The organism is Microbacterium sp. Z10_103, from assembly GCF_058310455.1.
In genome coordinates this window covers 3,261,901-3,374,013 of record NZ_JBZEGK010000001.1, presented here as the reverse complement: position 1 = coordinate 3,374,013, position 112,113 = coordinate 3,261,901, and the positions used below count along the sequence as shown (strand labels likewise).

Below are 112,113 nucleotides of genomic sequence, written 5' to 3'. Positions count from 1 at the left end.
CGGTCATCCCGAGCCGGACGGTCACCGAACGAGCGGGCGGGACGGTCATCCCGACGCGGGCGGTCATCGAACGAACGGGCCGGACGGTCATCCCGAGCGGGACGGTCGCTGAAGGTACGGGCCGGACGGTCGCTGAAGGGACGCGCCGGACGGTCGTCGTACGAGCGTGCGGGGCGGTCATCGTAGGAACGCGCCGGACGCGCGTCATCAGAGGCACGACGCGGGCGGTCGGTGGACCGGATGGCGCGGGACTCGTCACGGCCGGCGCGCTCCTGTGCGGTCCAGCGGCGCTTGGGCTCGGCCGTCGCTCCGGCCTCAGCGGCACGGTAGCCACGGTGGGTCGGGCTCTTGCTCCCCGGCTTGGATGCGGCGGGACGCGCATCGTCGGTGCGACGCTTGCGGTCCTGGTATGCCGGCTTGTCGCCGTAGCGGGGCTCGAAGTTGGAGGCGGCGCGACCGCCGGCAGGCTTCTTGTTTTTAGGCATGGGGAAACTTCCTGGGTTGTATTCGCGCAAACAGCACGCGCCGTGCACGCAGCACGGCACAAACCCGGACATCCGTCGGCCGGGGCCATTAACTCTGATGATCGTCGGAGCGGATTCGCTCCTCCCATCGGCCCCTTGGACTCACAAACCCATCCGCGCACAGCGCAGTGCCCAAAGCCGACCTTCATACGCTAGCGCACACACCTGGGAACCCGCCCGATGCGCCGCCTCCTCCGCGCGTCGCGGGCTCTAGCCTGGGCGCATGGCCTTCCTCCCCGTGGACCCGACCGGACGGCGCTTTCGCCTCGCGGAGCAGAATGCGACCGCTGAGATCTCTCAGGTCGGCGCGGCGTTGCGCGCTCTGACCGTGGACGGCGTCGAGCTTGTGCCGCGTTACCCCGACGACATCCCCACGCCCACGGCCTCCGGCGTCGTTCTGGTGCCCTGGCCCAATCGTGTGCGCGACGGCCGCTGGACACAGCGCGGCATCACTCGCCAGCTCTCCCTCAGCGAGCCCGCGCTGGGGAACGCCAGTCACGGCCTCCTCCGGTTCGCGCCGTACAGACCCGAGGAAGAGGCGCCCGATCGTGTCACACTGCGGGCGGACATCTTCCCGCAGACCGGATACCCCTTCGCCCTGCAGACACGTGTCACCTACACCCTGGCCGGCGACGGGATCTCGGTACGGCATGAGGTGCGCAACGCGGGTGCCGAGGATGCCCCGGTCGCCATAGGCGCGCATCCGTTCGTCTTCATCGGCACGGCGGACACCGCCGACCTCGTCCTCGAGTCCTCGGGAACGACCCGCGTACTGGTCGACGAGCGGAAGCTCCCGATCGGAGAGGCCCCCCTGGATGCGACGACCGACCTCCGCGATGGCCGGCGCCTCGGCGACCTCGACCTGGACACCGCATACCGCGACCTTGCACGCGACGACCGGGGACACGCGCGCTCCACGCTCACCGCTCCGGACGGCACCTCGCTCACCCTGTGGCAGGGGGAAGGCTTCGACTGGACCCAGGTCTTCACGACAGACCGCTTTCCCGGGCACCCGCTCGCCGTCGCGATCGAGCCGATGACGGCCCCCGCGGATGCGCTGAACTCGGGGGCGGGCCTTCGCTGGCTCGCTCCGGGAGAGTCCTGGACCCTCGAGTGGGGGGTCTCTCGAACCCTCTGAGAGCTCTCCCACGCCCTGAATGAGAAACTTCTCACGCCACGCCGAGGTAAATTCTCGGTGTCGGCGGTGCTCTGACCTACTTTCTTATGCCTTCCGGGGGATACCATGGCGGAGACGGCATGCCGTCACGCTGGGGGCGAGAAATGGATCTTCCGGCGTTCGCTGACCGACGAGCGACGGGGGCTTGGGGAGCTCGAGTGTCAGGGAACGCCCCGTCCGTCGTGGGTGGAGACCCGAGAATGAGCATTGTCCTACCCGTTACCCGAACGGTGCTGGTTGCATCGCCGCGCGTCGTCCTGGCGCGCATGACGACGATGCACCTCGCGCTAGGGGTGCTTGTCGTGCTCGTGGGCGGGATCCTGCTGTCGATCACCACCACCACCGATCCGCTGTGGTGGCACCTCCACTTCAGCAGGCTCGGCACCTTCCGCGACACTTCCGGTTCCCTCTTCAACGGCACCCTGATCGTCGCCGGGTTCCTCGTCGCGATCTTCGCGAATCACGTGCGGCGGGACCTGTCCCGCCTCGGGCGCGCTGCTGGGCGCCGCGGGTCGGGCGTTGCGGCGCAGGCGTTCCTCACCACGATCGGCGTGAACCTCACTCTGGTGGGCTTCGTACCCCTCAACCTCAACCGAACGATTCACGACAACGTCGCCGGCACCATGGTGCTCGGCTTTGCGGCGCTGCTGGTCACTTCTCCGGTTCTCCTGCACCGGATGCCGCGACGGCTGCTGGCGACGACCGGTGTCACGTTCGCGTTCCTCTTCGCGTCGGCATGGCTGTTCGTCGGCGGCGACATCAACCTGGCGCTGTTCGAGGTCCTCGCCTTCAGCGCGATGTTCGCGTGGTCCGGCGTCTTCACCCACTGCATCGCGCTGCGCGCGAAACAGCCCGTCAGCTCTCCGACGCCTCCGGCCGCGACCGCCGCAGCGACCGCCGTGTCGTACCACTCGACCCTTCGGACCGGCTCCCACCTGGCTCCTCGCCGGCGAGTGCGCTCGAGCCGGCTCGCTCCTGCCGCCGCTCCCGTCGCCGCCGCGCCCGCTCGGCCCGCCGCTCGGTATCGGCGACCAGCCGTTCGGGTCGCCTCTCCTGCCGGCCCTCGACCAGGTTATACAGCGTCGGCAGGACGAGCAGTGTCAGGACGGTCGATGACACCAGACCGCCGATCACCACAATTGCGAGCGGCTGCGAGATAAACCCGCCGTGGCCCGTGATCCCCAGGGCCATCGGAGTCAGCGCGAAGATCGTGGCCAGCGCCGTCATCAGGATCGGGCGGAGTCGCCGTGAGCCACCCGCCACGGTTGCGTCGTGAGCGCTCAGCCCTTGCACCCGATACTGATTGACCAGGTCGACGAGTACGATCGCGTTCGTCACCACGATGCCGATCAGCATCAGCACCCCGATCAGTGACGCCACGCCCAGCGGAACCCCGGTGGCGATCTGCAGCAGAATGGCGCCGGTCGCCGCGAACGGCACCGAGACGAGAAGCAGGAGCGGCTGGCGGAGCGACTTGAAGGTCGCCACCATCACGATGTAGACGATCAGGATGGCGGCCAGCATCGCCAGCCCCAGCTGCGAGAACGCATCGGTCTGGTCGGCAAGGACGCCGCCGATCTCCGCGCCCGCACCGCTGGGCAGATCGGCGTCTTCCAGGGCAGCGGTGACGGATGCTGACGCAGCGTTGAGGTCGTCGGTCGCCGGGGTGACCGTGACCGTCGCTGTGCGGAGTCCGCGTTCTGTCGTGATGGAGGTCGGGCCCTCGCTCTCCGCCACCGTCGCGATCGAATCCAGCCGCACCGGTCCGGTAGCCGAGGGCACCTCGAGGGCGCGCAACTCGTCCAGGGTCGCCGGAGGATCGGATGCGGCGAGGTACACGGTCAGCGATGTGCCGTCGATCTCCACCGCGCCGATCTGGCGCGGCTGCATGGTGGACGAGACGAGCCCGCCGACCGCCACTTCCGACAGCCCGAGCTCGGCCGCGGCATCCCGATCGACGGTCACGGCGACGTACGGCAGCGACGCCGCGAGGTTGCTGGTGACCTGGCCGATACCGGAACGGCCGTCGAGCTCCGCGACGACGGCGTCGGCGGCCTCCTGCAGCGTCTGCCCGTCCGGCGCGGTCACATCGATCGCGATGTCGGAGGACCCGAAGCCGCCACCGGCCGCGGCCACGGTCACCGTCCCCACGTCCTCCAGGTCGGCGACGGCTTCCTGCACCAACTCCCGCACGACGACCTGGTCGGCGTCGGGATCGGTGGTGACCGAGTAGGTCACCCCGCTGCCGCCTCCGGAGAAGGCATCGCGCAGCGCCGAGCCGCTGGAACCGATCGACACCTGCACCGTCTCGATGCCCACCACGTCCTGAAGGGCTTCCTCGACACGCTGCGCGGCGGCGTCCTCGGCCTCCAGGCTGGCCGCGGGACCGAGGTCCTGTGTCACCGTGAAGGTGTTCTGACCCGAGTCGCCGAGGAAGTTCGTCTTCATGAACGGGGCGGCAGCGCCCGTGCCCGCAAGAACGAGAAGGGCCAGCCCGAGGGTCGCCCACGAGTGGCGCAGCGTCCAGTTGAGGACCGGCAGATACGCCTTCTGCAGCCGGCTGGGCGGCGCCTCCGGCGATTCCGGGTCCACCGTGCGTCCCTCGGCATCCTGGAGGGGCTTTCCCGGGCGCAAGAACCAGTACGCCAGCACCGGCACGATGGTCAGCGCGACCAACAGTGAGGCCGTCATGGCGATCGTCACGGTGAGGGCGAAGGGGCGGAAGAGCTCGCCGGTGACATCGCCGACGAAGGCGATGGGGAGGAAGACCGCGACGGTGGTGATCGTCGACGCGGTGATCGCGGCGGCCACTTCGCGCACGGCGCGGAGGATCGAGCCCAGCTTGTCGGCCTCGCCGACATAGTGCCTCTTGATGTTCTCGATCACGACGATCGAGTCGTCCACGACGCGACCGATCGCGATGGTCAGGGCGCCGAGGGTCAGGATGTTCAGGGAGTACCCGAACGCCTGGATGCCGACGAAGGTGATGAGGACGCTCGTCGGGATGGAGATGGCCGTGACGAGAGTCGAGCGCACCGACAGCAGGAACAGCAGGATGATGAGGACAGCGAAGGCGAGGCCGAGGAGGCCCTCCTGCGCGAGAGCCTCGATGGACTGCTGGATGTAGGGCGCCTGGTCGAAGACGACCGTGAAGGACGCGCCCTCCAGCGACGCTTCGAGATCGGGCAGCGCCGCGAGCACGCCGCGCGAGACATCCACCGTGTTGGCGGCGGGCAGCTTGGTGACCGCGATGGTCAACGCCGGCTCGCCATCGACGCGGGAGATGCTCGACACCGGGTCGGAGTCCTCCACGACCGTCGCGACGTCACCGATCGTGGTGACCCCGGCACGGAACTGCGCGGCATCGGACGGCACCAGCGGAAGCGCGGCGACGTCCTCGACGGAGGTGAGCTTGGCGCCGGTCTGCACCGTGAGGCTCTGGTCGCCCTGCGTGATGTCGCCGCCGGGGAACAGGACACCGTTCTGGTCGAGGGCGTCGGAGATGGCCTCTTGCGAGTACCCGCGCTCGGCCAGCCGGGCGGGGTCGGGCGTGATCGTGACACGCTGGCCGAGGCCACCCACGATCTGGGCCGCGTTGACGCCATCGACGTCCTCGAGGTCGGGGATGACCGTCGACTCGAGCGTGGCCTGAGCGTTCTCGGCGTCGTCGAAACCCGTGACCGCGATCTGGATGACGGGGAAGTCGTCGATGCTCGCCGAGATGACGTTCGGTTCCACCGATTCGGGCAGCTCACTGCTGACGCGGTTGATGGCCTGCGTGATCTTCTGCTCGGCGGTCGCCAGATCCGTGCCGTACGTGAAGGATGCGGAGATGATCGACGCGTTCGTCGTGCTCGTTGCCGTCGTGGCCTCGAGTCCAGGCACGCCCTGAATCGCTGTCTCGATCGGCGTCGACACGTCGTTCTCCACGACCTCGGGCGAGGCGCCCGGGTAGGTCGTGACCACGGCCAGCTGCGGGAACTCGATCGAAGGAATGAGCTCCTGCTTGAGGTTCACCAGCGCGAGTCCGCCGAACACCGCCGCGACGATCGTGACAAGGGCGATGAGCGCCCGGTTCTTCAAACTCAGAACGGCGAGGTTCGACACAGGGGTCCTTCGGGAGGATCGTCAGCGACCGATATCAGCGCGTATCGGGGCCTCAGTATCCCATGTGAGACTTCACGTTCTCCTCAGACCAGGAGGGCGCCGGCCCCCAATCCCAGCAGCGCGCACAGGACCGATCCGGCGAAGGTTCCCACCGCGTATCCGACCGCGGCGCGAGGACGGCGCTCCTCGGCCAGGAGCACCGTCGATACGGCGACCGCGCTGAAGGTGGTGTACCCGCCCAGCAACCCGGTTCCGAACACCCACAGCCCTGCCGCATCCACCAGCCCGGCTGACAGCAGACCCAGCGCGAAGGCCCCGGAGAGGTTCACGGCAAGGATTCCCCACGGCACGCGCGCCCCCGCGAACCGTTGCACCGCGAGGTCCAGCAGATAGCGCAGCCCCGCCCCCGCACCCCCGGCAAGGGCGACCCCGACGAACAGCAGCGGCGTCATGCCGGTGCCCGCCGGCGGGCCAGGGCGAGGCCCGCCCACGCCGCCGCTGTGCCTGCCACCACGGTGCCGATACCCCACGCCAGATTCGCCACATCCGCGGAGTCGATCGCCAGAGCGCTGTACGTCGTGAAGCCTCCCAGCACACCCGCCCCCAGAAAGAGCTGCGCCGCACGCCGTCGCGGTGAGAGCTCGGAGCGGGAGAGCACCCCCAGCACGATCCCGAGGGCGAAGGCGCCGACGACGTTCACCGCCGGCACGAATGCGGGTCCGAGCGAGCTGCCGACGGCCAAGGTCAGACCCGCGCGCGCGGACGTACCGAGCGCCCCGCCGAGGACGACGAGACCAAGGTGGGCCCACGAGAACACATCGACACCCTAGTGCAGGGCGCTCATTCCCCCAGGATGAGGCGTCGGATCGCAGCGTCGTGCGACCCGTCCAGGTCCATGAGTCTGCCGCGCCGGTACAGCGAGAACACCCGGGGATCGATGTAGCTGCTGCGTGCCACCGACGGCGTATTCCCGAGTTTCTCCGCCGTCGCCCGCACCGCCAGCAGCTCGGCACGCTTGAGGTCGCTCTTCGTGTCCACCGTCCCGATCCGCGCGAGCGTCTCGGCGGCGAGGATCGTGCCGCGGAGCGTGCGGAAGTCCTTCGCGGTGAACGATCCGCCGGTGAGAGCCCGCACATACGCGTTGACGTCGCCCGGGGTCAGGGGCACCCGTCGGCGCCCCCGCTGATAGGCGAGCAAGTGCGCTCGTGGCCGCCCGGCCCCGAGTTCGGCGACGGCGGCCGCGAGATCCTCGTCATCGAGTTCCAGGAAGGCCCGCTTACCGCTCTTCGCCGGAAACGACAGCGTCACGTGGATGCCCTCGACCTCGGCATCCCGCCGCAGCAACGTGGTCAGGCCGCGGCTGCCGTTGCTCGCGAAGTACCGGGCCGAGCCGACGCGGGGTGCGACCTGGTCGAGCAGGCGGAACGCGACCGCCAGGACGCGTTCGCGGTCGAGCGCTTCACGCCGGATCGACTGCGTGACGCGGCGCCGTGCGCGCGGCAACGCCTCGGCAAGCGCGAGCGCCCGGGCGTACTTGCCCTTGTCACGGCGCTTGGACCACTCGCCGTGGTAGAGGTACTGCTTGCGTCCGGCCTCATCCATGCCCACGGCCTGGATGTGCCCCTGGGGCTCGCGCGAGATCCACACCTCCCGCCAGGCTGGCGGGATCACCAGGGCGTGCGCCCGCTCCGCGTCCTCGGCCGGAGCCGAAAGACCGGTGTGGTCGACGTAGCGGAATCCACTGCCCGAGCGGACGCGCCGATATCCCGGGTCCTCGTACGGGCGGACCCGGATGAGCCGCGCCACCGTCAGTGCGTGCGGAGCATCGAGACGAGCTCCGCCTTCTTCTTGCCCGCGGAGCCGCGCCGCCCGAGCTCCTCGTAAGGGTCGGGGTCCTTCAGGTTCGATCCACGTCCACCGGGCATGAGGACTCCTCTGTGCATGCTCCGACGCTACGATTCGCGCAAATCCCTCGGGACGGGGTTGACAGTGACTCCTCTGATCCGCGTATGCACGACCCGCGTCCGGGCGAGTAGCACCCGTTTTCGTCGACCGTCAACCCCTACTCTCCGCGAAGGTCGGTAGGGCAAGGTGGGGGGGCGTCGTCTGCGGCGCCCGGCACTCTGCCATCACGGAGAACGCCGGCTCAGAGAAGGAGTAGACCTCGACCATGAACATCGCCCTCCTCATTATCATCGTCATCGCCATCATCCTGGCCATCGTGGGTGGACTGAACGCCGCCCTGAACTGGCTGCTGTGGGTCGCGCTGATCGTCGGCGTGATCGCCCTCATCGCCTTCCTGTTCCGGGTGATCAGCGGGCGCAAGAGCGTATAACGCCCCACGGATGCCACGTCCCTCACTCGAAGGACGTGGCATCCGTCTGTGTGCCGGCTGTCATAGCTGCGCCTCGGCGTACGCCCGGAGTGCCTCGCGGACGAACTCCGCGCCCGCGGTGCCTCCCGCGCTCGTCGCGTAGTTGCGGCCGAACCGGGGATCGGCGACGTACATCTCTCCGAGGCCCAGCACATACCCCTTCAGGTCGCCTCCCGGCTGAGCGGCCGGTGTTCCGGGTATGCCGGTGAGCCAGGCCACGTGCCGGGCCGCGAGTTCCTGCGCCTCCCGGCCGGCCGGGTCGCTCCCGCGCTCCGCCGCCGCTATCCAGTCGCGGCCGAGCTGAGCCACGCTGGCCGACCAGTCCGCTTTCTCCTCGGCGGATCGTCCGCGCCACCACGCATCGCTGCGCTCGTACGCGTCCGCGCCCCAGCGTCGGGTGACCTCATCACGATGCTGCGTGTGGTCGAAGCCGTCGAACATCTCCTCTGCCATCAATCGTTCACCTCCTCTCCGTTTCTCCAAGGTCTTCTCGACCGCGGCAATCTGCCGCGACAGGCGGTCCTGCTCCTCGCGGAGGAGCGCGAGATGCGTCGCCAGGGCGGACTCCTCCGCCCTTCCGCGCTCGAGCACGTCTGCGATCTGCGAGAGACCGAGGCCGAGCTCGCGCAGCAGGAGAACGCGCTGCAGGCGGACCAGCGCATCCTCGTCGTAATAGCGGTAGCCGTTCTGCGCGACGCGGGTCGGCGCCAGGAGGCCGACGTCGCCGTAATGGCGCAGCGTCCGGCTCGTCGTACCGGTGAGCTTCGCGATCTGCTGGATGGACCATTCCATCGGCTGCCTCCCGTCACGACGAGCGTACGAGTTGACGCAACGTCAAGGTCAAGCGGGAGTTCGCTGGGATTGGCGCGACCCCCCTTGACGCACTCGCGATATATCGTGTTGAGTGGCGAACGCGATATATCGCGACCCACCTCACCCTCTGGAGTTCTCATGACCCTCGAGAAGTGGCTCGTCCACCCAGGCGAGACCCGAGTCATCGACATCGAGTCCGTGCGCAAGCTCAAGGTCGGCCTCGTCGGCGGCCAGATCGACGTCGTCGCCCACGACGAACCCGGCGCCCGGATCGAAGTGCACTCGGTCACCGTGAAAGACCTGCGCATCGAGGTGACCGGCGACAGCCTCGAGATCGACCACCCGCAGTTGCGCTGGGACAACTTCCTCGAAGTGTTCCGCAACTTCGGCGGCGGCGGGCCGAAGGCCGAGATCTCCGTCGCGGTCCCCCGCGATGTCGCGCTCACCCTGGGTGTCGTCAGCGCGAGCGCCCTGGTCGCCGGGCTCCGCAGCGACGCCCGGCTCAATACCGTCTCCGGCGACATCATCGTCGACGGCCTCACCGGAGACCTGAACGTCAACGCGGTCTCGGGCGATGTTCAGATCCGCCAGCTGGACGGAGCCTTGAGCGCCAACAGCGTCTCGGGCGACATCGCCGCGACGGGGGCTGTGCGCAAGGCATCCATCGACACCGTGTCCGGCTCCATGCTCGTGGACTCCCACGGCCCCGTCCACTCCATCGGTTTGAACACCGTGAGCGGAACCACCACGATCCGCCTGGATGACCAGCTCGCCGCCAACTACGCCGTTCGCACCGTCAGCGGACGGGTCACCATCGACGGCCAGACGCGCTCCGGGTCCGGGCCGACCAACTACTCGGGGTCCACCGGCGAACTGAGCGGCACCTTTGTCGATGTGCGCAGCCACTCCGTCTCCGGGAACGTCACGGTGCTCCGCCGCGGCGCCTCCGGCGTCCGCCAGGGCGACCTCGAGGCCGAGGCGGAGTGGTGATGTCTCCCGTCTTCTCCCACGGCGATCTCCGCCTGTACCTGCTGAGCCTCCTCGACGAATCGCCTCGGCACGGGTACGACCTCATGCAGGCTCTGTCCGACCGCACGGGCGGGACCTACACGCCCTCTGCCGGCACCGTCTATCCCCGGCTCGCCAAACTCGAGGAGGAGGGCCTTGTCTCCAAGAGGGTCGACGGGCGCAAGACCGTCTACGAGATCACCGATGCCGGCCGCGCCGAGGTGGCCGGCCGTGCCGGGGACCTCTCCGGTATCGAGGCGGGCCTGGCCGACAGCGTCCGGCTGATTGCGGACGAAGTGCGCGGCAGCGTGCGCGACGCCATGCGGAGCCTGCGAGCCGACCTGGCAGCTGCGGCGAACGACGAGCGCAGAAGTGCTCCGCGCGCGCACTCCGACGACTCCCGCGTGCTCAGCCGTGAGCAGCTGCACCGGGCGGACGCCGTCGTGAACGACTTCCGCGCGCGTGTCCGCTCCGACCTGCGGTCGCACGTCGCGCGCGGCGGGGTGCTCGCGGATTCGGTCGTCGACACGCTCGAGAACACGCTGGACGAGGCATCCCGCGATCTCACACGGGCCCTCCGCGGGTGATCAGGTCCAGACGATCTCTTGGTCGTCGGGAACCGCCTCGCCGAGCGGGATGACCAGGACCGGACGATGCTGACGGTGGGTCAGGCGGGCTGCGACCGACCCGGTGAAGAACTCGCGCACCGATTCACCGAACCCGCGCTTGCGCGTGCCCACGACGAGCAGCTTCGCGTCGATCCTCTCGGCGAGGTGCTTCATCGCGAGCGCGGGGTCGCCGACGAGCTGATGCACGCTCCAGGGCACCGGGCAATCGACGAGAGCGGACTCGGCCGCCGCGCGCACCTTCGCGAGCTCAGCGTCACCACCGCCGATATCGAGATCGATCGGGGCGGAGTGGACGAACCCGTCGGGGTCTTCGAAGGTCACGAACCGGGTGACGTCCACGTGCACGATCGCCAGCGGAACCGACAGCAGCCGGGCGTAGCGGGCGGCTTCGATGACCACACGCGCCGATTGCCCGGGCACCGCCCCTGCGATCACCGCTCCGTGCGGCGCGTCCGCCGCGGCCGCCGCCCGGGCCTCCGGGATTGGGGATGCTTCGTCCGCCATCGCTCATGCCTCCTGTCCGGCCTGGCCCACGGGGAGGGGCACCAGAGCACCGTGATATCCTGAATGCTACTCTTGCCGGTCGATCCGGATCCGTGAATGCGTCGGGCCGAGAACGGCCCGCGTTGCCGAACATGAGGGGGTCTCGCATGGGGCGTGGCCGTCAAAAGGCGAAGCACACCAAAATCGCCCGTGAGCTCAAGTACGACACGTACTCCGTGAACCTCGCCGCCCTCGAACGCGAACTCGGGCACGCTCCCAGCGAGGCCGAGTACGAAGACAAGTGGGCGGACGAGCACGAGGAAAAACTCGAAGACGAAAAGGCCTGACACCCGGCACCTGCCAGGTGACAAGCGACGGCCGGCGGCAGTTCTCGCAACTGCCGCCGGCCGCTTTCGTGCGCGCTCAGGCCATCCGTCTCCGGCGCAGGATGGCGTAGCCGCCGACCGCGAGGAACGCGGCGCCGATGCCGGCGAGAAGCCACGGCACGGTTCCGCCGGTTCCGGCGAGCGGGCCGTTGATCCCGCCGGCCACGGCAGCCGGCGACGGCGATGATGAGGGCTCTGCGGCGGCCGGGTCGGCCGTCACCGTGATCGGCGCGCTGAGGGCGACGCCGGTCTGCCGCCCCGCGACGGTCACCGTGTGCGCGCCCGCCTCTTCGGGAGCAGTGACGACGAAGCTGACACTCCCGTTCCGCACATCGCGCTGCCCGAGGTCCACGGGGTCGGATGCCAGCGTGCCGATGGCCTGCCAGTCGGCGTCGAGACCCTCGACGGTCACCGTGAACGACCCGCCGGGCGCGACCTCCGCCACGTCGGTGGTGATCGTCGCGTCGGCGCTGAGGGCGTGAAGGTCCTCGTGCAACCCCAGCGCCCGTGAAGCCGTGAAGAACAGGTCGGTCTGGTCCGTGAGTCCCACGACGTTCGCGGCGCCCGGGCCGTAACCGGCGACGCGCACTTGCGCACCCGTGTGCTGCTGGGATCCCCCGGCCGCCGAGGTGCCGTACGCCACGATCATCGGCTGGCCGTCCGAGGTCAGCAGGTGGGTGTTCAGCCCGGGGATCGGCGATCCGACGATCTGGCTGGTGTGCGCGTGATCGGCCGTGACGACGACGAGGGTGTCCTGACGCTCCTGAGCGAACGCCAGGGCGACCTGCACCGCCTCGTCGAGGTCGACCGTCTCCCCGATCTGACCGCACGCATCGGCGCCGTGATCCTGCTTGTCGATGCTCGCGCCCTCGACCTGCAGGAAGAACCCGTCCTCGTTGTCGAGGAGATCGATCGCCTTGCCCGTCAGCGAGGCCAGCGACAGGCCGGTGTCGAGCCGCGCCGGGTTCTCGGTGCAGGCGACCGGAGCGGGAAGGCTGCCGCCGGCAGTGAGGTCGACCGCGTCCGGACCGTCCCACCGCACCGGGAAGTTCCCCTCGGCGAACAATCCCAGAAGCGGCGACTCGGCGTCGGCCTGCGTCACCGCCGCCAGCCCCGCCGCGTCATCGACGAGCTGGTAATCGCGGTCCTCGGCCTGCGCGAAGAGCGTCTCGCCCTCCCACGGTCCGGCCTTCGCGACCTGCGTGAAGCTCGCCGAGCCGCCGCCCAGGGTGACGTCCGGACGCAGGTTCAGCAGCTGCTCGCTGATCGACCCGAGCCCGCCGTTCTCCAGCGCCTCCGAGGCACAGTTGGCCGTCGTCTGCTCCGGTCCGTAGCATCCGCGCGCCGAGATATGGGCGACCTCGGCGCCGGGAGTCGCGTCCTGGATCTCCGCCGTCGAGACGTTCCCGGTCTTCCGGCCGTTGGCTTTCGCGAGCTCGAGCAACGTCGGCTGCGGGACGTTGTCGACGTCGACGCTCAGCCGGCCGTTGACGGTCTTGGTTCCCGTCGACCATGCCGACGCCGTCGAGGCCGACTCGGAGGCGTAGTTCGGGGCGCCGTCCGCTGTCAGCGCCCAGTGGACGTACGACCCGGTCAGGGGCAGGGCGTCGATGCCGGCGAACGTCCCGGCTGCGCCCTCGGCGTAGTTGCGGGCCACCGTGATCTCCGAGTCGCCCATGCCGTCGCCGATCAGGAGGATCACGTTCTTGGCGGGGCCGTCGAGAAGCGCTTCGCGGAGCGCTTGAGTCCGGTCCTCGTCCAAACGGGTGGCGCCGCCGTGCTCGGCCAGCGGAGCGTCCGCCGCTGTGGGGGGCAGCGCTGTGGCGGGCAGCGCTGAGGCGGCGCCCGCCAATGTGAGCAGAAGCACGGATGCGGCACCGACGGACGCGCGGGCGCGCCGGGTGGTGGGGAGAGGTGTCATGGGGGTGTCCTTCGTCGGAACACGCCGTCGGTCGACGGCGCCCCCTCAGCGAAGCCCACGCGGGAGAACGACACGGAAGCGCCGGGTGACGTGCGGGAGAACGGATGCCCCGCATCCGGGCTCAGGACTGCTGGCTGCCCTCGACCCAGGCCAGATACTCGGGGGATACCGTGCCGGTGACGTAACGGCCGTCGAAGCAGCTCATGTCGAGGTCATCCAGGTCGGAACCCTCCAGGATCGCCGCCTTGAGGTCGTCCACCTCCTGGTACACGAGGTAGTCGCATCCCAGCTCTTCGGCGATCTCGGGCACCGTTCGGCCGTGCGCGACGAGCTCCTGCCGAGAGGGCATGTTGATGCCGTACACGTGCGGGTATCGCACCGGGGGCGCGGCCGATGCGAACGTCACGGTCTTGGCGCCGGCATCCCGGGCCATCTGGATGATCTCCTTGGACGTCGTGCCCCGCACGATCGAGTCGTCGATGAGGAGCACGTTCTTGCCCTTGAATTCGCTCGACATCGCGTTGAGCTTCTGGCGGACGCTCTTCTTCCGCACCGCCTGCCCCGGCATGATGAAGGTCCGGCCCACATAGCGGTTCTTGTAGAAGCCCTCGCGGTACTCGAGGCCGAGTTTGCGCGCCACCTGCATGGCGGCGGGCCGTGACGAGTCGGGGATCGGCATGACCACGTCGATCGTTCCGGGCGGGGTGTACTTGGCGATGGTGTCGGCGAGGCGCTCACCCATCCGGAGCCGCGCCTCGTACACCGAGACGCCGTTCATGATGGAGTCGGGGCGGGCCAGGTACACGTACTCGAACGAGCACGGCTTCAGCACGGGGTTCGGCGCGCACTGCCGCGTGTGCAGCGTGCCGTCCAGCGTCACGAAGATCGCCTCGCCGGGGAGCACGTCGCGCACGACCTCGAAGCCGGCGTTCTCCAGGACGAGCGACTCCGATGCCACGACCCACTCGTACCCGCCTTCCTCGGCCTTGCGGGTACCGAGGATGAGCGGGCGGATGCCGAACGGGTCGCGGAAGGCCAGCAGTCCGTACCCGGCGATGAGCGCGATGCTCGCGTACGACCCCTCCACCCGCTCATGCACGCGCGAAACGGCGCGGAACACCTGGTCGGGGTCGAGGTCGGGCTCGATGATCTCGGACTGCAGCTCCGACCCGAGGATGTTCACGAGCAGTTCGGTGTCGGAGCTGGTGTTCAGGTGACGCCGGTCTTTGTGGAACAGCTCATCGGTGAGCTCACGCGTGTTGGTGAGGTTGCCGTTGTGCACCAGGACGATGCCGTACGGGGCGTTCACGTAGAAGGGCTGCGCCTCCTCCTCGCTGGATGCGGTGCCCTTGGTCGCATAGCGGACGTGCCCGAGCCCGATCTCGCCGAGCAGGGTGCGCATGTCGCGTGTGCGGAAGGCTTCCCGCACCATCCCGCGCTGCTTGTTGATATGGAAGACGCCGCTTGCTTCGGCCGTCGCGATGCCCGTGGAATCCTGCCCCCGGTGCTGGAGGAGGAGCAGGGCGTCATAGATCTCCTGGTTGACCGGGCCGCGCCCGACCATGCCGACAATGCCGCACATGGGGTGTTACTTCGCTCCATTCCGGAGGCCGACCGAGGGTCCGCCGCCGTCCGCATACTCGCCCACCAGGCGCACGGCGCCGCCGTTCACGCCCTTCGCCCCCTGCTCGAACTCACCGACGGGACGCGCACCGTCGGCCACGACACCCACCTGCCACGTCGCGATGCCCTCCGCTGTCAGCGCCGCGGTCGCCGCATCCGCCGTCTCCGCAGAAACGACGGCGAGGAACCCGATACCGAGGTTCCAGGTACCCTCGGTCGCGGCGAGGGGAACCTCGCCGAGATAGGCGAGCACGCGGAAGACCGGCGGAGGCGACCAGGTCGAGCGGTCGAGCTCCACCCACGTTCCCTCGGGGAGGACGCGCGCGAGGTTGGCGGCGATTCCGCCGCCGGTCACGTGGCTGAGGGCGTGGACGCCCGTGGTGCCGTCGAGAAGCCGCAGGAGCGGCGCGGTGTACAGCCGCGTGGGCTCGAGGAGCACTTCGCCCCACGTCGAGCCGAAGTCGGCGGCGGGGTCGCCGTAGCCGATGCCGCGCCCGGCGACGATGTGCCGGACGAGGGAGTACCCGTTGGCGTGCAGACCGCTGGATGCGAGGGCCAGGACCACGTCGCCGGGGCGGACGCGGTCGGCGCCGAGGAGGTGATCCGCCTCGACCACGCCGGTCGCCGCGCCGGCGACGTCGTAGTCGTTCACGCCGAGGAGTCCCGGGTGTTCGGCGGTCTCACCGCCGACGAGCGCGGTGCCGGTTTCGGAGCATCCACGGGCGATGCCCGACACGATCGCCGCGATGCGCTCGGGCACGACCTTGCCGCACGCGATGTAGTCCGTGAGGTAGAGCGGCTTGGCTCCGACGACGACGATGTCATCGACGACCATGCCCACGAGGTCGATGCCGATGGTGTCGTGCTTGTCGATGGCCTGCGCGATGGCGACCTTCGTGCCCACGCCGTCGGTGCTCGTCGCCAGCAGAGGCTTCGTGTAGGACCGCAGCGCGCTGGCGTCGAACAGTCCGGCGAAGCCACCGACCCCGCCGAGGACCTCGGCTCCCTGGGTGGCGCGGACCGCGGACTTCATGAGCTCGACCGCACGGTCACCGGCTGCCGTGTCGACGCCGGCTGCGGTGTAGGGGTTGTGGGAGGCCACGTGCCCAGCCTACCGGCGCACCCGGGGCGGGCGGCGCTGTCTTCGCGCCCTTCAGCCTCGCGAGAAACGACGTTCCGGATGAAACACCACGCGGCGCGTCGTTTTTCGACCGGAACGTTGTTTCTCGCGCCCGCAAGGGGGGAGGGATGCGGTGGGGGCGGGCTCCTATGATGGGCGGCATGCGGGACGGGAGCGGTCCGGAATGGGTGATCCGCGAGGACGCGGGCCAGCCCGTGCTGCTCGCGCTCTACCTGCGGCAAACCCTGGGCATCCGCTCCCCCGAAGAACTCCCGCACCTGCGTGGCGTCCCCCCGCGGGCGGCTGCCGAGCGTCCCGACGACCTGCAGGCTCTCCTCGAGCGCCAATGGCGCGCGTTCTGGGCCATGACGGTGGAACCGCAGGCGCATCCGTCGCCGGAGCCGCTGGACCTGGTCGACGGATTCGAGACCCTCGTGGCGCTGCCCACCTCGGCCGGCGTGCTGCGCGCCGCCATGCAGCCGTACGCCGAGGCCGCGGTGACGTTCGCACGCGACGCGCATGATCGCTACCGCTCCGACACCTCCGCCAAGCCGGGGGTGTCGTACCGCGCCTACGCGAGCGCCATCGCCGAGCACGAACGACAGGTGGGCCGTCGCGCGCACTCGTTCGAACTCAACGTGCAGGTGCTTCCGCTCGCTCAGCGGGGCGTGTGGTGGATCGGCTCGCTCACGGTCGCGGTGACCGACGGGCTCCGAGGAGATGTCGCGGCCTTCGACGCGGCCATCCATCCGATCATCGCGGAGCTCGCCTGAGGCTCAGTCGGGAAGATGCACCGACTCGTGGTCGACGCGCGCAGGACGGGTGCGACGACCCACCGCGCGGTCGAGGATGAGCGCGACGGCCCCGCCGATCGCGACACCGATCGGCGCGCAGATGAGCGTGACGAATCCGAAGACCTGCATGTTCGAGTACTGGATGCCGGAGTTCGGGCTCGCCTCGGTGGTCCCCTGGAATGCGAGGGTGAGCACCATCGCGGCCACCACGCCGAGCGCGGCACCGAGGAGGAGGAACACACCGTACCGGGGTGAACGGCGGACGCGCACCGTCACGAGCTCGTCCCGGACGGACGGCACGCGCTGCGGATCGGACATGCGCCCATTCTCGCACCCGGGCCTGGACGCGGCCTGCGGAGGAGAATGCCCGGCGCTCCCGGAAGCCGTCAGGGACGCAACGGCAGCAGCGCGGCGAGATTCGCGCGGGTACCGGAGGCGGCGATGCGGCCGGCGTCCGCTGCATCCACCCACGACTCACGACCGAGAGCCAGCGCGATCCAGGTCGCCGGATCGGTCTCGACGACGTTCGGCGGTGTGCCGCGTGTGTGGCGCGGACCCTCGATCACCTGCACGGCGCCGTACGGGGGCACGCGCACCTCGACCGTGTGCCCGGGCGCCTTCTCGGCGAGCAGCTGCAGCAGATACCGAACGGATGTGGCGAGGTCGGTGCGAGCGGGCTTCGCTCCGGCTGCGTCGGCCTCGGCGACGGCAGCCAAGGCGCGGCGTCCCTCGGCGGTGTCGATCTTGCGCGGCATGGTTCCACGCTACGCCGGGGGGCTGCTCCTGCTGCGTGGATAGGCTGGGCCGGTGCGAATCCTCGTCCTCGGCTCCGGTGCCCGCGAGCACGCCCTCATTCTCGCCCTCCGCTCGGAAGACGCCGACCACGCGATCTTCGCCGCACCGGGCAACGCCGGTATCGCCTCCGACGCGCACCTCGTCTCCCTCGACCCGATCGACCCTGTCGCGGTGACGGCGTTCGCCGGTGCCGAGAACATCGACCTCGTGATCGTCGGCCCCGAGGCTCCCCTGGTCGCCGGCGTCGCCGACGCGCTGCGCACACGCGGCATCCCGGTGTTCGGCCCCGGCAAGGCTGCGGCGCGGCTGGAGGGGTCGAAGGCGTTCGCCAAGCGCGTTATGGATGCCGCGGGCGTACCCACGGGCCGGGCCATCCGCGCGCACAACGCCGCCGAGGTCGCCGCCGCCCTGGATGAGCTCGGCGCGCCATACGTCGTGAAAGCCGACGGACTGGCGGCGGGCAAGGGCGTGCTGGTCACCGAAGACCGCGCCGCCGCGGTGGCGCACGCCGAGCAGTACCTGCCCACCGCGCCGGTTCTGGTGGAGGAGTTCCTCTCCGGCCCCGAGGTGTCGCTGTTCTTCCTCAGCGACGGCGACACGGTGCTGCCGCTCAGCCCCGCGCAGGATTACAAGCGCCTCCGCGATGGGGACGACGGACCCAATACCGGTGGCATGGGCGCCTACTCGCCGCTGCCGTGGTTGTCCGCGCGCTTCGGCGGCGAGGAGGAGTTCGTCGACCTCGTCACCCGGGAGATCGCCGAGCCCGTCATCCGCCGGCTGGATGCGGAGGGCACCCCGTTCATCGGACTCCTCTACGCCGGCCTCATCCTGACCGACGCCGGCGTCAAGGTGATCGAGTTCAACGCCCGATTCGGCGACCCCGAGACCCAGGTCGTGCTGCCGCGACTCATCGATCCGTTGTCCGAGCTCCTCCTTGCCGCGGCATCCGGCTCTCTCGAAGGGCACCCGCGTCCCGCGTTCGCCGAGGCCACGGCGGTCACCGTCGTCCTGGCCAGTGAGGGCTACCCCGAAGCCCCCGTGACCGGCCGCACGGTGAGAGGGCTTCACGCCGCCTCCGACGTCGACGGCGTGCACGTCGCCCACGCCGCCACGGCCCTCGAAGGCGATCGGCTCGTCGCCACCGGCGGACGGGTGCTGAGCGTGGTCGCTCTCGGCTCGACGTTCCGCGAGGCCCGGACGCGCGCATATGCCGCCCTGGACCTGATCCACCTGGAGGGCGGCCAGTACCGCACAGACATCGCGGTGCGTGTCGTCGAGCCGTGAGCGCTCACCAGCGCCATCGCCGCCACAGCAGGCACGGACGCGTCGACCCGCGCCTCACGCCCTGACAGGGCGGCATCCCGGTCGGCGGCGGCGCCCCGACGTCCTCGTCCTCCTTCCGGTATCCCGGCGACGTCAGGGAAGCGGCGGGTGCGAAGACGTTGAAGAGCACCTCGCAGTCGCAGAATCCGCCCGCCACCACGAGGCGTCGTTCCAGCGCCGTCGCCCGAGGCGCGCGGGCCTCGCGGTAGGACCGCGCGAAACGCAGAGTGCCGTCGCATCCGAATGCCGCCAGCATCCGGTTGAGGTAGCACGCGAGGCATTCAGCCCCATGCGGACGCAGCCATTCGTCGGAAAGGGAGCGGAGAAAGCCCTCCGCTTGGGCATCGATCGTCGTATCCATGCAGGCAGCATGCCGAGACCGCACGACACCCGCGGCGCCTCGGGAGGAGATGTGCACAAGGGAGGACGAAATCGGCTGAAACAGCCTCCCGTCTGCACAACTCCTCCCGAAATGCACGCCGGGCCGCTACGGTCTCGTCATGGTCGACGGTGAGGCAGGTGCGAGGGGGCGAGCCCTTTTCGATCCCATCATCGAGCGCCACCTGGCCCTTCCCGACGTCGACATGGGACGCATGTTCAGCACCGAGGGCCTGAGGATCCGCGGGAAGGTCTACGCGTTCCTCAGTCACGACGGCGAGCTGATCGTGAAGGTGCCGCGCGACCGCGGGAACGAGCTCGTCACGGACGGCTCGGCGGAGCGCATGGTGATGCGCGGGCGTGAAATGCGGGAGTGGATCACCGCGAGCCCGGACGCGGGAGATGTGGTGTGGAGCCCTCTCGTCGATGAGGCGCACGACTACGTGGATTCGATCACACCCCCGGGATAATGGGGCAGGTGACCCACACCCTCGAACTGCCCGGCTGGCGCCATACGTACTCCGGCAAGGTGCGCGACCTGTACGTTCCGGTCGGCACCCCCGAGGGCACCCGCCCCACGCGCATGCTCGTCGTCGCGAGCGACCGCGTGAGCGCGTTCGATCACGTCCTCTCCCCCGGCATCCCCGGGAAGGGCACGATCCTCACCACCCTGAGCCTCTGGTGGTTCGACCGCCTGGCCACCGGTGACGGCGGCCGCCGCATCCCGAACCATCTGATCCCCGACCACGTGCTCATCGGCGACGCGGCGCTGGAACTGATCCCGGACGAAGTCACCGGGCGGGCGATGGTGGTCGCGGCGCTGGACATGCAGCCGATCGAGTGCGTGGTGCGCGGGTATCTCACCGGCTCGGGATGGGCCGAGTACCGGGAGAGCGGCACGGTAGGCGGCATCCCGCTGCCCGAGGGCCTGAGCGACGGCGACCGCCTGCCCGAGCCGCTCTACACGCCGGCCTACAAGGCGCCCCTCGGCGAGCACGACGAGAACATCTCCTACGCGCGCACCGTCGAACTCGTCGGCGACGACACCGCCGCCGAGTTGCGCGACCTGTCGCTGGAGATCTACCGCCGCGCCGCAGCCATCGCGGAGAAGCGAGGACTGATCCTCGCCGACACGAAGTTCGAGTTCGGCCGCAATGCCGCCGGCACCCTCGTGCTCGCCGACGAGGTGCTCACCCCGGATTCGTCGCGGTACTGGGATGCGGCGGCCTGGCGCGCGGGCACCACCCCTGCCGAGCGGATGGCGAGCTTCGACAAGCAGATCGTGCGCGATTGGCTCGCCGCATCCTGGGATCGCACGGGCGAGCCGCCCGCGCTGCCCGACGACATCGTGGCGCGCACCCAGGCCCGTTACGCCGAGCTTCTCCAGCGCCTCACCGGCGCCTGAACGCTTTCCCTTCCGCGAGCGCACGGCTTCGCGCCGAGCGCACGGCCTTCCCACGCCGGGATCCCGGCCGCTGGGCGAGATCTCGTGCGGTCGACGGGGCGCTACGTAACCACGCCGAAACGCCGCCTGTCGCTACAGTGACGGAGGCGTCAACGAGGAGGAACCCATGCCGGTCTGGAAACTGCACGGAGACGGCCGCACCGTCGAACCCGGAGCGGTCGTACGACCCGACGAGCGATTGAACTGGCCGGCGACGATCGCCGTGGGCGTCCAGCACGTCGTCGCGATGTTCGGCGCGACGTTCCTCGTCCCGGTTCTGACCGGCTTCCCGGTGTCGACGACGCTGTTCTTCTCCGGTGTGGGAACGCTGCTGTTCCTCCTCGTCACGCGCAACAAGCTGCCCAGCTACCTCGGTTCGTCGTTCGCGTTCATCGCCCCGGTGACCGCCGCCACCGCATCCGCCGGTATGGGGTCCGCCCTCGCCGGTATCGTGGCCGTCGGCATCCTGCTCACCATCGTGGGACTCATCGTGCAGTTCGCCGGTCTCGGCTGGATCGACAAGCTCATGCCGCCGGTCGTCGCCGGCGCCATCGTGGCCCTGATCGGCTTCAACCTCGCTCCCGTCGCGTGGGGCAGCTACCAGCAGCAGCCGCTTCCCGCGACCATCACGCTGGCCGCGGTCATCCTCTTCAGCGTGCTGTTCCGCGGCTTCCTCGGCCGCATCTCGATCGTGCTGGGCGTGCTCGTGGGGTATCTCGCCACCGTGCTCCTGCAGGTGACGACCGGTGAGCAGCTCATCGACTTCGGTCCGGTCGCGGATGCCGCGTGGATCGGGTTGCCCGAGTTCCACCTCGCCGACTTCGCCTCCCCCGGCACCTGGAGCGTCATCGCGATGTTCCTTCCCGTCGTGCTCGTGCTCATCGCGGAGAACGTCGGACACGTCCGCGGGGTCGCCACGATGACCGATCCGTCGGTGAACCGCTCCACCGGCCGGGCGTTGATCGCGGATGGGGCGGCCACGACTCTCGCCGGCGTCTTCGGCGGCTCGGGTACGACGACCTACGGGGAGAACATCGGCGTCATGGCCGCGACCCGCGTGTACTCGACGGCGGCGTATTGGGTGGCGGGCACCGCGGCGATCGTCCTCAGCCTGTCGCCGAAGATCGGTGCCGTCTTCAACACCATCCCGCCGGGGGTCCTCGGCGGGGTCACCACCGCCCTCTACGGCCTGATCGGGATCATCGGGATCAAGATCTGGGTCGACAACCGCGTGGACTTCTCCCGCCCGGTCAACCAGTACACCGCGGCAGTGTCGCTCGTGATCGCGATCGCCGGCTTCACCATGGTGTGGGGAGAGTTCGAGCTCGGCGCGATCGTGATCGGCGCGGCGGCGGCCCTCCTCATCTACCACCTCGGAAACTTCGTCGCGCGGGCACGCAAGACGGGGGCGGATGATGGCGGGCCGATCCCGGCCGTGGGACCCCTGGGCGGCGACCCACGCTGACCACCCCGGAAAACGAGGAAATCACGCAGATCGAGGATCGAACGGGCTGAATCGGCCCTCGATCCGCGGCATCTCCTCGATTTCCGCGGGCGCGCCGGCTCAGGCGGAGTCGCGGACGACGAGCTCGACCGGCAGGATCGTCGAGTGCGGCGCATCCCGGCCCGCGAGGAGGTTCAGCAGGACGTCGGCCATGCCGTATCCCTGCTCGCGGGATGGCTGGCGGATCGTCGTCAGCGCAGGAGTCACAGCCGTGGCGACCGGCGAGTCGTCGAACCCGATGAGGGCGAGGTCCTGGGGTACCCGCACGCCGGCTTCGCGCAGCGCATCCAGCGCGCCGCGGGCCATCAGGTCGCTCTCGACGAACAGCGCGTCTGGTGGCGGACCACCGTCCAGGATGCGGCGCATCGCCGCCGCACCGCCCTCTTCGGAGAAGTCCCCGTCCTCGACGGCGACCACCTCGAGCCTTGCCTGCTCGGCGGCTTCCCGGAATCCGTGGAGCCGGTCGATCGCGGAGGCCATCGTGGGCGGACCCGAGATCGCGCCCACCCGCCGATGTCCCCGCGACGCGAGGTACCGACCGGCCTCGCGTCCGCCGCCGACATTGTCGATGTCGACGTAGTGGCCGTCCGGCCCGATGCGTGCCGGACGACCGCCGTACACGACGGGGAGGTCGGCGGCGATCCGATCGACGAAGGTGTCGCTGGTGTGGTGGGAGGCGATGATGACGCCGTCGACGCTTCCGCCGCGGAGATACGTGGTCGCCTTGTCGTCGGGATCATCGCTGGCGATGATGAGGTTCAGCACATACTCCGAGCGTGCGACGCGTTCGTGCACGCCCGCCACCACCGCCGCGAAGAACGGGTCGCCGAAGAAGCGATCGGTGTCTTCCGGAATCACGAAGGCGATGGCGTGGGTCTGCCGACGCGCGAGCGATCGGGCTGCCCGGTTGGGCACGTAGTTGAGCTCGGCGATCGTCCGGCGAACGGCTTCCAGTGCGGCCGGTGAGACTGCTGTCGAGCCGTTGACCACGCGCGACACCGTGGAGCGCGACACTCCCGCGCGCGCGGCGACCTCTTCGATCGTCACCACTTCACGAGCCATGCTGATGCACTCCCCCCTCGCCGAGCGGGGGCGCTATGCGTCGGCGGCGACGTCCAGCGCGCGGCCGGCGATGATGCGACTGTATCGAAGGCCCGAGGCTTTCACCGACCGCTCCTGCGTCTCGTAGTCGACACGGACGATGCCGAACCGCTTCGAGTACCCCCACGCCCACTCGAAGTTGTCCAGGAGCGACCAGTAGAAGAATCCCCGCACGTCCGCGCCGGCATCGATCGCGTCGAGCACCGCGGCGAGGTGCGCCTCCACGAATTCGGTGCGTTCCACGTCGTCGACGCGGACCTCGCCATCCACCATCAGCGGCTCGTCCTCGTAGGCGGCACCGTTCTCGGTGACGACCAGCGCGACCCCCCGCTCCCCGGTGTAGTCCTCGTGCACGCGTCGAAGGAGACGCGTCAGCCCTTCGGGCTGCACTTCCCAGTTCATCGACGTGCGGGGCAGGCCGCGGTCGTGCCAGAAGATGTTCTCCGACGACGGGAACGGCGATTGCGTGTGTCGCGGTGTCGGTGCGTCTCCTCCGCCGGGCGCGTCGGCGGGCGGCCGTCCGCTGACGAGCTCGCCGTGGTAGTAGTTCACGCCCAGGGTGTTGAACGGGGTGGCGATCATCTCCAGGTCGCCCGGTCGTACGGCCGCCTCGAACTGCGCTGCGCCCTCCGCATCCGCCCGCCGGAAATCGTCCAGGATGTCGGCGGGGTAGGCCCCACGGAACAGGGGGTTCAGGAACCAGCGGTTGAACTGCCCGTCGATGCGCCGGGCCGCATCCACGTCGGCGGGATCAGTCGGGTCCACCGGGTCGGCGACGGTGAGGTTCAGCGTGATGCCGAGGTTCAGCGAGGCGTCGCGGGCGCGCAGCTCGCGGATCGCCTGACCGTGACCGAGCAGGAGGTGGTGGGCGGCCAGCATCCCCTCGCCGGCGGAGTAGTGGCCGGGAGCGTGCACGCCGGCGGTGTAGCTGAGGAAGGAGGCGCACCACGGCTCGTTGAGGGTCGCCCAATCCTGGACACGGTCGCCGAGGGCGTCGTGCATGTCGAGGGCGTATTCGGCGAACCGCTCGCTGGTCTCGCGCACGGTCCAGCCGCCGCGGTCCTCCAGCGCCTGCGGCAGGTCCCAGTGGTACAGGGTCAGCCAGGGGCGGATGCCGGCTCCGAGGAGCTCGTCGACGAGCCGGGAGTAGAAGTCCAGACCGGCCTGGTTGAGGGGGCCGCCGTCAGGGCGCACCCGCGCCCACGACGTGGAGAAGCGGTACGTCTGGAGACCGAGCTCCTTCATCAGCGCGACGTCCTGAGGGTAGCGGTGGTAGTGGTCGCACGCCACGTCTCCGTCATCGCCGCCGAGGACCGCACCGGGCACCCGGCAGAACGCATCCCAGATGGATGCGCGGCGACCGTCTTCGAACGCCGCGCCCTCGATCTGGAACGCCGCAGTGGCGGCACCGAACCGGAAGTCCGGCGGGAACGCCCGCGTCGCGGGCTGTTCGGCCAGGGCAGTCGTGCTCATGGAACGGGTGTCCTCTCGTCGGAAATCGCTCACTGCGTCAACCCTTCACAGCCCCGGCCATGATCCCACTGATGAGCTGCTTCCCCGCGATGATGAACAGGATCAGGAGCGGGATGGTGGCCAGGACCGCCCCGGTGAGGACGATCGAGTAGTCGATGTAGAAGCCGGACTGCAGCTGGCTGAGCGCGGTCTGGAGCGTGGGGTTCGACGGGCTCAGGACGATCAGCGGCCAGAGGTAGTCGGTCCACGCCGTCATGAAGGTGAAGAGGCCCAGGATCGCCATCGCCGGGCGTGCAGCCGGCAGCCCCACCGTGAGGAACGTGCGGAACTGGTTCGCGCCATCCATCCGGGCGGCCTCGATGAGCTCATCCGGGATGACGTCGACAAGGTACTGCCGCATGAAGAACACCCCGAACGCCGTGACGAGGGTCGGCACGATGACCGCCCCGATGGTGCCCGTCCAGCCCAGCTCGCGCATGACCATGAAGAGCGGAATGATGCCCAGCTGGGTGGGGATCGCCATGGTGGCGATGACGAACAGCATGAGCCCGTCACGCCCGCGGAAGCGGAGCTTGGCGAACGCGTAGCCGGCGATCGTGGAGAACGACACCACCGAGAGGGTGATGATCGCCGACACCAGCACGGAGTTGCCCAGCGCCAGCCAGAACGGGATCGCATCCAGCACCTTCGCGGCGTTGGCGAGGAAGTTGCCGCCGGGGATGAGGGGGAGCGTCTCGCCGCGCGTCGCGTTGGTGCCCGAGCCGACGACGACCGACCACCACAGCGGGTACGCGCTGCCGACGACGAACGCGGCCAAGAGTCCATAGGTGAGGAATCCGGGGCGGCTGCCGATGCCGGCGGGTCCGGCCTCGCGCGGCTTCCGGGCCCCGAGACGTGCGTGGCGCGGGGGGTCGGGCTCGACAGCATCCACCTGGACCGGGGGAAGGGGTTCGGGGATCGCGATGCTCATGCGTCTTCTCCGATCGAGGCGGTGCGGCGGGCGGCGCGGCGCTCCCGGCGCGAGGGCCGGCCGCCGCCGGCGGCGGCGATGCGACGGGCGATGAGGAAGTTGACGACCCCGAAGAGGACGATGAGGAGGAACAGGAGCCACGCCACCGCCGATGCTTCACCGAGATTGCGCCGGAAGAACGCGAGCTCCCACAGGAACAGCACGGTGGTCTGGAACTGCCGGTCGCTGCCGCCGATGCCACCGGCGGTGGACACGTCGAACAGCCGCGGCTCGGCGAAGATCTGCAGCCCGCCGATCGTCGCGGTGATGATGACGAAGATGAGCGTCGGGCGGATGGTGGGGATGGTGATCGAGAAGAACCGGCGCACCGGCCCTGCCCCGTCGATCGCGGCCGATTCGTAAAGGTCGCGCGGAACCGCCTGCATCGCAGCGAGAAGGATGAGGGCGTTGTACCCCGTCCAGCGGAAGTTCACCATGATGGCGATCGCGAGGTGGCTGAGGAACGTGTCGTGCTTCCACTGCTGGTCGGCGATGCCGATGACGTTGAGCAGGTTGTTGGCCAGCCCATCCGCCTCGTTGAAGATGCTCGAGAAGATGAGGGCCGTGGCCACCGGGGTGACGACGAACGGCAGGAGCACGCTCATCCGCCAGAAGGTGGGCGCGCGCAGACCCCGGTCGAGCAGGTAGGCGACGACCAGGGCGATCGACAGCTGCGGGATGGCTGAGAGCACGAAGATGCTCACGGTGTTGGAGACGGAGTTCCAGAACATCCGGTCGCTGAGGATCTCGGCGAAGTTCGCGAATCCGACGAAATCGCCCTGCCCCTTGAGCAGATCCCACTCGAACAACGAGACGTTGAGCGTGTAGATGAGGGGGAACAGGCCGACCAACCCGAACAGCAGGAAGAACGGCGCGATGTAGACGTAGGGCGAGGCCTTCTGGTCGGCCTTGGACAGTCTCTGCCGGAAGAGGGAACGTCGGGGCGCCGGGCTCGGCGGATCGGCGTGCAGGGTGTCGGGGCGCAGCGCAGTCACGGTCATGGGGAATCCTCTCGAGGAAGCGGGATGCGGGGCCTCCGGGTGATCCGGAGACCCCGCATCCCTGTTCCGCTAGCCGACGAGTTCGTCCAGGAGCTCGAGCGACTGCTCCCACGCGCCCTGGGTGTCGGTCTCACCGCGGTCGAGGGCCGACAGTGCCGGACCGAACACGTTCTCCTGGATGACGGAGTCATCCGGGCCCTTGAACTGAGCGACGACGCCCTTGGCACGCTCGGCGAGGATCGCGCCGGTGGGTGCGTTGTTGAAGAACTCGTTGGGCGTCGCGTCGGAGGCGAGAGCCTCCTGCGCCTCGATGGTGCTGGGGAAGTTGCCCGCCGCGGTGGACTGCTTCACCTGCTGCTCGGGCTGGGTCAGCCAGTCGGCCAGCTCTGCGGCGGCCTCCTTGTGCTGCGACGTCTCGGTGACGGAGAGGAAAGCCCCGCCCCAGTTGGCTGCGCCGCCGGGGAAGACATCGGCGAAGTCCCACCCGCTCGTGGCGTCGCCGCCGCCGGCCTCGGCATTGCCCTGCAGGACGCCGAGCATCCAGCCCGGGCAGACGAAGGTCGCGAACGTGCCGTCGACGAACGACTTGCCGCCGTTCCAGTCCCACGCCGCCTGCGCGGCCGACAGGCCGTCTTCGGTCGCGGCGCCGAGCAGTTCGAAGCGCTCCTGCAGATCGGCGTTGCCCTCGACGTTCAGCTCGCCATCGGTGGTGTAGTACCCCTCGGGCAGCTGGTTGACCATGGCGTTCCAGACGAAGCCGGAGTGGTCGTACCAGGCCTTCCCGGTGGCCTGGTTGTACTGGCGACCCACCTCGAAGTAGTTCGCCCAGTCACCCTCGAGCAGCGTCGCAACCTCGGCGCGATCGGTGGGGAGCCCGGCAGCGGCGAAGGCGGGGCCGTTGTAGCACAGGCCCACCGGGCCGATGTCGGTGCCGTATCCAACGACGCGACCCTCGGGGTCGGTGGCCTGCTCGTACTTCCACTCGACCCAGTCGGACTTGCGGTCTTCGATGCCGTAGTCGCGCAGATCGACGAACTGGTCGGAGACCTCCATGACGGCGCCGAGCCAGCCCTCTTCGATCGCGACGATGTCGGAGAGCCCCGATCCGGCCGCGATCTTGGTGAAGGCGTCCGTGCGGGCGTTGCCGCCGGTGTCGATGTTGGTGGCTTCGATCGTGATGTTCGGGTGCTGCTCCTCGTACTCGTCGTAGAGGTCGTCGTACCCGAAGGTGCCGAAGGTGGTCACGGTGAGGGTGAGGTCCTCATCCGATCCTCCGGCGCTGTCGTTCCCGCCGCCAGCGGCGCAGCCGGCGAGCACGAGAGCGGTGGTGGAAACAGCCGCGGCCGCGAACGCGGCACGGCGTAGAACGCGTGATGACACAGGTCACTCCTTTGTGGTGTGGGTGGTCGGTGCAGCGTGGGAGCGCTCTCACCGGTCGCCGATCACCATATGGGATCGCTCCCACGACGTCAAGGGAGCGCTCCCACGGCGTTCTGGGGAGCGGCGGGCGGCGGGCGGCGGGTGCGGGGGTGGCGGGTGAGGGGCGGCGGGTGCACGGGCGGCGGGTGCGGGGGCGGAGGGTGCGGGGCGGCGGGTGGCGCGCCGGGTCGGCGAGAAACGACAGACCGGGTGAGACACGACGCCGCGCGTGGTTTCTCGTCCGGGATGTCGTTTCTCGCGGGCGCGAGGGGTTTCTCGCGGGACGGGAGGGACGGCGCGCCAGGCCCGTAGGATTGGGGAGCCCGCATCCCGCGATTTCTGGAGCTCGAATGCCCACCATCGTCGTCGACGTCATGCCCAAGGCCGAGTTGCTCGATCCGCAGGGCAAGGCCGTCTCCGGGGCTCTAAGCCGCCTCGGCGTGGAGACCTTCTCCGATGTCCGCATCGGCAAGCGATTCGAGCTCACCGTCGAGGGCGAGGTCGACGAGGATGCGCTGGCGACCGCCCGCCGGATCGCCGACGAGATTCTCTCCAACTCGGTGATCGAGGATGTCGTGAACATCGAGGTCGTGGGATGACGGCCCGGATCGGCGTCATCACCTTCCCGGGATCGCTCGATGACCGCGACGCACAGCGTGCGATCGCGATCGCCGGTGCCGAACCGGTTGCGCTGTGGCACGGCGATCACGACCTGAAGGGCGTGGACGCGCTCGTGCTTCCGGGCGGCTTCAGCTACGGCGATTATCTCCGCGCCGGCGCGATCGCGGCGCGTGCTCCGATCATGTCCGAGGTGAAGGATGCTGCCGCCAAGGGCATGCCCGTGCTGGGTATCTGCAACGGGTTCCAGATGCTCGTGGAAGCTCACCTCCTCCCGGGCGGTCTCATCCGCAACGCCAACCAGCAGTTCATCCGCCGCGACCAGCGCCTGCGCGTCGAGAACGCCTCGACCGCGTGGACGAGCGACTTCGCCGAGGGCGACGAGATCGTCATTCCGCTCAAGAACGCCGACGGCGGGTACATCGCCGACAGCGAGACCCTGAAGCGTGTGCAGGGCGAGGGGCTGGTGACGCTCCGCTACCTCGGCGTGAACCCCAACGGATCGATCGACGACATCGCGGGAATCACGAACGAGCGCGGAAACGTCGTGGGGCTCATGCCGCACCCCGAGCACGCGGTGGAACCGGGGTTCGGCCCCGGCACGCCGGCGGCGATGCGTTCGGGCGTGGACGGGCTCGGATTCTTCTCCTCGGCGCTGTCCGCGGTGGTCGCGGCTGCCGCCTGAGCCCGCACCGGGGCCGGCGCTGTCCGCGGTGGTCTCGGCCGCTTCGTGAGCCCGCACCCGGGCCGGCTCCCCGGGGCCGGCGCTGTCTGCGGTCGTGGCGCCCGGGCATGCGCCCGCACCTGAGCGCACCGCCCCTCGACACCGCGGACCTCGGCGGCGGGTCACGGTACTCGGGGCATCGAGATCAGGAGTTTTGGCGGAGGCAGGCGGTTCTGCGCGCATGACGGCCTGTGTCCGCGAAAACGCCTGATTACAGCACGGCGATCCGGGGACGCCGGGCGGATGGCGGCGGAACTCGGACGATGCCGGGCGGATGGCGGCGGAACTCGGACGATGCCGGACGGTGCCGGATGGTGCCGGCCGGCGGCCAGACCCGGGCGAGCACCGCGATCACGAGTGCGGTGGGCCGGCCGCATCCACACCGGTAGCCGAACACGTCGGCGTGCACCAGACGGGCCCCACGAGCATGCGGGATGCTGCGGCCCGCAGGCCGAGCCCGGCTACGGTGGGACCGTGACCCCTGAAAACACCCTGATCGTCTCCGTGCCCTCGCCAGAGCTGGCGGCCGACCTCGCTCCGCTGCCGAACGGCGTCGACCTCGTCGTGTGGGACCTGGCCTCCCCGGCTCCGCGGGAGCGGTTCGATCTGGTCGTCCCGCCGTACATGGGCCTCGCGAAGATCTTCGAGAGTCTCCGCGGCGTCGAGGTCGGCCTCATCCAGAGCCAGTCCATCGGGTACGAGGGTGTCGAGGAACACCTGCCCGAAGGGCAGCGATTCGCCAACGCATCGACCGTGCACGAGGCCTCGACCGCCGAACTCGCGGTCGGACTGACGCTGGCCGCACAGCGCGGCATCCCCCACTTCGTGCGCGCGCAGGACGAGGGTCGTTGGTCTCCGATCTTCGCCGAGAGCCTCGCCGACCGGCGGGTCACCCTGCTCGGATACGGCGGCGTCGGCAAGGCCATCGCCGCGCGCCTTGCCGGATTCGAGGTGCAGCTGCGTGCCGTGGCGAGCCGTGCACGGAAGGAAGACGGCATCCAGGTCGATGCCATCGATGACCTGGCCGACGTGCTCGCCGAGACCGACATCCTCATCGCGTCGCTTCCCGGCGGGGATGCCACGTCCTCGGTGATCGACGACGCTGCGCTATCGGCGTTGCCGGACGGCGCCCTGGTCGTGAACGTCGGTCGTGGCCCGCTCATCGATACGGACGCCCTCGTGGATCATGTGCGCCGCGGGCGCATCCGTGCGGCGCTGGATGTCACCGACCCCGAGCCGCTTCCCGAGGGACACCCGCTCTGGTCGCTGCCCGGAGTGCTCATCGCACCGCACGTCGGCGGCGCCACCACCGCGATGCGTCCCCGTGTGGCGCGTCTCGTCCGCGAGCAGATCGAGCGTCTCCGCGCGGGCGAGCCGCCCGTGAACGTCGTTCTCGGCGGCTGAGGCGGCGGCATCCGGTTCACCGCCCGCGGTCAGCGGCCGTCTGCGCGTGCGGCGTAGATGTCGGCCACCGACGCGACGTCGTCGACGTAGGTCTCGAGGTTGTTGTAACTGAAGATCGCGCGGCGCCAGCCATCGACGGTCGTCATCTCTCCGGCGGCGCACAGATAGCGCGCGGCCGTCAGAGCCGCGTCATCGATCTGGTCCGGATCGGCGGCGCCGTCGCCGTCCGCGTCCGCACCCCAGCGTTCCCACGTGTCCGGGATGAACTGCAGCGGCCCCACGGCACGGTCCCACTCGGTGTCGTCGTCCCACCGCCCGCCGTCGGTGTCGTCGATGCGAGCGCTCCGGGTTCCATCGAGCGGGATGCCGCGGATCGCGGGCCGCGAGTAGCCGTCGTCTCCGAGCGTGGCGCCGCCGTGGCTCCCGTGACTGGATTCGATCGAGCCGATGCCCGCGAGGGTGTTCCAGCCGATGCCGCAGGCAGGCTGCTCGCGCGCGAGGATGAGCGCCGCCGTGGCGTAGGCCTGCAGTGCGCGCGGCTCGATGCGGGTGGCCTCGGCCACTCGGGTCGTCCACGTCGCGTCGGCACGAGGGGTCGGCTGCGCGGGGTCGACCGCGGGGGCCGACGGGACGTCCGGAGCGTCGATGCGCGGCTCGGCGACCGACGTCACCGCGGTCTGCGCGACGGCAGCGATAAGCCCGCCCGCGACGAGGGCGATCGCGGCAGCGGCCACCACCGGGAGCCACCAGCGCCCTCCCGTTCGCCTTCGTTTCCGCATCCCCGCCCTCCGGCGCACGAGGCTACGTCGGCCGGATGGGCGAACGCCGCGAGCGCGCGCCGGTGTTGCCCGACGCCGCCTGCGTGCCGCAGTCATCCCGCCTCGTCGTGATCGAGCCCGGGCCACAGGTCGCCGCACTCCACAGCCGCCGCGCCGTGGAGTGCGAGGAACGGCCCCGCGCCGATGTCACCGGACAACTCCGCCCGCAACCCCGCCCAGTGCTCCGCGCCGAGGAGCACCGGATGCCCCGGACGCCCGCCGTACGTCGCCCGGACGAGAGCGGAGCGCGGGTCGGGGGATGCGGCGGCGAGGACGCGCGTCACCGCCGGTGCCGGAAGCTCCGGCGTGTCAACGGGCACGACGACCGCGGCATCCGCTCCGGCGGCGGCCGTGGCATCCAGGCCGGCGGCGAGGGAGAACGAGAGGCCGCCGACCCAGTCCGGCGCCACCACCACGCGCGATCCTGCGGGGATCAGCGCGGCGGCCCGGGGGGCCTCAGCCCCCAGCACGACCACGACATCGTCGCATCCGCCCCCGCAGAGCGCGTCGACGGCGCGAACGATCCACGGCACGCCCTCGCGGTCGCGCGCCAAGGCCTTCGGTCCGCCGAAGCGCCGTCCCGCTCCGGCGGCGAGCACGATGCCCGCGATGCGAGGACGGACGGAGGCGGTCACCGCGCCAGCGTATCCGCCGACCCGCGAGCGTAGCCTCTGTGAAACATCGCGGGTCTACCGTGTGGCCATGCTCGAACTGGCCTCCGCCCTGCTGCCGGTGCTGCGCGCCGGCGAGCCGGTCGCGGTCGTCACGGTGACGCGCGTGGCCCGCAGCGCTCCGCGGGGCGAAGGGGCCGCCATGGCCCTCCTTCGCGACGGAACGGTGCTCGGATCGATCTCCGGCGGGTGCGTCGAGGGCGATGCGATCCTCCTGGCGACCCAGGTGCTCGCGACCGGGCGCGCGGTCACGGCAAGCCTCGGGTTCAGCGACGACGCCGCCCACGCGGCGGGTCTCGCCTGCGGGGGCAGTGTCGACGTCATCATCCATCGCATCGACCCGACGGATGCCGTCGCCCTCGCCGCGCTGGAGATCCCGGTGGACCGTCCGGCGCGTGTCGGCATCGTCCTTTCGGGTGCGGCCGCAGGACGCCTCATCCCTGTCGATGCCACCTCGCCGGCAGGAACGCTTCCGGATGCTGAGGAGGCCGATGTTTTCGTGGTGGAACGCCAGCCCCGTCCGCGCCTTGTCATCGTCGGCGCCGGAGAGCACGCGATGGCGCTGGCCCGCGTCGCCTCGGCGGCCGGGTACCTCGTCAGCGTGTGCGATGTGTGGGAGCGCCTGGTGACACGGGAGCGCTTCCCCACCGCCGACCGGCTGTTCGTCGGCTCGCCCCACGAGCACCTCGACGAGCTCGTCGGCCCCGATCCGTCGACCGCGGCGGTGTGCGTGCTGAGCCACGACGAACGGGTCGACGTTCCGATGCTCGCGGCTGCGTTGCGGCGCGGCGTGGGCTTCGTCGGCGCGATGGGGGCGCGCGGCACGGTCGCGCACCGCGCGGAGCTGCTCGCCGGTGACGGCGTCGAGGCGGACGCGATCGCCCGCATCCACGCGCCTCTCGGATTGGACCTCGGTGGGTCGTCCCCGGAGGCGACCGCGCTCTCCGTGCTGGCCGAGATCGTCGCCGCGCGCCACGGGGGGACAGGACGGCCCCTCCGCGAGCTCGCCGGCCCCGTGCACCGCCGCGAGTCGGTCGCGTGCGCCACGCCCGCCCCGGTTGCCTGACCGTCCCCGGCCCGACCCCCCGCGCCGACACCGCGTCGCCCTTCCGACACCGCGTCGCTCTCACCGACACCCGAGTCGCCGGGCGTGCGGGAAACGAGCCGGCAATACGGCCTTGCTACGCTCTCGGGATTGCGGGTCCTATCAACCATGACCGACCTTCCGCAGGTCGGCAGGCGGTTCAGGGCGGGGACTGCGGCGACATCCGACGTCACAGCACCCTGAAGGAGCACCATGTCCGCCACCGTCGACAAGTCACAGGTCGGCCTGACCGAACGCCAGTACCACATCGGCATCGCGCCCGGGGAGGTCTCGTCCGTGGCCCTGCTGCCGGGCGATCCGTTCCGGGTGCCGTTCGTCGCTGAATTCCTCACGGATGTGAAGGAGGTCGCGCACAACCGCGAGCACCGCACCATGACGGGTTGGTACAAGGGCCGGCACATCACCGCCACCTCCACCGGCATGGGCTGCCCCTCGACCGCGATCGCCGTGGAGGAACTCGCCCGCGTCGGCGTGACCAGCTTCATCCGGGTCGGAAGCTCTGCCGGCCTGCAGCCGGGCATCGCTCCCGGCGACCTCCTCGTGAGCGAGGGCAGTTTCCGAAACGACGGCACCACCGACGCCTATGTCCCCAAGGGCTTCCCCGCCGTGCCCGACCTCGGGCTCACGCTCGCGCTGGCCCGTCACGCCGATCGCCTCGCCGCGGCATCCGGGACCACCGCGCACACGGGGATCAGCGCGAGCGACGACGCCTTCTACGCCGAGACACCGGAGTGGATCGCGCAGCTGAGCGGCATGGGCATCCTCAACGTCGAGATGGAGGCCTCCGCGATGTACGTCGTCGCGCGCCTGCGCGGCCTTCGCGCCGGCATGATCTGCGCCTGCTCGAGCAACCTCGTCGACGGGGCGTCGCTGTATTCCGAGAAGAACACGGCGCTGAAGGACGGGTGGATGCGGTCCATCGAGGCCGCGCTGGAGACCGCGGTCGAGCTGGAGCTGTGATGACCCGCACGATCATCGAGGGGGGCCACGTCGCCACCGTGGATGCTGCCGGCACCGAGTACGGCGGCGGGTACGTGGTCCTGGAGGCGAATCGCATCGTGGCGATCGGTCCGGGCGCGGCCCCGGCGGAGTGGCGCGCGGGAGCGGAGGTGGTCGATGCCACGGGGTGTCTGGTCACTCCCGGCCTGATCAACACGCACCACCACCTGTACCAGTGGCTGACGCGCGGCTACGCGCAGGACAGCATCCTGTTCGACTGGCTCACGGCGCTGTATCCGCTGTGGGCACGCATCGACGCGGGGCTCGTCGGCACGGCGGCGGCCGGCGCCATGGCGGTGCTCGCGCGATCGGGCTGCACGACCGTCGGCGACCACCACTACGTTTTCCCGCAGGGGTCGGGCGACATCGTCGGCGCGATCGTCGAGGCTGCGGGGCGCATCGGGGTGCGCCTGCACGCGACCCGCGGGTCGATGGACCTCGGAGCATCGCAGGGCGGACTGCCGCCCGACTTCGCCGTGGAGACGACGGGTGCCGCACTGCGGGCGTCGCAGGAGGCGGTCGAGCGGTACTCCGACGCTTCGTTCGACTCGATGGTGCGGGTGGCGATCGCGCCCTGCTCACCGTTCTCGGTGACGGCGGATCTGCTGCGCGAGGCAGCGTCGCTGGCGCGTTCTCTGGGCGTCCGGCTGCACACCCACGCGTCGGAGACCGTGGAAGAGGATGCGTACTGCCTCGAGAAGTTCGGCCGGACTCCGACGCAGTACCTGGAAGATCTCGGGTGGCTGGGCGACGACGTGTGGATGGCGCACGCCGTGCATCTGGATGAGCCCGCGATCGCGCGGTACGCCGCGACGGGGACGGGCGTGGCGCACTGCCCCTCGTCCAATGGTCGGCTGGCGGCGGGCATCGCACCGGTGCGCGACATGCTGAGGGCGGGGGTGCCCGTGGGTCTCGGCGTGGATGGCGCCGCTTCGCAGGAGTCCGGACAGCTCGGCACGGAGATCCGGCAGGCGGTGCTGATGAATCGCCTTCGGACGGGGTCGGACTCGTTCTCCGTGCGCGACGGTCTGCGGATCGCGACGATGGGCGGCGCCCAGGTGCTGGGGCGCGCGGAGGAGATCGGCTCGCTCGAGCCCGGCAAGCTCGCCGACATAGCGGTGTGGCGTATCGACGGGGTGGAGCATGCCGGCATCCTCGACCCGGTCGCTGCCCTCGGGCTGGGCGCGATGCCGCCGGTGGAGCGGCTGTTCGTGAACGGCCGTGCGGTCGTGTCGGAGGGACAGCTCGTGTCGGCGGAAGAGCCTGTTATCGCGGCCGAGGTGGCCGCCGCCTCGCGGGAGCTCGCCGGGCGACTCTGACCGTGCCGCGTCCGCCGCTGGCCGCGCGGCTCTGAACGGATCACGGGCGCGCGCGGGCGAGGCGGTTCAGGAGGGTCGTCGGGGATTTCGAGGCGGCCCGCCATCTGCCGGACGGGTCCCACCACGTCGGGCCGCGAACCTCCGGCACGCCGTGGTTCATTCGGATCTTCCACTCGCCACGATCGATCGTCCGGTGGTGGTGCCAACACAACGGCACGCCGTTGTCGGTCGTTGTGGGTCCTCCTCGCGAATACTCCTCCACGTGGTGGATCTCGCACCATGCCGCGGGCGTGAAGCACCCGGGAATGAGGCATCCTCCGTCGCGAGCCCCGATCGCTCGGCGCTGCAGGGCGGAGAAGATGCGATCGGCGATGCTGAGGGAGACGATGCGACCGCGCTCGTCCGAGATCACCCGCTGGACCGCGCCGGTGCAGGCGGTGTGACGGGCCACCGAGAGAGACACGGGCTCGTCGATGCCGTCGATGTGGGCGAAACCCCGCCCGGTTTTCATGTCTGCCTCGCGCACCGACACCACCAGCGTCGGTGCCGCACCCCCGAGCGTGGGGAGCCCACCGGATGCGGCCGCCACGTGCAGCGCGGTCGCGAAGGCATCGTGCTGCTTCTGCGCCCGCGTGCGCGGATCGGGCGGGGAGGGGTCGGGCTCATCGGACTCGGCCTCGGGATCTTCGATGAACCGCAGCCCGCGGTCATCCACCTTCGGGTTCAGGATGCTGTCGAACACCCGCTGCAGCTGACCGGCGACTTCCGGCAGGATCTGTCCGCGCAGCGGTATCAGGCCATCGCGGCACATCCCGAGTGCGACGCCCCGCTTGCGGTCGGCGGCCGACTCCCGAGGCTCGGCGCCGTCAGGGTCGAGCCACATCGCCCACACCTGCGCCTGCATCCGCAGTTCGTCCGCGGAGGGCGGCGGAGCGTCGTCCACCCCCACCCCCCGCGCGGCCGCCACAAGCTCGGCCTCGGCCGCGGCGCGGTGGTCATGCGCGGACGCCGCAGCGCCGATCACCGCCGTGATCGCGAGGGCGCCGTCGACACCGAGGTCGCCGGAGGCAACCGCCTCCCGCACCGCCGGGAAGTCGGCGGGAAGTGTCTCGCCGGTCGACACCGAGATGTGCGGAACGATCGACCGTCCGGCCGCGACGAGGTCGCCGGCGGTACGGCCAGACACGCGCGTGGCGCGTTGCACGAGTTCCTTGACGGTGCGGCATCCGAACCGCGTCGTCATCCGCGCGGCGGGGGCGGGGTCGTCCGACCGCTCCCCCACCTCGCCGACGCACTCGATCATCGCCGCTTCGGCGAGCCGGGCCACGGCGGCGGCCGTCGAGAGCGCCTCAAGCAGCTGCGGCTCGGTCGATCGACGCGCCTCGTCGTCGTGGAACACCGCATCGAGCGCCGAGCGGAGCTGCCGCTCGGCGCCGCGAAGGGTCTCGATGAGGTGTTCCATGCCCCCATTCTGACGAGGGCCACCGACATCGAAGCCCCGGAAAAGGCCCGATCTCCCGCGAAATATGGTTTCTCGCGAAAATGCCCTCCACCGATCGCGTCGGCTTCGTCACGCGGGATGTTGATCCGGGAAACATCCGGGTAATCCGCGGGTGATTGACTGACGCGACCCGGCCACCGATGCGCCGGGATCGCGCGCCAGAATCGCGCCGGGGAGGGGAAGCGTGGACATCCATACCGTCACGAGCTTCCGCCGCGCGCGCACCCGCGCCGACCTGGCGCTCGAGCCCGGCGAGGTCTTCCTCGGCGGCGGCACATGGCTGATGAGCGAGCCGCAGATCGCGACCACCGGTTTCGTCGACCTGACGACCCTGGGCTGGCCCGACCTCGAGGTGTCCGACCGCGGGCTGCGCATCGGGGCGACGTGCACGATCGCCCGCCTCGTCGCCTGGGCGCGCACCGAGGCGCCCGCAGGCTGGCGCGCCGCCGCAGCCGTCCCGCATGCCGCCGACGCCCTCCTCGCGAGCTTCAAGATCTGGAACACCGCCACCGTCGGCGGCAACATCGCCCGTTCGTTCGCGGCGGCGGCGATGGTCGCGCTGGCGTCGGGGTTGGACGGGATCGCCGAGATCTGGAGTCCGAGCGGGGAGCGCCGCATCCCCGTCGCCGACCTCATGACCGGCAACGGGACCAACAGCCTCGCCGCGGGCGAGGTGATCCGGGCGATCGAGCTCCCCGCCGCGGCGTTGGCTTCGCGCCTCGTCCTCCGGAAGATCGCCCTCGCCGAGTACGGCCGCTCCGGCGCCGTCGTGACCGGCCGCGTGGATGCCGACGGCGCGGCCGTGTTCGGGATCACCGCGGCCACCGAGCGCCCGAACGTGCTGCGCTTCGCCGGACTGCCGGATGCCGAGGTGCTCCGGGCGACCGTCGAGGGAGCATCCGGCTACTACACCGACCCTCTCGGCTCGGCCGACTGGCGCCGCGGCGTCAGCGCCGTGCTGGCCGAGCGAGTGCGCACCGAATTGGCAGCCGCATGAGATTCGACGTCAACGGCGAACGCGTCGATGCCGAGCCGGCCCCCGGTCAGTGCCTCCGCACCCTGCTGCGCGAACACGGGCACACCGAGGTGAAGAAGGGATGCGACGCCGGCGACTGCGGCGCCTGCGCGGTGCTGCTCGACGGCGAGCCGGTGCACTCCTGCCTCATCCCGGCGCAGCGCATGGAGGGTCGCACCGTAACGACGGCGGCGGGGCTCGCACCCGGCGACGAGCTGCATCCCGTGCAGGAGGCGCTCGCGACGGGGTTCGGATTCCAGTGCGGATTCTGCACGCCCGGCATGTCCGTGACGGCGTCGACGCTCTGCGCCGATGACCTGCCCGACCTCGACCGCACGATGCGCGGCAGCCTCTGCCGCTGCACGGGCTACCGGCCGATCCGCGAGGCGATCACGGCGTCGGTGCTGGGCCCGGTGCGCGAGACCGGGCCGGCCGGGGCGGGACGCTTCGTCTCGTCGCTGCGCTCCTCGCTCAGCGACCGGGACGAGGCCGCCGCAGCCAGCACCCCGGACGCTGAGCGAGCGCAGCGACCCCCGGACGCTGAGCGAGCGCCGCACACCCCGGGCGCCGTGCGAGCGCAGCGACCCCCGGACGCTGAGCGAGCGCAGCGACCCCCGGACGCTGAGCGAGCGCAGCGACCCCCGGACGCTGAGCGAGCGCAGCACACCCCGGACGCTGAGCGAGCGCAGCGAGACGAAGCGTCACCCCCGCACGGCGTCGGCCGGTCGATCGCTCCACCGGCCGCGCGCCGGATCGTCCAGGGCCTCGAGCCGTTCACCTTCGACGAGCCGCTCCCCGGCGCCCTCACCCTCCGCGTGCTCGGATCGCCCCACGCGCACGCGCGGATCCTCTCCATCGACACGACCGAAGCCCGGGGCACCCCCGGCGTCGTCGCGGTCTTCACGCACGAGGACGCGCCGGCCACGCGCTACTCGACCGCCCGCCACCATCACCGCACCGACGACCCCGACGACACGCGGATGCTCGACGACGTCGTCCGCTTCCGCGGGCAGCGGGTGGCCGCCGTGGTCGCCGAAACCGCCGCCGCCGCCGAAGCGGCGTGCCGGGCCATCCAGGTCGAGTACGACGTGCTGCCCGCCGTGTTCGATCCGGAGGAGGCCCGTCGCCCCGGCGCCCCGCTGCTGCATCCCGACCGGACGCCGGACGACCGCGTGCACGAGGCATCCCGCAACGTCGTCGCCGCGATGCATGACGGAAGCGGCGGGGATGCGGCGGCCGCTCTCGCCGCGAGCCCCGTGACCGTCAGCGGCACGTGGCGGACGAGCCGCGTGTCGCACGCGCAGCTGGAGACGCACGGCGCCCTCGGCTGGCTCGACTCCGACGGCCGGCTCGTGATCCGCTCGAGCACCCAGGTCCCGTTCCTGACACGCGATGAGCTTGCGCGCATCCTCGACCTCGACCGCGATCGCATCCGCGTGCACACCGCGCGCGTGGGCGGCGGATTCGGCGGCAAGCAGGAGATCTTCGCCGAAGACCTCGTCGCCCTCGCGGTGCTGCGCACGGGGCGGCCGGTCGCGTACGAGTTCTCGCGCACCGAGGAGTTCACCCGTACGTCGTTCCGGCATCCGATGCGGGTATCGGTGTCGCTCGGCGCGACCGAGGACGGGCACCTCACCGCTCTGACCGTGGACGTGCTCAGCGACACCGGCGCGTACGGCAACCATGCGATCGGGGTGATGTTCCACGGGGTCGCCGAGTCCACGATCGTGTACCGCGCGCCCGTCCGCCGGATCGACGCGGAGGCCGTCTACACGAACAACCCGCCGTCCGGTGCCTTCCGCGGGTACGGCCTGGGGCAGGTGATGCTGGGCGTCGAATCGGCGATGGACCTCCTCGCCGAGAAGCTGGGGATCGACCCGTTCGAGCTGCGCCGGCGCAACGTCCTGCGCAAGGGCGATCCGATGCATCCCGACGAGGACAAGTACGAGGAAGACCTCGTGTGGGGAAGCTACGGGCTGGACCAGTGCCTCGACCTCGCCGAGACGGCCCTCCGCCGCGGCAACGGCGTCGAGCCGCCGGCGGGTGCGAACTGGCGCGTCGGCGAGGGGATGGCCGTCGCGATGATCGCCACCATCGCGCCCCGCGGACACGTATCGCACACATCGGCGACGCTCCGCCCCGACGGAACCTTCCTCCTCCGCGCCGGCACGACCGAGTTCGGCAACGGCACCACCACCGTGCTGCGGCAGATCGCGGCATCCGACCTGTCCGCGAGCTTCGACCGGCTGGAGCTCCGCACCGCCGACACCGACGCCGTGAGCCACGACACCGGCGCCTTCGCCTCGACCGGCATCACCGTCGCGGGCAAGGCGCTGCACGCGGCCTGCCTCGCGCTGCGCGAGCGGATGCTGCGCATCGCGGCGTCGATCGCCGAGGCCGACGCAGGCCATCCGGATCTGACGGCGGACGGCGTGCGCGTCGGCGAGCGCACCGTGGGGTTCGCGGAGATCGTCGCAGCCGCCGCATCCGACGAGCGCGACGACGAGGGACTCGTCGCGGCCGGTGCCGAGATGGGCGACCTGCGCTCGGTCGCGTTCAACGTGCACGCCGTGCGGGTGGCGGTCGATGTGGAGACCGGGACGGTGCGGGTGCTCCAGTCGATTCAGGCCGCCGACGCCGGGTTCCTGATGAACCCCGCCCAGGTGCGCGGGCAGGTCGAGGGCGGCGCCGCGCAGGGCATCGGCAGCGCCCTCTACGAGGAGGTGTTCGTCGAGGACGGACGGGTGCTCAACCCCATGTTCCGCCAGTACCGCGTGCCGCAGTTCGCCGACGTCCCCCCGACCGAGGTGTACTTCGCCGAGACCTCCGACGACGTCGGCCCGTTCGGCGCGAAGTCGATGAGCGAGTCGCCGTACAACCCGGTGGCGCCCGCCGTCGGAAACGCGATCGCCCGGGCGCTCGGGGTCCGCGGGTACCAGCAGCCCTTCTCCCGCGACCGCGTGTGGCGCCTCGCCGCACCGCTCCGCGCCTCCGGCAGCGCGGCGGTGGCGATGAGGGCTCCTGCCGGCCCGATAGGTTGAGAGAAACGCTGCAGAAGGGGCATCCATGGATCTCGTCGCTCTCGGAGGGGTCGGACTCCTCGTTCTGATCGGGGTGGGCGTCGCCGTCGCCGCGCTCGTCGTTATCCTCATCCTGATCCGCGCCTGGTATCGCGTCGCCCGCGCCGATGAGGCGCTCGTGATCGTGGGTAAGAAGCAGCGCACGACGCCCGGCGGCGAGTCCTCCCGCATCACGGTCATCACCGGCGGCGGCGCGATCGTGAACCCCCTCACCCAGCGGGCCGAGATGATCTCGCTGCGCGCGCGGCAGATCAAGATGGAGCCGGTCGCGCAGACGTCCAACGGCGTCACCGTCAACGTGAGCGGTGTCGCACTGGTGAAGATCGGCTCCGACCCCGACTCGGTCCGCCGGGCAGCCGAGCGGTTCGCGTCGCAGGATGAGGCGATCGAGCAGTTCACCACCGAGCAGCTCGAAGGCGCGCTCCGCGGCGTCGTGGCCACCCTCACCGTCGAAGAGCTCATGCGCGACCGGCAGCGGCTGTCCGATCAGATCGCCGACGGCATCAAGCAGGACCTGTCGAGTCAGGGCCTCATCCTGGACTCCTTCCAGATCCAGGGCATCACCGATTCCCACGGTTACGTCGGTGCGTTGGGCGCCACCGAGGTCGAGCGCGTCAAGCGTGACGCCGAGGTCGCGAAGATCAACGCCGACCGCGAGATCCGTCGCCGCCAGATCGCCACGGACGAGGCGAACCTCATCGAGCAGACCGCCCTGGACAAGAACACCGCCGCGGCCAAGGCCGAGGTCGGTCGCGCCAACGCGGAGGCCGAGCAGGCCGAGGCTCTCGCCCGCGCCGAACGGCAGCAGGCCGTGCTCGTGCAGGAGGCGCAGAACACGCAGGCCCGACTGGAATCCGAAGTCAGCCGCGTCGCCGACGCCGACCTGTACCAGCGGCAGCGCCGTGCCGACGCCGACGCCTACGCGAACGTCAAGGCCGCCGAGGCGCAGGCCGAGATCGCCCAGCAGGACGCCAGCGCGGTCCGGGTGCGCGCCCAGGCCGACGCCGACGCCGAGCGGCTGCGCGGCGAGGCCCGCGCTGCCGCGATCAGCGCCGAGGCCGAGGCGCTCTCGCAGAACCAGGAGGCGCTCCTGGCCCAGCGGGCACTCGAATCGCTCGTGCCACTGATGGCGGAGTTCGCCAAGGGCTACGACAAGGTCGGTTCGATCACGGTCCTCGGCGGCGAGGGCGCGAGCTCCCACCTCGCCACCGAGTCGGCCACCGGCCTGCGCGCATCCTTCGAGGCGGTGCGCGCGGCGACGGGCATCGACCTGACCGCGATCATCCAGGGCCGGGCTCTGGGTGAGGGGATCGCGGCCGGCTCGCAGCCCCGGACGGTCGCTGCAGCCCCCGCCCATCTCGCCCCCGCCGAGTAAGTCCGCGGATTCGGATGACATCGCCGGCCTCCACGACCGCCATCTGACCGCCGGGCGCATCGGTAGGGTGAGCGAGTGACGACGGATGCGGGGGGCGACGCGCTGATCGGCGTCTCGCTCGGCCGCGAGATCCGGGCGGCGCGCACGGCGAAGAAGCTGTCGATGCGCGCGCTGGCGTCGGCGGCCGAGATCAGCCAGCCGTTTCTCAGCCAGATCGAGTCCGGCCAGACGATGCCGTCGATCGTCACGCTGTTCCGCATCGCGAAGGTTCTCGAGATCTCGCCCTCGTCCCTCCTGCCGAACGAGGCGGAGCCTGATCCGATCTCGGTCACCCGGCGAGGCGAGGGCCGCCGGGTCCCCGTGAGCGAAGGGGACGGGTCGGCCGTCAGCCGCATCATCTCCGCCGGCGCCGCGCACGCGGCCACGGTGCAGGAGTACCGCATCCCCGGTCGGTATCGCGGCGAATGGTTCGAGTCCGACGGCGAGAACACCGTGTATCTCGTCGACGGCGAGGCCACCGTCGCGATCGAGGGCCGCGGCGAGTGGACGCTCGGCCCCGGTGACGCGCTCGCCCACCCCGGCGCCCTGCGCAACCGGTGGGAGGTGCGCGGCGACGAGCCCGCGACCATTCTGCTGATCCACGCCGGCGTCTGAGCCCGGCCGCCCCGGCGCGGATCGCCCGTCCCCGCGTCACGAAACGCGGCCGTAACGCGATCGGTATTTGCAATCAATGATTGCTCTCTACTATCGGTCTCGTGACGATCACCCTTCCGACCCTCGCCCTGCGCGATCGGGTCACCGCGTTCCTCGCCGACCACCCCGGGCGCCTCCTCATCGGCGGACGGTGGACGGATGCAGCGGACGGCGCCACCTTCGCGACCTCCGACCCCGCGACCGGCGCCACCCTCGCGTCCGTGGCCCGAGGAGGGGCGGCCGACGTCGACCGCGCCGTCGCGGCCGCGCGCACCGCACTCGAGGGTGATGCCTGGCGACGGATGACCCCGTCCGACCGTGGCGCGCTCCTCTGGCGCGTCGCCGACCTGATGCAGGATCACCTGGACGACCTCGCCGAACTCGAAACCCTCGACCAGGGCAAGAACCTGCGCACGGCACGCTTCGGGGAGATCCCGGCGGCCATCAACCAATTCCGCTACTACGCGGGGTGGCCGACGAAGATCGTCGGCGAGACCATTCCCACCTCCCTCAGCCGCACACCGCCCGGCAAAGAGGTCTTCGCGTACACGCGCCGCGAGCCCGTCGGCGTCGTCGGCGCGATCGTGCCGTGGAATTCGCCGCTGCTCATGGCCGCGATGAAGCTCGCTCCCGCCCTGGCCTCGGGATGCACCGTGGTGCTCAAGCCCGCCGAGAACACGCCGCTGACCGCGCTGTATCTGGGGCGTCTTCTGCAGGAGGCCGGTCTTCCGGACGGGGTGGTGAACATCGTGACCGGCTACGGCGGTGAGGCAGGTCAAGCCCTCGCCGAGCACCGCGGGGTCGACAAGATCGCCTTCACGGGATCCACCGCCGTCGGGAAGCGCCTCGTGGCCACGGCCGCCGGCGACCTCAAGCGCCTCACGCTCGAGCTAGGCGGCAAGTCGCCCGCCCTCGTGCTTCCCGACGCCGACCTCGACGCCACCATCGAAGGAATCTCGCGCGGCATCTTCGACAACGGCGGGCAGGTGTGCGTGGCATCCGCCCGCGTCTACGCCCACCGCGACGTGTACCGCGACGTCGTCGACGGGATGGCCGCGTTCGGCGCGAAGCTTCGCCTCGGGCACGGCCTCGACCCGGATGCCGACCTCGGTCCGCTCGTCAGCGTCGCGCAGGCCGAGCGCGTCGCCGCGTTCATCGACGAGGGCCGGGCCGACGGAGTGGAGGTCGTGGCCGGCGGCGAGCGCGGCGGAACAGCGGGAACGTTCTTCGCGCCGACGGTCGTCACCGGCGTGCGCCCCGACGCGCGGCTCCTCCGCGAAGAGATCTTCGGACCCGTCGCCGTCGTCACCCCCTACGACGACCTCGACGAGGTGGTCGGCTGGGCCAACGACTCTCCGTACGGGCTGGCGGCGAGCGTCTGGACCCGCGGACTCAGTGACGCCCATCGCGTGGCCGCCCGCATCCAGGCCGGCACCGTGTGGGTCAATTGCCACTCCTTCCTCGGCCCCGAGCTGCCCAAGGGCGGCCACAAGGAGTCGGGCTGGGGATACGAGAACGGCGCCCAAGGCCTGGAGAACTACCTGGAGACCAAGACCGTGGTGATGGTGATCTGATGAGCGATTCGACAGGCAAGCGCATCGTCCTGGGCGTCTTCGAGATGATGAACCCCAGCAACGGGATGCCCACGTGGACCGACCCGCGAGGGCGGGGCGACGACTGGGACCGGCTGGACTACTGGGCGGACCTCGCCCGCGACCTGGATGCGGCGGGCTTCGACTTCCTCTTCTTCGCCGACACCTACGGCTACGCCACGCTCGGCGGACGGATGCCCGAGGAGGTCGCGGCACACGGCATCCAGTTCCCGGCCCTCGACCCGATGCTGGCCATCGCGGCGCTGGCCCGCGAGACGGAGAACCTCGGCTTCGTCGTCACCTCTCCCACCACGGTGGAGCGCCCCTACGCCACCGCGCGCCGGTTCGCGACGCTCGACCGGTTCACCGGTGGCCGCATCGGCTGGAACGTCGTGACCGGCAGCTCGCAGGCGACGACCGACGAGCTGTTCGGCGTCACCGAGCAGCTGGCCCACGACCAGCGCTACGACGCGGCCGACGATTTCCTCGACACGTGCCTGCGCTACTGGGAGCACAGCTGGGACGACGACGCCGAGGTCCGCGACCGGGTGCGCGGCGTGTACGCCGACCCCGCGAAGCTGCACCGGGTCGACGTGGATGCGCCGTATCAGCGCTCGGCCGGCATCTTCGCCGTGCCGCCCACGCCGCAGCGGACCCCGGTGCTCTTCCAGGCCGGCACGTCCGACCGCGGTCGCGCCTATGCCGCGCGCAATGCCGAGGCCGTCTTCATCCAGGGGCAGACGATCCCCACCGCCGCGGCGCATGTGCGCGACATCCGCGAGCAGGCCGTACTTCAGGGGCGCCGGCCGGAAGACGTGCGGGTCGTCACGGGCATGACGGTGACCGTCGCATCCACCTCCGCCGAGGCGCACGCGCTGCGGGCGGAGTACGAGGCGCTCCTCGGCCGTGACGACGCCGCGGTGATGTTCGCGGGCATCACCGGGCTCGACCTCACCGGGCTCGACCCCGACACCCGGGTGGTCGACCTGAAGACGGATCTCGGGCAGACGCTCGTGCAGCGCCACGCGCGGCAGAACCCCGAGATGCGGGTGGGCGAGATCCTCGACTCCTTCCGCACGAAGGCCATCCGCGGATTCCAGGTGACCGGATCTCCCGAGGAGGTCGCGGACGAGATCGAGGCGATCGTGGACGGCTCCGGCATCGACGGCATCATGCTCGAGCCCACCTTCGGCGGCCCGGACGCCTACCGCGCGTTCATCGAGCTCGTCGTCCCCATCCTCGCCGCCCGGGGCCGGGTCGGCACGCCTCCCGGCTCGACGTTGCGCGAGCACATCTCCGGCATCCCGCGCCTCGCACCCACCCACCGCGCGCACACCCTGTCCGCGCGCGCCCCCCAGCTCGTCGACTCGCCATAAACCGTCGGGTTTTCGCGCGAAACTGCGCGTTTTTTGGCGAGTCGACCCAGGAGAGAAAGAGCACGCAATGAGACAAGACGCCGTCGAGGCGGTGATCCGAGGCCTTAAGAAGGCCGGGGTCAGCGTCGCCACGTACCTGCCGGATTCGCTCCTCAAGGAGCTGTACCCGGCGCTTGACGCGGATGCCGACATCCGCACCATCCCCGTCACCAACGAGGGCGAGGGCGCCGCGATCGCCGGCGGCGTGTTCCTCTCCGGCAAGCGGGCGGTCCTCGTCATGGAGAACTCGGGCCTGCGGGCGGCGACCGAGCACCTCGCGCGGATGGGGCTGGGCGCCGGCATCCCGGTCGTCATGATCATGAGCTACCGGGGCGAAATGGGCGAGAACAACTGGTGGGCGATCCCCCACGGGATCACCATGGAGCCCCTCCTGAAGACCCTGCGCACGCCCTACACGATCGTCCACGAGGTGGACGAGATCGAGCAGGCCATCGTGAACGCCTATGAGACGGCGTACGCCTCGTACTACCACGCGGCCGTCGTCCTCGGCGGGGGGCTCGTCCGATGAGCTACTCCCGGTTCGAAGCCATGAAGCTGCTCGGCGCCCGGCTCGAGAACGAGCTCGTCATCCTCTCCCTCGGCGGCGCGGTCGACGAGTGGTACAACGCCGCACCGCACATGCGCGAGGCGAGCCTGTTCCAGCAGCAGCTCGGATGCGTCACCCCCGAGGCGTTCGGACTCGCCGTGGGCCTCCCCCACCGCCGCATCGTGTCGCTCGACACCGACGGCGGCCTCCTGTTCAACCTCGGCATCCTCGCGACCCTCGGCAACGAGCGCCCACACAACCTCTTCGTGGTGGTGTGGGACAACGAGCAGTACCAATCGATCGGCGGCCCCCGGACCCACACGAAGGGCGGCCGCGTCGACCTCGCCGCGATCGCCCGCGGCGCCGGGGTCGAACAGGCTCACACCGCGACGACGCTCGACGAGTTCGATGCGCACTGCGTCGCGGGCCTCGCCGCATCCGAGCCGTATCTGGTCGTCGCGAAGACCGACGGGATCCTCGAGCCCGGAATCAGGCGCAAGCACTCGGACGGGCGCGAGGACAAATACATCTTCGTCCGCCACGTCGAAGCGACCGAGGGCGTCTCGATCATGGGTCCGAGCGAGCACAACTGATGCCTGTCGTGCGCACGCCCGCGGCGGAATACGACGTTCTCGTCGTCGGGGGCGGGGCGGCGGGATGCGTCGTGGCCGCACGCCTGTCGGAGGACTCCGCGATGCGCGTCCTGCTCGTCGAGGCCGGCCCCGACCACCGCGGCGTGCCGGAGATCGTGGATGCCGCGCACTGGGACGCTCTCATCGGCGGGCCGTACGACTACGGCTACCGCTCCACCCCCGCCGAGGCCGTGCTCGGACGGGCGCTTGCGATGCCGCGGGGCAGGGTGCTGGGCGGCTCGTCGTCGACCAACGCGATGCTCTGGTACCGCGGCTCCCGCGCGGACTACGACGCGTGGCAACAAGCCGGGGCCGACGGCTGGGGGTACGACGATCTGCTGCCGTACTTCCGCCGCTCGGAATCCCGCCCCGGCGGCGACCCGACCTTCCGCGGGCTGGAGGGCCCGATGAAGGTCGGGCCGCTCGCCGAGGTCCACCCGATCGCCTCCGCACTCCTGGCGGCGTCGTCCGAGCGCGGTCTGCCGGTTCTCGACGACGCGAACGGCGCCTCGAACGAGGGGGCGGTGTACGCGGACTACAACGCCGTCGTGGGCGAAACCGGCGCGTTCGAGCGGTGGAGCACCGCCCGCGCCTACCTGGAGCCGGCGCTCGGGCGTGACAACCTCGACGTCCTCCTGGGCAGTCGCGTCCTCGACCTGATCCTCGACGGAAGCGTGGTGCGCGGCATCCGCCACCTCGTCGACGGCGCCCCGGTGACCACCTCCGCCGCCCGCACCGTGCTGTCGGCGGGCGCCCTGGACACCCCGCGGCTGCTGCAGCTCTCCGGAATCGGGGACCCGGCTCGGCTCCGCGCTGCCGGTATCGACCCCGTGCACGCTCTGCCCGGGGTCGGCGAGAACTTCCAGGACCATCCGCTCATCCTCGGCATGAACTTCCGCGCGCGCTCCGACCTCGGACCGGTGATCGGCAACGGCGGCGGCGCGATGCTGAACTGGCGCAGCTCCCACGCCGAGGCCGGACCCGACCTGCACGCCGTCATCGCCCACGGCTCCCGCGGCGACGAGGCGCTGCACGCGGCGCACGACCTCTCGGGCGACCGCGTGTTCGCCCTCGTTCCCGGGCTCTACCGCTCGCGCAGCGTGGGGTGGGTGCGGGTCCGCTCGTCCGACGCCGACCGCGCGCCCGACATCCAGCCGAACTATCTGGCCGACCCGATCGACCTCGCCGCGATGGTCGAGGCAGTGGATGCGGTGCACGACCTGGTCGCGACATCCGCCTATGCAGAGCTCGCGGAGGGCCCGATCACGCCCCCGCGCGGCCTCGACGTGGCGGCCAAGACGCGCTTCGTGCGGGAGAACATCGGCACGTTCTTCCACTGCTCCGGCACGGCACGCATGGGGGTCGATGACCTCGCCGTGGTCGATCCGCAGCTGCGGGTGCGCGGGCTCGAAGGCCTGTGGGTGGCGGATGCCTCGGTGATGCCCAGCATCCCGACCTGCAACACCCAGGCGCCGACGGTCGCCATCGCCGAGCGCGCCGCTGACCTCCTGCGGGCCGCCTGACCGCTGCCACCGGAGTGATGTCCCGCTTCTGCAGGCTTCCGTGCCTCAGAACCTGCAGAAGCGGGACATGACCGCGGCCGGCGGATGCGCGCGGCTCAGGCCGGGGCGAGGAGCGCGTCGAGCGCGAGGAACTGGGCGCGGAAGTCGGCGCGCAGCGCAGCCTTCTCCTCATCGGAGCAGAACGCCACATCGATCCCCTCCAGCGCGATGCGCTTCGCGGTGTCCGCGTCCACGCCCATCGCCGCGAGACCCTCGCGGTATTCGCGGCCGAGGTCGGTGCGGAAGAACATCGCGTCGTCGGTCGACACGGCCAGCGGCAGCCCCGCGTCGATCATGGCGCGGATGCGGTGGCTCGGGCCGAGCGTCCACCCCGAGCAGATCGTCGTCGACACGGGCGTCACCGTGAACCCGATGCCGCGCTCGCGGGCCAGCGCGACCACGGCCGGATCGTCGACGATCCGGTAGCCGTGATCGATACGGTCGACCCCGAGCACCTCGATGGCCTCACGGACGGCGTCCGGCGACGCCGCATCCGTCTCCCCCGCGTGGGCGGTGAGCTTCAGACCATGAGCGCGGGCGAGGGCGAACGCCTCGGCGAAGCGCGTGGGATCCTCGGTGTTCTCCGGGGTGAGGTCATCCTGCCCCACTCCCACCACCTCGGCGCGCGGATGCGCGATCATCTGCTCGACAAGCGCGACAGCCGAGGACGCGGAGTCTCGGCGGTTGATCGCGATGACGACGCGGAATCCCACGCCGAAGTCGCGGTGCGCGGCGCGGAGACCGGCGAGGATCGGGTCGACGACCTGCGGGTACGTCAGGCCCCGCTCGGCGAAGTACTGCGGATTGACGTAGTACTCGCGATAGCGGAGGTTTCCGTCGGCAACCGCCCGGCGGACACCCTCGTAGGCGACCCGCTCGAAGTCCTCCGGGTCGCGCAGCACGTCGTGCGCGAAACGGAACGCGACGAGGAAATCGACGAGGTCGGCGAAGTCGAACAGCGTCGACGGGTCGGACTTCCACAGCCGGACGCTGTGCTTGCCGGCGAGCTCGAGGAACAGGGCCGCATCCATCGTCGAGACGAAGTGGCAGTGCAGTTCGGTCTTCGGCAGCAGTTGAAGGTAATCGGCGTACGAGATCATGCGTCACTCCCGGGGAGGGTGGTGCCCTGCTTCACCACGAGAAGCCGGTACGGTTGCGCGCTGGCCGACCACCAGCGATGCGGCACGCCGCCGGCGTAATAGGCCGAGTCGCCCGGCGCCAGCAGAAGCTCCTGATCGCCCGCCTCCACGCGGACCTCCCCCTCGACGACATAGAGGAATTCGTCCTCGTGGTGGACGAACACCTCTCCGGGCTCGGCGTTGGCCGCCTCCACCTCGAGGGGATGCAGCGGCCGCACCCCGTTCGCGAGCATCCGCGCAGCACCCCCCGCAAAGCTCTCGTCCAAGCGGCCTTCGCCCCGCCGGTGCACCTCGACCTCGACGGTCGACAGGTCGGGCGGCTCCGCCGCGGCGATCAACTCGATCGGACTCGTCTGCAGAGCCAGCGCGATGCGGCGCAGCGACGACAGGCTCGGCTGCGCGAGCCCGCGTTCGAGCTGGCTGAGGAATGGGTGCGACAGATCGGTCGCTTCGGCCAGCTGCACGAGGGTCATCCCGCGGGCATGCCGGACCTGGCGGATCGAAGCGCCCAGCCGCAGGTTCGCCGCAGCATCCCCTGCCGCGTCGGCGTGCGTCGTGGTCACAGGTGCTCCGTTCCTAGGCCGGGAGGGGCACTCCGTGCGCGGTCGCGTACTCCTCGACGGCTGCGACGGAGGCAGCGCGGCGCGCCGGGGTGAGCCAGGACGCGTCGAACGAATTGATCGCGAGCTGCACGAGGTCGGTCGGCGTCAACCCCGCCTGCTCGGCAAGGGCGACGTAGTTGTCGCCGACGTACGCGCCGAAGTACGCCGGGTCATCGGAGTTGACCATCACGCGCACGCCCTCCCGCAGGAGCCCGACGATCTCGTCGGCCTTCATCTGCTCCGTCACGAACGAGTTCGACACCGGGCACGTGGTGAACCCGATGCCCCGCTCCTTGGCCAACTGCACGAGCGCGGGATCCTCGACGATGTTCGTGCCGTGGTCGATGCGGTCGACCCCGATCTCCTCGAGGACGGCGCGGATGTGGTCGATCGAGCCGACCTGGTCGATGTCGCAGTGCATCGTGAGGAAGAAGCCCTCCGCCTTGGCGCGCGCGAAGACCGCCGCGAACTTCGTGGGCGGGTTGTCGCGCTCATCCGAATCGAGTCCCACCCCGAGGATCCACTGCTTGTACGGCAGCGCCTCCATCAGCGTCGCCATCGCGTACTCGGCGGAGAAGTCGCGCAGGAAGCACAGGATGAGTTCGGCCGAAACGCCCAGTTCGTCCTGCGCCCGCACGGCCGCGCGGCGGTAGCCGGTGATCACGTTCTCGAACGGCACCCCCCGGCTCGTGTGCGCCTGCGGGTCGAAGAACATCTCGGCGTGCACGACGCCCTGCTCCTTCGCCTTGAGCAGATACGCCCACGCGAGGTCGTGGAAGTCGTCCGCCGTCTGCAGGACCCGCATCGCCGGGTAGTACACGGCGAGGAAGCTCGTGAGGTCGGTGAAGTTGTACGTCGCCCGCACCTCCTCCACGGTCTTCTCCGGGAGATCGATGCCGTTGCGCGCGGCGAGGGCGAACTTCAGCTCGGGCTCGAGCGTGCCCTCCAGGTGCAGGTGCAGCTCGGCTTTGGGCAGGCCGTGGGCGAACGCGGACAGGTCGACGGACGTCGTCATAGGAGGTTCCTTCGGGTTGGGGCAGCAGAACGGATGCGGGGGGCAGTCAGGCGCGATCGGCCATCCCCATGCGGGCCAGCACGACCGACTCGACGATCTGCACGAGGTTGTACAGCACGAGCGCGGCGCCGGTGACGAGGACGACCGCCGTCCACACGGCGGAGAACTGCGCCGCGTTGACGTATCCGCCGACGGCACCGCCGATCCCGCCGCCCACGGCGAGCCACTCGGCCAGCAGTGCGCCGGTGATGGCGCCGGGCACCGAGATGCGCACCGCCGCGAAGAACTCCGGGAGGGAGCTCGGGAGGGCGACCTTCCGCAGTCGCGTCCACGCCGTGCCGCCGTATACGGAGATGAGGTCGTTCATCTGGGGTGAGGCCGACTTCAGACCGAACGCGATGTTGACGAGCGCGGGGAAGAGGACGACGATGCCGCCGATGACGGCGACCGAGGCGAACTCGCGGCCGAAGATGAGGATGATGACGGGCGCCATGGCCACGAGCGGCACCGACCGCAACAGCATCGCCATCGGCATCAGCGCGTGCTCGACCCCCTTGCTGAGCTGGAACAGGATCGCGATGAGCAGGGCGACCACGAGACCCGCGGCGAAGCCGACGACCGCGTGCCCCAGCGTGACTGCGAGCTGTCCGAAGAGCTGAGCGCGGTTCGCCTCGGCGTTGGGCATCGTGAACAGGAAGTTCCAGACGTCGACCGGACCCTTCCCGACGTACGCCGAGACCCCGAACAGCCACAGAGCCCCGACCCAGATCACCAGGACCGCGACGATCGTCAGGGCGAAGGTGAGGATGCTGCGGCCGAGCGCGCGCCGTGTCGACGCACGCGTCTCCCGACGGATCTGCTCGTCCAGCTGGGACTGCTGCGCGGCCGCGGCGGGGGTGCTCACGGCGGTGAGAGCGGCTTCGGTCATCGGACCGCTCCCTTCGACCACGGGGCCACCGCACGTGAGATCAGGCCGAGCAGCGCATATCCGGCGAGGGCGACGGCTCCCGAAACGAGAGCGATGTCCCACACTCGCGCCGCGTTGAGCGCCTGCTGGGCAGCGATCATCGCCGGCCCCACCCCCACGGTGATCTTGCCGAAGAACTCGCCCAGCACCGCGCCGAGGAAGGCGGCGGGCACGGCGATCTGCAGCGCGTTCAGGATCGCCGGAAGCGAGGCGATCACGCGCACCTTGCGCAGCTGGGTCAGCCGTGAGCCGCCGTAGACGGTGATGAGGTCGAGGCTGGCCTTGTCGGCGGCCTTCAGTCCCAGGAGCGCTCCGACCACGGTCGTGAAGAAGCAGCTGAGCGCCGCCAGGAAGATCGCGGTCGTCGACGGCTGCCCGGCGGTGGGGATCGGGACGATCACGGTGAGCAGGAGGCCGAGGGCGACGATGGGGATGCAGTAGGTGATGATCGCGATCTGCATCACGGCGCCTTCGAGGCGGGGGACGATCAGCACGACCGTGGAGAGCACCAGCGCGAGACCGTTGCCCCACACGTAGCCGATGCCCGCCTCGGTCAGCGTGATGCCGAAGTTGCGGACGTAGAAGTCGAAGCCCGTCTCGGCGAACTCGACCACGACCTGCAGCGGGGTCGGGATGGCCTGCGCGCCTCCCGGGCCGACGCTGGAGAAGACGGTGGCTGCGAGGATCCACCAGAGCGCGATCACCCCGACAGCGCCGATCAGGCCGGTGACCCACGCGGGAAGGCGGATGTCCTCCCACTGGACCGCGCGCGCCTTCGCTGCGTCAGTGGTCATCGGCAGCAGCGCCCCCCACGCCGAAGAGCAGTTCCTGGGCGTGGTCGACGTACGCGTGGAACTCCGGCGTGCGCATCATCTCCGGTGTGCGCGGGCGCGGGAGGTCGATCGTCATGACCTCCTTGATGCGGCCCGGTCGGGGGCTCATCACCGCGACCTGGTCGGAGAGGAAGATCGCCTCCGAGATCCCGTGCGTCACCAGCAGCGTGGTCGCCGGCTTCTCGGTCCAGATGCGCAGCAGCTCGAGGTTGAGCTTCTGCCGGGTCATGTCATCCAGCGCACCGAAGGGCTCGTCGAAAAGCAGCACCGACGGCTTCATGATGAGCGAGCGCGCGATCGACACCCGCTGGCGCATGCCTCCGGACAACTGCGCCGGCTTGGCCTTCTCGAAGCCCTTCAGACCGACCAGGTCGATCATCTCCGCCACGTAGGCCTTGTCGACGGGTTTGCCCGCGACCTCGAAGGGCAGCTGGATGTTCGACTGCACGCTGCGCCAGGGAAGAAGCGCCGAGTCCTGGAAGGCGATGCCGAGCTCGTTGCCCCGGCGAAGCTCCTTGGGGCTCTTCCCGTCCACGCGGGTGCTGCCGCTGGTGGGATCCTCCAGTCCCGCCAGGATGCGGAGGATCGTCGATTTCCCGCATCCCGACGGCCCCAGCAGCGCCAGGAAGGTGCCCTGGTCGGTGTGGAGGTTGGCATCCTGCAGCGCCACGACGCTCTTGCGCCCCACGCTGAAGACCTTGTTCAGTTCGGTGATCTGCAGGCCGGTGCCCAGGGTCGTCGCCTGGGCACCGGTCTGGGTGGCCGTATCGGTCACAGTCTGTAGCTCTCGGTAGGGGTGGAGATCTCAGCCCATGTAGGCGATGAGATCCGGGTTCTCTTCGTAGACCTCGGCCAGCAGGCTCATGTCGAACAGGTCGGATGCGTCCAGTTCGATGCCCGCGCCGGCAAGGCTCTCGATGGTGGTCCCCTGCAGGTCTTCGGAGATGGTGAACAGACCGTTCTCCTCAGTCTCCTCAGACACCACGAGGAGGTTCTGCGCCTCCGAGCCGGCCAGCGTCTTGGCCGGGTCGAGGTCGAGGTCCACGCCGTAGGTCTCGATCGCCAGGTCGGCACCGGCCTGCGGGTCGGCGAGCGCGTCGGTCCAGCCCCGGATCTCTGCGACCAGGAACGCCTTCAGCATCTCGCGGCTGCTGGCGATCGTCTCGTCGGTCACGGTGAGCGTCTCGGCGACGAACGGCAGGCCGTTCTCCGCGAACGGGAGGTTGGTGGTGGCCATGCCTTCCATCTCGACGGAGATGGACTCGTTGGTGAGGTAGGCGACGAAGCCATCCACCTCGCCGTTGACCAGCGGCGCCGGGTCGTACTGCACCGGAACGATGGTGAGCTCCGACGCATCGATGTCGTTCGCGGCGAGGAGCGCGTTGAACAGCGTGAGGTTGGAGTCCTGCACACCGATCTTCTTGCCCTTGAGGTCATCGGGCGTGGCGATGTTGCCGCCGTCCTCGAGGGACAGCACCGTGAACGGGTTGGCCTGGAAGGTCGCGCCGATGATCTTCAGCGGAGCTCCCTCGTTCGCCACGGCCGCCCCGACCTGCACGGCATCACTCAGCGCGATGTCGGCCGTGCCGCCCAGCAGCTCGGGAACACCGCCCGACGGGCCGGGGATGAGGTTGACCTCCTCGAAGCCCGCCTCTTCGTAGTAGCCGTTGGTGTCGGCGAGGTACTCACCGGCGAACTCTTCGTTGAAGATCCAGCTGAGCTGGACCGTGATGTCGCCGAAGCTCTCGTCAGACCCCTCGGCGGGTTCGGTGGTCGACGCCGTACCGGCGCCGCCGGCGCAAGCGGTGAGGGCGAGGGCGGACAGGGCGACCCCGGCCAGGGCCGCGGTGGCGCGCGATGCGCGCCGGGAAGAGAAGAAGGTCATGTGCTGTGTCTCCAGATGCCGGTGGTGCATTCGGGTAAGGATGCGGCGCCGTCACGGGCTCGACGGTGCTCGGCTGGCTCTGACGTTAAGCGATGTAGATTTCACGAACACTGGCGGGGTGTTTCGGTGCGGTAAACGTGACTGGACGCGCATGGGCCTTATGGTCTAGTAATTAGACCAATCCGTGCGATGTCGCGGAACCCGAGGAGTTCACATGTCCGTGCCACCCGACACCGCCCTGAGCAGCCCCGCCCCCACGCCGCCCGCGCGCGCCCTGCGTGGCAACCTGGGCGCATTCGCCGTCACCTTCATGGTCATCGCCGCCGCCGCGCCGCTCACCGTCGTCGGCGGGCTCGTGCCCATCGGCTTCCTCATCGGCAACGGCATCGGTTTTCCGGTGATGTTCCTCGTGGCCACCGCCATCCTGCTTCTGTTCTCGGTGGGGCTGATGGCGATGAGCAAGCGGCTCCCGGACGCCGGCGCGTTCTTCACCTATATCTCGCACGGGCTCGGACGTATCCCGGGCGTCGCCGCCGCCTACCTCGCGGTGGTCACCTACACGACGGTTCAGGTCGCCGTCTTCTCCTACCTCGGCGGGACCGTCAGCTCGAGCATCGTGCTCTTGGGTGGCCCCGAGATCCCCTGGTGGATCTTCACGCTGGTCTCCGTGGCGCTCGTAGGCGTGCTGGGCTATCGGCACATCCACCTGAGTTCGAAGGTGCTGCTGGTGGTCTTGCTGGCCGAAGTGGGTGTCGTGCTGGTGCTGGCGCTCGTCATCCTCATCACCGGCGGAGCGGCCGGGGTGACGCTGTCGCCGTTCTCGCTCGAGAACATCCTCTCGGGCTCCCCCGCGCTCGGCCTGATGTTCGCCATCGCCGGGTTCATCGGCTTCGAGTCCACGGTCGTCTACCGCCGCGAGGTGCGCGACCCCGACCGGACCATCCCGCGCGCCACCTACGGATCGGCCATCACGATCGGCGTCTTCTACGCCTTCGCTGCCTGGGCCGTCGTCATCGGAGTGGGAGAAGCCGACCTGTTCGATGTCGCAGCGGAAGACCCGGCCACACTTCTGGCTCGCGTCACCGACCAGTACCTCGGCCCGATCGGGTCCGTCGTGGTGGCCGTGCTGCTGGTGGGCAGCATGTTCGCCGCGGTCCTCTCCCTGCACAACGTGCTGACCCGGTACTTCCACACCATGGGCGACGCGCGCCTCCTCCCCGGAGCGCTCGCTGCCGTGCACCCGCGCCACTCGTCCCCGCACCGCGCGTCTCTCGTCCAGGTGACCATCGCCGGGGCGGCGATCGCCCTCACGGCCATCGTCGGCATCACGCCGGCCCAGGCCTTCGCCTGGTACGCGGGGATCGGCACGCTCGCGATCGTGCTGCTGATGGCCGCCACGTGCCTGGCCGTCGTCGTGTACTTCGCCCGCCGCCGCGCCGGCGCCAACCTCTGGCAGGCGTTCATTGCTCCGGGCCTCGGCCTCATCGGCCTCGTCATCGCGGCGTGGCTGATCGCGGAGAACTTCCCGCTTCTGGTGGGCGACACCGATGCTGAGGGCAACCCGACCTGGGGCCTCATCAGCGCCATCCTGCTGGCCGTGGTCATCGCGGCGCCGCTCATCGGCGTCATCCAGGCGCTCGTCATCCGCTCCCGGGACGCGCAGGCATACGCGCACATCACCGAAAGGCTCGACCAGGAATGACAGAAGCGCCCGCCCGACACCCCTTCTCGGGCGCCCCGCTGATCGCCATCACGGGGCGACGGGGCGCGGGAGCACTCATCGGCGCCCCGCGCGGTTTCGCCGACGCCCCCGTCGACATCTACCTCAGCGAGTACGCGGAATCCGTCGTCCGTGCCGGCGGTCTCCCGGTGCACATCCCGCTCGTAGCGGACGCGGCCCTCGTCATGGACCGCATGGACGGCCTGCTCATCGCGGGCGGCGAGGACGTCGACCCCCGCCGTTACGGCCAGAGCCCGGGACCGTGGACGACCGTGGTGGATCCCCTGCGCGACCAGTACGAGATCGACCTGATCGCGGCGGCGATCGCGCGGGATGTGCCCGTGCTCGGAATCTGCCGAGGTCAGCAGATCCTCAACGTCGCCCGCGGCGGCACCCTGGTGCAGCACCTCGAGTTCGGCGAGGGGGAGTCGCACGGGTCCTACGCCTACCCTCGCGCCCACCGCGTGCACGACGTGGAGTTCACCCCTGACAGCACGCTCGCGCGGGTGTACGGATCGACCGTGCGGGTGAACTCGTTCCATCACCAGGCCGTGGATCGCCCCGGCGAGGGCGTCGTCGTCGCCGGTCGCGCGTCGGACGGCGTGATCGAAGCCATCGAGGTCGAAGGCGCCCGCGCGCTCGGGGTCCAGTGGCATCCGGAGGTGTTCGGCGGCGACCCGATCTTCGACTGGCTGGTTCGCTCGGCAGCCGCCGTTTCTGTATCAACCGACGCCCAGGAGGCAGCAGCATGAACGCACGGCACGCGGACCGATCCGCATTCATCACGGGCGGAGGCTCGGGCATCGGGCGCGAGACGTCCCTGCGTCTGGCGTCCGAGGGCGCTCGGATGATGGTGACGGATGTCGACCTCGCCGCGGCGGAGGAGACGGCGGCGCTGATCCGGCAGGCCGGCGGGACGGCTCTTGCCGCTCGCGTCGATGTGCGTAACCGCGCCGAGATCGCCGCTGCCGCCGCGACGGCCGTGGAGCAGTGGGGCGCCCTGCACCTCCTCATCAACAACGCCGGACTCGTCACCAACCACTCCCTGGCCGACCTCACCGAGGACGCATGGGACCTCGTGCTCGACGTCAACCTCAAGGGGCAGTTCCTGGTGGCCCAGGAAGTCGCCCCGCACATCGCCGCCGCCGGTGGTGGAGCGATCGTGAATCTGTCCACGGTGGAGGCGCTCGTCGTCGTCACCAGCGGCACCACGGCCCAGCCGCACTACAACGCCAGCAAGGGAGGAGTGCCCATGCTGACGAAGGCTCTCGCCGTGGAACTCGCGCAGGACAACATCCGCGTCAACTGCGTGGCGCCGGGTCCGATCGCGACGGACTTCTTCTCCTACGAGGGCGTCACCAGCCCCGAGGCGATGGATTTCATGGGGCAACGCCTCCTCGTCAAGCGGGTGGGAACCCCCGCCGACATCGCCTCAGCGGTGTCGTGGCTGCTCTCGGACGAGGCCAGCTGGATCGATGGCATCCAGCTGCCCGTCGACGGCGGATGGCTCACCCGATGAGCGTCGACTACCTTCTCGAGGTCGCCGAGCTCGAGAACGCCGGCATCCACACCGTCATCGTCGCCACCCCGGATCTGCAGGGGCGCCTGGTCGGCCGACGCGTGCCCGTGGAGCGCTTCGCCTCGATCGTGGAGTCCGGGATCGAGATCTGCACGTGCGCGTGGGGATGGGACGTCGACCAGTCCTTCGACCTCATCGGAGCCAATGTCCTCGCGGTGTGCTCGATGCACAACGGCGTCCCCGATGTCGCCCTGATCCCGGACCTCGCCACGCTGCGGCGGGCGGCATGGCTGGACGGTATCGCCATCTGCCTCGCCGACCCGGTGTGGCCGGAAACCGGCGAGCCGCTCGGAATCTCGCCGCGAGTCCTCCTGAAGCAGGAGCTGGGTCGGTACGACGGTCTCGGGTACATCCCGAAGGCGGGCACGGAGCTGGAGTTCTACCTGTTCCGCAACGACCCCCGTGCATTGCGGCTGGGAGGGTTCCGCGACCTCGAGCCCACGACGCTCACGCCGAGCGACTTCCTCATCCACGAGGGCAACGCCTACGAACCCTTCTTCCGCAAGCTCCGGCAGGATCTCCGCGACAGCGGGATCGAGATGGAAGCAGCGCAGTCCGAGTGGGGGCTGGGGCAGTGGGAGATGACCTTCGCGTACGGCGACCCGCTCGAGATGGCCGACCGTCACGCGCTGTACAAACTGGCGGTGCGCGACAGCGCCGTGGCCGCCGGAATGTCAGTGACGTTCATGGCGCGCCCATTGAACGGTCAGCCCGGGTCGTCGTGCCACGTGCACTTCTCACTCCTGGACACGGGCGGCGAGCCGGTCTTCTGGGACGCGTCGGCCGACCACCATATGAGCGACAAGCTTCGGCAGGCGGTGGGCGGGGTCCTGGAGCACGCCCCGGCCCTCATGGCCTGGTATGCGCCGACCATCAACTCCTATCGGCGGACCAACTCGCAAGAAGTCGCCGGCTTCGGACGCACCTGGGGCATCCAGAACCGCTCGGTGTCCGTGCGGGTCGTGGGGCACTCGCCCTCCGCGTTGCGTTTCGAATTCCGCCTCCCCGGCGCCGACACGAATCCGTACTTGACCCTCACCGGACTTCTGGCCTCGGCTCGCGACGGCCTCGAGCGCGGGGTGGTTCCGCCGGAACTGACCCGCGGCAACGCCTACGAGGGAGAGGCCGACTCGGGCATGCCCACGACGCTCGCAGAAGCATCCCGCCTGTTCTCGGGCTCGGACTTCGTCCGTACGCTGATCGGCGATGACAACACGGATCACTTCCGCATCTTCGCCGACCACGAGTGGAACGTCTTCCAATCCGCGGTCACCCCGTGGGACCTCGAACGCTACTTCGATCGGATCTGAGTGTGACCTTTCCGGAACTGCGCACGTGGATCGGCGGGGCGGCAGAGCCCAGCGCCGTGGCAGACCCCGACGAGCGGGCGCTGCACGATCCGAACACCGGCGAACCTCTGGCCCCCAGCCGGTCGTCCTCACCCGAGCAGCTGGATCGCGCTATCGCCGCGGCGGCGGCGGCACATGAGGACCGGCGCTGGGCGGGTCTCGGAGTGCAGCGCCGGGCGGAGCTCCTGAACGCGTGGGCCGACGGGCTCGACGCGCGCGTCGAGGAGATGGCGCGTCTGGACGCGCTCAACGCGGGCGTGCCGATCGCGGTGACGCGACTGTTCGCGGGCAGCAACGGCGACACCGTGCGTGGTGCTGCCGCCCGCGCCGTCGCGCTGGGGGACGTACAGCGCCTGGACGCGGGAGGACGGGACGTCCACGTGGTGCGGGTGCCGTGGGGTCCGTCGGCCCTGATCGCCCCCTGGAATGCGCCGTCGGCCATGGCGACCAAGAAGCTCGCCTTCGCCCTCGCCGCCGGGGCGCCCGCGGTGCTCAAACCCTCGCCCGCCTCGCCGTGGAGTGCCCAGCTCGTCGTCGAGGCTACTGCCGAGGCCGGCATCCCGGAAGGGGTCGTCTCCCTCGTCCTGGGTGGTGCCGACATCGGCTCAGCGCTCGTCGCCGATCGCCGCATCCGATCGATCGCGATGACCGGTTCGACGCCCACCGGTCGGTCGATCGCGGCGGCCGCTGCACCGCGCTTCACCCGCCTGCGGCTCGAACTCGGGTCGCAGAACGCCGCACTGGTTCTCGCCGATGCCGATCCGGCGGCCTCGGCGAAAGCCCTCGTCGCAGGCGCGATGAAGCTCTCCGGCCAGTGGTGCGAAGCCCCGCGGCGGGTACTGGTGGCGCGCCCACTACTGGACGAACTCGTGGATGCGCTGGCGAGCGAGTTGGGCAACCTCGTCATCGGTTCCAGCCTGGATGAGACGACCACGCTCGGCCCTGTCGCCTTCGAGGGGCGGCGCACGGAACTGCACCGCCAGCGCGAGGCCCTGCTCGCAGCGGGCGCGCGAGCAGTCACAGTGGGGCGGCCTCCTGCCCAGGGCTGGTTCGTGGCGCCCACCCTCCTCATCGGCGAAGATCTCGAACCGGAGGGGGAGATCTTCGGCCCGTTGCTCACCGTGGAGCCCTTCGACGATGTCGCCGGCGCCATCGCGAAGGCCAACAGCGGGCAGGTGGGCCTCGCCGCCTACGTGTTCACGAGGGACGAGCGGGCCGGCATCGAGCTCGGTGCACTCCTGATGGCGGGCGAGGTGAAGATCAACGGGACGAGCCTGTTGGATATGTCGGCCGAATCGGTGCAGAGCTTCTTCGGGGAATCCGGCATCGGGGGGCACGGCGATGCCGACGTACTAGATTTCTTCGCAGGGAAGAGGATCGTCGGGACAGACGCCCCCGGCCTGCCCCTGTGAGGGAGGGATGACCGTGCACCCCGACCCCGGCGAGCCGGACGCCTCGCACGTGCGTTCTGTTCCCGGCTATCAGGCGGTCGTGGACTTCCTCCGGCGGGAGATCATCCTCGGCCGCATCCGTCCCGGCGACAGACTGCCGTCGGAGCGGCGCCTGGCCGAGCAGCTCGGCGTCGCCCGCGAGACCCTGCGGCAGGCATTGCGCGTGCTGGAGGGCAGCGGGCAGGTCGTCATCCACCGGGGTGCCCGCGGCGGGGCGATCGTCCAGGAGTCGATCGTGGACCCACGCCTCATCCTGGACGATGTCGCTACGCGCACGGAGGAGATCCTCGCGCTCGCGGAGTTCCGCAGCGTGGTGGATGCCGCCGCTGCCGGGCTCGCCGCGGTCCGCCGTACCGAGGCCGACCTGGAACTGATGCGGTCAGCCCAGGAAGAACTGTCCGCGGCAACGACCCTCCCCGACTCGCGGCTGGCCGACACCGCGTTCCACCTCGCGGTGGCCCACGCGTCGGGCAACCCCGAACTCGTCCGGGCGATCGAGGACGCGCGCGTGAAGATGTTCGCACCGGTCGACCTACTCAGCTTCCGCTTCCACAAGGAGGCGAGTCTGGAAGGGCACGCGCGCGTCCTCGAAGCGATCACGGACGGCGATTCGCCGCGCGCCACCGACGAGATGCAGCAGCACCTCGCGGTGACCCGCGCCGAGTTCGAACAGCTCCTCCGCGAGTACTCCGACTGACACGTGCGCGCTGCGGCGCTCTGCCCGGTGGGCGAGAAACGACGATCCGGACGAGACAGGACGCGCCGCGCCGTTTCTCGTCCGGAATGTCGTTTCTCGGTGCCATCGCGCAGCCCCTGCGCGCTGCGGGCTCAGCGCATCGTGAGTCCGCCGTTGACGACGAGCACCTGTCCGGTCATCGCCTCTGCCCCCTCGGAGGCGAGGAAGGCGACGGCGTTCGCGGTGTCCTCGGGAACGAGACGGCGCTTCATCGCCTGCCCGGCGACCACGGCATCGAATTGCCCGGGGTCGCCGACGACGCTCTGGGCCATCGGCGTCTCGGTCAGGCCCGGGGCGACAGCAGTCACCGAGATGCCGTGGGCGCCGAGCTCCGCCGCCAGGACGCGCACGGCCCCCACCATCGCCCCCTTCGCGGTGACGTAGGGCAGGAAGCCGCCGGCTTGCGGCGGGATCCACAGCGAGTCCGACACGACCATGACGATGCGTCCGAACGACCGCTCGATCATGCCGGGAGTGAAGGCCTGCGCGAGCCACAGCCCCGCCTCGACGTTGACCGCGAGGAGGGTGCGCCAGCGCTCGGCCTCGAGTTCGGCGAGCGACATCGGGTCGATGATGGCGGCGGCGTGCACCAGGACATCGACTCGGCCGTACCGGTCGAGCACCTCGGCGGCGGCCTGCTTCGTCGTCGTCTCCGACGTCAGGTCGGCGAGGACGTCGCCACCGCGACGGCCGAGCGCGACCGTTTCGTAGCCTCCGGCGCGGAGGGCGCGGGCGATGGCGGCCCCGATCACTCCCGTTCCCCCCGTCACGACCGCCACGCGTTTCTGGTCGTCCATCACGGGATCAGCAGCATCTTGCCGGTCGTGCGGCGCGACTCGATGTCCTTGTGCGCCTGGGCAGCATCCTCGAGCGGGTAGCGCTTTGCGATGGTGACTGTGAGCTCGCCCCGCTGGACACGGGTGAAGAGTTCGGACGAGCGCGCCTTCATCTCTTCCGCCGTGCGGACGTGGTCGTTCGTGATGGGGTAGGTGATCTTGATGCTCCGAGGAATCTCGTTCATCTTGATCGAGGGGACCGCGCCGATGAGGGGCCCGTAGTAGACCATCGTGCCGTGGGTGCGAAGCACATCCAAGGATGCGTCGAAGGTCGACGCGCCGGCGCCGTCGAACACGACGTGCACTCCTTCGCCGCCCGTCAGTTCCTTCACCCGGTCCAGGAACGCGCCGCCCGTGGAGACCAGCACGTGGTCTGCACCGGCATCCTTGACGATCTGGATCTTCTCCTCGCGGGAGACCAGCCCGATGACCGTGCCGCCGCGCGCCTTGATGAGCTGCGTGAGCATGAGCCCGACCCCGCCCGCCGCCGCGTGTACGAGGGCGATGTCACCGGGCTGTACCGAGTGGGAGGCGGTGGCGAAGTGGTCCGCGGTCACTCCGTGGAGGAGCACTGCCGCAGCCGTCTCAATGTCGATCGTCTCGGGAAGCGGCACGACGTAGCGCACGGGAATGACGATCTGCTCGACGTAGCTGCCGTGGGAGTCGATCGTCAGCCACGCCACCCGGTCGCCCGGTGCGTACTCGTCCACACCCTCACCGACCTCGATCACGACGCCCGCGCCTTCCATGCCGGGCACCTCGACGACGCGTTGGGCTCGGATGGCGGTGTCGAAGTAATTCACGCCGATCGCCCGGACGTCGACCAGGACCTCGCCCGCACCGGGGCGCGGGGTGGGATGTTCCTGCACCTGAAGAACCTCGGGGCCGCCTGCTTCGGATATGACAACTTTTCTCATGGGGGCAACGTATGGCGGCAAAATTGTACTCACAAGTACAATTACGCGCATGAGCACACTCAAGGGCGTCGCGACCCGCCTGCGCATCGTCGAAGCAGCCGCGGAGGAGATTCGCGAACGCGGCACGAGCAACACGACACTCGAGGATGTGTGCGCTCGGAGCAACACGGGCAAGGGGCAGCTTTTCTACTACTTCCCCGAGGGTCGGGAGCAGCTGCTGCTGGCCGTCGCTGAATTCGAAGCCGCCCGAGTTTTCGATGACCAGATGCCCTACCTGAGCGAACTCACCTCGCGCGCAGCGTGGCAGCAGTGGCGAGACCTCATTGTCCAGCAGTACCGGGACCAGGGGCTGCACTGCCCACTCGCCGTCTTGATCGCCGACGTGGGCCGGTACAGCCCCCGCGCTCGTGCGGTCACCGCGGGACTCGTGCAGCGCTGGCAGGCCAGTCTCGAAGCGGGGATCGAGGCGACCCAGGCCGCGGGTGAGGCGAACCCGTCGCTGGACGCGCACCGCACCGCGGCGGCGCTGATCGCCGCGATCCAGGGCGGGGTCACGGTCTTGCTGTCCACGGGTACCGCGGAGCACCTCGAGGCGGGCCTGGACCTCTGCCTCGACGGCCTGCTGGCGACGTAAGCCGCGCTCGGCGCCGAGCGAGAAACGACGATCCGGACGAGACAGGACGCGTCGCGCCGTTTCTCGTCCGGAATGTCGTTTCTCGCCGAACGCGGGTGGGCGCGGGTGGGCGCGGGTGGGGGGGTCAGCGGGGCTCGGCGGCTAGGTGGAGCACGGACTCGGCCAGGGCCCGGATGCCGGCACCCACGTCCTCCGCCGACACGGCCTCGTCGGGGTGGTGGCTGATGCCGTCGGGGTTGCGGAGGAACAGCATCCCGACCTCGGTGATCGCTCCGATCGCCATCGCGTCGTGCCCGGCGGGACTGAACAGCGTCGCGGGATCGTCGGCCCCGGGTGCGAGAGCGCCGATGCCGGCTCGGACCACGTCCTGCAGCAGGGGTGCGCAGAACACCGCCGGCGCGGAGTGCACTTCGGATGCCCGCCACCGCAGCCCGCGTCGGCCCATGATCGCGTCGAGTTCGAGGGCGATGGCATCCCACGCGGAGTCGCGGTGTGCGTCGAACTCGCCGCGCAGGTCCAGCGAGAAGCGCGCCTCACCGGGCACGATGTTGACCGCCCCCGGGAACGCCTCCAGCTGACCGACGGTGCCGATGATGTGGTGCTCGCCACGGCAGATGCGCTCCACCGCGAGCGCGGCCTCGCTCGCCCCCAGGAGCGCATCGCGGCGCATGTCGTAGGGGGTGCCGCCGGCGTGCCGCGCCTCGCCCTCGACGACGAGCTGGAACCGGCGGGCGCTGGCGATGGATGACACCACCGCGAGCGACTCGCCGCGCCGGTGAAGCTCGGGGCCCTGCTCGATGTGCGCCTCGAGATATCCGACGAGCTCCTCGGGGCGGCGCGCGGCCTCCGAAATGCGCCCCGGGTCGAGCCCGAACTCGCGGACGGCGTGCCGGAGCGTCACACCGTCGCGGTCGGTGAGCTCCCACCACGCGTCATCCCACGTGCCCGCCACGGCCGACGAACCGAGCAGAGCCTTGCCGAACCGGGTGCCCTCTTCATCGGAGAACGCGATCACTTCTACGGCGAAAGGAAGCGGCGCGTACGCCGACCCGTCCTCGCCGCTCGCCCGCAGCAGCCGGACGACCTCGAGCCCCATGAGCACTCCCGCGATGCCGTCGAACCGTCCGGCGTCGGGCACCGTGTCCAGGTGCGAGCCGATGAGCAGCGCGGGTACGTCGCCCGGGGGCGCATCCAACGGGTCGAGGCGGCCGATCTGGTTCCCCGCCGCGTCCTGCCGCGACACCATGCCGATCTCCCGCATCCACTGCGCGACGAGGCGGTTGACCCGCGCGTGCTCCGGGGAGAGGTACACCCGCTCGATGCGTCCGGGAGTCGCGGTGACGCGCGCGAGCTCGTCGCACCGCGCCATCACCCGAGCCGCCGCCGCGGCGATCCGGTCGGGTCCGACCTGCAAGCGCGCACGCACGTCAGTCGCCGCCCGGCACATCAGCGGCGTAGACGCCCTCGGCCGCCTCGACGCCTCCTCCGGCGGGAACGGATGCGCCGAACCGGCGCAGCACGGATTCCAGCGCCGCGAGAGTCTGCACCACCGCATCCGTGCGGGCGTTGTACCCCATGGTCCCGATCCGCCACACGCGGCCGTGGAGCGGTCCGAACGACGTGCCGATCTCGATGCCGAAGTCGTCCAGGAGGGCGGAGCGCACCGCCTCCCCGGGCACGCCCTCAGGGATTTCGACCGCGACGACGTTGGACATCTTGTGGGTGACGTCGCCGAACACCGCGAGTCCGAGCCCCCGTACGCCAGCGAGCATGGCCTCGCCGTGCAGGCGGTGCCGCGCGATCACGGCCGCGCGGCCCTCCAGGAGCATCACGCGGGCGCATTCCCGGGCGGCGTAGAGCATCGACGTCGCCTCGGTGTGGTGGTTCAGGCGCCGCGGACCCCAGTAGTCGAGGATCATGCCGAGGTCGAAGTAGTTCGAGCGGACGAAATCCGGCGCATCCGGGTCGCCCTCCTCGCGGATGCCCGCCTCGATGCGGGCGCGCGAGCGCACCACCGCTACGGCGCGTTCGGAGAGGGTGAGAGGGGCGGATCCGGACGGGCCACCCAGGCATTTCTGCAGGCCCGCTGTCGCCGCATCCACGCCCCACGCGTCCATCTCGAACTCGTTGCCGCCGAGGGAGGCGGTGGCGTCGGTGTAGAAGAGCACGCCGTGCGCGCGGCAGATCTCGCCGATCTCATCGAGCGGCTGGTTCATCGTCGTGGACGTATCGCCCTGGACGAGCGCCAGCACGTGCGGCTTCACGCGCTCGATCGCCGCGCGGATGACCGACACCGGGAACACCGAACCCCACGGCACCTCGATGGTGTGCACCTCGGCGAGCGCCCGCTCCGCGATCTCGGCAAGGAGGTGCCCGAAACGTCCGAACACCGGCACGAGTACGCGGTCCCCCGGGCGGATGAGGGAGACGAGCGCCGCCTCGATGCCGGCGCGCGACGTGCCATCGATCAGCACGGTGGCGTCGTTGCGCGTCGACCACACCTGCCGGTAGAGGTCCTGGGTCTCCGCCATGGTCGCGGTCATGAACGGGTCGTACTGGCCGACGAGCGGCGCCGACATGGCGCGGAGCACGCTCGGGTACGCCGAGATCGGACCCGGCCCCATGAGGAGCCGGGTCGGCGGATCGATCGGGCCGGGGACGGTGTCGGTCACGGGTACTCCGGGTTCGGGTTCGGGTTGCTGTTCGGGCTCGGGCTGGGGCTCGGGCCGGGGCTCGGGTTCGGGGTGCTGTTCGCCCTCGCCGGCCTTCGGCCCCGAGCGCGCTGCGGCCGCACCGGGGTGCGGGCGAGCATGGCAGGGGTCACGTGGCCGCTCCGGGCCAGGATGCTGCCAGGCGGCGGGCGAGCCGGACGAGGGCGATGTCCGTGCCGGCACGCGAGACGAGCGAGACCCCCACGGGCGCCATCCCCACCCGGGTGGGGATGGTCAGGAGCGGCACCGACACGGCGGGGAGGCCCGCTACGGCGGCCGGGGCCGTCATGCGGAGCGTCGCGGCGCGAAGGGCGTCGATGGCCGCTGCATCCGCCGTTCGCAGCGGTGCCGGACCCGGAACGGTCGGGAAAATGAGCACGCCGTCGCGGGTGAGTGCGGACATCCGCGCACGCACGCTCTCGAGGGTGACGCGAGCGGCGGCTTCTTCTTCGGCAGTCACGGCCGCGCCAACGCGGAAGCGCTCCGCGACCGCCGGTCCGACGGCTCCGGGATGGGCGCGCAGCCACTCGCCGTGGTTGCGCCACGCCTCGGCGCCCTGCACCGCGCGGAAGGCCTCGACACAGGCACCCAGGTCGCCGACGTCGACGCGGGAGACGGAGGGCGGATCATCCGTCGCGGCGAGCGCCGCCACGAGGGCATCGAACGCGTCGCGCGTCGCCGGCTCGGCCTGTGCGTGCACGGGCGCGGGGATGAGGAATCGCCACGGGAGGTCGTCGCTGGACGCGCCGTACACGCTCTCGGTCGATTCGGACCCGTCGTAACTCAGGCACCAGTCGGCGACGCGCTGGAGGGTGTCGCCGTCCCGGGCGAGCCAGCCCACCGTGTCGAAGGACTGCGCCAGGGGCACGAGGCCCTGCCGCGGAACCAGTCCGTGGGTCGTGCGCAGCCCCCACAGCCCTTGGTACGACGCCGGCACGCGGATCGAACCGGCGGTGTCGGTGGCGAGGCCGATCTCGGCCTGGCCCGTGGCGACCGCGGTGGCGGGCCCGCTCGATGAGCCGCCCGGAAGGGCGCCCGGCACCGCGCCGTTGGGCGGTGTGCCGTAGTGCGGGTTGTCGCCCGCGATCGAGTACGCGAACTCGTCGGTGCGAGCGATCCCGCGAAGGGATGCTCCGGCCCGCAGCAGATCGGCCACGGCCTGTGCCGTCGTGGTCTCGGGACGCGCCTCCTCGAGGTACGTCGGATTGCCCGCGCCGATACGGAAGCCCCTGACGGCGAACAGGTCTTTCACCGCGACGGTGAGGCCCGCGAGCGGTCCCTCCCACGCGCCCTGGAAGAACGGGTCGCCCACGCTCCGCCACACCGACCGGTCGAAGGCGGGGGCGCGCGGGGTGACGTGCGCTGCGGTGACCAGCCATCGCCCATCGATGCGCTGCCACACCTGAGTCTGCAGGCCTCGCCCGCCGCCGGAGTAGCGCGACACTGACATGAGAAGGGCAGCGTCGTCGGCGAGCGGCCGGTAGTGGATGCTGTCGATGCTCCGCTGCGTCACGCCGCCGCGCTGCGACCGGAACGCGCGGATGGCGTCGTGTCCGACGAGCAGCCCGGCACCGTCCCCGCGGAGGACATCCGGCCCCGGCGCGAAGGACGCGTCGAGCACATCGAGGTCGTTCTCCACCACGGCGCGCTCGTACTCCTCGAACGCCCGCCGGAGGTCGGGCGGGATGTCGGCCCCGCTGTCGGCCGCGGTGTCGGCCGGACTGTCGGCCCGGGTGTGGGGCGGGGTGTGGGCCGGACTGTCGGCCGCGCCGGTCTTGGACTCCGCGGCATCCGTCATCGTCCGTCCCCCGTCGCCGTGCCCGGTTCAGGAGATGTGGCGAAGACAGGCCCGTTTCGGCCGGATGCTCCTGTTCCGGTCGATTCTCCTGATCTGGGCGTGGGCACGAACGCGGACCCGGGCGCGGGCACGGAACCGGACCCGGGCGCGGGCACGGGCACGGATGCGGACCCGGACGCGGACGCGGGGCGGGCGGGGCGCGGGACGTCGGCGAAGTCCGACTCGCGGATGCGGGCATGGACCCCGGACACGATGTCGACCACCTGCGAGATGTCGAAGTCGGTGGCGGCGCTGAGGTAGGCGTAGGCGAGGTGTTCGTCCATCCCCCACCGCGCCCGGATCAGCGACAGCGCGGCGCGTACGCACCGCCGCATCGCCTCATCGAGGTCGACATCGAGGCCGGTCGGCACGAGGTATTCATCGGTGCGGACGAGGGGTCCGGTCACCTCGCCGAACTCGGCGAGCGCCTCCTCCCGCGGCACGACATCGAAGCGCAGGGTCGCGCGCAGCGAAGCCTCCAGGGCCGTGAGCGCGACCTCCCCGTCGCCCTGGGCGAAGTGCGGGTCGCCGATGTACGCGAGCGCGCCGTCCACCTGCACGGGCAGGTAGAGCACGGTCCCCTCGACGAGGAGGTTGATGTCGATGTTGCCGCCATGCGCACCCGGGGGCACGGAGTGCGGCCGCTCGGACTCGGCCACCGCCACGCCCATCATTCCGAGGAACGGTGCGAGCGGGAAGGTGACGACGCGCTCGCCGCCCTCCGTCACGGGCAGCGTGCCGACGAGACGGCCGTCCCGCTCTTCCACCGCGGCGAACACGCTCACACTCCCGGGCGTGCGCGGCAGCTCCCCGACCAGCGCGCCTTTCCCGTGCCGATTGGAGATGACCCCGTACGGCACGCGCGGCTGCAGACGTTCGACCGTGATCTTGAGCAGGTCGCCCGGCTTCGCGCCGTCGATCCGGATGGGGCCGGTGACCACGTGCGGGCCATCGGATGCAGCATCCCTCGGCACGGTGGCAGCGATCGCGATCGCATCATCCAGCACGGCGGATGCCGCCACCCCGTGTCCGCCGAAGAACCTCACCGGGTTCTTGCCCTGGTCATCGAGGATGCCCTCGTGGCTCACGGTGTCGATCGTCACGGTGTCACCGGTCGCGATGGTGAGCACCGCCGCATCCGTCACGCAGGGCAACCGGCCCCACAGCACGGTGTCGGGCGTGGCGCGCAGGTAGTGCGCCCCGGGCGTCTCGCCGACGCCGGGCTGCAGGATCTCGAACGCCGGCGAGGCTGCCTCAGCGCTCTCCTGCGGAATCTCGATCGTCATCGGTCGTTCCCCCATCCGGCGAGCGTCGCGGGCTCGGCCAGGATCTCACGGCCCGCCCGCGCCACGACGCCCTCACCGGCGCGGTAGGCCGGCATCCCGTGGACCCACGTCGTGCTGACGGCGCCGTGCAGCGTCCGCCCGTCCCACGGCGACATCTTGTTGCGGTACTCCAGGTCCGCGGCGCGCACGAGGTGCGACGCATCCGGGTCGAAGGCGACCAGGTGCGCGGGCTCGCCGGCCGCGATTCGCCCGCGCCCACCGAGGCCGCCGATGCGTGCGGGTCCGGTGGTGAACAGCGGCAGGATCCGCTCGAGCGGGATGCCGCGGCGCCGGGCCTCGGTCCACACCGCGGAGAAGCCGGTCTGCAGCCCCGAGATTCCACCCCAGGCCAGACCGAAGTCGCGCGACTCCTTCAACGCGGGTGTGGACGGCGAATGGTCGCTCACGATCGCGTCCACAGTGCCGTCGAGCACTCCTTCCCACAGGAGATCCCGGTTCGCGGCGTCGCGGATCGGCGGGCAGCACTTGTACTCAGCCGCGCCGGCGGGCACCTCCTCGGCCGTGAGCGTGAGGTAGTGCGGGCACGTCTCGATGGTCAGCGGAACGCCCTCGGCCTTCGCCGCTCGGATGTCCTCGAGGGCGCCGGCATCCGACACGTGCACGATGTGCGCACGTCCCCGCGTGCGGCGAGACGCCTCGATGACCGTTCGGATGGCCGCGCGCTCGCCCGCGGCCGGGCGAGACGCCTCGAAGTCGGTGTAGTCCGTGCCGAGCGGACCGTCGGCGTGCAGGTGCGCCGGGTCTTCGGCGTGGACGATGAGGATGCTGCCGAGCCCGGCGATCTCCGTGAGGGCGGCTTCGAGCTGGACGGCGTCGAGGTGGCCGAACTCGTCGATGCCCGACGGGGACAGGAAGCACTTGAACCCGACCACGCCCGCCGCATCCAGGGCCGCCAGCGCACCGAGGTTCTCCGGTACGGCGCCGCCCCAGAATCCGACGTCGACGGCCAGCTGCCCGGCCGCCGCGGACCGCTTGACGGCGAGGGCCTCGGCGGTCGTGGTGACCGGGATGCTGTTCAGCGGCATGTCCAGCACCGTGGTGACGCCCGCCGCCGCCGCCGCGGCGGTTCCTGTGGCAAACCCCTCCCACTCGGTGCGTCCGGGCTCGTTGAGGTGGACGTGCGAGTCGACCAGGCCGGGCAGCAGCACCTGAGAGTCGGCGAGGACGACGTCGGCGCCGGGGTCGAAGCCATCCACAGCGGTGATGACGCCGTCGGCGACGCGGACGGTCGCCGGGACGAATGCCCCGTGGAGGTACACGCGCTGCGCGGCGACCGAGGCCAATGTGCTCATGCCGCCACCGTACGGTTCCCGCATTTCCCGGATGTTACCCACGGCAACATTCTCGGTCCGCGGCTGCGCCGCGTCGCGTGCGCATAACTCCTCAATTCCAACCCGGCTGTGGCCGCAGCCGCCGTCTTTCCGCGGTGCGCGGGGCGCGGTGATGCAGGAATAAAGGAGTTATGCAGAGCGCAGCCGGAGGATGGGCGCCCGGGGGCGGGTTTCAGAAGCCCGCGCGCCAGTCCCGGATGATCCGGACCACCTCATCGAGGTGGGATTCCAGGAGGAAGTGGCCGCCGTCGATCAGCTCGACGCGGGCCTGCGGGACGTCGGTGCGGAACGCCTCTGCGCCGGCCGCGGCGAAGATCTCGTCGTTCCGGCCCCACACGGCGAGAACCGGGGTCTGCGAGGCGCGCAGCCAGTCATGCACGGCGGGGTACAGCGCGCGGTTGGTCGCGTAGTCGCCGAACAGGTGGAGCTGCGCGCGGTCCACGCCCGGTCGCTGCAGCAGCGCGAGGTCGTGCTCCCATGCATCGGGGTCGATCGTCGTCGTGTCCGCGACGCCGTGCGTGTACTGCCACTCCACCGCCTCGCGCCCCAGCGCCGGCCGGAGGGCCACTTCGTTCTCCGCGGACGGTTCGGCGCCGCACGCCCAGATCGGCGCCCAGAAGTCCGGCACGAAGCCGTCCTCGTATGCGTTGCCGTTCTGCGAGATCACACCCTCCACCGCATCTGGGTCCGCCAACGCCAGCCGCCAGCCGATCGGTGCGCCGTAGTCCTGCACATAGATGGTGAACCTCGTGACCCCGACGACCTCGAGGAACGAGCGCGTGACGTCGGCGAGCGCATCGAAGGTGTAGTCGAAATCGTCCACCGACGGAGCAGACGAACGGCCGAAGCCGATGTGATCGGGCGCGATCACGCGGTAGCGGTCGGCGAGCGCCGGGATGAGGTGACGGAACATGTGGGAGCTCGTGGGGTAGCCGTGGAGCAGGAGCAGGACGGGCGCATCCTCCGGCCCGGCCTCACGGTAGAACACGTCGAGGCCGCCGACGGACACGGTGCGGTGGTGAACGGTTGCCATCTCTAACTCCTAAATATCGTTTAACCGGTTAGCCGCACGCTAGCATGGGACCACGCCCGGCAGCCAGCCCGAGGGTGCGACACGGAGGGATGCAGGCGATGGAGGACGAGGAGCTGCTGTTGGCGCTGCTGAACAGCGCGCCGGTCGTTCGGGGGAAGCCGGCCGACGTCCTGGAAAGCCCCGCCGGTGCACAGATCGCGCAGCGGTTCGGCGGCACGGGATCGAAGGCGGAGACCCGCCACCTCCAGCACGTGCGCGGCGCTCTGCAGGCGGTCATCCGCGGCGAGACCGACCGTTTGGAGGAGCTCGGCACGGTGGTCAGCCGCGCCACCCTGGCACCGGAGGTGGGACCGGGCGGAGTTCAGTGGCAGCTGCAGGCACCTGATGACGAACGCCTCGGAGTGCGCGCCGCGCTGGCGTGGTCGGCCGTGATGGCGGAGCTGCCCGGACGCCTGCGGGCATGCGCCAACGACGAGTGCAATCTGTTCCTCGTCGACCACAGCCGGCCGGGCACCGCCAAATGGTGCTCGATGGGCACGTGCGGAAACCGGATGAAGGCCCGCGCCCACGCGAGCCGCCAGCGGAGCGCCACCTCACGCGGCGCGTGAGCCCGCCGCCAGGAGTGCGACGCGTGCGCCGCCCGGCCGTCGTGTCACGAGCCGGAAATGCGGCACCGCTAGCGTGACTGACATGGAGTTGGACGAGTTCAATACGGCCGATCCGGCCGACGCCACGGCCGTGGTCCGCGTGTGGGCGGACGTGCCGGGGTGGGTGGATGCGGTGGTCGCCGGTCGCCCGTACGCCTCCGTCGACGCCCTCGCTGCGTACGCCGGCGCCCTCGCGGCGACGTGGGCGCCCGCCGACCTCGAGGCCGCGCTCGCCCACCATCCGCGCATCGGCGCTCGGGTCAGCGGCGCGGGCGCGGAGGCCGCCGCATCCCGCCGCGAGCAAGCGTCGATGTCGACAGCCGGCGACGACGTCGCCACCGCGATCGCTGCGGGAAACGCCGCCTACGAGGAGCGCTTCGGACGGGTGTTCCTCATCCGCGCGGCCGGACGCACGCCGAGCGCGATGCTCGCCGAGCTCCAGCGCCGCATGGGCAACGCCCCCGACGTCGAGACGGCGGAAGCCACCGCGCAGCTCGCCGAGATCGCCCTGCTCCGCCTCCGCGCCGCCGTCACGGATGACAGCGACCCCACCCCCGAGGACGCCGAGTGAGCTCGCTCACCACCCACGTCCTGGATGCGGCGACCGGCGAACCGGCCGCGGGCGTCGCAGTCGTCCTCGCCGCCGCATCCGGCGACGCCCTCGGCGCGGTGCTCGCGCAGGGCACGACCGACGGCGACGGGCGCCTCGCCCTCGAGCCGGACCGGCTCGACCCCGGCGACTACGCCCTGACGTTCCGCACCGGCGAGTACTTCGCCGCCCGCGGCACCGAGACGTTCCACCCGTACGTGACGGTGACCTTCACGGTCGACGACTCAGGGCGGCACCTCCACGTGCCCCTGCTGCTGAGCCCGTTCGCGTACTCCACTTACCGCGGCAGTTGAGGGGCGCATGAAGGTTCTGATCGTCGGCGCGGGCATCGGCGGCACGAGTGCCGCGATCGCTCTGCAACGCCTCGGGCACGACGTCGTCGTCTACGACCAGATGCGCGAGAACAAGCCCGTCGGCGCCGCCCTGTCGCTGTGGTCGAACGGCGTGAAGGTGCTCAATTGGCTCGGGCTCGCCGACGAGGTCGCGGCCCTCGGCGGGCAGATGGACGACATGGCCTACATCGACGGCCACACCGGTGAGCAGATGTGCCGCTTCAGCCTCGAACCCGTCACCACGCGAACCGGCCAGCAGGCATATCCCGTCTCGCGCGCCGACCTGCAGGCGCTGCTGATGGATACCGTCGGGCAGAGCCGCATCCATCTCGGCATGCGGCTCGTGGGGATCCACGACGACGGCACCACCGTCACGGCGACCTTCGACGACGGCACGACCGACACCGGCGACCTCTTGATCGGGGCCGACGGCGCCCGATCCTTCACGCGTGACTACGTCACGGCGGATGCGGCGACCCGGCCCGAGCGCACGTACTCGGGGTACACGAATTTCAACGGGCTCGTGCCGATCGACGAGCGCATCAGCCCGGCGAACCAGTGGACCACCTACGTCGCGGAAGGCAAGCGGTGCGCCGTGATGCCGGTCGGGGGCGACCGTTTCTACTTCTTCGTCGACGTGCCGCAGCCGAGCGGCCTGGCCTACGACCGCGAAGCGGACGGGAAGCAGCCGCTCGAGGACGCGTTCGGCGGATGGGGCGCACCGGGGGTGCGGGCACTCCTGGACGCCATCGACCCCGCGGCATCCCTCAACCGCGTGGAGATCTGGGACATCGACCCCTTCCACACGTGGGTGCGCGGACGCGTGGCGATCCTCGGGGATGCCGCCCACAACACGACGCCCGACATCGGGCAGGGGGCGTGCTCGGCGCTGGAGGACAGCTTCGCGCTCGGCATCGTGTTCGCCACGAACACCCTGGGCGTCGAGGATGCGCTCGTGCGCTACCAGCGCATCCGGTCGGAGCGGGCGGGTGACCTCGTGCTGCGTGCCCGCAAGCGTGCGGTGGAGACCCACGCCTTCGACCCCGCCGTGACGGAGGCCTGGTACGACTCCCTCCGCCGCGAAGACGGCACCGGCGTCATCCGCGGCATCGTCGGCAACATCGAGGGCAGTCCGGTCAACCTCGGCGGCGGCGTCCTCGCCTGACCGCGGTCACGGCGCGGTGCCGGGTGGTCCCAGACCCCCCCGGATTCGGATCCCGCCGGCAGACTCGGACGGCCCAGCGTCCCGCATCCGAACCCGGATCAAGGTGGCCCCGACGAGCGCGGCGCGACCGCGAACCCGGGCGAGGGGCGACCGGAGACGCCCCGACCGCGCCTAACTCAGGCCGAACGAGCCTGGCCACCGGTGACACGCGGCCCGCAGGCCCGATCGTCCTGAGTTAGGGACGCGGGAGGGGCACAGCACGCGCGGGGGAAGCCCGGGCGAGGGCACCGGGCAGCGCGAGGATCAGACCGAGAAGAGCGCGTGCAGCGGCGCGTCGCCGAGCAGGTCGCGCCCGCCCAGGGCGTCGATCTCCAGCAGCACCGCCGTGCCGATGACGATGCCGCCCAGCGTCGACACCAGCTCCCGGGCCGCGGCGATGGTGCCGCCGGTGGCCAGGACGTCGTCCATCAGCAGCACGCGCGTGCCCGGTGGGAGGTCGTCGTGCATCTCGATGTCGGCGGTGCCGTACTCCAGCGCGTACGAGACGGATGCGGCGGGGCGCGGCAGCTTGCCGGCCTTGCGGATCGGGACGAGCCCGGCATCGGCCGCGATCGCGGCGGCTCCGGCCAGAAGGAAACCGCGGGCCTCGATCCCGGCGACCACGTCGAAGCCGCCGGCGAACGGCGCGATGAGCGCATCGATGCACGTGCGCAGCGCGGACGCGTCCGCCAGCAGCGGCGTGATGTCGCGGAAGACCACGCCGGGAGCCGGATAGTCGGGGATGCTGCCGATCAGGCTTTCGGCGCGCGCGAGGGCGGCAGGACGTTCGGGCACGCGCCCACCTTACCCGCGAGACGTCGAGGACCCCGGCGCTCCGGCCTTCCCTGCAAGCGCTTGCAGTAGTCTGGCGGGATGACTTTCACGCAGGAGGACGCCCGCACCGAAACGACCGTCGCACCGGGGTCGGAGTGGTGGCGCACCGCCGTCATCTACCAGATCTACCCGCGCTCGTTCGCGGACAGCTCCGGCGACGGCATCGGCGATCTTCCTGGCGTCACCGCCCACCTCGGCGACCTGGGCGACCTGGGCATCGACGCGATCTGGCTGAGCCCCTTCCAGCGCTCGCCGCAGAAGGATGCCGGCTACGACGTGGCCGACTACTGCGACGTCGACCCGCTGTTCGGCACGCTCGCCGACTTCGATGACCTGCTCGCCGGTGCGCACGAGCGCGGTATCCGCATCATCGTCGACCTGGTCCCGAACCACTCGTCCGACCAGCACGAGTGGTTCCAGGCGGCCCTCGCCGCCGGCCCCGGCAGCAGCGAGCGCGCGCGCTACATGTTCCGCGACGGCCGCGGCGCCGACGGCGAACTGCCCCCGAACAACTGGGAGTCGGTGTTCGGCGGCCCCGCCTGGACGCGCGTCACCGAAGCCGACGGCGCCCCGGGCCAGTGGTACCTGCACCTGTTCGACGCGTCCCAGCCCGACTTCGACTGGTCGAACGAGGAGGTGCGTGAGGAGTTCCGCCGCATCCTGCGCTTCTGGCTCGACCGCGGTGTCGACGGGTTCCGCGTCGATGTGGCGCACGGCCTGGTGAAAGAGGCGGGCCTTCCGGACTACACGCCGGACCCGCAGGCAGGGTCCATGGGCGGCAACGAAGCATCGGTGCCGTATTGGGGCCAGCCGGGTGTCCACGAGATCTACCGCGATTGGCACACGCTCCTCGCGGAGTACGACGGTGACCGTGCATTGTGCGCGGAGGCCTGGATGCCCAGCGTCGCGCAGACGGCCCTGTGGGTACGCCCCGACGAAATGCACCAGGCATTCAACTTCGAGTACCTCGAGACGGCGTGGGATGCAGCCAAGCTGCGTGCCGTCATCTCCGAATCGATCACGGCCTACCCCGCGGTCGGTGCACCGAGCACCTGGGTGCTCTCGAACCACGACGTCGTCCGTCACGCGTCGCGCCTCGCCCTGACGGCGGAGAACCCGCAGGGGTCCGGCCTCGGCCCCCTGTCGCCCGGCAAGCCGATCCCCGAGGTGGGGCTCCGCCGAGCTCGTGCCGCGACCGCGCTCATGCTCGCCCTCCCCGGGTCGGCGTACCTCTACCAGGGCGAAGAGCTCGGCCTGCCCGAGGTCATCGACCTTCCCGACGACAGCCGGCAGGACCCCACCTGGTTCCGCACGCAGGGCGAGCGCTACGGGCGCGACGGATGCCGCGTGCCCATCCCGTGGAGCGCAACCGCACCGGCGTACGGCTTCTCCGAGACCGGCGCCTCCTGGCTGCCGCAGCCGGCCGAGTGGGCGGCACTCGCCCGCGAAGCCCAGGTCGGCGACCCGGAGTCGACCCTGGAGCTGTACCGCACCCTCCTCGCCGAGCGTCGGTCCCGGAGCCTCGGGAGCGGCTCGATGGAGTGGCTCGACGGCTTCGGCGACGACGTCGTGGCGTTCCGCAACGGCGACCTGACGGTCATCGCGAACGTCGGCGGCGACACGGTGGCGCTCCCGGCCGGTACGCTCGTGGCCGCGAGCGGTCCGCTCGCGGCAGAGGGCATCCCGGGCGACACGACGGTCTGGATCGCCGCGGACTGACGCGGCGAGCGGGCCGAACGAGCGCGCGAACGAAGCATCCCGTGGGGGGAGTCCGGCGATGGTGAGCATCGACGAGGTCGCGCGGTTGGCCGGCGTGTCGACGGCGACGGTCTCGCGGGCGCTCAGCGGCCGCGGGCACGTCTCCGAGGCCACCCGGACCCGGGTGATGGCCGCCGCCGAGAACCTCGGCTATGTCGTGTCGGCCTCGGCGTCGAGCCTCGCATCGGGGCGAACGCGCAACGTCGGCGTGCTCGTGCCGTTCGTGGACCGCTGGTTCTTCAGCACCGTCCTGAGCGGCATCGCGGCCGCGCTCATGCGGCGCGGCTACGACATCACGCTGTACAGCGTCACGGCCGATCCCGCCGAGCGGCGCATGGTCTTCGAGACGTTCCTGCGCCGGCGACGCATCGATGGACTCATCGCCATCTCCATCGAGCTCGGCGCCGACGAGTCCGAGCGCCTCCACGACCTCGGCATCCCCGTGATCGCGATCGGCGGCCCCAACCCGCAGCTGACCACACTGACCGTGGATGACGTCGCCGTCGCGCGCCTGGCCACCGAACACCTGCTCTCGCTGGGCCACACTCACATCGGGCACATCGGGGCCAATCCCGAGTTCGACATCGACTTCCACATCCCCACCCAGCGCCGACAGGGCTTCGAGCAGGCGCTGTCGGATGCGGGGATTCCGGCGCTGCCCGCACTGTACGAGCCCGCGGACTTCACGATCGAGGGCGGGTTCCGCGCCGCCACGCAGCTGCTCGGGCGGCCCGGCGAGCGCCCCACCGCACTGTTCGCCGCATCCGACGAGATGGCCATCGGAGCGGTGCTCGCCGCGCGCGAGCTCGGCTACCGCGTTCCCGAAGACCTCTCAGTGATCGGCGTCGACGGGCACGAGCTCGGCGAATTCTTCCGGCTCACCACGATCGACCAGTTCCCGCTGGGCCAGGGAGAGCGGGCCGCCGAGGCGATCCTCACCCGGCTCGAGGACCCCGCATCCGTCCCGCACATCCCCGCGCGTCTGCCGTTCGAGCTCGTCGTGCGCGGCACGACCGCCCGCCAGCGCTGACGCCTCCGCCGTCGCACGCGGGTGACGAGGGCCCCGACCCCGCATGCGAGATCCGGGCCGCCCCCTAGGCTCGGGGGATGAGCATCGATCTCGAGAGCCTGTACCGCGACCTGCACCGACACCCCGAGCTGTCCTTTCAGGAGACGCGCACCGCCGGCGTGATCGTGACGCACCTCACCCAGCTCGGGATCGAGTTCGAAGAGGGAGTCGGGCGCACCGGTGTCGTGGCCGTCATCCGCAGCCAGCCCGCCGGCTCCGAGGCCGAAGGTCCGGTCGTCTGGCTGCGCGCCGACATGGACGGGCTGCCGGTCGAGGAGCGGACCAACCTCGACTACGCCAGCACGGCCCGCGGCGTGGACCCCGCCGGCAACAGCGTGCCCGTCATGCACGCGTGCGGGCACGATATGCACGTCACGGCGATGCTCGGGGCGCTGCAGCGCCTCGCGGCCACGCGGGGCGAGTGGTCCGGCACGGTGGTGGCGGTGTTCCAGCCGGCCGAGGAGTACGGCGCCGGCGCGCAGGCCATGATCGCCGACGGCGTGCTCGCCCGGTTCCCGAAGCCCGACATCGTGCTCGGCCAGCACCTCACCCCCCTTCCCGCCGGCACGATCGGGGTGCGCCCGGGCACCCAGATGGCCGCATCCGACGGGCTCACCGTCGTCCTCCACGGCCGCGGCGGCCACGGTTCGCGCCCGCACTCCACGATCGACCCCGTGGTGATGGCGGCAGCCACTGTCATGCGGCTGCAGACGATCGTCTCGCGCGAGGTCGACCCGCGCGATGTCGCCGTGGTCACCGTGGGCTCCATCCACGCCGGGCTCAAGAACAACATCATCCCTGCGGAGGCGAGGCTGGAGCTGAGCCTGCGGTACCCCGACGACGAAGCCCGCGACCGCGTGCTGGAGAAGGTCGAGCGCATCGTGCGGGCCGAGGCCGCCGCATCCGGCGCCGAGGTGCCGCCCGTGATCTCCACCGACCACACCCTCCCGCCCACCATCAACGATGCGGATGCCACGGCCCGCCTGGTCGCGGCGTTCGAGCGGTCGTTCGGGGCGGGCAGTGTCGTCGACCCCGGCATGTTCACCGGGAGCGAGGACGTCTCCTGGTTCGCGCGGGACTCCGGCGTGCCGTTGGTGTACTGGTTCTGGGGCGGCGTCGACCCGCAGGCCTATGGCGAGGCGGTGGCGGCGGGCACCGTGGAACGCGACATCCCCACCAACCACTCCCCCTTCTTCGCTCCGGTCCTCCAGCCGACGATCGACCGCGGCGTGGAGAACCTCGTCGTCGCTGCCCGGGAGTTCCTGGGCTGACGGCGCCCCGTCGCCGGTCAGGCCCGGTAGCGGGATGCCAGCTCCGGCGACTGCGCACCGAATGCGGCGAGGTCGGCGGCGAAGACATCCTCGAGCAGCGCATGCTGCTCCACCCCGGGGGCGGTGACGGTCTCCCCGAGGTCGATGCCGCGGAGGCTGGCGGTGACGACGTCGGCGGCCGTCATACGCGGAACGGCCGACAGGTCCATGCCCTGTCGTTCGTGGAACTCCGTCGCGACCACGCCCGGCAGCAGAACCTGCACGTTCACGCCGCTCGGAGACAGCTCGGCGTTCAGGGTCTGGGAGAAGGCGAGGGCGTAGGCGAGGGTCGACGCGTACACGGCACGTCGCAGCCCGACCTGCTCGAGAGTCGCAGGACCGCTGAAGGCGATCATGCCCGCGACATTGACGATCTGCCCGGCGCCGCGCTCCACCATCCCGGGTGTGATGGCGCGGGTCAGAAGCGTGGGGGCGAGCACCTTCACGCCCACCAGTTCGGCCGCCTCCTCCTCGGGCAGCTCGGTGAACGCCTTGTAGTGAGCGACCCCGGCGTTGTTGACCAGGAACGTCACCGGCTGGTCGCCGACCACGGAGATGACCTCCTGGATTCCCTCGCGCGTCGACAGGTCCGCGACAACGGTCCGCACCGCCACGTCCGGGAACTCGGTGGCGAGTTCGTCGAGGCGCTCCTGACGCCGCCCCACAGCGATGACGTCCGTCCCCCGCGATGCCAGCCGGCGCGCATACTCGCGGCCGATCCCCGACGACGCTCCGGTGACGACAGCCAATCCGGTCATGTCCTCCTCCTTGCTTCAGATACCGCTGCTCCGGTCCTCGTGGCGCCGACCGGATCGTGACCTACCCGCCCGATCTGCCGCCCGATATCCATGGTGGTGCCGGTATCAGTGGGGTGGGTACGCCCCCGTGACAGTGGTCCCCGCAGGACCACGAGCGTGCATCCGCTGGCGATCTAAGATGCGGGCATGGCTTCCCGGCAGAACATGCTCGGCGACTATCTGCGTGCCCAGCGCGCACGCGTCCTCCCCGAGCAGGTCGGCCTTCCCGGCGGACGCAACCGCCGCGTGCCGGGTCTGCGGCGGTCGGAGGTCGCGCTCCTGGCCGGCATCAGCTCGGACTACTACCTCCGCCTCGAGCAGGGTCGCGATCGGCGCCCCTCTCCCCAGATCCTCGAGGCCCTCGCGCGGGTGTTCGGGCTCGACCCCACCGGGACCGCGTACCTGCTGTCGCTGACGGAGCAGTCCGGTGCGCGGCCAGGGAAGCGGCCGCGACGGGAAACCGTGCCGGACAGCGTCGCCCAGCTCTTGACGTCGCTGCACCTGCCGGCTTTCGTCGAGGGCCGCTACTTCGATGTGCTCGCCGCCAATCCCCTCGCCACCGCCGTCTCGCCCCGGTTGGCGGCAGGCGAGAACCGGCTTCGCGCCGTCTTCCTCGATCCGGACGAACGGGCCCTCTACCCCGACTGGGATGACACCACCGCGCGCCTGGTGGCCGGCTTCCGCCGCTCCGTCGGCGCCGACACCACCGACTCACGCTTCATCGACCTCGTCGGGGAGCTCTCTCTGGCCAGCGCCCGATTCCGAGCCCTCTGGGCGCAGCAGGACGTCCAGGCCCGGCAGAGTTGGCCGTCACCATCGACCACCCCCTCGTGGGCGAGCTCACCCTCAATCGCGAGAAACTCCTCATCGGCGACACGCTCCAGAGTCTCTTCCTCGTGATCTACCACCCTGCTCCCGGAAGCGACAGCGCCGACAAACTCGCCTTCCTCGCGTCGTACACGGAGTGACGCCCCTGTCGACTCGCCACCATCCGTCGGATTCTCGGCCGAAACACGACCGAACGTGGCGACTCGACCGGGGGGTCAGTCGGTGAGGAGGCGGTAGCCCATCCCCTGCTCGGTCAGGAGGTACCGGGGGTGCGCCGGCTCGGGCTCGAGCTTCTTCCGCAGTTGCGACACATACAACCTCAGGTAACCCGAGTCCGACACCTGCTCGCTGCCCCACAGCTCCTTCAGCAGGGTCTGGCGCGTCACGAGCGTGCCCGGGTGGCGGGCGAGGAATTCCAGCATCCGCCACTCGGTCGGCGTGAGACGAACGCGGACGCCGTCCCGAGTGACGACGCGGGCGGTCAGATCCACGACCACGTCCCCGAACGCGACGACCGGGTCGGCGGATGCGGCGGTCGTCCGTCGCGACAACGCCCGCAGTCGCGCGAGAAGCTCGTCGATCTGGAACGGCTTCGTCACGTAGTCGTCGGCGCCCGCGTCGAGAGCCTCCACCTTGTCGGCCGACCCCGTCCGTCCCGACACCACGAGGATCGGTGCATCCGTCCAGCCCCGCAGCGCCTGGATGACCCGCACCCCGTCCAGGCGCGGCATCCCGAGGTCGAGCACCACGACGTCGGGACGCTCCTGCGCCGCCACCGTGATCGCCGCGGCCCCATCGGGAGCGGTGACCACGTCGTACCCGTGCGCCGCAAGGGTGATCCGCAGAGCGCGGACCAATTGCGGATCGTCGTCGGCAAGGAGGATCTTCATCGGGGTTCATCCTCACGTGGGCCGTCCGCCGCCGGCAGGGAGATGACCATCGTCAGGCCGCCTCCTGGAGTGTCTTCGGGGGTGAGGGTGCCGCCCATCCCTTCCGTGAAACCGCGCGAGAGGGCGAGGCCGAGGCCGAGGCCTGTCGTGTTGTCCGTGTCGCCGAGGCGCTGGAACGGGGCGAACATGTCGCCGCGGCGCTCGGGCGGAACCCCGGTTCCCGAGTCCACCACGCGGATCTCCACCGTGCCGCCCAGACGACTCGTGGCGATGCGGGCGCGCGTGCCGGCGGGGGCATGGCGGTGGGCGTTGGCGAGCACATTCACGAGCACGCGCTGCAGCAGCACCGGATCTGCCAGAACGAGGGGGAGGTCGGGGTCGAGGGCGAGATCGACCTGATCGGGTCCGAAGTGCAGCTCGTCGACCGCGGAGAGGATCACTCCCGCCGCATCCACCGGCCCGAGGGACACCCCCAGCACGCCGGCCTCAACCCGGCTCACGTCGAGCAGGTCGGTGACGAGGGTCGACAGGGTCGCAAGGCTCTCGTCGGCGGTCGCGAGGAGTTCCCGCCGATCGTCGTCGGAGAGGTGACCGTCCGCGGCGCGCAGCCCGCCGAGTGCCGCGACGGCGGCGGCCAGCGGCCGGCGCAGGTCGTGGCTCACCGCGGAGAGGAGGGCGCTTCGCACCTGGTCGGTCTCGGCGAGCACACCGGCCTCGCGCGCCGATTCGGCCAGGACGGTGCGCTCGAGCGCCGCGCCGAGCTGGGCGACGATGACATCCAGGAGCCGTCGACCGGACGCATCGAGCTCTCCGCCGTGCAGTTCGAGCGTCGCACGAGGGGCAGCGGCCGGGCCGACGGGAAGATGCACGGCACGCTCGTCGCGCACCGGCTCGCCGTCGGTGGCGAGCACCGTGCCGTCGGCGGCGAGAAGGCGCACTCCGGAGAAGCCGAACGCCTCCCGCGCCCGCGTCACCAGCGCAGGAACGGCGCTCTCGCCCCGCAGAACGCTGCCGGCCACCGTCGCGAGCACTTCGGATTCTGCCAACGCCCGTCGCGCCGCGCGTTGACGCCGAGCCGCCTGGTCGACGACGAGGCTCACCAGGATCGCGATCACGACGTACAGGACGATCGACAGGGCGTGCGCGGGATCGGCGATCTCGACGGAGAACATCGGGTCGATGAACAGGAAGTCGAGGGTGAGTCCGGAGAGCACGGCTGCGAACACCGCCGGCCAGATACCGCCGACCAGGGCCGCCACCACGACGAGCAGCTGATAGGCGAGCACATCGGATGTGAGGGAGCCGGGGCCGCCGGCGGCGTACAGCAGCCACGACAGGAGCGGTCCGCCGACGAGGGCGACGACGAAGCCGAGGATGCGGCGCTTGACACTGAGCGCACCGCCCCGGAGGCGCGGGAGCGCCAGGCGCCCTCCGGCGGCGGAGTGCGTCACCATGTGCACGTCGATGTCGCCGGACTCCCGGATGACGGTAGCGCCGATACCAGGACCGGTCAGCGCCGCGGCCAGGCGTCCGCGGCGGCTCACCCCGATGACGAGCTGGGAGGCGTTGACCGAACGGGCGAAACCCACCAGGGCGCGCGCGATGTCGTCGCCGACGACCTGGTGGTAGGTGCCGCCGAGCGATTCGACGAGGGCTCGCTGCGCGGTCAGCGCTCCGGGAACGGCGGAGCGCAGCCCGTCCTGGCTCGAGACGTGGACAGCGAGCAGTTCGCCGCCCGCCGATCGGGCGGCGATCCGCGCGCCCCGACGCAGCAGCGTCTCGCCTTCCGGTCCGCCCGTCAGGGCGACGACGACGCGCTCCCGCGCCTGCCACGAACCTTCGATGCCATGATCCGCGCGATACGTCCGCAGCGCGCTGTCCACCTCGTCGGCCAGCCACAGCAGCGCGAGTTCGCGGAGGGCGGTGAGGTTTCCCAGGCGGAAGTAGTTCGACAGCGCGGCATCGATCCGCTCGGCCGGGTAGACGACACCGGCCGAGAGACGGTCGCGCAGTGACTGCGGGGCAAGGTCGACGACCTCGATCTGGTCGGCGCCGCGGACGACGCCATCCGGGACTGTCTCGCGCTGCACGACGCCGGTGATCTGCTCCACCACATCGCGGAGAGAGGCGATGTGCTGCACGTTGACGGTGGTGATGACGTCGATCCCCGCCGCGAGGATCTCCTCGACGTCGGCCCACCGCTGGCCGTTACGGGAGCCGGGTGCGTTGGTGTGGGCGAGCTCGTCCACCAGCGCGAGGTCGGGTCGGCGCGCGAGGACCGCGTCGACATCCATTTCCTCCAGCGTGACGCCGCGGTGCTCCACCACGCGCCGAGGGATGACCGGGAGACCCTCCGCCTGCGCTGCCGTCGCACTGCGGCCGTGGGTCTCGACGATCGCGATCACCACGTCCCGGCCATCGGCCTGCAGCCGCCGGCCCTCCCCGAGCATTTCGTACGTCTTGCCGACGCCGGGCGCCGCGCCCAGCAGCACCCGCAGCCTCCCCCGCTTCACGACAAGGCCCCCCACCGCTCACCCGCACTGCGGTGCGGGCCGATCGCCGGGCACGCCGCACAATGGTGCGGCGCAACCGCTCGGGGATCGGGATGGGAGGCCATGGCGGAAGTCTGTCAGCCTCCGAGGGCGTCCAGTGCGAGGTTCAGCTCCAGCACGTTCACGCGTTCGGCACCGAGGAAGCCGAGGTCGCGCGGCTTCACGTGCGTCTGTACGAGGTCGCGGACCTCTTCCACCGGGATGCCGCGGGCCTCGGCGACGCGCTCCGCCTGCACGGTGGCGTACGCGACGCTGATGTCGGGGTCGAGCCCCGAGCCGGATGCCGTGACGGCGTCGGCCGGGATCTCCGCACGCGGCACACCGTCGGAGGCGGAGATCGCCGCTTGGCGTTCGGCGATCGCATCCACGAGGTCGGCGTTGTTCGGTCCGAGGTTCGAGCCGCTCGAGGCGCCACCGTCGTATCCGTCGCCTGCGGCGGACGGGCGCGACTGGAAGTATTCGGGCAGCGGTTCGCCGTCGGCGTCGGTCCATCCCTGCCCGATGAGCGATGACCCCACCACGGCTCCCTCGGCGTCGCGCACGAGGGAGCCGTTGGCTTGGGCGGGGAAGACGAGCTGGCCGATCGCGGTGATCAGCAGCAGGTAGCCGACCCCGAGCACGGCGGTGAAGACGAGCATCGCGCGAACGGCGACGCCGGTGGTGCGCAGGGTGGTGCGGGTGTTCGACATGACGATGTCTCCTTGGATTCAGAAGCCCGGAATGAGGCTCACGACGAGGTCGATGAGCTTGATTCCGAGGAAGGGTGCGATCACGCCGCCCAGCCCGTAGATGAGCAGGTTGCGGCTGAGGATGCGCGACGCGCTGGCCGCGCGGTATTTCACGCCGCGGAGCGCCAGGGGGATGAGCACGATGATCACGAGGGCGTTGAAGATGATGGCGCTCGTCACCGCGGATGCCGGCGACGACAACTGCATGATGTTCAGTGCCGCCAGACCGGGGAACACCCCCATGAACATGGCCGGGATGATGGCGAAGTACTTGGCGATGTCGTTCGCGAGGGAGAAGGTCGTGAGCGCGCCCCGCGTGATCAACAGCTGCTTGCCGATGCGGACGATGTCGATGAGCTTCGTCGGGTCCGAATCGAGATCGACCATGTTGCCGGCCTCCTTCGCAGCCGACGTGCCGGTGTTCATCGCCACGCCCACGTCGGCCTGCGCAAGCGCGGGCGCGTCGTTCGTGCCGTCACCGGTCATCGCGACGAGGTTTCCGCCTTCCTGCTCGCGAGTGATCAGGGCGAGCTTGTCCTCCGGGGTGGCCTCGGCGAGGTAGTCATCCACGCCCGCCTCCGCGGCGATGGCCTTGGCGGTGAGCGGGTTGTCTCCCGTGATCATGACCGTGCGGATGCCCATCGCGCGCAGTTCGGCGAAACGCTCGCGCAGGCCCTCTTTGACGACGTCTTTGAGGTGCACGACGCCGAGCACGCGCCCGGTCGGTGACCCGGTCGAGGCGTCGGGGCGGAGAGTGGCCACCACGAGCGGCGTCCCGCCGGACGCGGCGATCGCGTCGGTCTCGCTCATCAGCTGCGCGCCCACCTGCGGTGAGACGCCCGCTCCGGCCGCTTCCAGCCACGCCAGAACCGCGGCTCCGGCGCCCTTGCGCACCTCCGTGCCGTCGGGGAGGTCGAGGCCGCTCATGCGTGTCTGCGCGGTGAAGGGCACCGCGACGGAATCCCGCGGCATCTCGGCCACGATGCCGCCGGCGGCAGCGAGCTCCACGATCGAGGTCCCCTCGGGGGTGGGGTCCGCGAGCGACGACAGGGATGCGGCGCGGGCGAGTTCTTCGACGGCGGTCGCCGAGCCGGTCGAGCCGTCAGGGCCGCCCACCGGGATGAACTCCGACGCCCGCCGGTTGCCGTAGGTGATCGTGCCGGTCTTGTCCAGCAGCAGGGTGGTGACATCGCCCGCCGCCTCCACGGCCCGGCCCGACATCGCCAGGACGTTCCGCTGGACGAGACGATCCATCCCGGCGATGCCGATGGCGCTCATCAGCGCCCCGATGGTGGTCGGGATGAGGCACACCAGGAGGGCGATGAGCACGGGGATCGACACGGGGGATGCGGCGTACGAGGCGATCGGGTTCAGCACCAGCACGACCACGACGAACACGATCGACAGGCTCGCCAGGAGGATGTTGAGCGCGATCTCGTTGGGTGTGCGCTGGCGCGAAGCACCCTCGACCAGCGCGATCATCCGGTCGACGAAGGTCTCGCCGGGCTTCGAGGTGATCCGCACGACGATGCGGTCGGAGAGCACGCGGGTGCCGCCGGTGACGGCGCTGCGGTCGCCGCCGGACTCCCGGACGACGGGCGCGGACTCGCCCGTGATCGCCGATTCGTCCACGGTGGCGATGCCCCAGACGATGTCGCCGTCGCCGGGGATGAGCTCGCCCGCCTCGACCACCACGACGTCGCCGAGCGTGAGATCGGCCGAGGGGACGTCGTCGACGGCGGCGGTGGTCGCCGCGGCATCCTTGACCGGGTCGTATCCCGACACGCGGCGGGCGATCGTGGTGGTGCGGGTCTTGCGCAGCGTGGCCGCCTGAGCCTTACCGCGCCCCTCGGCCACTGCCTCGGCGATATTCGCGAACAGGACCGTGAGCCACAGCCAGACCGCGATGCCCCACGTGAAGCCGGCGGGCACGCTGGCGCCGCCCGAGGCTTCCGCCCCGCCGAGGAAGGGCTCGACGATGGCGATGAGCGTCGTCAGGGCGGCACCGACCCACACGAGGAACATGACGGGATTGCGCCACTGCGCAGCCGGGTTCAGTTTGCGCAGTGCACCGGGAAGGGCGCCGACGATCTGCGATGCGCCGAAGGCGCGCTGCGGCACGCCGGGCCGCGCGACAGGCTCAGCGACCGGCGAACCGGAGGCGGGGCGCGACGAAACGTCTTCGGGGATGGTGGTGGACATCAGGAAAGTCCTTCAGCGAGGGGTCCGAGCGTGAGGACCGGGAAGTAGGTGAGAGCGGTGACGAGGATCGCCACGGCGCCGAGGAGGCCCGCGAACTGCGGCCGGTGGGTGGGCAGCGTTCCGGCGGTGGCCGGGGCTTTGTCCTGCGCGGCAAGCGAACCCGCCAGGGCGAGCGCCAGCACGATGGGCACGAACCTGCCGAGGAGCATCGCCACGCCCAGCGCGGTGTTGAACCACGGGGTGTTGGCCGTGAGCCCGGCGAAGGCCGACCCGTTGTTGTTGGCGGCCGAGGTGAAGGCGTAGAGGACCTCGCTCAACCCGTGCACCCCGGGATTCCAGATCGACGTCGCCTCGACGTCGGCGCGGACGGGCGGGATGGCGAAGCTCAGCGCGGTTCCGGCGAGCACGAGGAGGGGCGTCACGAGGATGTAGAGGCTCGCGAGCTTGATCTCCCGCGGACCGATGCTCTTGCCGAGGTACTCGGGGGTGCGGCCGATGAGCAGCCCGCCCACGAATACCGCGATGACGGCGACGACGAGCATCCCGTAGAGCCCGGCACCGACGCCACCGGGCGCGATCTCGCCGAGCATCATGTTGATCATCGGCAGCATCCCGCCCAGCGCCGTGTAGCTGTCGAGCATCGAGTTCACCGCGCCGGTGGAGGTGAGGGTCGATGTGGAATCGAAGAGGGTCGAACCGAAGAGGCCGAACCGCACTTCCTTCCCCTCCATCACGCCTCCGGCCAGCTGCGGCGCCGCACCGCCGGCCGAAGCCTCGGCCCACGTCGCCAGCACCAGGGAGGCGAGGAAGATCGCGGCCATCACGCCGACGATCGTGTAGCCCTGCCGGTTGTCGCCGACGATCCTGCCGAAGGCGCGCGGCATCGCGAACGGGATCACGAGCATGAGGAACACCTGGAAGAGACTCGTCCACGGTGTGGGGTTCTCGAACGGATGCGCCGAGTTGGTGTTGAAGAAGCCGCCGCCGTTGGTGCCGACCAGCTTGATCGCCTCCTGGGAGGCAACCGGTCCTCCCGGAATCGACTGAGCCGCACCGGCGACCGTGGTGGCGTCGGTGAAGCCCGCGAAGTTCTGCACGACCCCGCCGGCGAGAAGCACGACCGCAGCCACGACCGCGAACGGCAGCAACAGGCGATACGTTCCCCGCACGAGGTCGACCCAGAAGTTGCCGATCGTCCCGGAGCGGCGGGAGGCGAAGCCGCGGACGAGCGCGATCGCCACGGCGATGCCGACCGCAGCCGAGACGAAGTTCTGCACCGCGAGCGCGGCGAACTGCACGGTGTAGCCGAGCGTCAACTCGGGCGAGTACGACTGCCAGTTCGTGTTCGTCACGAACGAGACGGCCGTGTTGAAGGACAGGTGTTCGCTCGGAGCCGGCAGGCCCAGCGCGTAAGGGAGGAACTCCTGCAGTCGCTGGAGCCCGTAAACGGCGAGCACACCCACGAGCGAGAACAGCAGCACGCCACGGAGGTAGGCCTGCCAGGTCTGGGTCGACCGGGAGTCGACTCCGATCAGCCGATAGGTTCCCCGTTCGACAGCGAGGTCTTTCGACGAGGTGTAGATGCGGGCGATGTAATCGCCCAGCGGGCGGTAGGCCACCGCCAGTGCCAGCGCCAGCGTGCCCGCCTGGAGGACCGCGAACCAGATGTCCATCGCGCTCATCAGAACTTCTCCGGACGGACGAGGGCGACGACGAGGTACACGAGGGCAGCGACCGCGAGCGCGGCGGCCAGCAGTGAGATGACGGTCACAGCTTCTCGACCCCCTTGGCGACGAGGCCGATCACGGCGAAGATCGCGATGGTGGCGGCGACATAGATCAGATCGAGCACGAGGACTCCGGACGGGTAGGGACCGCGCGACGGCTGGAACGCGGATGGCCCAGCACACCGGGCCACGCTCCGATGCAACACCGGCAGAGGGTGCACACATCGTCGTCCTAACGATTTCCATACGAATGACGAACGGACTCTCACAGCACGCTGACACCGGCCTCGACGCAGACCGTACCTAGTGTTGCTATGTACTGGTACTCGGCGTTACTATGTACCGGTACCCAGCATCACTGAGTAGCGGAGGGGAGACGTTATGGGCAAACCGGACACCGAGATGCTCAAGGGCGTCCTCGAGGGGATCGTCCTCGCGGTGCTCGCACGACGATCCGCGTACGGGTACGAGATCACCGCGGGGCTGCGTGAGCGGGGTTTCACCGACATCGCCGAGGGGACGATCTACGCACTCCTCGTCCGCATCGAGCAACGCGGACTGGTCGACGTGGAGAAGGTCCCCTCCGAGAAGGGGCCGCCGCGGAAGGTCTACACGCTCAACACCACGGGGCGGGAGCAGCTCGCCGAATTCTGGAAGACCTGGGGTTTTCTCGCCGAACGGCTGGAACAGCTCCGCGAGGAAGGAGACTGACCATGGCCTGGTACGAGAAGATCATCGGCGACCTGGGGCAGAAGAAGCGGTACCTGGCCTACAAGGCGCGCGTCCGGCGCCTTCCGGGTCCTTACCGTCACGCCGCGGCCGCCCTCGAGCGCTACCTGCTGCATCTGGGGCCGAGCAACGACGGCGCCAGCCTCATCGCGATGCTCGACGACCTCGGCGACCTCTTCGAGCAGAGCGCGGCCAGCGGCATCCCGATCCGCGATGTCGTCGGCAGCGACCCTGTCGCCTTCGCCGACACGTTCATGCAGAACTACGGCGGCGGGAGCTGGATCCGTACCGAACAGTCCCGCCTCGAGAAAGCCATCGACACGGCCGATCGGGAGCAGACGCCCTGACCAGCGCGCGCGTCGCCTGACACCCGGCACGACACGCCCTCCGGCCCCACGGCCCGAGGCGATGGCCTCGTGCGCCCTTCGACAGCACCTCCACCAACGTTCAAGGAAGCCACCATGACAACCGCCATCCACGTCCGAGGCCTGGAAAAGGCCTTCGGCGACGTGTCCGTCCTCCGCGGCGTCGACCTCGACGTCACCCGCGGCAGCATCTTCGCTCTCCTCGGTTCCAACGGCGCCGGAAAGACGACGATCGTGAAGATCCTCGCCACGCTGCTTTCTGCCGACGCCGGCTCGGCCCTCATCGACGGGCGCGACGTGTTCACGGAGCCGGCCGGGGTCCGTTCTTCGATCAGCCTCACCGGCCAGTTCGCCGCCGTCGACGAGGTGCTCACCGGCCGCGAGAACCTCGTGCTCGTGGCGCGGCTCCGGCACCAGAAAGACCCCGGGCGCATCGCGGACGACCTGCTCGCTCGCTTCCAGCTCACCGACGCAGGGTCGCGCAGGGCATCGACCTACTCGGGAGGCATGCGTCGTCGGCTCGACATCGCCATGAGCCTGATCGGCCGCCCGCCGGTGATCTTCCTGGACGAACCCACGACGGGCCTTGACCCCGAGGCCCGCATCGAGGTGTGGCGCGCCGTGCGGGAACCCGCCGCCGGAGGCACCACCGTGCTGCTGACGACGCAGTACCTCGACGAGGCCGAGCATCTCGCGGATCGGATCGCGATCCTCCACGAGGGCCGGATCATCGCGAACGGCACTCTCGCGGAGCTGAAGGCGCTCCTTCCTCCCGCGACCGTGGAGTACGTCGAGAAGCAACCCACACTCGAGGAGATCTTCCTCGCCATCGTCGGCGGCACCCACCGCACGCCGCCCACCGCCGGTCCGGCCCGCGACTGAGGAGCACCCCATGACCAACCACTTCTTCGGCGACACCGCCGTGCTCACCGGGAGATCGCTGCGCCACATCCTGCGGAGTCCGGACACCATCATCACGACGGCGGTCACCCCGATCGCACTGATGCTGCTGTTCGTCTACGTCTTCGGCGGGGCGATCGACACCGGCACGCAGTCCTACATCGACTACATGCTCCCCGGCATCCTCCTCATCACCGTCGCATCCGGCATCGCGTACACCGCGTACCGGCTGTTCCTCGATCTGCAGGGCGGAATCTTCGAGCGCTTCCAGTCGATGCCCATTGCCCGGTCGTCGGTCCTGTGGGGTCATGTCCTGACCTCGCTGGTGGCGAACGCGACCTCCCTCGTCATCGTGGTCGCCGTCGCGCTGCTGCTGGGCTTCCGGTCGGGAGCAGGGGTGCTGGCGTGGCTCGCTGTGACGGGGATGCTGCTCCTGTTCACCCTCGCGCTGACCTGGATCGCGGTCATCGCCGGCCTGTCGGCGAAGACGGTGGACGGCGCGAGCGCGTTCTCCTACCCGCTGATCTTCCTTCCGTTCATCAGCTCGGCGTTCGTTCCCACCGACACGATGCCCGGCCCCGTGCGCTGGTTCGCCGAGAACCAGCCGGTCACGTCCATCGTCAATTCCACCCGCGACCTGTTCGCGCAGCGCCCGGTCGGTGCAGACATCTGGATCGCCCTGGCCTGGTGCCTCGGCATCCTCGTGGTGGCCTTCTTCCTCGCGCTGCGGATCTACCGGCGGAAGGCGGCCTGACCCACCACGTCCCCCTCGTCGAGTTAGATCCGGTTGGCGGCGGCGCAGGCGGGGATTCCCCACGTGCAGGCGTCGACCCACGACATCGCCGAGACCCCATCGGGGACGGCCCGCGCATCGGTGCGGAGACACCGGTCCAGCCGATCGGCTGACGTGTCGTCGTCGGCGAAGATGAGAGCCAGCGAGAGCGGCTCCCCGCGGACCATCTCGCTCCGGGCGTGGAGGTTCTCCGCCGCCGCCACGGCCAGCTCACGCTCGTGGGGCGTGGCGTCCCGGGCACCGGTCCAGACGACGGCGATCACCCGGCGGACGTCCAGCCGTGCGTGCAGCTCGACCGACAGCTCGGCCATCGCCTGGTGAAGGCGAGAGCGGAGTGCGCGCGTGCGGGGGGTGTGACGGGCATCGAAGTCGGCGCGGAGCGTGCCCGGCACCAGATCGGCGACGCGGAGGCATGCCAGGTCGGTGTCGCTGTTCATGCGAGGTCCTCCGCATCCGCCCGCTCCTCGAGCTCGGGATATCCCGCGGCGTACGTCGCCTCCACGCGTGCGCACCGCGAGAGAACGCGGTCGCGGACGGGCATGTCAGCGCTCCCCGCGGGGAACGCGGACCTCGCCCACGGAGTGTCCGCCGGGGCAGGGCACCGCGATGACATCGCCCACGCGCACGTCGCCGGGCAGGACGACGCTGGCGGACGGCTCGTCCGCGTCCGCATCCCACACCGCCAGCGACACGTCACGCGCGTGCGACACGCGGCCCAGCAGGCGAGCCTCCCGCCACACCGGATGGACGGGAGACAGGCACGCGTCGATGCGGATGGTGCGGTCGTCCGTGGCCACCACGCGCGCGACGACGACCGTGGCGCTGTCGGTGGGCGACGCCGTCCCTCCGGAGAAGGGGATGACGGCGGGGCCGGTGCAGACGCACGGCGTCCCGCAGATCTCGGCGTACCGCGTCAGCGAGATCGCCGACACCGTCACGTCGTCGATCCCGGCGCGCGCGCCGGCCGGCCAGGCAGTGCGATCGAAGGGTGCGGGGATGCTGTCGCGCAGCGTGGGGAGGAGGGTGGTGAGGGTCACAGCGACCGGTCTACGCCGCCCCGCCCGGCCGCTCCCGCATCCTTGCGCTTCTCATACGGCGCCCGAGGCAATCCTCACGCAACCCTCTCGTCGACTCGCCACAATCCGCGCCATATCGGGCCGAATCCGGACGGAAGGTGGCGAGTCGACACGGGTGTCAGGCCAGGACGAGCGACTCCAGGCGGGCGTAGCTGGTCTCCATGCCGTCGACCATGCCGGTGCCGAGGATGATGTCGCGGGTGTCCTTGTCCGGATACTCGATCAGCAGGGTCAGGAGCGTCACGCCGTCCTCCTCGTAGAGCGACAGGTCGTTGACGGTGCCCTCCCCCTCCATGCCGATCATGCGCTCCGTGGTCACCGCGCGTCGGGGAGGATCGGAGAGGAGCGTCTCCCCCTCGAAGCCGAACCTCTCCCCCGGCGTCCCGGGCGCCGGTTCCCACTCGTACCGGTAGCGCCCGCCCACGGAGCTGTCCACCTCCGCGACGGGCATCGTCCACCCGTCCGGCCCCAGCAGCCACCGCTTGAGAAGCTCGGGGTCGTGGTGCGCGCGCCACACCAGGTCGCGCGGACCTTGGATGAGTCGGGTGATGCGCACGTGGGTGTCGTCGAGGATCTCGAGCTCGGTTCCCCGCCCGCGCGCATAGTCGCCCAGATCGCGCAGCACGGCGTCGAGCTGGCTCATCGCCATCGTCGCGCCCTCGACCATGCCCATCGCCACCAGCTGCTCGAGCGCCTCGGTCGAGGGGAAGTGCGTGACGCACGTGAGGCGCGACCCTTCGGGGGTCGCCGCGATCGCGAAGGCCATGCGGGAGGTGGGCATGTCAGCGGATGCTGCGCCCGACTCGTCCGCGAACGCGTCGAGCACCTCGTACCCGGCCGGTGCATCTATGGAGAGGAACTCCCAGCGTCCTCGCGAGACGTCTCCGCGCGGCCCCGTCATCACGTAGTTCGCGACCCCGCCAGGCGTGAAGTCGAATTCGTCGAACGTCGCCGGGTATCCCGGGGGGCCCCAGAACCGCTCGAGCTGGCGGGGATCGGTGAAGGCCTTCCACAGTCGCTCGGGGCCGACGGGGAAGTCGGCCAGGAGGGTCATCGTGAGGGCTTCGGGATCGGTGGTCACGGATGTGACGGGCATGACAGTCTCCTTCAGAGCGGGTGGATGCTGCAGCGCCTCGCTGAGGGCCGCAGCATCGGTCAGGTCGCGGGGTCCTCCCGCAGCAGGTCATCGAGGCGGTCGATGCGGGAGCGCCACAGCTGCTCGTACTCGGCGAGCAGCCGACGGGCTCGGGCGATCGTCTCCGGATCGGCGCGCACGAGGCGCTCCCTTCCTTCGGCCCGCTTCACGATGAGGCGAGCCGTCTCCAGCACGGCGACGTGCTTCTGGACGGCGGCGAAGCTCATGTCGTAGCCGGCGGCGAGCGCCGACACGGACTGTTCGCCGGTCAGGGTACGGCGCAGGATGTCGCGCCGCGTGGCGTCGGCGAGGGCCCGGAAGATCCGGTCCACCGCTGCGTCATCGAGTTCACTTTGTACAACCATTTGGTTGTAGGTTAGCGGTGGAGGTGGTCGCCGTCAAGAGCATCTTCGCCTCACCCAGGCACGCCCGGTAGCCTGCCCTCATGACCGGTGACAACGTCGGAGGGCGCGCGAAAGATCGCTTCGCCGACGATGGCCTCCCCGACCCGCTCCGGCCGGGTCGCACCATGCCCGCCCCCGCTGCCGACCAGAACCTCCCGAAGGGCGATGTCCGGGTCGCGTCGTGGATCGCGCTGGTCAGTGCGGTGATCGTGCTGGCGTGGTATTTCAGCATCCTCATCCTCGGCGGCGTGTATCTGGGAGAGCTCAGCACTCCCGCGCAGCTGGCCGTGTGGGCTCTCGCGGCGGTCTCGTTCGTCTGCGGGATCATCTCGCTGAACGCGCGCCGCCACCGGGAACTCGCCGCGGCGGGATTCATCGCGGGCATCGTGTCGCTGCTGGTGAGTCTGACGATCGGCCTTCCCACCGGCTTCCAGATCCTCTACTGACGCGGAGGAGCCGGCCGCCCTGGCACAACTAGACTGAAGGCGTCCGGCATCCCCGAAAACCCTTCGGCCGAACCTGGAGTGCAGCCGCGTGATCACCCCCGCTGAAGACCTCACGGCCGCCCCGGCCGATACCGCCGCCGCGAGAGCGGCAGCACAAGCTGACACCGTCGGGAACGCCGCCGCGACGCCCGAGAAAGAGCAGCCGTACGCGGCGCTCGGGCTCAAGCCCGACGAGTACGCGCGTATCCGCGAGATCCTCGGGCGGCGTCCCACCTCGGGCGAGCTGGCGATGTACTCCGTCATGTGGAGCGAGCACTGCTCGTACAAGTCGAGCAAGATCTACCTGCGCCAGTTCGGCCAGAAGGTCTCCGACGAGATGAAGACGCGTCTCATGGTGGGCATGGGCCAGAACGCCGGCGTCGTCGACATCGGCGAGGGCTGGGCGGTCACCTTCAAGGTGGAGTCACACAACCACCCGAGCTACATCGAACCGTTCCAGGGTGCCGCCACGGGCGTCGGCGGCATCGTCCGCGACATCATCTCGATGGGCGCGCGCCCGGTCGCCGTCATGGACCAGCTGCGCTTCGGCGCCATCGACCACCCCGACACCGCGCGCGTCGTCCACGGCGTGGTCGGCGGAATCTCGTTCTACGGCAACTGCCTGGGGCTGCCCAACATCGGCGGCGAGACCGTGTTCGACTCGGTGTACCAGGGCAACCCGCTCGTCAACGCCCTCGCGGTGGGGGTCCTCCGCCACGAAGACCTCAAGCTCGCGAACGCCTCGGGCGTCGGCAACAAGGTCGTGCTGTTCGGCGCGCGCACCGGCGGCGACGGCATCGGCGGAGCATCCATCCTCGCCTCCGACTCCTTCGACTCGACGGGACCCACGAAGCGCCCCGCCGTTCAGGTGGGCGACCCGTTCGCGGAGAAGGTGCTCATCGAGTGCTGCCTCGAGCTCTACCAGGGCGACCTGGTCGAGGCGATCCAGGACCTCGGGGCCGCCGGCATCTCCTGCGCCACGAGCGAGCTGGCAGCCAACGGCGGCAGCGGCATGAAGGTCGAGCTCTCGCACGTGCTGCTGCGGGACCCGTCGCTGACTCCCGAGGAGATCCTCATGTCGGAGTCGCAGGAGCGCATGATGGCGATTGTGGCGCCCGACAAGCTCGACGCGTTCCTCGCCGTCACCGGAAAGTGGGATGTCGAGACGAGCGTGCTGGGCGAGGTCACCGGCGACGGGCGCCTCGTCATCGACTGGCACGGCCGCGAGATCGTCAACGTCGACCCGTCGACCGTGGCCGTCGACGGCCCGGTGTACGAGCGCCCGGTCGCGTACCCGACGTGGATCGACGCGCTCCGCGAGGACTCGGCCAGCGCCCTCCCCCGCGAGAGCGACCCCGACACGCTGCGCCGTCAGTTCACGCAGCTGCTCTCCAGCCCCAACCTCGCGGACACCTCGTGGATCACGAACCAGTACGACTACTACGTGATGGGTAACACGGCACTGTCGTTCCCCGATGACGCGGGGATGATCCGCGTCGACGAGGAGTCGGGCCTCGGATTCGCGATCGCGACCGACAGCAACGGCCGCTACTGCCAGCTCGACCCCTACGAGGGGGCCAAGCTGGCGCTGGCCGAGGCGTACCGCAACGTCGCGGTCACAGGGGCAGCGCCCGCGGCCGTCACCGACTGCCTGAACTTCGGCAGCCCGGAGAACCCGGAAGTCATGTGGCAGTTCTCGCAGGCCGTCGAGGGACTCGCCGACGGATGCCTCGAACTCGGCATCCCCGTCACCGGCGGCAACGTCTCGTTCTACAACCAGACCGGCGACGCTCCCATCCACCCCACCCCGGTCGTGGGCGTGATGGGCATCATCGACGACGTCGCCAACCGCATCCCCAGCGGCTGGCAGGATCCGGGCGAGAACCTCTACCTGCTCGGGGTGACCGCCACGGAACTGTCGGGTTCGCAGTGGGCCGGCACCATCCACGGCCACCTCGGCGGCCGCCCGCCGCGCGTCGACCTGGCGCAGGAGCGCAAGCTCGCCGAACTGCTCCGCGCGGGCAACGCCCAGGGCCTCATCTCCAGCGCCCACGACCTGTCGTCGGGCGGGCTCGCCCAGACCCTCGCCGAGGGCGTACTGCGCTTCGGCGTCGGCGCGCGGGTATGGCTGACCGAGATCATGGAGCGCGACGGCGTGGATGCGGCGACCGCGCTGTTCTCGGAATCCACCGGGCGCGTGCTGGTCTCGGTCCCCCGCGAGGAGGACGTGAAGTTCCGGGGACTGTGCGCAGGCCGCGGTTACCCGGTCCTCCGGATCGGCGTGACCGACGCGGGGCCCAGCGACGGCACAGAGGCGGCCCTCGAGGTGCAGGGCCTGTTCACCTTCCCCGTGCCGGAGCTGCGCGAGCTGTCGGGCGCCACCCTGCCGGCCGCCTTCGGGCCGACCGTCGTCGAGCCCGCGGCTTAGACTGTCGCCATGACCGACTCGGAGGACTACGGCGACCTCGGCCAGACCCGCCAGCGCCGCATCCGCATCGTCGCCTGGGTCGTGATCGCCTCGCTCATCCTCGTGGGCGGCGGCGCGACGGTGATCTCGCTGTTGCTCGGCTGACCCGGGCGCGCCCCCTGCCGCCCGCCGCTGGACACCCCACCCGACGCCCAGAACATGTGCTCTCGGCGAGAACACCCCGTACCGGGCACCAGGACGTGTGGGTTCGCCGAGACCACGCCGCCTCGATGAGAGGCGCGGTTAGCATGAGGACGTGGATCCGCTCTGGCTCGCCGAGGTGTGGTGGATCGCGCCGGCCGCACTGGGCGCGGGCGCGATCGGCTGGGCGGGGGTGCGGATGACCCGGGGCTCCGGGCGAGCGCGCCGCCTCGAACTCGAGGCCGCCCGCCATGACGTCCGCGCCGCCTATGAGGCGCTCACCCGCGCTCGCGCCGGAGTGCTCAGCGCTCGTGCCGCCGTCGCACGCGCCGACGCGGATCGGGTGGCCGGGCGCGGCGCTCCCGGTGCGGCGGCTGCTGCCCGTCGCGCGCTGGCGCAGGCCGAGCGTGATGTGCAAGCGGCGTACGCCGACCTCCGCGCCCGCCGCGCCGGTGTGCGCGCCGCACGGGCCGCTGTTCCCCCGGCGCGGTCCGGACGGGACGCGCTTCCGCTGGCCCGGTTGCTCGCCGAGCACGACGTGCTGCGCTCGCGCTGGCTCGCCTACGAGACGGATGCCGGGAAGGCCATCGACTATCCGTCGATGAGCGACCCGCAGCATCCACTCACCGCCGAATTCCTCCGCGCCCAGGCCGCCGCGCAGTGGCTGCGGCCGGCGAACGCCGAGGTCAAGATGCGCCCGGCCGACTTCGCCGCCTACCGCGACGCCGTCCGTGAGGCCGAGCGCACCTTCGCGGCGGCGGAGCACGCGGCTCGGCGTGCACGCGGCGAGCCGGACGACACCTCCTCGCCCGCCGACCGGTGGTCGGACCTGGCCCGCGACGTCATGGATTCGACGTCCCGCGCGATCGCGCGATCGGCCGAGGCCGTGGCGCGCGCCGCGGAGGCAGGCTGGAAGGGCCGGAAGCGTCCGCCGACGGAGTAGCCGGCTCCTCCCCGCCGACGGAGTAGCCGGCTCCTCTCCCCGCCCCGCGTAGCATGGCGACGTGGACTTCTGGCAGTTCCTCGGCAACTACTGGTGGCTGGCCTTCCCGCTGTTCGGCATCGCCGGCGGGGTGGCGAGCAGCTGGGAAAGAGCCACGCGCCGACGCCACAAGCGGCGACTGGAGATCCTCAAGGCCAAGAGTGAGCTCCAGGCCGCGCAGGCGGCGGGCCTGGGCCGGCCGACTCCCGCCGCTGCGCCCGGCGAATTGTCTGCCGAGTCGCAGCAGGCGCAGCTGGAACGCCTCTTCGCCGCGCACGATGCGGTGACCGCCCGCTGGCTCGAATACGAGCTGGATGTGGCGAAGATGATCGCCTTTCCCGCGATGAGCGACGGCCGCCAGCCGCTCACCGCCGCCTATCTGCGCGCCAAGCGCGTGGCCGACGGACTGCGCCCCGCGTCGGCCAAGGCGCGCCTGACGCCGCTGGAACTCGCGGAGTACCGCAACGCCGTGACCGACTACGAGGTCGCCTTCGACCTCGCCGAACGCGACGCCCGGAGGCTGAAGGACTCCTCGTTCAGCGCCGCGGAGCGCAAACGGCTCGACACGGCGCAGCAGCTGCTCACCATCGCGGTCGACCAGGCAGCCACCCCCGCCGAACGCCAGCTCGCGTACAAGCGCGTGCGGGAGGAACTCGACGGCCTGTTGTCCCTCTCGGACGACGCGATCGACGTGCTCGAGCAGAAGGTCGCACTCGAGCTCCAGGCCGCACCGGATGCGCCGGCTCCCCGCCCCGCGGACGCGCCGACTCCTCGCTCCGCGGATGCGGCATCCGCGCCTCCCCCGCCGCAGCCCCTACCGTCCCGCGCCCCCACGACCCCCGCACGCCCGGGGCCGTCCGGCGACACGGCACCCGGGCGGGTGACCCGCCCCAAGTCCGGGTCGTGAGACCCGGCGCCGAAAGGACGACAGCGCACCGAGCGCACGGCCTGACCCCGCCGTCTTCTCGTGCACTCGCGACGATGTCGTGCACTCGGGGCCAGGCTCAGCGGTGCTTGTGCCGGTGCACGACCGCCGCAGCGGAGGGCTTCGATGCCTCCGACGCACCGACCACGTTCGTCGCGACCACCGTGGCGCGCCAGCGTCCGGAGGGCACCTCCTCGAACGTCACCGTCTTCGCGGGCGCCGCGGTCTCCTGCGTGAACACCTGTCCGGAGGCGGAGGTCAGCGTCACGATGTAGCCGGTGACGGGCGCTGCCGCGCTCGCGCGTGCGGGCTTCCACGTGACGCGCACCTCGTCCCGGGCGACCCGGACTCCCGGCTTTTCGACCGCCTTCGGGGCGGTTCCGACCACGATCTCCTGCTGCAGCCGGTTGAGACCGCGCTCGGCGTCCCAGGTTCCGACGTTGGCCGTGCGGATGGCGAAACGCGGATCCTGCGGGACCGACTCGTCCGGTGCGGGAAGCGCCAGCGACGCGGAATACCGGCCGGCCGGCACGTTGTCGAGCGGCACGGCGAGCGTCACGGACTCCCCCGGCGCCCAGGTCCGCGCATCCTCGTCGAGCGGCACCGTCACCGGACCGGAGGCGCCGTCGAGCACCACCGAGACCGGACGGGGGTTGTAGGGCGCCGCCCACCCCTCGTTGCGGATCACGATCTGCAGCGAAGGATTCGCGCCGCTCACGACACGCGACTGCTCCAGCACGAACCGGTATCCGAGCTGCTTCGCCACCTCCGTCAGGTTCTCATCGCCCCACGAGTTCAGCACGTCCTGGTTGTAGTCGCGGTTCAGGTAGCTGTAGTGGTACCGCGCGAGCTCTGCGGATGCGGAGTCCCACTCAGACCGCGGCGGGTTGACCGTGCAGGTCTCACCGCCCATCGGCAGGAAACGGGTCTCGGCCGCCAGATACTCCTGATCGAGCGTGATCGGGTCGGAGAGGAAGGTGCCGAAGTCATCGGGAGACGCGAGGAAGCAGTCGTTGTGGTGTCCCACGCGCGCGAGTGCGCTGCCGTCGTACGCCTGCTCCGCCGGCAGGGCGCCCGCCCCACCGCTCGGACGGTCGACCGCCCGCTGCTTCGAGAGCATGGTGCGCACCTGCACCATCCTCGACTCGGGCAGCGCCGCCAGCAGAGCGTCCACCACGGCAGTGCGGGCCGCCCAGTCGTCGTCGGTCACGACACCCGGGTTCGCCGGGTCGGCGACGAAGTGATCGGTGTAGTACCCCTCGCCCCACAGACCCACGAATCCGTTCTGCAGGACGGCGATGACGTCGGCATTCGCGCGCAGCACCGGTGTCAGTTGATCGATGTGGGCGAGGACCTGTTCCACAGGCGCGTCGCCGTACGGCGGGGAGTACGGCCAGTCCCCGCCCTGCGCGTACGCGAAGCGCAGGATGACCGACACGCCCGCCGCGCGCGCGGTGGCGAAGTCCGCCGTGAGGGCGTCGAGCAGCGTCGCATCCAGGTCGGCTCCGACATACCGCTCGAGGTACACCACGCGCAGGATCTGCGACACGCCCTCAGCGCGGTAGGCCTCGAGCGCCGACGCGGTGAGCGGTGTCCAGCCGCTGCCGTCAGCGCGCGAATGGGTCTCGGTGTGGCGGTAGAACCCGCGTGCGGGGTTCGCGATCACCGCGTCGTCCTCCTGATATGACACGACGGTCGGGGCTGGGGCTGGACGGGGATGGGTGGCCGCCGCGGGAGTGGCGGTGGTAAGGGCGGCCGCCGCCATCACAGCGGCCGTGAGCACGGGCAGGCCCGCGCGTCGTCGGTGGGTCGTTCGCATCGATCGCTCCTCATGTTCCGGGGGAGAACCACCCGGCGATCCCGGGTGTGAGACGGACGCTAACGGCGCCGGGACCTGCCGTCCACGAAAAGCGGCAAACGCGCAACGCCGGTGAGCGGATGCTTCGTCGCCCCGGTCATGCGACCACGACGCACACCCCGGCGGCACGCAGATCCGCCACCTCCCCCGGGTCGGCAGCGGCGTCGGTCACGAGGACGTCGATCTGCGACGTCGCCGCGATCGAGGCGGCAGACGCGCGGCCCAGCTTCGATCCGTCGGCGACGACGATCGTCCGCCGTGCAGAGGCGACCATCGCGTGATTCGTCCGGGCCTCCGCCGGGTCGTGCGTGCTCACGCCGCCCGCGGCGCTGACACCGTCGGCACCGAGGACGGCGATCCCCACCCGGGCCGCATGGAAACCTCGCTCCGCGAGGGGCCCGACCAGTTCGAACGACTGCGGTCGTAGCCTCCCCCCGGTCATGACCACCGCGCAGCCGGAATGGGCACTCGCGATGCCTGCGATGGTGAGCGAGTTCGTGATGATCGAGATGCCATCACGGTCGGGAAGCTCCCGCGCGACCTCGGCGGTGGTTGTTCCGCCTCCCACGGCGATCGCCAGTGCCCCGGGAGGAAGCAGGCCCACCACTGTCCGGGCGATGCGGCGTTTGGATTCGGTGAAGCGCCCGTCGCGCAGCGCCTCCGGCCGCTCGGGATTCGTGCCTGCGGGGCTGGCTCTTCCGTGGGCACGCACCAGGAGACCCCGCGCGGCCAGCTCCGCCAGATCACGCCGGATGGTGGCCGGGGAGGCACCGGCGATCACCGCGAGGCGGTCGACGGAGGTGCTGCCGCGCTCGGCGAGCGCATCGAGGATGTCGTTCATCCGGCGAGTGCGCCTTGCTGTTGCCTGTGACACCTGCGTGGAGGCCGTCCCTATTTCAGCCCCGACGACGCCAGACCGTCGATCACGCGACGCTGCAGCACGATGAACATGATCAGGACCGGCGCCATTGCCAGGAGGCTGGCTGCCATCGCGACGGGATAGTCGGTCGTGCGGTCGCTCAACAGCGTCGCCAATCCCGCCGACAGCGGCATGTCGGAGCTGTAACTGGTCACCACGAGCGGCCACAGCAGCTCGTTCCACGACCAGAGGACGGTCGTGATGGCCAGCACGCTCATCGTGGGGGTCGCCAGCGGCAGCATGACGCGCCAGAAGATCTGGAACGTGTTCGCCCCGTCCAGGCGCGCCGCCTCCTCCAGCTCGGTCGGCATCGCCAGGAACGCCGTCCTCATGAGGAACGTACCGAAGGCGCTGAACAGGCCGGGCAGCACGAGCCCGCCGATGGAGTTGAGGAGACCGAGGTTCTGGATGATCTGGTACTGCGAGAGCAGGTACACCTGCGAAGGGACCATCAGGATCGATAGGACGACCGCGAGCAGGATGCCGCGGCCCCGGAAGCGCAGCCGCGCGAAGGCGTAACCCGCCATCGTGCACAGCAGGAGCTGGGCGAGCGTGCGGATGACAGTGATGAGAACGGACGTGCCGAACTGGGAGAAGAAGGGCAGCCGCTCGAAGACCTCGGCGTAGTTGTCCCACTGCAGCTCACCCGGCCAGAAGACGGGCGTGACGGACTGCACCTGCTCGTTGGTGGACAGCGACATGATGATCTGCCACAGGAACGGGAAGGCCATGATGACAGCCCCGACGCCGAGCACGATGTGCGCCACGACGTATTCCCGACCGCCCCGGATCCGTCGCGGAGGACGCTCGGCCCTGCGTCGGACCTTCCGATCCGGGGCGACGAGCGTGCGGGTGGTGATCGCCTCAGTCACTCTGAACCCATCTCCGCTGTAACCGGAACTGCAGGAAGGTGACGAATCCGATGATGACGAAGATGATCATCGCCACGGCGGCGGCGTACCCCTTCTCGTTGTTCACGAATCCTGCTTGGTAGAAGTAGTAGACGAGCGACATGCTGCGCGGCAGCGACGAGTTGCTCGCGGTCGTCCCGAGGATCGCGTACAGCAGGTCGAACAGCTGGAAGCACGAAATGACCGTGATGATCGTGACGAAGAAGATGCTGGGGGTGAGCAGCGGCACGGTGATCGCGCGGAACTGCCGCCACCGGCTGGCACCGTCGAGGGAGGCCGCCTCGTAGAACTCGGGCGGGATGGTTTTCAGCCCGGCAGCCAGCACGATCATGGAGAACCCGATCGAGCTCCACAATCCCACGATCGCGACGGCGACGATGGCGAAACCGGGGGTACTGATCCAGTACGGTCCCTGGATGCCCACGAGCGAGAGGACGTAGTTCACGAGACCGAAGTCGCCGTTGAAGATGATGCGCCAGACGAACGCGATCGCGGTGGGCATGGCGACGTAGGGCAGGAAGAAGAGCACGCGGTAGACCGCGGCGAATCGCAGCCCCGGAAGGTTCAGCAGGCTTGCCAGCACGACAGCCAGCGGAACGCCCAGCAACACGATGAGCGTGTACAGCAACGTGTTGCCGAGGGAGAGGTAGAAGCTCGGCTCGGTGAACAGTCGCGCGAAATTCTCGATCCCGGCGAAGGCCGCGTCGCCGAACACGCCGAAGCTGGTGAAAGAGAAGCCGGCGGTCTGGATGATCGGCCAGATGTAGAAGGCACCGATGCCCAATCCGAGCGGTCCGATGAACACCACGGCCCACCACCCGTCGCCCTGGCGTCCAGTGCGCCCCGGGTGCGGGTCACCCCCGCCGCTCCGCGAGGGAGCAACGGGGGTGACCATGGTGCGCTGGGCAAGCGTCAACGCGACTCCTTCGCGAGCGCGTCGTCCATCTTGGTCGCGAGCTCGTCCGTCACCTCGGGCACCGGGCGCTCGCCGGAGAACGCCTGCGGCAGCAGCTCCGCCTCCAGAGCGTTCCACGCGGCGCTGTTGGCGCTCACGGGAAGGGGGCGGGAGTAGGACACCGCATCCAGGAAGACCTGCAGGTCGGCCTGCGGCATCGACTCGGCGAACGACGACTGGGTTCCCTCGAACGCCGGGATGATCGATCCGAACTCGCCCTGGGTCTGCTGCGCTTCCTCCCCGGCGAGATAGACCTGCAGCGCCTGGGCGGCCTGCTTGTTCTCGGAGCCGGCGGCAACCACGTTGGCCACGCCGTGGATGACGGTCGCCTGTTCCTGGCCACGGGGTAGGGGCAGCACGTCCACGCTGTCCACGAACGGCACGTCGGCCAGAGCGGAACGGAACCAGCTGCCGCCCATGTACATGGCGAGCTTCCCGGAGGTGTACCACTGGTCGGCGGAGGTGTCGGTGAGCTGGGCCATGGTCGGGGACGCGCCCGACGCGATCAGGTCGGTCCAGAACTGGATGCCGTCCTGCGTCTCGGGGGTGTTGTATCCCGAGCTCTCGCCGTCGATCACTTCGCCACCGGCCTGGAAGATCGTGTTGTAGTACGTGGTCTGTCCGTCCATGCCTCCGGCAGCGCCGTAGACGCCCTCGCCCGCGAGAGCGGTGGAGATCTGTGCGGCCGTGCTCTGGAAGTCATCCCACGTCCACTCGCCGCTCGGGACGGCGACGCCCGCGCGCTGGAACAGCTCCTCGTTGATCCACACGCCGATGGTGTCCATGTCTTTCGGCACACCGTACGACACGTCATCGACGGTGTAGAGATCGACGAGCGACTCCGGATAGTTCGCCGGGTCGATGTCTCCCGCATCCACCGCACCGGTGATCGGCTCGAGCTTGTCGTTGAGCGCGTACAGCTGGATGTTCGGCCCGTTCATCCAGAACAGGTCCGGGAGAGTGTCGCTCGAGGCCTGCGTCTGCAGCTTGGTCCAGTACTCGCTGAAGGGCGTCACGCTGAGCTTGACGGTGATGTTCGGGTAGATCTCGTTGAAGCCCGCGATGCTCTCCTCGATCGCGTCGACCTGCGCCTGGTCCCACAGGCCGTAGGTGATCTCCGCGGTGAGGTCCTCGTCGGGCGCGGCGTACTCGCCCGAGCCACCCGCTCCCCCGGCGCCGCCGCTGCACGCGGTGGCGGCGAGGGTGACGGCGCTCGCGAGGGCCAGCGCGCCGAGCGCGCGGCGGCCCCATCGGGTCTGTGTCATCGGTTGTTCCTTTCGGTCGGGTGGTGCTGTGATCCGTGCGAGGTGAAGTAGTCGACGACGTCCGCAGGAAGTGCCGGCACGTCGAAGGGGCGCGACCCGGAACGGATGGAGTCCGCCGCGAGCGCGCCGGCGGCCACGGCCGCACGCGCCGCGAGCGGCGACACCACGGTGGGCGTGCCGTGCACCAGGTGCGAAAGGAACTCGCGCATCGTGGCGAGATCGGCGTCCTCGTGTCCGCTCGCGTCTCCGCCGATGTGGTACTCCGCGTCTCCCTCGACCGCCCACTCGCGGCGGCGGTTCCAGACCTTCACCACGCCGTCGGCGGTGTCGCCGATGTTCTCCAGGCGCCCCTCCGTGCCGATGACGGTGTAGTTGCGCCAGTAGTCCGGCGTGAAATGGCACTGCTCGTAGCTGGCGAGCACGCCGTTGTCGAGGGTCATGAGCATCATCGACACGTCTTCGACGTCCACCACCGGGTTCAGCCCCGTGGCCGCGGCCGGCGGCCAATTGTCGAGGGAGAACCAGTCCGGCATCGTCTCGTCGGGACGCTCGCGCCGGTCGGTGATCTCGCCGTAGACCATGAGGTCCCCCATGCCCACCACACGGCGGGTGTAAGCGCCGCAGAGGTAGTGCACGACGTCGAGGTCGTGGCTGGCCTTCTGCAGGAGCAGCGTGTTGGTGCGCGCACGGTCGGCGTGCCAGTCCTTGAAGTAGTAGTCACCGCCGTTGCCGACGAAGTGGCGGACCCACACCGTCTTGATGTCGCCGATCTCCCCGCGGTCGATGATCTGCTTCATGAGCCGGACGACGGCCGCGTGACGGAAGTTGTGGCCGATGTAGAGGACACTGCCCGATCGAGCGGCGGCGGTGAGCACGCGGTCGGCGTCGGGCAGTGTCGTGGCGACCGGTTTCTCGAGGTAGACGGCGACGCCCGCGCCCAGCAGGTGCTCGGCGATGTCGGCGTGCGTGTCATCGGGCGTCGTGACGATGGCGGCCTCCACTGTTCCCGCGGCCAGGAGCTCCGTCACGTCATGGAAGACGGGCACGCCAGGGAACAGCGCCTCCGCACGAGCGCGTCCGTGCGGCGAGGGATCGACCGCGGCGACCACCCGGGCGCCGTCGAACGCCACTCCGACGTGCTGCGCGATCACGCTTCGCGCGCCGACACCGACCACGGCGATGCGGGGGCCGGCGCCCGCATCCGCGGGCCGTTCGACCTTCACGAGGCGTTCACTTCGGTGTGCATGCGACCCATCTTGCACACCGTGAGCGAATTTGTCACGTCTCCGGGTCAATCGATCAGCTTTGACCATTGCCGGACCGCCCAGTGGCGGGCGGTCGCCCCGAAATGAGCGACCGCGGCGCGCGCTCGGGCGGAGCTACGCCTCAGCGCGCGCCGTGCGAAACCGGGGGCGCCACGATGATCTCCACGCCGGCCTTCTCGAACTGCGCCGCGGCCCGCGGGGGCAGCGCACCGTCCGTGACGAGGGTGTCCACATCGTCGAGGGCGCAAATGCGGGCGAACGTCGTCCGGCCGATCTTCGTCTGATCGGCCGCCACGATCACGCGCCGTGCGACGGCGGCGATCTGGCGGCTGGCGTCCGCCTCGCCTTCGTGGAGCGTCGTGGCGCCGAACTCCGCCGTGAGCCCATCGACACCGAGAAGGGCGATGTCGAGACTGAAGTCGTGCAGAGACCTCCCCACCAGGGGCCCGATGAGTTCGTAGGACTGCCGGCGCGGCACTCCTCCAGTCACGACGATCTTGATGTTCTCGCGCACCGACGACTCGAAGGCGATGTTCAGGGCGTTGGTGACGATCGTGACTCCCGGCTCCCCGCCCACGGAGTGCAGGCGCTCGCTGCGCCCGAGGGCGCGTGCCACCTCCGTGACGGTGGTCCCACCGTTCATCCCCACCGTTGCACCCGGGGGGATGAGTGCCTCCACAGCGCGTGCGATCGCCAGCTTGGCGTCGGCCTGTCGCGCGATCTTGTACTGCAGCGGCAGCTCGTAGCCCGATCCCAGTGCCGTGGCACCGCCGTGCGTGCGCGTGACCAGCCGCTGCTCGGCCAAAGTGTTCAGATCGCGCCGCGCGGTCGCGGTGGACACGCCGAGAAGATCGCTCACGTCTGCGATCGTGACGTTGCTGCGTTCGCTGACGAGCTCGAGCACGAGATTGAGCCGCTGTTGTTGGTGCATGACCAGCCTCCCCCGCCCATGCTGACACAGGTCCGGTTGACTCGTGTGATTGGTTCTGCTCAAATTGCTCCTAATCGATCAGTATTGATCTGCTCCTCAGGAAGAAGACCATGAGCCACACCTTCGTCGACGACGAGATCGCCTCACAGCCGCACACCTGGTCCGAGGCGGTGCGGCTGGCTGCGACGGTGACCGACGCGCTCCCCGCATCCGGCGAGCGCGTCGCGTTCGTCGGATGCGGAACGAGCTGGTTCGTGGCGATGGCCGCCGCCGCTCGGCGCGAGGAGCTCGGGCTCGGGGAATCGGATGCCTTCGCGGCCAGTGAATTCCCCGCATCCCGCCGATACGACCGGGTCGTCGCGATCTCGCGATCCGGAACCACGACGGAGGTCGTCGAGCTGCTGCAGCGCCTCGACACTCCGACCACCGTGATCACGGCCGTGCCGGACTCCCCGGCCACCGTGCCGGCCGACGAGGTGGTCGTGCTCGACTTCGCGGACGAGCAGTCGGTCGTGCAGACCCGCTTCGCCACCAGCGTCATCGCGCTCCTGCGCGCGTCGTTCGGCGACGATCTCGACCGCGCCATCTCCGATGCCGAGGCCGCCCTCGACATCGATGTCGCCGCGTTGGTCGGCGCCGACCAGTGCACCTTCGTCGCCACCGGCTGGCCGATCGGGCTCGCCTACGAAGCGGCGCTGAAGACGCGCGAGGCCGCGCAGGCCTGGGCGGAGTCGTACCCGGCGATGGACTACCGGCACGGCCCCATCTCCATCGCGCAGCCCGGCCGACTGGTGTGGAGTCTCGGCGGAACACCGGAGGGGCTGAGTGCGGAGGTGGCGGCCACCGGCGCGACGTTCGTCGAGCACGATCTCGATCCGCTGGCGCGCCTGATCGTGGCGCAGCGCTTCGCCGTCGCGCTGGCGAAGTCCAAGGGACTCGACCCCGACCATCCCCGCTCGCTGACCCGCTCCGTCATCCTGGCGTGACCACCCCTCGCGCCATCGGGATCGACGTCGGCGGGACGACCGTGAAAGCAGTGGTCGCCGATGACGCCGGCGTCGTGCACGCCGAGTCGCGAACAGCCACCATCGCGCCCGACCCGACGGGTGCCGGAGTCGTGGACACCGTCGCCCGGCTTCTCGAAGAATTCGACGATGCACCACGCCTCCCGCTGGGGGTCGTGGTGCCCGGGATCGTCGATGAGCACGCAGGCAGGGCCGTTTCGTCGGCGAACCTCGGGTGGGAGGATCTTCCCCTTGCCGCCCTGCTGGAGCGTCGGTTGGATCGCCACATCGGATTCGGCCACGACGTCCGCGCGGGCGCACTCGCGGAGGCACGCTGGGGCGCGGCGTCCGGCGACGCGGGCATCCTCGCGTTCGTCCCCATCGGCACGGGGATCGCCGCCGCCGTCCTCGTGGGCGGAAGCCCCCTGGTCAGCGGCGGGTGGGCGGGCGAGATCGGTCAGCTCCTCATCCCCGCCGGACCCTTCGCGGGGTTGAGGGTCGAAGAGGTGGCGTCGGCATCCGGGACCGCGCGCCGCGCCGGGCTGCCCGACGCTCGCGCCGTCCTCACCGGGGTCCAGCAGGGCAACGCGACTGCCCGGCGGGCGTGGCATGAGACGGTCGACGTTCTGGCGGATGCTCTCGCGGGCCTCGTCGCGACCACCGGCGCGGAGACGATCGTGCTCGGCGGCGGTCTCGCGCTCGCCGGGCCGGAGCTGGTCGCCCCCCTCGCCCACGCCCTCGACCGGCGGCTCGGGATGCTGCGCAGACCGGCTCTCCGCACCGCGCGACTGGGAGATCGTGCGGCCGCACTGGGTGCGACGCTGCTCGCCTCGGGGCCGCAATGAGCGAGGCCGCCGAACCGTTCGTCGTGGCGGCACCGGCCTTCGGCCTGCCGGTTCCGTCGCTGCGGGCGGGCGCCTCCGCAGACCTCGTCGCCTTCGGGGCGAACGGACGATGCGCGCCATGAAGGCGGGACGATGGCTCGCATCCTGACGGTGACGCCCAACCCCGCGGTCGACGTCACCTACACTGTCGACCGCCAGATCGTCGGTGCGACCGTTCGCGTTCGAAGCGTGCGGCGGCGGCCGGGCGGCAAGGGACTCAACGTGGCACGCGTTCTTCGCACACTCGGGCGAGACGTGGCGGCGGTGCAGCCGCTCGGCGGCGACGCCGGGTGGTGGGTCGACCAGGCCCTCTCCCACGATGGCCTTTCCGCGACGACCGTCCCGATCGCCGGTGAGACGCGAACGACCGTTGCCGTCGTCGACGGCATCGCGCATCCGACCCTCCTCGCTGAGCCCGGCCCCACGCTGACGGACGCCGAATGGGACGACCTGCGCGCCGGCGTCGAAGCAGCCCTGCGCCCCGGGGACTGGGTCGTGGTGGCCGGATCCTTTCCCCCAGAAACGACCGACGCGCACTGTGCAGGACTCATCTCCGGCGTGCACGACCGACGCGCGCGTGTGCTCGTGGACACGAGCGGGCCGCTCCTCCTCGCGGCCGCCGACGCGGGCGCCGACGTGGTCAAGGCCAACCGGCAGGAGGTGCGCGACGCGACGGCGGACGACGACACAACCCGCGCGCTCGGGCGCCTCGGGCGCGGCGGCTCGAGCGTGATCATGTCGCGCGGTGAGGAAGGGCTGCTTCTGCGGCGCCCCGACGGCAGCACCGTCGAGCAGGCCGCCATTCCGGGAGTCACGGGAAATCCCACCGGCGCCG

Annotated in this window: 109 protein-coding genes and 2 pseudogenes (2 of these 111 cut by a window edge); 54 read left to right on the top strand and 57 right to left on the bottom strand. The window is 70.3% G+C overall.

Annotated elements, in window-relative coordinates:
• Positions 1-485, bottom strand: the 5' end (the start) of a protein-coding gene (locus tag AC4FS2_RS16390; protein ID WP_491177717.1) for a DEAD/DEAH box helicase. 2,080 nt of this gene lie to the left of the window's left edge; the window shows 485 of its 2,565 coding nt (coding positions 1-485); the start codon lies at positions 483-485; its stop codon lies beyond the left edge, outside the window.
• Positions 486-747: 262 nt separating this feature from the next.
• Here AC4FS2_RS16390 and AC4FS2_RS16385 point away from each other — a divergent pair, with 262 nt between their 5' ends.
• Together AC4FS2_RS16385 and AC4FS2_RS16380 are read left to right on the top strand one after the other, a co-directional pair.
• The gene (locus AC4FS2_RS16385; RefSeq protein ID WP_491177715.1) at positions 748-1,662 is read left to right on the top strand and encodes an aldose 1-epimerase family protein; all 915 of its coding nucleotides are present in this window, start codon (positions 748-750) and stop codon (positions 1,660-1,662) included.
• Positions 1,663-1,748: 86 nt separating this feature from the next.
• A pseudogene (locus tag AC4FS2_RS16380) lies at positions 1,749-2,462 on the top strand (DUF998 domain-containing protein); the annotation flags it as partial.
• A gap of 94 nt (positions 2,463-2,556) precedes the next feature.
• Here the strand turns inward: AC4FS2_RS16380 and AC4FS2_RS16375 are convergent.
• The 5 genes from AC4FS2_RS16375 to AC4FS2_RS16355 all read right to left on the bottom strand — a co-directional run bounded on the left by AC4FS2_RS16375 (position 2,557) and on the right by AC4FS2_RS16355 (position 7,751).
• Positions 2,557-5,808 carry an efflux RND transporter permease subunit gene (locus AC4FS2_RS16375; protein ID WP_491177713.1) on the bottom strand — a complete coding sequence of 1,084 codons (3,252 nt, stop codon included), beginning with the start codon at positions 5,806-5,808 and terminating at the stop codon, positions 2,557-2,559.
• An 83-nt stretch (positions 5,809-5,891) separates the two neighbouring features.
• Positions 5,892-6,260 (bottom strand): fluoride efflux transporter FluC, encoded by a 369-nt coding sequence (locus AC4FS2_RS16370; RefSeq protein WP_491177710.1) that lies wholly within the window; start codon positions 6,258-6,260, stop codon positions 5,892-5,894.
• Positions 6,257-6,625: a fluoride efflux transporter FluC gene (locus AC4FS2_RS16365; RefSeq protein WP_491177708.1), complete on the bottom strand. Its 369-nt coding sequence runs from the start codon at positions 6,623-6,625 to the stop codon at positions 6,257-6,259. Before AC4FS2_RS16365 ends, AC4FS2_RS16370 begins: the two co-directional genes overlap by 4 nt.
• 23 nt (positions 6,626-6,648) lie before the next feature.
• Positions 6,649-7,614: a DNA topoisomerase IB gene (locus tag AC4FS2_RS16360; RefSeq protein WP_491177706.1), complete on the bottom strand. Its 966-nt coding sequence runs from the start codon at positions 7,612-7,614 to the stop codon at positions 6,649-6,651.
• A 2-nt stretch (positions 7,615-7,616) separates the two neighbouring features.
• Entirely contained in the window at positions 7,617-7,751 is a 135-nt protein-coding gene (locus AC4FS2_RS16355) for a hypothetical protein (protein WP_491177704.1), read from the bottom strand.
• A gap of 227 nt (positions 7,752-7,978) precedes the next feature.
• Here AC4FS2_RS16355 and AC4FS2_RS16350 point away from each other — a divergent pair, with 227 nt between their 5' ends.
• Positions 7,979-8,143, top strand: coding sequence for a hypothetical protein (locus AC4FS2_RS16350; protein WP_491155058.1), 165 nt, complete (start codon positions 7,979-7,981; stop codon positions 8,141-8,143).
• A gap of 60 nt (positions 8,144-8,203) precedes the next feature.
• Here AC4FS2_RS16350 and AC4FS2_RS16345 read toward each other — a convergent pair whose 3' ends face one another.
• A complete protein-coding gene (locus AC4FS2_RS16345) occupies positions 8,204-8,974 on the bottom strand; it encodes a MerR family transcriptional regulator (protein ID WP_491177702.1) in 771 nt (256 codons plus the stop codon).
• Positions 8,975-9,133: 159 nt separating this feature from the next.
• Here AC4FS2_RS16345 and AC4FS2_RS16340 point away from each other — a divergent pair, with 159 nt between their 5' ends.
• Together AC4FS2_RS16340 and AC4FS2_RS16335 are read left to right on the top strand one after the other, a co-directional pair.
• A complete protein-coding gene (locus tag AC4FS2_RS16340; protein ID WP_491155061.1) occupies positions 9,134-9,985 on the top strand; it encodes a DUF4097 family beta strand repeat-containing protein in 852 nt (283 codons plus the stop codon).
• Entirely contained in the window at positions 9,985-10,590 is a 606-nt protein-coding gene (locus AC4FS2_RS16335; protein WP_491177835.1) for a PadR family transcriptional regulator, read from the top strand. The genes AC4FS2_RS16340 and AC4FS2_RS16335 overlap by 1 nt, the downstream gene beginning before the upstream one ends.
• Here AC4FS2_RS16335 and AC4FS2_RS16330 read toward each other — a convergent pair whose 3' ends face one another.
• Positions 10,591-11,136: a universal stress protein gene (locus tag AC4FS2_RS16330; RefSeq protein ID WP_491155063.1), complete on the bottom strand. Its 546-nt coding sequence runs from the start codon at positions 11,134-11,136 to the stop codon at positions 10,591-10,593. It lies immediately after the preceding gene.
• A gap of 146 nt (positions 11,137-11,282) precedes the next feature.
• On the opposite strand from AC4FS2_RS16330, the gene AC4FS2_RS16325 reads away from it, so the two are divergent.
• Positions 11,283-11,462: a DUF3073 domain-containing protein gene (locus AC4FS2_RS16325; protein WP_491155065.1), complete on the top strand. Its 180-nt coding sequence runs from the start codon at positions 11,283-11,285 to the stop codon at positions 11,460-11,462.
• A 76-nt stretch (positions 11,463-11,538) separates the two neighbouring features.
• Here the strand turns inward: AC4FS2_RS16325 and phoA are convergent, their stop codons facing one another.
• From phoA to purM, 3 genes are all read right to left on the bottom strand, one after another.
• A complete protein-coding gene (gene phoA, locus AC4FS2_RS16320) occupies positions 11,539-13,422 on the bottom strand; it encodes an alkaline phosphatase (RefSeq protein ID WP_491177700.1) in 1,884 nt (627 codons plus the stop codon).
• 121 nt (positions 13,423-13,543) lie between these two features.
• Positions 13,544-15,004, bottom strand: coding sequence for an amidophosphoribosyltransferase (purF, locus tag AC4FS2_RS16315; protein ID WP_491155069.1), 1,461 nt, complete (start codon positions 15,002-15,004; stop codon positions 13,544-13,546).
• A 6-nt stretch (positions 15,005-15,010) separates the two neighbouring features.
• On the bottom strand, positions 15,011-16,147 hold the full coding sequence (purM, locus tag AC4FS2_RS16310) for a phosphoribosylformylglycinamidine cyclo-ligase (protein WP_491177698.1): 1,137 nt from the start codon (positions 16,145-16,147) through the stop codon (positions 15,011-15,013).
• A 179-nt stretch (positions 16,148-16,326) separates the two neighbouring features.
• Between purM and AC4FS2_RS16305 the strand changes: the two genes are divergently transcribed.
• Complete coding sequence (locus AC4FS2_RS16305; protein ID WP_491155072.1) at positions 16,327-16,938, top strand: zinc-binding alcohol dehydrogenase; 612 nt, start codon at positions 16,327-16,329, stop codon at positions 16,936-16,938.
• Between the two features lie 3 nt (positions 16,939-16,941).
• Here AC4FS2_RS16305 and AC4FS2_RS16300 read toward each other — a convergent pair whose 3' ends face one another.
• The gene (locus AC4FS2_RS16300; RefSeq protein WP_491155074.1) at positions 16,942-17,277 is read right to left on the bottom strand and encodes a potassium transporter Trk; all 336 of its coding nucleotides are present in this window, start codon (positions 17,275-17,277) and stop codon (positions 16,942-16,944) included.
• Positions 17,278-17,345: 68 nt separating this feature from the next.
• Complete coding sequence (locus AC4FS2_RS16295; RefSeq protein ID WP_491155076.1) at positions 17,346-17,714, bottom strand: sterol carrier family protein; 369 nt, start codon at positions 17,712-17,714, stop codon at positions 17,346-17,348.
• Positions 17,715-17,766: 52 nt separating this feature from the next.
• On the opposite strand from AC4FS2_RS16295, the gene purD reads away from it, so the two are divergent.
• Positions 17,767-19,038, top strand: a complete 1,272-nt coding sequence (gene purD / locus AC4FS2_RS16290) for a phosphoribosylamine--glycine ligase (RefSeq protein WP_491155077.1) — start codon at positions 17,767-17,769, stop codon at positions 19,036-19,038.
• A 4-nt stretch (positions 19,039-19,042) separates the two neighbouring features.
• On the opposite strand, the gene AC4FS2_RS16285 is transcribed toward purD, so the two are convergent.
• On the bottom strand, positions 19,043-19,438 hold the full coding sequence (locus tag AC4FS2_RS16285; RefSeq protein ID WP_491155078.1) for a DUF2695 domain-containing protein: 396 nt from the start codon (positions 19,436-19,438) through the stop codon (positions 19,043-19,045).
• 139 nt (positions 19,439-19,577) lie between these two features.
• Here AC4FS2_RS16285 and AC4FS2_RS16280 point away from each other — a divergent pair, with 139 nt between their 5' ends.
• The 3 genes from AC4FS2_RS16280 to AC4FS2_RS16270 all read left to right on the top strand — a co-directional run bounded on the left by AC4FS2_RS16280 (position 19,578) and on the right by AC4FS2_RS16270 (position 22,364).
• Complete coding sequence (locus tag AC4FS2_RS16280) at positions 19,578-19,925, top strand: hypothetical protein (protein WP_491155080.1); 348 nt, start codon at positions 19,578-19,580, stop codon at positions 19,923-19,925.
• Complete coding sequence (locus AC4FS2_RS16275) at positions 19,925-20,860, top strand: phosphoribosylaminoimidazolesuccinocarboxamide synthase (protein ID WP_491155082.1); 936 nt, start codon at positions 19,925-19,927, stop codon at positions 20,858-20,860. The genes AC4FS2_RS16280 and AC4FS2_RS16275 overlap by 1 nt, the downstream gene beginning before the upstream one ends.
• A 166-nt stretch (positions 20,861-21,026) precedes the next feature.
• Positions 21,027-22,364, top strand: a complete 1,338-nt coding sequence (locus AC4FS2_RS16270; protein WP_491155084.1) for a uracil-xanthine permease family protein — start codon at positions 21,027-21,029, stop codon at positions 22,362-22,364.
• Between the two features lie 99 nt (positions 22,365-22,463).
• Here AC4FS2_RS16270 and AC4FS2_RS16265 read toward each other — a convergent pair whose 3' ends face one another.
• The 5 genes from AC4FS2_RS16265 to AC4FS2_RS16245 form a co-directional block, all read right to left on the bottom strand.
• The gene (locus AC4FS2_RS16265; protein ID WP_491155086.1) at positions 22,464-23,465 is read right to left on the bottom strand and encodes a LacI family DNA-binding transcriptional regulator; all 1,002 of its coding nucleotides are present in this window, start codon (positions 23,463-23,465) and stop codon (positions 22,464-22,466) included.
• Between the two features lie 33 nt (positions 23,466-23,498).
• Positions 23,499-24,977: a GH1 family beta-glucosidase gene (locus AC4FS2_RS16260; RefSeq protein WP_491155088.1), complete on the bottom strand. Its 1,479-nt coding sequence runs from the start codon at positions 24,975-24,977 to the stop codon at positions 23,499-23,501.
• A gap of 37 nt (positions 24,978-25,014) precedes the next feature.
• Positions 25,015-25,947 (bottom strand): carbohydrate ABC transporter permease, encoded by a 933-nt coding sequence (locus tag AC4FS2_RS16255; RefSeq protein ID WP_491155089.1) that lies wholly within the window; start codon positions 25,945-25,947, stop codon positions 25,015-25,017.
• Positions 25,944-26,987, bottom strand: a complete 1,044-nt coding sequence (locus AC4FS2_RS16250) for a carbohydrate ABC transporter permease (protein WP_491155091.1) — start codon at positions 26,985-26,987, stop codon at positions 25,944-25,946. Before AC4FS2_RS16250 ends, AC4FS2_RS16255 begins: the two co-directional genes overlap by 4 nt.
• Positions 26,988-27,056: 69 nt before the next feature.
• Positions 27,057-28,367 (bottom strand): ABC transporter substrate-binding protein, encoded by a 1,311-nt coding sequence (locus AC4FS2_RS16245; RefSeq protein WP_491155093.1) that lies wholly within the window; start codon positions 28,365-28,367, stop codon positions 27,057-27,059.
• 389 nt (positions 28,368-28,756) lie between these two features.
• Between AC4FS2_RS16245 and purS the strand changes: the two genes are divergently transcribed.
• The 3 genes from purS to AC4FS2_RS16230 all read left to right on the top strand — a co-directional run bounded on the left by purS (position 28,757) and on the right by AC4FS2_RS16230 (position 31,152).
• The gene (gene purS / locus AC4FS2_RS16240) at positions 28,757-29,005 is read left to right on the top strand and encodes a phosphoribosylformylglycinamidine synthase subunit PurS (protein ID WP_491155095.1); all 249 of its coding nucleotides are present in this window, start codon (positions 28,757-28,759) and stop codon (positions 29,003-29,005) included.
• Positions 29,002-29,709 (top strand): phosphoribosylformylglycinamidine synthase subunit PurQ, encoded by a 708-nt coding sequence (gene purQ / locus AC4FS2_RS16235; RefSeq protein ID WP_491155097.1) that lies wholly within the window; start codon positions 29,002-29,004, stop codon positions 29,707-29,709. The genes purS and purQ overlap by 4 nt, the downstream gene beginning before the upstream one ends.
• Positions 29,710-30,222: 513 nt before the next feature.
• A complete protein-coding gene (locus tag AC4FS2_RS16230) occupies positions 30,223-31,152 on the top strand; it encodes a 2-hydroxyacid dehydrogenase (protein ID WP_491155099.1) in 930 nt (309 codons plus the stop codon).
• 29 nt (positions 31,153-31,181) lie between these two features.
• Here the strand turns inward: AC4FS2_RS16230 and AC4FS2_RS16225 are convergent, their stop codons facing one another.
• Both AC4FS2_RS16225 and AC4FS2_RS16220 read right to left on the bottom strand, forming a co-directional pair.
• Complete coding sequence (locus AC4FS2_RS16225) at positions 31,182-31,886, bottom strand: lytic murein transglycosylase (protein WP_491155101.1); 705 nt, start codon at positions 31,884-31,886, stop codon at positions 31,182-31,184.
• 137 nt (positions 31,887-32,023) lie between these two features.
• Positions 32,024-32,605 carry a nucleotidyltransferase family protein gene (locus tag AC4FS2_RS16220; protein ID WP_491155103.1) on the bottom strand — a complete coding sequence of 194 codons (582 nt, stop codon included), beginning with the start codon at positions 32,603-32,605 and terminating at the stop codon, positions 32,024-32,026.
• 67 nt (positions 32,606-32,672) lie between these two features.
• Here AC4FS2_RS16220 and AC4FS2_RS16215 point away from each other — a divergent pair, with 67 nt between their 5' ends.
• From AC4FS2_RS16215 to AC4FS2_RS16205, 3 genes are all read left to right on the top strand, one after another.
• Positions 32,673-33,707 carry an XdhC family protein gene (locus AC4FS2_RS16215; RefSeq protein ID WP_491155105.1) on the top strand — a complete coding sequence of 345 codons (1,035 nt, stop codon included), beginning with the start codon at positions 32,673-32,675 and terminating at the stop codon, positions 33,705-33,707.
• Between the two features lie 231 nt (positions 33,708-33,938).
• On the top strand, positions 33,939-34,706 hold the full coding sequence (locus AC4FS2_RS16210) for a nucleoside phosphorylase (protein WP_491155107.1): 768 nt from the start codon (positions 33,939-33,941) through the stop codon (positions 34,704-34,706).
• Entirely contained in the window at positions 34,706-36,064 is a 1,359-nt protein-coding gene (locus AC4FS2_RS16205) for an 8-oxoguanine deaminase (RefSeq protein WP_491155109.1), read from the top strand. Before AC4FS2_RS16210 ends, AC4FS2_RS16205 begins: the two co-directional genes overlap by 1 nt.
• A gap of 40 nt (positions 36,065-36,104) precedes the next feature.
• Here AC4FS2_RS16205 and AC4FS2_RS16200 read toward each other — a convergent pair whose 3' ends face one another.
• Positions 36,105-37,526, bottom strand: a complete 1,422-nt coding sequence (locus tag AC4FS2_RS16200) for an HNH endonuclease signature motif containing protein (RefSeq protein ID WP_491177695.1) — start codon at positions 37,524-37,526, stop codon at positions 36,105-36,107.
• Between the two features lie 223 nt (positions 37,527-37,749).
• Between AC4FS2_RS16200 and AC4FS2_RS16195 the strand changes: the two genes are divergently transcribed.
• From AC4FS2_RS16195 to AC4FS2_RS16155, 9 genes are all read left to right on the top strand, one after another.
• The gene (locus AC4FS2_RS16195) at positions 37,750-38,562 is read left to right on the top strand and encodes an FAD binding domain-containing protein (RefSeq protein ID WP_491155112.1); all 813 of its coding nucleotides are present in this window, start codon (positions 37,750-37,752) and stop codon (positions 38,560-38,562) included.
• Complete coding sequence (locus AC4FS2_RS16190; RefSeq protein WP_491177693.1) at positions 38,559-41,621, top strand: molybdopterin-dependent oxidoreductase; 3,063 nt, start codon at positions 38,559-38,561, stop codon at positions 41,619-41,621. Before AC4FS2_RS16195 ends, AC4FS2_RS16190 begins: the two co-directional genes overlap by 4 nt.
• A gap of 25 nt (positions 41,622-41,646) precedes the next feature.
• Positions 41,647-43,035 (top strand): SPFH domain-containing protein, encoded by a 1,389-nt coding sequence (locus AC4FS2_RS16185; protein WP_491155116.1) that lies wholly within the window; start codon positions 41,647-41,649, stop codon positions 43,033-43,035.
• A 75-nt stretch (positions 43,036-43,110) separates the two neighbouring features.
• Entirely contained in the window at positions 43,111-43,689 is a 579-nt protein-coding gene (locus tag AC4FS2_RS16180; protein WP_491177691.1) for a helix-turn-helix domain-containing protein, read from the top strand.
• A 101-nt stretch (positions 43,690-43,790) separates the two neighbouring features.
• Positions 43,791-45,302, top strand: coding sequence for an aldehyde dehydrogenase family protein (locus tag AC4FS2_RS16175; RefSeq protein WP_491177689.1), 1,512 nt, complete (start codon positions 43,791-43,793; stop codon positions 45,300-45,302).
• Positions 45,302-46,696 carry an NtaA/DmoA family FMN-dependent monooxygenase gene (locus tag AC4FS2_RS16170; RefSeq protein ID WP_491177687.1) on the top strand — a complete coding sequence of 465 codons (1,395 nt, stop codon included), beginning with the start codon at positions 45,302-45,304 and terminating at the stop codon, positions 46,694-46,696. Before AC4FS2_RS16175 ends, AC4FS2_RS16170 begins: the two co-directional genes overlap by 1 nt.
• A gap of 67 nt (positions 46,697-46,763) precedes the next feature.
• Complete coding sequence (locus AC4FS2_RS16165) at positions 46,764-47,264, top strand: thiamine pyrophosphate-binding protein (RefSeq protein WP_491155124.1); 501 nt, start codon at positions 46,764-46,766, stop codon at positions 47,262-47,264.
• The gene (locus tag AC4FS2_RS16160; protein WP_491177684.1) at positions 47,261-47,875 is read left to right on the top strand and encodes a thiamine pyrophosphate-dependent enzyme; all 615 of its coding nucleotides are present in this window, start codon (positions 47,261-47,263) and stop codon (positions 47,873-47,875) included. Before AC4FS2_RS16165 ends, AC4FS2_RS16160 begins: the two co-directional genes overlap by 4 nt.
• Positions 47,875-49,437, top strand: coding sequence for a GMC family oxidoreductase (locus AC4FS2_RS16155; RefSeq protein WP_491177682.1), 1,563 nt, complete (start codon positions 47,875-47,877; stop codon positions 49,435-49,437). The genes AC4FS2_RS16160 and AC4FS2_RS16155 overlap by 1 nt, the downstream gene beginning before the upstream one ends.
• A gap of 95 nt (positions 49,438-49,532) precedes the next feature.
• On the opposite strand, the gene add (AC4FS2_RS16150) is transcribed toward AC4FS2_RS16155, so the two are convergent.
• Genes add (AC4FS2_RS16150) through AC4FS2_RS16120 form a run of 7 tightly spaced genes read right to left on the bottom strand, consistent with a single transcriptional unit; the run spans position 49,533 to position 55,917 of the window.
• Positions 49,533-50,576 carry an adenosine deaminase gene (gene add, locus AC4FS2_RS16150; RefSeq protein WP_491177680.1) on the bottom strand — a complete coding sequence of 348 codons (1,044 nt, stop codon included), beginning with the start codon at positions 50,574-50,576 and terminating at the stop codon, positions 49,533-49,535.
• Positions 50,573-51,178, bottom strand: coding sequence for a helix-turn-helix domain-containing protein (locus AC4FS2_RS16145; RefSeq protein WP_491177678.1), 606 nt, complete (start codon positions 51,176-51,178; stop codon positions 50,573-50,575). Before AC4FS2_RS16145 ends, add (AC4FS2_RS16150) begins: the two co-directional genes overlap by 4 nt.
• Before the next feature lie 13 nt (positions 51,179-51,191).
• Entirely contained in the window at positions 51,192-52,232 is a 1,041-nt protein-coding gene (gene add, locus AC4FS2_RS16140) for an adenosine deaminase (protein WP_491155132.1), read from the bottom strand.
• A 46-nt stretch (positions 52,233-52,278) separates the two neighbouring features.
• Positions 52,279-53,160, bottom strand: a complete 882-nt coding sequence (locus AC4FS2_RS16135; protein ID WP_491155133.1) for an ABC transporter permease — start codon at positions 53,158-53,160, stop codon at positions 52,279-52,281.
• Positions 53,157-53,993 (bottom strand): ABC transporter permease, encoded by an 837-nt coding sequence (locus tag AC4FS2_RS16130; RefSeq protein WP_491155134.1) that lies wholly within the window; start codon positions 53,991-53,993, stop codon positions 53,157-53,159. Before AC4FS2_RS16130 ends, AC4FS2_RS16135 begins: the two co-directional genes overlap by 4 nt.
• Positions 53,983-54,807: an ABC transporter ATP-binding protein gene (locus AC4FS2_RS16125; RefSeq protein WP_484533990.1), complete on the bottom strand. Its 825-nt coding sequence runs from the start codon at positions 54,805-54,807 to the stop codon at positions 53,983-53,985. The genes AC4FS2_RS16130 and AC4FS2_RS16125 overlap by 11 nt, the downstream gene beginning before the upstream one ends.
• A gap of 30 nt (positions 54,808-54,837) precedes the next feature.
• Positions 54,838-55,917: an ABC transporter substrate-binding protein gene (locus AC4FS2_RS16120; protein ID WP_491155137.1), complete on the bottom strand. Its 1,080-nt coding sequence runs from the start codon at positions 55,915-55,917 to the stop codon at positions 54,838-54,840.
• A 214-nt stretch (positions 55,918-56,131) separates the two neighbouring features.
• Between AC4FS2_RS16120 and AC4FS2_RS16115 the strand changes: the two genes are divergently transcribed.
• From AC4FS2_RS16115 to AC4FS2_RS16090, 6 genes are read left to right on the top strand one after another with little or no spacing between them, the layout of a single operon-like run.
• Entirely contained in the window at positions 56,132-57,619 is a 1,488-nt protein-coding gene (locus AC4FS2_RS16115; protein WP_491155139.1) for an APC family permease, read from the top strand.
• A complete protein-coding gene (locus tag AC4FS2_RS16110) occupies positions 57,616-58,389 on the top strand; it encodes a gamma-glutamyl-gamma-aminobutyrate hydrolase family protein (RefSeq protein ID WP_491155141.1) in 774 nt (257 codons plus the stop codon). Before AC4FS2_RS16115 ends, AC4FS2_RS16110 begins: the two co-directional genes overlap by 4 nt.
• Positions 58,386-59,156, top strand: a complete 771-nt coding sequence (locus AC4FS2_RS16105; protein WP_491155143.1) for an SDR family NAD(P)-dependent oxidoreductase — start codon at positions 58,386-58,388, stop codon at positions 59,154-59,156. The genes AC4FS2_RS16110 and AC4FS2_RS16105 overlap by 4 nt, the downstream gene beginning before the upstream one ends.
• Positions 59,153-60,526, top strand: a complete 1,374-nt coding sequence (locus AC4FS2_RS16100; RefSeq protein ID WP_491155144.1) for a glutamine synthetase family protein — start codon at positions 59,153-59,155, stop codon at positions 60,524-60,526. The genes AC4FS2_RS16105 and AC4FS2_RS16100 overlap by 4 nt, the downstream gene beginning before the upstream one ends.
• Positions 60,527-60,528: 2 nt before the next feature.
• Entirely contained in the window at positions 60,529-61,977 is a 1,449-nt protein-coding gene (locus AC4FS2_RS16095) for an aldehyde dehydrogenase family protein (protein WP_491155146.1), read from the top strand.
• Positions 61,978-61,984: 7 nt separating this feature from the next.
• Positions 61,985-62,713 carry a FadR/GntR family transcriptional regulator gene (locus AC4FS2_RS16090; protein ID WP_491155148.1) on the top strand — a complete coding sequence of 243 codons (729 nt, stop codon included), beginning with the start codon at positions 61,985-61,987 and terminating at the stop codon, positions 62,711-62,713.
• A gap of 131 nt (positions 62,714-62,844) precedes the next feature.
• Here the strand turns inward: AC4FS2_RS16090 and AC4FS2_RS16085 are convergent, their stop codons facing one another.
• A complete protein-coding gene (locus AC4FS2_RS16085; protein ID WP_491155150.1) occupies positions 62,845-63,549 on the bottom strand; it encodes an SDR family NAD(P)-dependent oxidoreductase in 705 nt (234 codons plus the stop codon).
• On the bottom strand, positions 63,549-64,505 hold the full coding sequence (locus AC4FS2_RS16080) for a quinone oxidoreductase family protein (protein ID WP_491155152.1): 957 nt from the start codon (positions 64,503-64,505) through the stop codon (positions 63,549-63,551). Before AC4FS2_RS16080 ends, AC4FS2_RS16085 begins: the two co-directional genes overlap by 1 nt.
• A 49-nt stretch (positions 64,506-64,554) precedes the next feature.
• Here AC4FS2_RS16080 and AC4FS2_RS16075 point away from each other — a divergent pair, with 49 nt between their 5' ends.
• Entirely contained in the window at positions 64,555-65,139 is a 585-nt protein-coding gene (locus AC4FS2_RS16075) for a TetR/AcrR family transcriptional regulator (protein ID WP_491155154.1), read from the top strand.
• Positions 65,140-65,263: 124 nt separating this feature from the next.
• On the opposite strand, the gene AC4FS2_RS16070 is transcribed toward AC4FS2_RS16075, so the two are convergent.
• The 6 genes from AC4FS2_RS16070 to AC4FS2_RS16045 form a co-directional block, all read right to left on the bottom strand.
• Positions 65,264-66,565 (bottom strand): allantoate amidohydrolase, encoded by a 1,302-nt coding sequence (locus tag AC4FS2_RS16070; protein ID WP_491155156.1) that lies wholly within the window; start codon positions 66,563-66,565, stop codon positions 65,264-65,266.
• Between the two features lies 1 nt (position 66,566).
• The gene (locus tag AC4FS2_RS16065) at positions 66,567-67,763 is read right to left on the bottom strand and encodes a pyridoxal-phosphate-dependent aminotransferase family protein (protein ID WP_491155716.1); all 1,197 of its coding nucleotides are present in this window, start codon (positions 67,761-67,763) and stop codon (positions 66,567-66,569) included.
• A 196-nt stretch (positions 67,764-67,959) separates the two neighbouring features.
• On the bottom strand, positions 67,960-69,648 hold the full coding sequence (locus AC4FS2_RS16060) for an AtzH-like domain-containing protein (protein ID WP_491155157.1): 1,689 nt from the start codon (positions 69,646-69,648) through the stop codon (positions 67,960-67,962).
• Positions 69,645-70,973, bottom strand: a complete 1,329-nt coding sequence (locus AC4FS2_RS16055; RefSeq protein WP_491155159.1) for an acetamidase/formamidase family protein — start codon at positions 70,971-70,973, stop codon at positions 69,645-69,647. Before AC4FS2_RS16055 ends, AC4FS2_RS16060 begins: the two co-directional genes overlap by 4 nt.
• Positions 70,970-72,325, bottom strand: a complete 1,356-nt coding sequence (gene allB, locus AC4FS2_RS16050; RefSeq protein WP_491155160.1) for an allantoinase AllB — start codon at positions 72,323-72,325, stop codon at positions 70,970-70,972. The genes AC4FS2_RS16055 and allB overlap by 4 nt, the downstream gene beginning before the upstream one ends.
• 211 nt (positions 72,326-72,536) lie before the next feature.
• Positions 72,537-73,397: an alpha/beta fold hydrolase gene (locus AC4FS2_RS16045; RefSeq protein ID WP_491177675.1), complete on the bottom strand. Its 861-nt coding sequence runs from the start codon at positions 73,395-73,397 to the stop codon at positions 72,537-72,539.
• A 98-nt stretch (positions 73,398-73,495) separates the two neighbouring features.
• Here AC4FS2_RS16045 and AC4FS2_RS16040 point away from each other — a divergent pair, with 98 nt between their 5' ends.
• From AC4FS2_RS16040 to hpxO, 4 genes are all read left to right on the top strand, one after another.
• Complete coding sequence (locus tag AC4FS2_RS16040) at positions 73,496-74,005, top strand: CGNR zinc finger domain-containing protein (RefSeq protein WP_491177673.1); 510 nt, start codon at positions 73,496-73,498, stop codon at positions 74,003-74,005.
• 82 nt (positions 74,006-74,087) lie between these two features.
• A complete protein-coding gene (uraD, locus tag AC4FS2_RS16035) occupies positions 74,088-74,615 on the top strand; it encodes a 2-oxo-4-hydroxy-4-carboxy-5-ureidoimidazoline decarboxylase (protein WP_491155166.1) in 528 nt (175 codons plus the stop codon).
• Entirely contained in the window at positions 74,612-74,947 is a 336-nt protein-coding gene (gene uraH / locus AC4FS2_RS16030; RefSeq protein ID WP_491177671.1) for a hydroxyisourate hydrolase, read from the top strand. Before uraD ends, uraH begins: the two co-directional genes overlap by 4 nt.
• 7 nt (positions 74,948-74,954) lie before the next feature.
• The gene (gene hpxO, locus AC4FS2_RS16025) at positions 74,955-76,151 is read left to right on the top strand and encodes an FAD-dependent urate hydroxylase HpxO (protein ID WP_491177669.1); all 1,197 of its coding nucleotides are present in this window, start codon (positions 74,955-74,957) and stop codon (positions 76,149-76,151) included.
• 303 nt (positions 76,152-76,454) lie between these two features.
• On the opposite strand, the gene AC4FS2_RS16020 is transcribed toward hpxO, so the two are convergent.
• Positions 76,455-76,985, bottom strand: coding sequence for an adenine phosphoribosyltransferase (locus tag AC4FS2_RS16020; RefSeq protein WP_491177667.1), 531 nt, complete (start codon positions 76,983-76,985; stop codon positions 76,455-76,457).
• 78 nt (positions 76,986-77,063) lie between these two features.
• Between AC4FS2_RS16020 and AC4FS2_RS16015 the strand changes: the two genes are divergently transcribed.
• The 3 genes from AC4FS2_RS16015 to AC4FS2_RS16005 all read left to right on the top strand — a co-directional run bounded on the left by AC4FS2_RS16015 (position 77,064) and on the right by AC4FS2_RS16005 (position 81,122).
• Positions 77,064-78,743, top strand: a complete 1,680-nt coding sequence (locus AC4FS2_RS16015) for a glycoside hydrolase family 13 protein (RefSeq protein WP_491177665.1) — start codon at positions 77,064-77,066, stop codon at positions 78,741-78,743.
• A 58-nt stretch (positions 78,744-78,801) separates the two neighbouring features.
• The gene (locus AC4FS2_RS16010; RefSeq protein WP_491155175.1) at positions 78,802-79,812 is read left to right on the top strand and encodes a LacI family DNA-binding transcriptional regulator; all 1,011 of its coding nucleotides are present in this window, start codon (positions 78,802-78,804) and stop codon (positions 79,810-79,812) included.
• A 77-nt stretch (positions 79,813-79,889) separates the two neighbouring features.
• Positions 79,890-81,122 carry an amidohydrolase gene (locus AC4FS2_RS16005; protein ID WP_491177663.1) on the top strand — a complete coding sequence of 411 codons (1,233 nt, stop codon included), beginning with the start codon at positions 79,890-79,892 and terminating at the stop codon, positions 81,120-81,122.
• Positions 81,123-81,139: 17 nt separating this feature from the next.
• Here the strand turns inward: AC4FS2_RS16005 and AC4FS2_RS16000 are convergent, their stop codons facing one another.
• A complete protein-coding gene (locus AC4FS2_RS16000) occupies positions 81,140-81,919 on the bottom strand; it encodes an SDR family NAD(P)-dependent oxidoreductase (protein WP_491177661.1) in 780 nt (259 codons plus the stop codon).
• A 186-nt stretch (positions 81,920-82,105) separates the two neighbouring features.
• Here AC4FS2_RS16000 and AC4FS2_RS15995 point away from each other — a divergent pair.
• Positions 82,106-82,926, top strand: a pseudogene (locus AC4FS2_RS15995) (helix-turn-helix domain-containing protein).
• 75 nt (positions 82,927-83,001) lie between these two features.
• Here AC4FS2_RS15995 and AC4FS2_RS15990 read toward each other — a convergent pair.
• From AC4FS2_RS15990 to AC4FS2_RS15960, 7 genes are all read right to left on the bottom strand, one after another.
• Positions 83,002-83,676, bottom strand: a complete 675-nt coding sequence (locus AC4FS2_RS15990; protein ID WP_491155181.1) for a response regulator — start codon at positions 83,674-83,676, stop codon at positions 83,002-83,004.
• Entirely contained in the window at positions 83,673-86,189 is a 2,517-nt protein-coding gene (locus tag AC4FS2_RS15985) for a DUF4118 domain-containing protein (protein WP_491177659.1), read from the bottom strand. The genes AC4FS2_RS15990 and AC4FS2_RS15985 overlap by 4 nt, the downstream gene beginning before the upstream one ends.
• 116 nt (positions 86,190-86,305) lie before the next feature.
• On the bottom strand, positions 86,306-86,917 hold the full coding sequence (kdpC, locus tag AC4FS2_RS15980; RefSeq protein WP_491177657.1) for a K(+)-transporting ATPase subunit C: 612 nt from the start codon (positions 86,915-86,917) through the stop codon (positions 86,306-86,308).
• Positions 86,918-86,935: 18 nt separating this feature from the next.
• A complete protein-coding gene (gene kdpB, locus AC4FS2_RS15975; protein WP_491177654.1) occupies positions 86,936-89,158 on the bottom strand; it encodes a potassium-transporting ATPase subunit KdpB in 2,223 nt (740 codons plus the stop codon).
• The gene (gene kdpA, locus AC4FS2_RS15970; RefSeq protein ID WP_491155718.1) at positions 89,158-90,831 is read right to left on the bottom strand and encodes a potassium-transporting ATPase subunit KdpA; all 1,674 of its coding nucleotides are present in this window, start codon (positions 90,829-90,831) and stop codon (positions 89,158-89,160) included. The genes kdpB and kdpA overlap by 1 nt, the downstream gene beginning before the upstream one ends.
• Before the next feature lie 8 nt (positions 90,832-90,839).
• On the bottom strand, positions 90,840-90,929 hold the full coding sequence (gene kdpF, locus AC4FS2_RS15965) for a K(+)-transporting ATPase subunit F (protein WP_491155189.1): 90 nt from the start codon (positions 90,927-90,929) through the stop codon (positions 90,840-90,842).
• A complete protein-coding gene (locus AC4FS2_RS15960) occupies positions 90,926-91,075 on the bottom strand; it encodes a hypothetical protein (RefSeq protein ID WP_491177652.1) in 150 nt (49 codons plus the stop codon). The genes kdpF and AC4FS2_RS15960 overlap by 4 nt, the downstream gene beginning before the upstream one ends.
• Before the next feature lie 190 nt (positions 91,076-91,265).
• Between AC4FS2_RS15960 and AC4FS2_RS15955 the strand changes: the two genes are divergently transcribed.
• From AC4FS2_RS15955 to AC4FS2_RS15940, 4 genes are all read left to right on the top strand, one after another.
• Positions 91,266-91,595, top strand: a complete 330-nt coding sequence (locus AC4FS2_RS15955) for a PadR family transcriptional regulator (protein ID WP_491155193.1) — start codon at positions 91,266-91,268, stop codon at positions 91,593-91,595.
• A gap of 2 nt (positions 91,596-91,597) precedes the next feature.
• Entirely contained in the window at positions 91,598-91,960 is a 363-nt protein-coding gene (locus AC4FS2_RS15950) for a DUF1048 domain-containing protein (protein WP_491177650.1), read from the top strand.
• Between the two features lie 114 nt (positions 91,961-92,074).
• Complete coding sequence (locus tag AC4FS2_RS15945) at positions 92,075-92,860, top strand: ABC transporter ATP-binding protein (RefSeq protein WP_491177647.1); 786 nt, start codon at positions 92,075-92,077, stop codon at positions 92,858-92,860.
• 10 nt (positions 92,861-92,870) lie between these two features.
• Positions 92,871-93,632, top strand: coding sequence for an ABC transporter permease (locus tag AC4FS2_RS15940; protein ID WP_491155199.1), 762 nt, complete (start codon positions 92,871-92,873; stop codon positions 93,630-93,632).
• Positions 93,633-93,655: 23 nt separating this feature from the next.
• Here AC4FS2_RS15940 and AC4FS2_RS15935 read toward each other — a convergent pair whose 3' ends face one another.
• From AC4FS2_RS15935 to AC4FS2_RS15920, 4 genes are all read right to left on the bottom strand, one after another.
• Positions 93,656-94,108, bottom strand: coding sequence for a hypothetical protein (locus AC4FS2_RS15935; protein ID WP_491177645.1), 453 nt, complete (start codon positions 94,106-94,108; stop codon positions 93,656-93,658).
• Between the two features lie 105 nt (positions 94,109-94,213).
• Positions 94,214-94,708 (bottom strand): hypothetical protein, encoded by a 495-nt coding sequence (locus tag AC4FS2_RS15930; protein WP_491155203.1) that lies wholly within the window; start codon positions 94,706-94,708, stop codon positions 94,214-94,216.
• Positions 94,709-94,865: 157 nt separating this feature from the next.
• Positions 94,866-95,843, bottom strand: a complete 978-nt coding sequence (locus AC4FS2_RS15925) for an SRPBCC family protein (RefSeq protein ID WP_491177643.1) — start codon at positions 95,841-95,843, stop codon at positions 94,866-94,868.
• Positions 95,844-95,902: 59 nt separating this feature from the next.
• On the bottom strand, positions 95,903-96,247 hold the full coding sequence (locus AC4FS2_RS15920; protein WP_491155207.1) for an ArsR/SmtB family transcription factor: 345 nt from the start codon (positions 96,245-96,247) through the stop codon (positions 95,903-95,905).
• Positions 96,248-96,327: 80 nt separating this feature from the next.
• Between AC4FS2_RS15920 and AC4FS2_RS15915 the strand changes: the two genes are divergently transcribed.
• The 5 genes from AC4FS2_RS15915 (at position 96,328) to AC4FS2_RS15895 (ending at position 101,268) form a co-directional block, all read left to right on the top strand.
• A complete protein-coding gene (locus AC4FS2_RS15915; RefSeq protein ID WP_491155209.1) occupies positions 96,328-96,732 on the top strand; it encodes a hypothetical protein in 405 nt (134 codons plus the stop codon).
• 91 nt (positions 96,733-96,823) lie between these two features.
• A complete protein-coding gene (purL, locus tag AC4FS2_RS15910) occupies positions 96,824-99,199 on the top strand; it encodes a phosphoribosylformylglycinamidine synthase subunit PurL (RefSeq protein WP_491177832.1) in 2,376 nt (791 codons plus the stop codon).
• 9 nt (positions 99,200-99,208) lie between these two features.
• Entirely contained in the window at positions 99,209-99,343 is a 135-nt protein-coding gene (locus tag AC4FS2_RS15905; protein WP_491155210.1) for a hypothetical protein, read from the top strand.
• A gap of 151 nt (positions 99,344-99,494) precedes the next feature.
• The gene (locus AC4FS2_RS15900) at positions 99,495-100,322 is read left to right on the top strand and encodes a hypothetical protein (RefSeq protein ID WP_491177641.1); all 828 of its coding nucleotides are present in this window, start codon (positions 99,495-99,497) and stop codon (positions 100,320-100,322) included.
• 61 nt (positions 100,323-100,383) lie between these two features.
• A complete protein-coding gene (locus AC4FS2_RS15895; RefSeq protein ID WP_491177639.1) occupies positions 100,384-101,268 on the top strand; it encodes a hypothetical protein in 885 nt (294 codons plus the stop codon).
• Positions 101,269-101,365: 97 nt separating this feature from the next.
• On the opposite strand, the gene AC4FS2_RS15890 is transcribed toward AC4FS2_RS15895, so the two are convergent.
• The 7 genes from AC4FS2_RS15890 to AC4FS2_RS15860 all read right to left on the bottom strand — a co-directional run bounded on the left by AC4FS2_RS15890 (position 101,366) and on the right by AC4FS2_RS15860 (position 109,390).
• Positions 101,366-103,105: a DUF4832 domain-containing protein gene (locus tag AC4FS2_RS15890; protein ID WP_491155215.1), complete on the bottom strand. Its 1,740-nt coding sequence runs from the start codon at positions 103,103-103,105 to the stop codon at positions 101,366-101,368.
• A 136-nt stretch (positions 103,106-103,241) separates the two neighbouring features.
• On the bottom strand, positions 103,242-103,985 hold the full coding sequence (locus AC4FS2_RS15885) for a DeoR/GlpR family DNA-binding transcription regulator (protein WP_491155216.1): 744 nt from the start codon (positions 103,983-103,985) through the stop codon (positions 103,242-103,244).
• Positions 103,986-104,035: 50 nt separating this feature from the next.
• Complete coding sequence (locus tag AC4FS2_RS15880) at positions 104,036-104,935, bottom strand: carbohydrate ABC transporter permease (protein WP_491155218.1); 900 nt, start codon at positions 104,933-104,935, stop codon at positions 104,036-104,038.
• A complete protein-coding gene (locus tag AC4FS2_RS15875) occupies positions 104,928-105,890 on the bottom strand; it encodes a carbohydrate ABC transporter permease (protein WP_491155220.1) in 963 nt (320 codons plus the stop codon). The genes AC4FS2_RS15880 and AC4FS2_RS15875 overlap by 8 nt, the downstream gene beginning before the upstream one ends.
• On the bottom strand, positions 105,887-107,194 hold the full coding sequence (locus AC4FS2_RS15870; protein WP_491155221.1) for an ABC transporter substrate-binding protein: 1,308 nt from the start codon (positions 107,192-107,194) through the stop codon (positions 105,887-105,889). Before AC4FS2_RS15870 ends, AC4FS2_RS15875 begins: the two co-directional genes overlap by 4 nt.
• Positions 107,191-108,417, bottom strand: coding sequence for a Gfo/Idh/MocA family protein (locus AC4FS2_RS15865; RefSeq protein ID WP_491155223.1), 1,227 nt, complete (start codon positions 108,415-108,417; stop codon positions 107,191-107,193). The genes AC4FS2_RS15870 and AC4FS2_RS15865 overlap by 4 nt, the downstream gene beginning before the upstream one ends.
• Positions 108,418-108,580: 163 nt before the next feature.
• Complete coding sequence (locus AC4FS2_RS15860; RefSeq protein ID WP_491155225.1) at positions 108,581-109,390, bottom strand: DeoR/GlpR family DNA-binding transcription regulator; 810 nt, start codon at positions 109,388-109,390, stop codon at positions 108,581-108,583.
• A gap of 110 nt (positions 109,391-109,500) precedes the next feature.
• Between AC4FS2_RS15860 and AC4FS2_RS15855 the strand changes: the two genes are divergently transcribed.
• The 4 genes in view from AC4FS2_RS15855 to AC4FS2_RS15840 are tightly spaced (at most 10 nt apart) and all read left to right on the top strand, a layout consistent with a single transcriptional unit that may run on beyond the window.
• Complete coding sequence (locus tag AC4FS2_RS15855; protein ID WP_491155227.1) at positions 109,501-110,376, top strand: SIS domain-containing protein; 876 nt, start codon at positions 109,501-109,503, stop codon at positions 110,374-110,376.
• A complete protein-coding gene (locus tag AC4FS2_RS15850) occupies positions 110,373-111,239 on the top strand; it encodes an ROK family protein (protein WP_491155229.1) in 867 nt (288 codons plus the stop codon). Before AC4FS2_RS15855 ends, AC4FS2_RS15850 begins: the two co-directional genes overlap by 4 nt.
• A complete protein-coding gene (locus tag AC4FS2_RS15845) occupies positions 111,236-111,361 on the top strand; it encodes a hypothetical protein (RefSeq protein ID WP_491155231.1) in 126 nt (41 codons plus the stop codon). The genes AC4FS2_RS15850 and AC4FS2_RS15845 overlap by 4 nt, the downstream gene beginning before the upstream one ends.
• A gap of 10 nt (positions 111,362-111,371) precedes the next feature.
• On the top strand, positions 111,372-112,113 hold the 5' portion of the coding sequence (locus AC4FS2_RS15840; protein ID WP_491155233.1) for a 1-phosphofructokinase family hexose kinase. It continues 215 nt past the right edge of the window; 742 of the gene's 957 nt are visible here — the first part of the coding sequence; the start codon lies at positions 111,372-111,374; the stop codon falls past the right edge of the window.

Bases quoted from the DNA above. Each gene is read 5' to 3' on its own strand.
- AC4FS2_RS16165 (WP_491155124.1), top strand. From the start codon at position 46,764: ATGAGACAAGACGCCGTCGAGGCGGTGATCCGAGGCCTTAAGAAGGCC.
- hpxO (WP_491177669.1), top strand. From the start codon at position 74,955: ATGAAGGTTCTGATCGTCGGCGCGGGCATCGGCGGCACGAGTGCCGCG.
- AC4FS2_RS16155 (WP_491177682.1), top strand. From the start codon at position 47,875: ATGCCTGTCGTGCGCACGCCCGCGGCGGAATACGACGTTCTCGTCGTC.
- AC4FS2_RS16270 (WP_491155084.1), top strand. From the start codon at position 21,027: ATGCCGGTCTGGAAACTGCACGGAGACGGCCGCACCGTCGAACCCGGA.
- AC4FS2_RS16355 (WP_491177704.1), bottom strand. From the start codon at position 7,751: ATGCACAGAGGAGTCCTCATGCCCGGTGGACGTGGATCGAACCTGAAG.
- purQ (WP_491155097.1), top strand. From the start codon at position 29,002: ATGACGGCCCGGATCGGCGTCATCACCTTCCCGGGATCGCTCGATGAC.
- AC4FS2_RS15935 (WP_491177645.1), bottom strand. From the start codon at position 94,108: ATGAACAGCGACACCGACCTGGCATGCCTCCGCGTCGCCGATCTGGTG.
- AC4FS2_RS16000 (WP_491177661.1), bottom strand. From the start codon at position 81,919: ATGACCGGATTGGCTGTCGTCACCGGAGCGTCGTCGGGGATCGGCCGC.
- AC4FS2_RS16130 (WP_491155134.1), bottom strand. From the start codon at position 53,993: ATGACCACTGACGCAGCGAAGGCGCGCGCGGTCCAGTGGGAGGACATC.
- AC4FS2_RS16105 (WP_491155143.1), top strand. From the start codon at position 58,386: ATGAACGCACGGCACGCGGACCGATCCGCATTCATCACGGGCGGAGGC.
- AC4FS2_RS16335 (WP_491177835.1), top strand. From the start codon at position 9,985: ATGTCTCCCGTCTTCTCCCACGGCGATCTCCGCCTGTACCTGCTGAGC.
- AC4FS2_RS15855 (WP_491155227.1), top strand. From the start codon at position 109,501: ATGAGCCACACCTTCGTCGACGACGAGATCGCCTCACAGCCGCACACC.
- AC4FS2_RS16090 (WP_491155148.1), top strand. From the start codon at position 61,985: ATGACCGTGCACCCCGACCCCGGCGAGCCGGACGCCTCGCACGTGCGT.
- AC4FS2_RS15990 (WP_491155181.1), bottom strand. From the start codon at position 83,676: ATGAAGATCCTCCTTGCCGACGACGATCCGCAATTGGTCCGCGCTCTG.
- AC4FS2_RS16075 (WP_491155154.1), top strand. From the start codon at position 64,555: ATGAGCACACTCAAGGGCGTCGCGACCCGCCTGCGCATCGTCGAAGCA.
- AC4FS2_RS16210 (WP_491155107.1), top strand. From the start codon at position 33,939: ATGTCCGCCACCGTCGACAAGTCACAGGTCGGCCTGACCGAACGCCAG.
- AC4FS2_RS15845 (WP_491155231.1), top strand. From the start codon at position 111,236: ATGAGCGAGGCCGCCGAACCGTTCGTCGTGGCGGCACCGGCCTTCGGC.
- AC4FS2_RS16005 (WP_491177663.1), top strand. From the start codon at position 79,890: ATGAGCATCGATCTCGAGAGCCTGTACCGCGACCTGCACCGACACCCC.
- AC4FS2_RS16345 (WP_491177702.1), bottom strand. From the start codon at position 8,974: ATGGAATGGTCCATCCAGCAGATCGCGAAGCTCACCGGTACGACGAGC.
- AC4FS2_RS16085 (WP_491155150.1), bottom strand. From the start codon at position 63,549: ATGGACGACCAGAAACGCGTGGCGGTCGTGACGGGGGGAACGGGAGTG.
- AC4FS2_RS16015 (WP_491177665.1), top strand. From the start codon at position 77,064: ATGACTTTCACGCAGGAGGACGCCCGCACCGAAACGACCGTCGCACCG.
- AC4FS2_RS16185 (WP_491155116.1), top strand. From the start codon at position 41,647: ATGGATCTCGTCGCTCTCGGAGGGGTCGGACTCCTCGTTCTGATCGGG.
- AC4FS2_RS16065 (WP_491155716.1), bottom strand. From the start codon at position 67,763: ATGGGGCCGGGTCCGATCTCGGCGTACCCGAGCGTGCTCCGCGCCATG.
- AC4FS2_RS15950 (WP_491177650.1), top strand. From the start codon at position 91,598: ATGGCCTGGTACGAGAAGATCATCGGCGACCTGGGGCAGAAGAAGCGG.
- AC4FS2_RS15890 (WP_491155215.1), bottom strand. From the start codon at position 103,105: ATGCGAACGACCCACCGACGACGCGCGGGCCTGCCCGTGCTCACGGCC.
- phoA (WP_491177700.1), bottom strand. From the start codon at position 13,422: ATGACACCTCTCCCCACCACCCGGCGCGCCCGCGCGTCCGTCGGTGCC.
- AC4FS2_RS15885 (WP_491155216.1), bottom strand. From the start codon at position 103,985: ATGAACGACATCCTCGATGCGCTCGCCGAGCGCGGCAGCACCTCCGTC.
- AC4FS2_RS16300 (WP_491155074.1), bottom strand. From the start codon at position 17,277: ATGTCCGATCCGCAGCGCGTGCCGTCCGTCCGGGACGAGCTCGTGACG.
- AC4FS2_RS16370 (WP_491177710.1), bottom strand. From the start codon at position 6,260: ATGACGCCGCTGCTGTTCGTCGGGGTCGCCCTTGCCGGGGGTGCGGGG.
- AC4FS2_RS16080 (WP_491155152.1), bottom strand. From the start codon at position 64,505: ATGAGAAAAGTTGTCATATCCGAAGCAGGCGGCCCCGAGGTTCTTCAG.
- AC4FS2_RS16250 (WP_491155091.1), bottom strand. From the start codon at position 26,987: ATGACCGTGACTGCGCTGCGCCCCGACACCCTGCACGCCGATCCGCCG.
- kdpB (WP_491177654.1), bottom strand. From the start codon at position 89,158: ATGTCCACCACCATCCCCGAAGACGTTTCGTCGCGCCCCGCCTCCGGT.
- AC4FS2_RS16055 (WP_491155159.1), bottom strand. From the start codon at position 70,973: ATGACGATCGAGATTCCGCAGGAGAGCGCTGAGGCAGCCTCGCCGGCG.
- AC4FS2_RS16205 (WP_491155109.1), top strand. From the start codon at position 34,706: ATGACCCGCACGATCATCGAGGGGGGCCACGTCGCCACCGTGGATGCT.
- AC4FS2_RS16350 (WP_491155058.1), top strand. From the start codon at position 7,979: ATGAACATCGCCCTCCTCATTATCATCGTCATCGCCATCATCCTGGCC.
- AC4FS2_RS16045 (WP_491177675.1), bottom strand. From the start codon at position 73,397: ATGGCAACCGTTCACCACCGCACCGTGTCCGTCGGCGGCCTCGACGTG.
- AC4FS2_RS16135 (WP_491155133.1), bottom strand. From the start codon at position 53,160: ATGACCGAAGCCGCTCTCACCGCCGTGAGCACCCCCGCCGCGGCCGCG.
- AC4FS2_RS16120 (WP_491155137.1), bottom strand. From the start codon at position 55,917: ATGACCTTCTTCTCTTCCCGGCGCGCATCGCGCGCCACCGCGGCCCTG.
- AC4FS2_RS15860 (WP_491155225.1), bottom strand. From the start codon at position 109,390: ATGCACCAACAACAGCGGCTCAATCTCGTGCTCGAGCTCGTCAGCGAA.
- AC4FS2_RS15915 (WP_491155209.1), top strand. From the start codon at position 96,328: ATGACCGGTGACAACGTCGGAGGGCGCGCGAAAGATCGCTTCGCCGAC.
- AC4FS2_RS16385 (WP_491177715.1), top strand. From the start codon at position 748: ATGGCCTTCCTCCCCGTGGACCCGACCGGACGGCGCTTTCGCCTCGCG.
- purF (WP_491155069.1), bottom strand. From the start codon at position 15,004: ATGTGCGGCATTGTCGGCATGGTCGGGCGCGGCCCGGTCAACCAGGAG.
- AC4FS2_RS16040 (WP_491177673.1), top strand. From the start codon at position 73,496: ATGGAGGACGAGGAGCTGCTGTTGGCGCTGCTGAACAGCGCGCCGGTC.
- kdpA (WP_491155718.1), bottom strand. From the start codon at position 90,831: ATGGACATCTGGTTCGCGGTCCTCCAGGCGGGCACGCTGGCGCTGGCA.
- uraD (WP_491155166.1), top strand. From the start codon at position 74,088: ATGGAGTTGGACGAGTTCAATACGGCCGATCCGGCCGACGCCACGGCC.
- add (WP_491155132.1), bottom strand. From the start codon at position 52,232: ATGACGACGTCCGTCGACCTGTCCGCGTTCGCCCACGGCCTGCCCAAA.
- add (WP_491177680.1), bottom strand. From the start codon at position 50,576: ATGATCTCGTACGCCGATTACCTTCAACTGCTGCCGAAGACCGAACTG.
- AC4FS2_RS16265 (WP_491155086.1), bottom strand. From the start codon at position 23,465: ATGGCTCGTGAAGTGGTGACGATCGAAGAGGTCGCCGCGCGCGCGGGA.
- AC4FS2_RS16305 (WP_491155072.1), top strand. From the start codon at position 16,327: ATGCGGGACGGGAGCGGTCCGGAATGGGTGATCCGCGAGGACGCGGGC.
- AC4FS2_RS16255 (WP_491155089.1), bottom strand. From the start codon at position 25,947: ATGAGCATCGCGATCCCCGAACCCCTTCCCCCGGTCCAGGTGGATGCT.
- AC4FS2_RS16160 (WP_491177684.1), top strand. From the start codon at position 47,261: ATGAGCTACTCCCGGTTCGAAGCCATGAAGCTGCTCGGCGCCCGGCTC.
- kdpC (WP_491177657.1), bottom strand. From the start codon at position 86,917: ATGTCGAACACCCGCACCACCCTGCGCACCACCGGCGTCGCCGTTCGC.
- AC4FS2_RS16275 (WP_491155082.1), top strand. From the start codon at position 19,925: ATGGGGCAGGTGACCCACACCCTCGAACTGCCCGGCTGGCGCCATACG.
- AC4FS2_RS16215 (WP_491155105.1), top strand. From the start codon at position 32,673: ATGCTCGAACTGGCCTCCGCCCTGCTGCCGGTGCTGCGCGCCGGCGAG.
- AC4FS2_RS16330 (WP_491155063.1), bottom strand. From the start codon at position 11,136: ATGGCGGACGAAGCATCCCCAATCCCGGAGGCCCGGGCGGCGGCCGCG.
- AC4FS2_RS15940 (WP_491155199.1), top strand. From the start codon at position 92,871: ATGACCAACCACTTCTTCGGCGACACCGCCGTGCTCACCGGGAGATCG.
- AC4FS2_RS15945 (WP_491177647.1), top strand. From the start codon at position 92,075: ATGACAACCGCCATCCACGTCCGAGGCCTGGAAAAGGCCTTCGGCGAC.
- allB (WP_491155160.1), bottom strand. From the start codon at position 72,325: ATGAGCACATTGGCCTCGGTCGCCGCGCAGCGCGTGTACCTCCACGGG.
- AC4FS2_RS15920 (WP_491155207.1), bottom strand. From the start codon at position 96,247: ATGGTTGTACAAAGTGAACTCGATGACGCAGCGGTGGACCGGATCTTC.
- AC4FS2_RS15870 (WP_491155221.1), bottom strand. From the start codon at position 107,194: ATGACACAGACCCGATGGGGCCGCCGCGCGCTCGGCGCGCTGGCCCTC.
- AC4FS2_RS16200 (WP_491177695.1), bottom strand. From the start codon at position 37,526: ATGGAACACCTCATCGAGACCCTTCGCGGCGCCGAGCGGCAGCTCCGC.
- AC4FS2_RS16110 (WP_491155141.1), top strand. From the start codon at position 57,616: ATGACAGAAGCGCCCGCCCGACACCCCTTCTCGGGCGCCCCGCTGATC.
- AC4FS2_RS16325 (WP_491155065.1), top strand. From the start codon at position 11,283: ATGGGGCGTGGCCGTCAAAAGGCGAAGCACACCAAAATCGCCCGTGAG.
- AC4FS2_RS16285 (WP_491155078.1), bottom strand. From the start codon at position 19,438: ATGGATACGACGATCGATGCCCAAGCGGAGGGCTTTCTCCGCTCCCTT.
- AC4FS2_RS16280 (WP_491155080.1), top strand. From the start codon at position 19,578: ATGGTCGACGGTGAGGCAGGTGCGAGGGGGCGAGCCCTTTTCGATCCC.
- AC4FS2_RS16010 (WP_491155175.1), top strand. From the start codon at position 78,802: ATGGTGAGCATCGACGAGGTCGCGCGGTTGGCCGGCGTGTCGACGGCG.
- AC4FS2_RS16100 (WP_491155144.1), top strand. From the start codon at position 59,153: ATGAGCGTCGACTACCTTCTCGAGGTCGCCGAGCTCGAGAACGCCGGC.
- purS (WP_491155095.1), top strand. From the start codon at position 28,757: ATGCCCACCATCGTCGTCGACGTCATGCCCAAGGCCGAGTTGCTCGAT.
- AC4FS2_RS15955 (WP_491155193.1), top strand. From the start codon at position 91,266: ATGGGCAAACCGGACACCGAGATGCTCAAGGGCGTCCTCGAGGGGATC.
- AC4FS2_RS15905 (WP_491155210.1), top strand. From the start codon at position 99,209: ATGACCGACTCGGAGGACTACGGCGACCTCGGCCAGACCCGCCAGCGC.
- AC4FS2_RS16260 (WP_491155088.1), bottom strand. From the start codon at position 24,977: ATGAGCACGACTGCCCTGGCCGAACAGCCCGCGACGCGGGCGTTCCCG.
- AC4FS2_RS15925 (WP_491177643.1), bottom strand. From the start codon at position 95,843: ATGCCCGTCACATCCGTGACCACCGATCCCGAAGCCCTCACGATGACC.
- AC4FS2_RS16295 (WP_491155076.1), bottom strand. From the start codon at position 17,714: ATGCCGCGCAAGATCGACACCGCCGAGGGACGCCGCGCCTTGGCTGCC.
- AC4FS2_RS16060 (WP_491155157.1), bottom strand. From the start codon at position 69,648: ATGACGGATGCCGCGGAGTCCAAGACCGGCGCGGCCGACAGTCCGGCC.
- AC4FS2_RS16170 (WP_491177687.1), top strand. From the start codon at position 45,302: ATGAGCGATTCGACAGGCAAGCGCATCGTCCTGGGCGTCTTCGAGATG.
- AC4FS2_RS16190 (WP_491177693.1), top strand. From the start codon at position 38,559: ATGAGATTCGACGTCAACGGCGAACGCGTCGATGCCGAGCCGGCCCCC.
- AC4FS2_RS16340 (WP_491155061.1), top strand. From the start codon at position 9,134: ATGACCCTCGAGAAGTGGCTCGTCCACCCAGGCGAGACCCGAGTCATC.
- AC4FS2_RS16115 (WP_491155139.1), top strand. From the start codon at position 56,132: ATGTCCGTGCCACCCGACACCGCCCTGAGCAGCCCCGCCCCCACGCCG.